Here is a 115343-nt window from a genome sequence, read left to right on the forward strand (position 1 = left end):
CCAGAGCATCGGTATTTTTGACGGTTTCGCCGTGAATAACCTGACGCACGGCTATTTCAGTGATTTTTCCACTTACCGTGCGTGGTATATCCTCTACTTGCAGAATAACGGCCGGGACATGACGAGGTGTGGCGTTAGCACGAATAGTTTGTTTGATGGTTTTAGTTAAATCCGCGTCCAGAGTAACCCCTTCGCGCAAACGCACGAAGAGAACAACCCGTTCGTCATCCTGCCATTGCTGGCCAACAGCTATGCTTTCCAGCACAGCTTCTACTTTTTCTACCTGGCGATAGATTTCAGCAGTACCAATGCGTACACCGCCTGGATTGAGCACAGCATCGGAACGGCCATAAATAATAACGCCGTCCTGAGCGGTGATTTCTGCGTAATCTCCATGCGCCCAGACGTTATCAAAGCGGGAAAAGTAGGCTTTGTGGTAACGACTGCCATCGCTGTCATTCCAGAAACCGATAGGCATGCACGGGAAGGGCGCTTCACAAACCAGTTCGCCTTTTTCTTCTCGTATCGCTTCGCCTTCATCATTGTAAATATTCACTTTAAGACCCAGTCCACGACACTGAAGTTGCCCGCGGTATACCGCAAGTATCGGATTGCCCAAAGCAAAGCAGGAAACAATATCAGTGCCACCGGATATAGATGATAAACAAACATCTTCTTTAATATCGCGGTAAACATAATCAAAGCTTTCCGGCGGCAACACCGAGCCGGTGGTCAGAATGCTTTTTAAACTATGCAGCTGATGAGACTGTCGTGGTTTGACGTCAGCTTTCTCCAACGCGGATAAGTATTTCGCACTAGTACCAAATATAGTAATTTTTTCTTCGTCAATCAGATCGATAAGTGCTTCTGGTTTGGGGGCAAAGGGAGAACCATCAAATAAAGTTAACTGAGCGCCCAACGCCAGGCCAGAGACTAACCAGTTCCACATCATCCAACCACAGGTGGTGAAGTAAAAAAGGTTGTCTTCACGCTTTAAGTCGGTATGCAGACCGTGTTCTTTCAGATGCTGTAATAAAGTACCGCCGATGCCGTGGACAATACACTTAGGCACGCCAGTAGTACCCGAGCTGAACATAATATAAAGCGGGTCGTTAAAGCGTCGCTGGACAAATTCAATTTCAGTAGCCTTGGAGTCGATAAAGTCATTCCAACTACTGCTTTTTTCAATGCTATGCGGTTGGCCGGTAAAGTCGGCAACTACCAGAGCCTGTAAAGAGGGCAATTGTTTCTGAATAGCATTGATTTTGTCGCTTAAGTCCAGAGTTTTGCCGTTGTAAAAGTAACCCTCTACAGTGATCAGTACCTTAGGTTCTATCTGGCCAAAGCGGTCGACAACGCCCTGTACGCCAAAATCGGGAGAGCAGGACGACCACACAGCTCCCAGGCTCGTGGTGGCCAGCATGGCGACTATGGTTTCAATGCAATTCGGTAATAGTCCAGCGACCCGGTCACCGGCAGTGACGCCTTGTTGTTGCAAAGCGCTAGCCATTTGCGCGGTGCGTAAATAAAGCTCTGCATAAGTTATCTGCTGACGCTCACCCAGTTCACCTCTGAATACCAATGCAGTCTTCTGATCCCGGTAACGGAGCAGGTTTTGCGCAAAATTAAGGCGTGCTTCCGGGAACCATTCTGCGCCGGGCATCTTGCCAGGGTCTTTTAAAACCTGGCTGCCGCGTTGACTGGCAATGACATTAAATTCGTCCCAGATCGCGCTCCAGAAGGCCGGGCTTTCTTCTACTGACCAGTTATAAAGTGCTGCGTAGCTATCAAAACGCAGGCCCTGTTGTTCGAGAGCCAGCATGAATTTATGCATACGGCTCTGCTCGATACGTTCCCGGCTGGGTTGCCACATAGGGGCCAGGGGAGTGGTAGTAGCTTGTTGCGACATATCATTCAAACCTGTTTGTTATTTTGCGTGTAATGCGACGTTAACCTGAGAGCGAGGCTGGAAACCCAAGGCGGTACAAATGTCGCGGCCTGCAGCAGCAACTTTGTCCAGATCTATGCCAGTGCTTATGCCCATGCCATGTAACATGTACAACAGATCCTCAGTGGCCAGGTTTCCACTCGCTCCTTTGGCATAAGGGCAACCGCCTAAGCCGGCTACAGCACTGTCTACTGTGGCGACGCCAAGTGGCAGGCAACTGGCAATATTAGCGAGTGCCTGACCGTAGGTATTATGAAAGTGCAGAGCCAGTGCCGGCATAGGCACCTCATCAGCGACTGCACTTAACATACGTTGCGCCTGTAGTGGTGTGCCCACACCTATGGTATCGCCCAGTGACACTTCATAGCAGCCCATGTCGTGCAATGCTTTGGCAACCCGAACCACCTCACTGATTGGGACTTCCCCTTGGTACGGGCAACCGAGGACACAGGAAACATAACCGCGAACACGAACACCTTTTGCCTGGGCGGCTTCCATCACCGGGGCAAAACGTTCCAGCGATTCGCTGATAGAGCAATTGATGTTCTTCTGACTAAAGGCCTCAGAGGCAGCTCCGAAAATAGCCACTTCGTCAGCGGAGGCCGCTATTGCTGCCTCGAAGCCTTTTAAGTTCGGGGTAAGAGCAGCATAAGTGACACCTTGTTTGCGTCTAATGGTGTGCATGACATCGCTGCTGTCTGCCATTTGTGGCACCCATTTAGGACTTACAAAACTGCCCGCTTCAATATAAGGCATACCGCTGTCAGTGAGCTGGTTAATCAGTTTTACCTTATTTTCCAGCGACACCTTTTGTTCGTTCTGCAGACCGTCCCGGGGACCCACTTCTACAATACGTACCTGCTCAGGTAAGCTCATAATGTATCCTTAACTTTCTTCGTTAGGGGCCAGGGCGATAAGCTCCGCGCCGTCACTGACCAGTTCGCCAGCCTGAAAGAATATTTGTTCAACCGTTCCGCTCACAGTCGCTTTGATAGTGTATTCCATTTTCATAGCTTCCATGACAACCAGGGGCTGGTCTTTTTCTACACTATCTCCTGTTTTGACATTAACACTGACGATAGTGCCATTCATAGGCGCGGTCAGGGTACCTTCATCTTCAGCCAGGCCAAAAGCGGCACTGGTATCTACCGCCTGATAGTCAACCCGGCCCTGCTGGCTGAAAAGTACAAACTTATCAGTACCCAGAGCAACAGTTAAGCTGAAGCTGTGATTATCAAAGGTGACATTCAGCTTATCCTGTTGCAGCTCAGCTTTAAGCTCAACCCGGCTGTCGTCATGCAGAACTACAAATTCATTGCCCTGTTGCTGAATATAAAGGTTTAGCAACTGATCGTTAAAAACTAGTTCCAGGTACTGCCCGGCGGGTTGATTCAAGCGCCAGTTACTGGCGCTGTTCCACGGATTATTGGCATCAGCTAGCGGTACACTTTGTTGCAAAGTGATGGCACAGGCCATGCAGGCATGTGCCAGCTCGGCATCCATTGCATTGTTAGGCTTAAGCAGTTGCTCCCCGTGTTGTTCAATAAACTGGGTGCTCAGATCGGCTCGCACAAAGTGGGGATGGGTAGCGAGGCGATGTAAGTAATCAGTATTGGTGGTTGGGCCAACTAATTGGTATTCACGTAAAGCACGCTGCAAGCGGAGCAGGGCGCGGTCACGGTCTTCGTCCCAGACAATCAGTTTAGCGATCATGGGATCGTAATAAGGACTCACATCATCGCCTTCGCGGATCCCTGTATCAATGCGAATATGACGGTCCTGCGTTGGTGTACGTAAAAATTCGATATGACCTGTACTGGGTAAGAAGTCCTGTTGCGGATCTTCAGCGTAAATACGCGCTTCAAAAGCATGCCCATGAAGTTGTACCTGACTCTGGCTGAGCGGTAGCACGCCACCACTGGCAACCACCAGTTGCCATTCCACCAAATCCTGTCCGGTGATCATTTCAGTGACCGGATGTTCAACTTGCAAGCGGGTATTCATTTCCATGAAGTAGAAATCGTTGTTCGCGTCGAGCAGGAATTCAACAGTGCCTGCGCCTTCATAGTCAATAGCCTGGGCCGCGCGCACAGCAGCATCGCCCATGGCATGACGGGTATTTTCACCCAAGGCCGGAGCTGGCGCTTCTTCCAGGACCTTCTGATGACGACGTTGCACGGAACAGTCGCGTTCAGCTAAATACACAGCATTGCCATGCTGGTCACAAAACACCTGAATTTCTACGTGACGAGGCTTAATGATAAATTTCTCAATAAGCATCTTATCATTGCCAAAGGAGGCCTGTGACTCACGTTTAGCCGAGGCCAGGGCCGCATCAAAATCTTCAGGCTTGTGCACTTCACGCATGCCCTTACCACCGCCGCCATAGGCTGCTTTAAGCAGCACCGGATAACCAATGCGTTCGGCTTCAGTACGTAGTTTTTCAATGTCCTGATCGCTGCCATGGTAGCCGGGAACCAGGGGCACACCGGCTTCATCCATAATAGATTTTGCTGCGCTTTTTGAACCCATAGCTGCAATTGAGCTGGCTGGTGGACCTATAAAGACTACACCTTGCTGTTCACAGGCATCGGCAAAACCTTCATTCTCGGAGAGAAAACCATAACCGGGATGTATAGCCTGGGCGCCGCTTTGTTTGGCGACCTTAAGGATGTTTTCAGCAATCAGATAAGACTCACTGCTGGGTGATGGTCCTATATAGAAAGCTTCGTCTGCCATGGCTACATGACGGGCGTTGCGGTCGGCATCTGAATAGACTGCGACACATTGCACACCCATACGCTGCGCGGTGCTGATAATACGGCAAGCTATTTCACCGCGGTTTGCTATTAAAATCTTATTAAACATATCAACTACCGTTGGTTAGTGGTTTAGCCAGGCTGGTTTACGTTTTTCCAGAAAAGCAGATAAACCTTCCTGGCCTTCAGCGGAAACTCGGATATCAGCTATACGCTGCACCGTCTGCTCAATAATATCGTCATCGATAGGGCGATCAGCAACGTCCAGAATTAGTCGCTTGGCAGCAGCACAGGCTGCGGGTCCGTTGCCAGTAATGGCTTTTAAAAAAGTTTGCACGGCTTCGTCCAGAGGTTTTTCGGTGACCTCGGTAACCAGTCCATGAAGGCAAGCCTGTTCAGCAGAGAAACGCTCAGCGGTGAGCAAATACCGGCGGGCAGCTCTGCTTCCCATATTGCGCACTACATAAGGGCTGATTACCGCCGGAATTAAGCCGATTTTCACTTCACTCAGGCAAAAACTGCTGTCCGGGTTTGCCAGCACTATGTCGCAACAGGCCGCCAGGCCTACAGCACCGCCAAAAGCGGCGCCTTGAACCAGGGCGATAGTAGGCACACGGAGGTTATCAAGCCGGGCCATGAGTTGTCCCAGTTCGCCAGCGTCCTCTACATTCTGCTGACGATTGCTGGCGGCCATGGAGCGCATCCAGTTCAGATCAGCACCGGCGGAGAAGTTCTTGCCTTCTGAACGCAGTACCATGACATGTACGTCAGGGTCGTCGTTAATTTGCTGCAGAGCAGTTAGTAACTCAGCGATCATAACGTCATCAAAAGCGTTGTGTACTTCTGGCTTATTTAATGTAAGCCAGGCCACGTGCTGATCGTCGATACTTAGTTTTACTTTTTCCATAATCAACTCCTTACATGCGGAACACGCCAAAGCGTGTTTTCTCAATCGGGGCATTGAGTGAAGCTGCAATGCTAAGACCCAGAACCGTGCGCGTTTGCGCCGGATCTATAATGCCGTCATCCCACAGGCGACCGGATGCATAATAAGGGTGTCCCTGTGCATCATATTGCTCAACGATAGGTTTTTTAAAGTCAGCTTCTTGCTGTTCGCTCCAGCTTTTGCCTTTACGCTCCATGCCATCGCGGGTCACGGTTGCCATAACACCTGCAGCCTGTTCGCCGCCCATGACGGAAATTCGTGCGTTGGGCCACATGAACATAAGCGTTGGGTCGTAGGCGCGTCCGCACATGCCGTAGTTGCCAGCGCCGTAGCTGCCGCCAATTAACACAGTAAACTTAGGCACTTTAGCGCAGCTTACCGCCATTACCATTTTGGCTCCGTGCTTAGCGATACCTTCGGCTTCATATTTTTTACCGACCATAAAGCCGGTGATATTCTGTAAAAAGACCAGTGGAATTTTGCGCTGTGCGCAGAGCTCAATAAAGTGAGCGCCTTTTTGCGCTGACTCAGAAAACAGAATACCGTTGTTGGCAACAATACCCACCGGATAACCATGAATGCGGGCAAAGCCGGTAACTAAAGTGTTGCCGTAATTCTGTTTGAATTCATCAAAGTCGGAATCGTCGACTACACGTGCAATGACTTCGCGAACATCATAAGGCTTGCGCAGGTCAGTACCCACAATGCCGTAAATTTCTTCCTCAGCGTAACGGGGGGCTTTAACCGGTTCCATTTGCGGCTGTTCCGGCAACTTGTGGTTCAGGCGCGAAACTGAACGGCGGGCCAGTTCCAGCGCATGTTCATCACTGACCGCAAAATGGTCAGCAACGCCGGAAATGCGGGTGTGCACGTCGGCACCACCGAGCTCTTCAGCACTGACTTCTTCACCGGTTGCTGCTTTTACCAGCGGAGGACCGGCCAGGAAAATCGTGCCTTGTTCTTTGACAATTACGCTTTCGTCCGCCATGGCAGGCACATAAGCGCCACCAGCAGTACATAAACCCATCACCACAGCAATTTGCGGAATGCCTTTAGCTGACATATTGGCCTGATTAAAGAAAATACGGCCAAAATGGTCGCGGTCCGGGAATACTTCATCCTGGCGGGGCAAGTTGGCTCCGCCGGAATCGACTAAATAAATACAGGGCAGGTGGCAGCGCTCGGCAATTTCCTGAGCCCGTAAATGCTTTTTGACAGTCAGCGGGTAATAAGTACCGCCTTTTACTGTGGCATCGTTGGCCACTATCATGCATTGTACGCCTTCCACCTGGCCAATACCGGCTACTACACCAGCGCAGGGAACATAATCTTCATATACAGCCCAGGCTGCAAACTGGCCGATTTCAAGAAACGGCGAGCCTGGATCCAGCAATCGCTCGATACGGTCCCGCACCAGTAATTTACCGCGTGACTGGTGGCGTTCCTGCAAGGCTTCACCACCACCGAGCTTAATCTGCTCTACTTTGTCATTCAGATCCGCAACCAGGGCTTCCATGGAGGCCTGATTATTCTGGAAAGTCTCGTCGCGTACATTTATTTTACTTGATAGCACTGCCACGGCTGGCTCCTTATTTAGATTCGGTGAAGAGTTCGCGGCCGATTAACATACGGCGGATTTCTGAAGTGCCGGCGCCTATTTCATAGAGTTTGGCATCGCGCAACAGACGTCCAGTAGGGTATTCATTAATGTAGCCATTACCACCCAGCAATTGAATGGCATCCAGTGCCATCTGTGTAGCCAACTCAGCAGCATACAGAATAACGCCCGCCGCATCTTTACGGGTGGTTTCACCACGGTCACAGGCTTTGGCTACTGTATAAACGTAAGCGCGTGCAGCGTTCATGCGGGTATACATATCTGCAACTTTGCCCTGTACCAGCTGAAACTCACCAATAGATTTGCCAAACTGGCTGCGTTCGTGAATATAAGGCACTACCACATCAAGACAGGCCTGCATAATACCTAAAGGGCCAGCTGCCAGAACAACCCGTTCATAATCCAGACCGCTCATCAACACTTCAACACCGCGGTTCAGTTCGCCAAGAATGTTTTCGGCGGGAACCCGTACATCTTCAAATACCAGTTCACAGGTATTGGAACCGCGCATGCCTAATTTATCCAGTTTTTGTGCCTGACTAAACCCTGGGGTGTCGCGTTCTACAATAAAAGCGGAGATACCGCGAGAGTTCGCATCCGGGTCTGTTTTCGCATAAATCACATAAACACTGGCTTCAGGACCATTAGTGATCCACATTTTGTTACCGTTGAGAATGTAATCATCACCGTCTTTTTTCGCTCGTAGCTTCATGCTAACGACGTCAGAACCCGCATTAGGTTCACTCATAGCCAGGGCACCAACATGCTCTCCGGTTACCAGCTTAGGCAGGTATTTTTCTTTTTGCGCCTGAGTACCATTACGTCGAATCTGATTAACACAAAGATTTGAATGCGCACCGTAACTTAACCCTACTGAAGCGGAGGCGCGGCTGATTTCTTCAACCGCCAGAACGTGTTCCAGGTAACCCATACCTGAGCCACCGAACTCTTCTTCAACAGTGATGCCGAGTAGCCCCATATCACCTAATTTTGGCCATAACTCTGACGGAAACAGGTTATCTTCGTCAATTTGAGCGGCACGCGGAGCAATTTCTTCGCGTGCGAATGCATTGACATGATCGCGTAGCATGTCAGCGGTCTCACCCAGATCAAAGTTAAGCGTTGTAAATTGGCTAATCATGATTATTCCTCATACTGCTGAAGTAAGCTCATAACCTATGGTGAATATTAAATCACCGGGTCAGAGTCAGTTTTATTTTGGTGTTCAAGAAGTTCTGCCTGGCAGCGTTGTTCGACGCTTACCAGTTCGTGCAGCAGCACCTTAATATCTTCCATTTGTTGCTGCAGCGTTGTTTTCTTTTCTTCAATCAGGCCGAGCATAGTTTTTAGCTGGTTTTCACTGCTCTGATCGCGGTCATAAAGTTCAAACAGACGACGTGTTTCAGCGAGCGTAAAACCCAGTCGTTTGCCTCTTAAAATAAGCTTAAGGCGGACTTTGTCCTTGCCATTATATATTCGGTTTTGCCCTTGACGCTGAGGAGCGAGCAAACCCTGATCCTCGTAGAAGCGGATGCTGCGGGTAGTGATATCGAACTCTCGGGCTAATTCACCTATAGTGAAGGTGACCGCTTTAGGAGTTGCTAATGGAGTTGTGGTTTGATTATTCATAATGAAGTCTGTTTCGCTTGCATTAGAGCCTCTTTGAAGGCTAAGCTTAGAGGAAGTTAACGTTAACGTAAAGTGCTGTTCTTTAAAACAGAGCTATCCAGCCTTGTTTAGTCTTCAGAATAGCATTGATTCAGGAGGTTTTTGTGAAGTCGGATGATATCGTAATTGTTTCTGCCGCACGTACGCCAATGGGCGGCTTTCAAGGCGGATTAAGTGCCGTTCAGGCAACAGAACTTGGCGCTACAGCTATCAAGGCAGCTGTTGAGCGTGCAGGTATAGAGGGTAAGGACGTTAACGAAGTCTTCATGGGCTGCGTATTGCCAGCGGGCTTAGGCCAGGCTCCAGCGCGGCAGGCATCTATAGGCGCAGGGCTTCCGTTAAGTAGTGGCGCTACTACGATTAATAAAGTATGCGGTTCAGGTTTAAAAACCGCTATGTTTGCTCATGACTTGTTAAAAGCAGGCTCAGCCGATGTAATAGTGGCGGGCGGTATGGAAAGTATGTCCAACGCACCTTATATGTTGCCGCAAGCGCGTCAGGGATACCGTATGGGCAATGCGCAGGTTATCGACCATATGATGTTTGATGGCCTGGAAGATGCTTATGATAAAAAGGCTATGGGTTGTTTTGCGCAAAGCACCGCAGATGATTACGGTTTTAGCCGTGAAGATATGGATAATTTTGCGATTCGTTCACTGGAAAGAGCACAGCGGGCTATTAAAGACGGTTCGTTTGATGAAGAAGTCACAGCAGTTACCTATCAGACCCGTAAGGGTGAAGTCACTTTTTCTATTGATGAGCAACCAGGTAAAGCCCGGCTCGATAAAATATCTCAGTTACGTCCAGCATTTGCTAAGGACGGAACGGTAACTGCGGCAAACTCCAGCTCTATTTCCGACGGTGCCGCAGCATTAGTTTTAATGCGCGCCGCTGATGCTGAAACCAGAGGTCTTAAGCCTTTAGCCAGGATTGCCAGCCACTCTACGTTTGCACGCAAACCGTCCGAGTTCACGATAGCTCCGGTAGGCGCTATGCAAGACGCTCTGGATAAAGCGGGTTGGTCTAAGGATGATATAGACTTATGGGAAATTAACGAAGCTTTTGCCATGGTCACCATGTTAGCCATTAAAGAAATGAAGCTCGATGATGAAAAGGTAAATATAAATGGCGGTGCATGCGCTCTGGGTCACCCCATTGGAGCCAGTGGCGCGCGGATTTTAGTTACGTTATTACATGCATTGAAGCAACATAATAAGAAACGAGGTATGGCTTCTTTGTGTATTGGTGGGGGTGAAGCTGTTGCTATGGCGGTTGAACTGTTATAGATGATTTTTCTGGTTAATTAGAAGCGAGGCTTATGCCTCGCTTTTTTTATTGTGATTAAACTATCACCGATCACGAAGGTGGCGTGGGAGCATTTGCTGCTCTACATCGCGACCTAAGCGGTAATTTAAAGAGAGACCAAGATAGGGCTCCAGAAAATCATTATCGTTTTGCAGGGCAGCTTCAAAAGATAAATGAAAACGGTCACGAAGAGGGGCTTGAAAACCAATAGTTAGCCGACCGAAAGGACCTTTTTCTTTATTATAACGGGTCGAGTTAATACCAATACCTAAGTAGACTGAGTTGTCAAAATGGTAGAGTAAATCGGTGCCGTAACTATGACCAGTGCCGCTTGAATTATACTCGCTAATGCTGGTGCGCAGTCGGTCATAATATGCACGCAGGGCGATGCGTTCATTGAAACGATGGCCTATCTGCAGACCGTAGGTGTAACTACTGAAACCGCTGCGATAGTCATAGGCCTGATCATCCGGATTAAAAAAACGATCGCTGTCTGGATTCATGCTACCGGCCCTTACTCCGAAAAAAGGACCAGTCAGATCATGGGCCATGGTTACCGAAGGAAGGCTTAAGCAAGCGGTAAGCAGTATAGCTTTGAGGGCATTTTCACACTTCATGATGTATTCCTTTTATCATAGTCTCAATATACTAAGTTATTGTTATTTAAGAGTTTATTTAACCTTAGCATAAGATGAGCAAGCTGTTCTAATATCAGACATAAAAAAAGCGAGGCTCGAAAGCCTCGCTTTTTTACTGAGTGCTACCCGGTATTAATAACCGCGACGTTGCATCTCTTCTGTTAAGGGAACTTCTTCTGTCGTTGAAAGCTCAGCTTCAATGCGACGGTTACGATGGTTTACTTCCAGGCTGATCTCGTCGTACAGCGGACGAGTCATGCCGTAACCAACTGTACTTAAACGGTTAGCTGAGATGTTAAAGCGATTTACCAGCTCATCTTTAACGGCCTGTGCCCGGCGCTCTGAAAGCTCCTGGTTATACTCTTGAGGACCGATTAAATCAGTATGGCCAGCGATTTCTACGGTTACGCCTTCATGCTCACGCATCAGTTCGGCAAGTTCTTCAATATCGCCACGGAATTCGCGTTGCACTTCAGCGGAATCGAATTCGAAGTTAACCACAAGGTCGTGACTGATGCTTTGCTCTACATAAATAGTACAGCCGTCTTCGTCTACCACATGGCCACGTGGGGTACCTGGACACTGGTCACGATAGTCAGGTACACCATCTCCGTCCGAATCCGTAGTACGGTCTACTGGATCGCTTGGTTCTTCAGGACGTGGTGCCGGACGAGCGGTGGTAAAACCAAACATGTAATTTAGGTTAGCTCCGGCATACTGGTCGGTAAAGTCGCCATCATTCTGTATGGCATATTCAATGCCCATATTCCAACGGTCTGAAAGCTGGAATCTGTAGCCTAATGTACCGCGCAGGAATGCATCCTTTTCCTGATTGAAACGTGTATTGTTAATACCGATACCGGCATAGATACCATTACGGAAGTTGTAGATACCATCAACCCCGTACATGTGACCAGATCCTGAAGAAGCGCCGTCTACATCTGTATTCAAGCGATCATAATAAGTGCGGATTTCCCAGTTATTGCTGAAACGGTGACCGAACTGCAAGCCATAAGCCAAGCTCGAGAAACCACTATCATAAGGGAACTCAGTACCGTCAATAAAGATCCATCGGTCGCTGTCAGGGTTGACGAGTCCTAAGCGTGGGCCAAAGTAAGTATGCTCATCAGACTGACTCTGACTTAACGCAGCCGAACTTACCAGACCCATTAATACGGCGACTGAAACAGCGGATGATTTAACTAAAAGGTTACGCATGGTCTTTTCCTTATGCTTTTTCTGATAAACATGATTTTTTATTTAACAAGGTAATTTCGCCCTGTACTCGGGTATTAAGCATAGTAGGAAAACTGAATCTAGAAATGAGGTTTGCAAATACTTTACTAATTCACTCAGTCTGCTGATTTTGAATTAAACTGATTTATAATATCTTGATCCATTGATTTGATATGAAGGGCTGGTTGCAGATAGGGGATGTTAATTTTACTTTCTTTAAAGGCTTTCAGGATAGCAAGACGAATAGCAGATAGCATACTTTCAGCCAGACAGGTAATTTCAAACCGCGCCCACTATCAGTAAAGTGCTGTAGAGAGAGAGCGGGGCCTGTTTCTGAATAACTTCAGTTAACTACTTCATTAGTAATAAAGTTTTCATCTGGAATCAGGGCGTTAATGCTGTCTCTGACTTACATAAAACTATTAGCCGGAATTTAATTTCTATACCCATCCGGACTGATCGCTATCATTTATTATATCTCCTGGTTTTATTGAGCGGCCCAACTCCAAATGCGCCTCCAGACAAAGCTCATGATGAAATATCAATGGCAGAAGTGCTAAGAACCAGTAAATTGCAAGCGCTATAAAGCTAAAAGTTATAAGTTTTCCAGTCCAGGGTGGGTGCAGGAATTCATACTTTTAGCCGATTGCAATTCATCTTTGATAAGATCGACAGTGAGTCCAATCCGTATGGTGGCTATTATGATTAGCTGAAGAGTAGCATCGGCTTGTTGTTGATGGCTAATAAGGAGCGAATAATTATTGTACAGGTTTACATAATTTAGCTCTTCTTATAATTACTATTTATATTGGTTTACGTTTTTAATTTAATCCAGATCCTGGGCTATTCTTTGCTGTTGAGTTTTAATTTTGTAGGAGCAGATACTTACTGCGAATAAAATGACGGCACCGCCTATCAGTAAACGGGTCCAGTTGACATCTTGTGCCCAGAACAGATAGTTAACCAGTAATCCAGCCGGTATGAGCATATTGTTCATGCTTGCGAGCTGACCTATGTTTACTTTCTTACTGGCGATGCTCCAGGCGAGATAGCCGACACCTGAAGCGATTAGCCCTAACCAGAGCAGCACAGTCCATTGTATGGAAGTGGCTGGAAGTAATTCCCAGTTAGTGAATAGCAGCACACCCATGCCGCTTACCAGCGTAGCCCCAAAAAAGAAGAGCGCATATACCTGAGTCTGTTGTAACGCACTCCCTAACTGGGTGCGTTTATAAGCCACCTGCCCAATAGCAAAGGAGAGGTTAGCGCCCTGTATTAACAGAAAACCCAACATGAAATTTGCGCTTACCGGCTGATAACGAATAATAGCAGCACCGACAACAGCAATGCATGCGGCCAGCCACCAGCGCGCGGGAATAGGACGTCGATTAATTACTTTTTCGTCGAGCAGGGTAATATAAAGTGGCGTAAAAATAGTAAAAAGCAGTACTTCAGGCACACTCAGATATAAAAAAGCATGGTATAGGAGCAGATACATAAGACCTATCTGAATGGCCCCTATGCCTGCCAGGCGAAGACTGAGCCTGGGGGTTAAATGACGTATGCGTAAAAATGGTAGTAATACCGCAGAAGCGAGCAACATACGTATAAAGACCGCCAGGTAGGGGTCAACCTGACCAGCCAGATACACACCAATGAGTGAAAAGCTAAAGGCCCAAAGCAGGGTTACTAACCACAGCGTTATCATTTATTCATCCGTAAAGCCTGGAAGCTGAAGATTTGGCGAATCATTTTCATGTTGTGATTTTTTTCTCTGTTGCAGAAGTCGGGCGCGACGCTTAGAAAGGCGCTGTAAAATTTCACTTTGCTCAGCGGGGGCTTTTGCATGCCAGTTAAAACGCTCGTCCCGTGAACGGAGACAGCCTTTACAGTATCCGCGTTGGTTCGATTCGCAAACCCCAATGCAGGGATTTGCAATGCTGAACATCTCGAGTTGATCAGCTGCCATAAATAACTCCTGCCTGGCTTTGGGATAGGTTGAATACTATTCTAGCCCAGTAAGCTTGTCACTGTCAGCATACTCTTGCCGATAAGCGCTTGGAGCGATACCTGTTACCTTTTTAAATAATCGGGAAAAATAATAAGGGTCGTCGAAGCCCAGCGTCTGGCCAATTTGACGTACAGAATGTGAGGTTTCCTTTAACATGCTCTGAGCCTGACGAATTTTCATATGATTAAAATAACGAATCGGACTGTCTCCGGTCAGCTGGCGAAATTTTTTACTGAAATGATGCGTGGAAATCCCGGTAAAGCGAGCAAAATCAGTCAATTCCAGAGCGCGATGGCTGTTGTCATGCATAAAGCGCTCAAGCGTAGTAAGATTAAACGCCGCACCATTTTGTTGCTCTTCTTTACGCAGTAGCGGCAGATGGATGAGTATTTTCTGGAGCAGGGTGGAAGCAAACAGAGCCCGTTCCTGGCTGAGTCGCTGGTGTTGCAGGTTCAGGAGTTGGGTAACATCGGGTAATAAGGCTTTCCAGTTATGCAGACTTAATAAAGGACTACCGCTGTCCTTATGTAAACCAATATAGTCCATGTAGTGGCCAACCAGTTCACCGGCGAAGTGGGCCCAGTAAATACTCCAGGGTTGATCTGGGTCTGACTGATAGGAGTGAGCTACGCCGCGGCGCAGGAAAAGCACCTGGCCGGCTTCGATAGTGCCCTGATGCTGTTCCGTTCGGTAGCTACCGCGGCCCTGATGGCAGAATATGAGTAGGTGATCGGTGTGAACACTGCGTCGAACCCGGTGTCCAACGGCGTGCAGGTAGTGTCCGTAAGCGATCGGATAAAGATTGCGGCTAAACGGATGTTGTTGCAGGTGCCCAATTATGTTCTGCGGCAGCAACAGGCGAGAACTGCCCGCAGGCAGTGGCCAGTGTGATGGTTGACTCATAACTCGTACTCAATGACAGTTTTGTCCATTATAAAGGCAATTTTATCGATTCTAAAGTTTTGTCCTCAGTGCTTTAATGCGGGCACGCAAATAAACAGATGAACAACAACAGGCAGGTAGTAGATTATGGCTAAGCAAGTTCAGTTATATATTAACGGCGAATTCATCGATTCAGCCAGTAAAAATATGATCCCGGTAACGAACCCGGCGACCCAGGAAATAATAGCTCAGGTTCCTTGCGCGACTGCAGAAGAAGTAAATACCGCAGTGGCGAGTGCAAAAGCTGTTTTTCATGAGTGGAAAGAAACTCCGGTTTCAGAACGTGCCCGGGTCATGATGCGCTATCAGGCGCTGTTAAAAGAACATCATGACGAGATTGCTGAAATTCTGGCAACAGAAACCGGTAAAACCTTTGATGATGCGAAAGGCGACGTATGGCGTGGTATCGAAGTTGTTGAACATGCCGCTAACGTGCCTTCGCTGTTAATGGGCGAGTCTCTGGAAAACGTGGCCCGTGGTATTGATACCTACAGCTACACGCAGCCACTGGGTGTTTGTGCGGGTATTACCCCCTTTAATTTCCCCGCTATGATTCCTTTATGGATGTTCCCGCTGTCAATTGCCTGCGGCAATACTTTTATTCTCAAACCTTCAGAGCAGGATCCGCTGACACCAACGCGTTTGGTTGAGCTTTTTGAACAGGCTGGCGCGCCTAAAGGTGTCTTGCAAGTGATTCATGGTGGTAAAGACCAGGTCGATATGTTGCTTGATCATCCGGACATCAGAGCCCTTTCATTTGTTGGTTCAGTGCCGGTAGGTCAGTACATTTATCGTCGCGGTACTGAAAACATGAAACGCGTGCAGGCCTTTGCCGGTGCTAAAAACCATTGCGTTATTATGCCGGATGCGGACAAAAACCAGGTGATTAACAATCTGGTCGGTGCCTCAGTAGGTGCAGCGGGTCAGCGTTGCATGGCTATTTCATGTGCCGTATTTGTAGGCAAAGCCAAAGAATGGATTCCAGAGCTGGCAGAAGCGCTGGCTAAAGTACGTCCAGGTGCCTGGGATGATAAAGATGCCGGTTATGGTCCTTTGATCAGCCCACAGGCGAAAGATCGTGTGTTAAGCATGATTCAGCAGGGTAAAGATGAAGGTGCAGACTGTCTGGTGGATGGTACTGAGTGTCAGGTTGAAGGATTCCCGGACGGCAACTGGGTCGGGCCTACTTTCTTCAGCAAAGTAACTGCGGATATGGAAATTTATAAGAACGAGATTTTCGGTCCTGTGCTGTGCGGTATGGAAGCAGAAAGCCTGGAAGAAGCCATTGCGCTGGTTAATGCGAACCCATTTGGTAACGGTACTTCAATCTTTACCGCCAATGGCGCTGCAGCCCGTAAGTATCAACATGAAGTGGAAGTAGGTCAGGTGGGTATTAATGTGCCTATTCCAGTGCCGCTGCCATTTTTCTCCTTTACTGGCTGGAAGAATTCGTTTTATGGCGATCTGCATGCGTATGGCAAACAAGCGGTTCGTTTCTATAGTGAGACGAAAACCATTACCGCACGCTGGCCTGAAGCGGGCATTGCGCAAGGTCCGAATATGACTATCGAACTTAAGTAAGCAGCAGAGGCAGTTGTTATGAATTTTGATTTAAGCGATGACCAACAGGCGTTTGTAGATACCGCAAGAGCCTTTGCTGAGAAAGAAATGGCACCCAACGCCGCGCGTTGGGATGCGGAACATCATTTCCCGGTTGAAGTATTCCGTAAAGCCGGAGAAATGGGTTTTATGGGCATGTATACCCCAGAAAGTGCCGGTGGTTTTGGCATGAGTCGCCTGGACAGTGCGCTCATCTTTGAGCAACTGGCGATGGGATGCACAGCGACAACCGCGATGATGACCATCCATAATATGGTGACCTGGATGATCGGCTCTTTCGCCAAACCAGAAGTCATTGAAGAATGGGTAGATGACCTGGTTGCCGGTCAGAAACTGGGCTCTTATTGTCTGACCGAACCTGGTTCAGGCTCAGACGCAGCGAGCCTGCGCACCAGTGCTAAGCGAGACGGTGACGAATATGTCATTAATGGCTCCAAGATGTTTATCTCAGGTGCCGGTGAAACCGACGTCCTGGTGGTGATGGCGCGTACCGGTGAGGAAGGCCCTAAAGGTATTTCAGCACTGGTGGTTCCGGCCGATGCTGCGGGTGTTCACTATGGTAAAGCGGAAGAGAAAATGGGCTGGAATGCACAGCCAACCCGTTTGGTGACCTTTGAAGATGTACGTATTCCTGTGGCTAACCTGCTTGGCGAAGAAGGCGAAGGTTTTAAGTTTGCCATGATGGGTCTGGACGGCGGCCGCATCAACATCGCCGTGTGCTCAGTAGGCACTGCCCAGGCGGCACTGAATACAGCGCGTGATTATATGCATGAGCGCAGTCAGTTTGGTAAACCACTTGCGGCTTTCCAGGCGCTGCAGTTTAAACTGGCCGATATGGCTACTGATCTGGTCGCTGCTCGTCAGATGGTGCGTCTGGCCGCCTATAAGGTGGATCAGAACGATGCCGATAAACCGACTTATTGCGCCATGGCGAAACGCTTTGCTACGGATGTCGGTTTTCAGGTCTGTGATCAGGCACTGCAGATCCACGGTGGTTATGGTTACATCCGTGAATATCCGTTGGAACGCCATGTACGAGATGTGCGTGTTCATCAAATTCTTGAAGGCACCAATGAAGTGATGCGCATTATTATTGCGCGTCGTTTATTAGCCGACGGTGCCGGCGAACTGCTCTGAGCTAAGGAAAAAGCATGGATGTAGTAAACTTTTCGACGCTGGAAGCGGGCAATGACAAACAAATAGGTATTGCCCAGCTTAACTCTGAAAAATCATTAAATGCGCTCAGCCTGCCTATGGTTGAATTGTTGATTCCTCAACTTAAGGCATGGCGGGATGATCCTGCCATTGCCTGTGTCTGGCTGGAGGGTGCGGGTGAAAAGGCATTTTGTGCTGGTGGTGACATTGTCGCTATGTATAAAGCCATGCAAGATAAGCCAGGCACTGTGGTGGAAGAGGTCGAAAACTTCTTTACCTCGGAGTATGAGCTTGATTACCTGATACAGACTTTCCCTAAACCTTTTGTGATCTGGGGCCATGGTATTGTCATGGGCGGCGGCATGGGGCTGATGAATGGTGGTAGCCATCGAATTGTCACTGAAGCCTCGCGGCTGGCGATGCCGGAAATCAATATTGGTTTGTATCCGGATGTCGGCGGGACTTTTTTCCTCAATCGCATGCCGGAACGGCTGGGCTTATTTCTGGGTCTTACAGGTGCTTCTATTAACGCCAGTGATGCTTTGTATCTTAATTTGGCTGACCATTTTGTCCCTTTTGAACAGAAAACGAATTTGCTGGAACGTCTGCAAGCTATTCAGTGGGGAGATACCGCTACGCTGAATAAACAGAAACTAACCGATGCTATGAAGACTTTTGAAAACGGTCATACAGCCGCGATGCCTGCCCCCGTTATTAAAGCGCAGCGTGAACAACTAAGTGAGTTAGTCAGTGCTGATGATCTGAGTACAGTAGTCAATAATATTCTGAGTTATCAAAGTGACGATAAATGGATGCAACGGGCGCAAAAGTCGCTTCAAAACGGCTGTCCATTAACTGCGCATATTGTCTGGCAGCAGCTGCAGCATGGAGTTGATTTGACGCTGGCAGAGTGCTTTCAACTGGAGCTTACGCTGTCGGTTAACTGTGCCAGTAAAGGCGATTTTGGTGAAGGTATCCGGGCTCTGTTAATTGATAAAGATGGCAAACCAGCCTGGACACATAAATCGGTTTCTGAGGTTCCTGATGAGACAGTGGATAGCATGTTTATTGCGCCCTGGAGTCAGGACGAGCACCCTTTAAAAAATTTAGCTGAGGAGCAACGCTAATGGCACAAGTAGCATTTATAGGTTTAGGTAATATGGGTGGCCCTATGGCCGCAAATTTAATCAAAGCGAACCATCAGGTAAGTGTTTTTGATTTATCTGAAGAGGCTATGCAAGCGTTAGTGAAGGAAGGTGCGACAGCGGCACCTTCTGCCGCGGAAGCCGTTAAGGATGCAGATTTTGTGATTTCCATGCTGCCTGCTTCCCAGCATGTTGAGTCTTTATATCTGGGTGATAAAGGAATCGCCTCGGTAATTCCTAAAAAAGCTTTGGTGATTGATAGCAGCACAGTCTCTGCCGATTGCGCTCGAGATCTCGCTGAACAACTGAATGAACACGGTCTGCGTTTTATTGATGCACCAGTATCTGGTGGTGTGGCTGGCGCTAAAAGCGGTACTTTGACCTTTATTTGTGGTGGTGACGCTGCCGATATAGAAGAGGCCAAAGTTGTTTTGGGTGTTATGGGCAAAAATGTACTGCGTGCGGGTGAACATGGTGCAGGTCAGGTGGCTAAAATCTGCAACAATATGTTGCTTGCAGTGCTCATGGCCGGTACCTCGGAAGCTTTACAATTAGGCCGTGCCAATGGTCTGGACGCTAAAGTGCTGTCCGATATCATGTTACAGAGTTCAGGTCGTAACTGGACTTTAGAGGTGTATAATCCGTGCCCGGATGTGTTGGAGAATGTGCCTTCCAGTAACCAGTATGAGGGTGGTTTTCTGGTTGATCTAATGGCTAAGGACTTAGGTCTGGCTATGGATACAGCGGGTGCTGCGGGCGCCGCTACACCTATGGGCGAGCGCGTGCAGCAACTGTATAAGGAACATAGTGAAGCGGGTTACGGAAAAAAAGACTTTTCCAGTATTTTTAATTACTTTGAACCAAAACGGACCTGATTATGCAAATTAAAAACAGTGTTATTGTGATTACCGGTGGCGCCCAGGGGCTTGGGCGCGCTATGGCAGAGCACTTTGCGGAGCAGGGCGCTAAACTGGCGTTGATTGACATGAACGATGAGGCGCTGCAAGAAGCTATCCAAAGTTGCCAGCAAAAAGGCGCTGCAGATGCGCGCTCTTATGTGGTTAACATTACTGATGAAGAAGCGGTCGAAGCGGCGTTTGCTAAAATTGACAGTGACTTTAACGGCATTAACGTGTTGGTGAACAATGCAGGCGTATTACGCGACGGCATGCTGGTTAAGTATAAAAATGGCGAAGTGACTCACAAAATGCCGCTAAGCCAGTGGCAGTCAGTGATCGATGTTAACCTGACAGGAACCTTCCTGTGTGGACGCGAAGCGTCAGCGGTGATGGCAAAACGTGAGAATGGCGGCGTAATTATTAATATCTCAAGCGTTGCCCGTGCCGGCAATATAGGTCAGACCAACTATGCGGCTACTAAAGCGGGTGTTGTTGCTATGACCGTAACCTGGGCGCGTGAACTGGGTCGTTTTGGTATTCGTTGTGGCGCTATCGCACCAGGCTTTATTGAAACGCCAATGACTCAGGCAATGAAACCAGAGGCTGTCGAGCGCGCTTTAGCTATGGTTCCGCTAAAACGCTGGGGACAGCCTTCAGAGGTTGCAGACTCTGCTCGTTATATTATTGAAAACGACTTTTTCAGTGGTCGTGTTATCGAAATAGACGGTGGCGTGCGACTGTAACCAGCAATGGAACAGGGCCGTTCTAACGGCCCTGTATTTTTACGTACTCGCCTTTATTCTTCATTTTCGGTATGCTTAGGCCGTTTTCCCAACAAAAGCGGCTACTATGCGCAAACTACCGCCTTTAAACGCCTTGAAATCCTTTGAAGCAGCGGCTCGACACCTGAGCTTTACTAAGGCTGCGGAAGAGCTTTTTGTTACACAGGCTGCAGTAAGTCATCAGGTTAAAGCTCTGGAAGATTATCTTGGTATGCCGCTTTTCCTGCGTCGTAACCGCAGCTTGTTATTGACTGAATCCGGGCAAAATTACTACCTTGATATCAGGTCAATTCTGGAACAACTGACTCAGGCTACCAATAAGTTAATGTTGGCCAGTGAACGAGGCTCGTTAACCGTAAGTGTACCGCCCAGTTTCGCTATTTTATGGCTGGTGCCGCGGCTTAGTCTGTTTCATGATACCTATCCGGATATTGATGTACGCATTAAAGCCGTTGATGAAGTGACTGGCTCGTTAACCGATAATGTAGATGTAGCTATTTATTACGGCCGCGGTCACTGGCCGGGCTTACGTTCTTATAAGCTGCATAAAGAATTTTTGCTGCCGGTATGTTCGCCGCGTTTATTAGATGGGGCAAAGGTTTTACGAGAGCCGGAACATTTATTAGAGCATACTTTATTACATGAAGAGACCCGTAACGCCTGGAAAGACTGGTTTGAGATGGTGAATCTGGAAGTGCCTGCACGCATAAAAGGCCCAGTGTTCAGTCATTCTTCATTATCGCTGAAAGCGGCGGTGCATGGGCAGGGCATAGCCCTGGCTAATAGTGTATTAGCTAAGCCGGAGCTGGATAGTGGCCATCTGGTTAAAATTTTTGATACGGTGCTGCCGACTAGTGACGCTTTCCATTTGGTATGTCGGGAGTCACAGGCTGATATTGGTAAAATAGCCACTTTTCGCAATTGGTTACTGACTCTGGTGGAGCAGGAAGAGACAGAAAGCAATGGCGGATAAAGATTTGCTGTGGAACGGAGAGCATCAGCACATAGTTGTACTCTTTGCTCATGGTGCAGGAGCAGGCCCGGACAGCGCCTTTATGCAATTTATAGCGCAGAGTCTTGCAGATAACGGGCTGGCTGTCGTACGTTTTGACTTTCCATATTGGCAAAAAGTCAGGAGTACTGGCATAAAACGACCACCTAATCCGCAGCCGGTGTTACAGGACAAGATGTTAGAAGTAGCCGCCACGCTTGCCGGTCGACCTTTGTGGTTAATGGGTAAGTCTATGGGAGCCCGGGTAGCTTTTCAGTGCGTTGACAAGGCTAAGGCCAGAGGCGCGGTAGGATTGGGTTTTCCTTTTCATCCGCCGGCTAAAGTTGAACGTACGCGCACCCATGAACTGAATAATGCAGCCGCTGCTAATCTGGTCGTACAGGGAACTCTGGATCCTTTTGGTAAAGAGGATTGGGTGAAGCAACAGCAGTTGCCTGAAAACCTGGAATTACAATGGATTGAGAAGGCTAAACACGACCTGGTGCCAAATAAATCAACCGGGGTCAGCGATAAAGAAAGCTGGCGCTTAGTGGCGACAAAAGTCGCAACCTTTATAAAGGAAAGAAGCTGATGTACTGGATTATTATGCTAGCTGCTGTTTTGGGTGGCTTAAGTGTAGCTATGGGGGCTTTTGCTGCTCATGGATTGCAGAATCAACTGAGTTCGCAGTCGCTGGAAGTCTTTAAAACCGGCGTGCAGTATCAATTTATTCATGCACTTGCTTTGTTAGCTATCGGCGTGTGGGCGGTACAACAGCCTCAGGGCTGGCTGCAGGTCGCAGCGATTGCCTGGTTAATTGGTATTATTTTGTTTAGTGGTAGCCTGTATGGTTTAAGTATTCTTGAGTGGCGCTGGTTAGGTCCGGTTACTCCACTTGGGGGAATTAGTTTTATTATCGGCTGGATAGCCGTATTTATGGCAGCCTGGCGGGCTGCTGCTAAGGTATCAGGAAGTTTATGAGTGCAGTAGTATTATATTGTCGTGCTGGTTTTGAAGGTGAGTGTGCGGCTGAAATTCAGGAGAGAGCCGCTGAACTGGGTATCCATGGATACTGTAAAGCACCGGGTAACAGTGGTCTGGTGAGCTTTCACTGTAAACATGAAGAAGCCGATCATATCGCACGTAAAACGCCAGTGTATAAGCTGATTTTTGCGCGGCAGTTGTTTGTTCGTGTGGCTGAGTGCAATGAGCTTCCGATACAGGATCGTGTGGGTGCTATGCTGGAAGCTTTAGCTGAGCTGGACACTGATGTCTTGCCCAAATGCGGTGATATCTGGGTGGAAACTGCGGATACCAATGAAGGGCGTGCGCTCTCAGCTTTATGTCGCAGTATCACAGCTACGCTGCGTAAAAGCATGCGCGAACATGAACACCTGACGGAGAAAGACACGGACAGGCGGCCGGTGATGCACGTGATGTTTCGCAGTACCCATTCAGCGATGCTGGGGTATTCTTACACCTATAACCATTCGCCTTACCCGATGGGCATAGCCCGGGTGCGTTCTCCAAAGAATGCACCGAGCCGTTCGGCGGCGAAGCTGGCGGAAGCTTTTAAAGTGATGATTCCAGCAGCTGATTTTGATAAGCGGGTCTCTTCCGGCATGAATGCGGTGGACTTAGGGGCTTGTCCTGGAGGTTGGACCGCGGTGTTAGTACAACATGGCATGATGGTTCAGGCGGTCGATAATGGCGCTATGGACGAGTCGTTAATGCAAACCGGGCAGGTGAAACATTTCCGTGAGGACGGTTTTGCTTTTCGCCCGAAAAAACGCAATATTGAATGGTTGGTCTGCGATATGGTAGATAAACCGGTAAAAGTCTCCCATCTGATGGCTGACTGGTTTGTGGAAGAATATTGTCAGCAGGCGATATTTAACCTGAAATTACCGATGAAAAAGCGTTATCCCGCAGTGCAGCAATATCTCCAGGCTATTCATGATCGACTGGCAGAAGCGGAAATGCGTCACTATGAGTTGCATGCGAAGCATCTTTACCATGATCGTGAAGAGATCACCTTGTATTTAAGACGCACCTAACCCTATCGAATTTTTTCTAAACCCCCTGATAATTAATTATCAGGGGGTTTTTTTATACCTGAAATCAGTATGTATAAAAGACCCCCATGAAAATCTGCAGACGATTCTTCAATTACCTTTTTTGGTTGCATATAAATTCACATTAAACCTGTTTACGTTTACGTAAGGTGAAGTAAATAAAATGTTTTTATTTTATAATTTGACTATTAATTCATTATTAATGAATAAAAACCTGTTTTGGGGTTGTCTGTATGGTTTTGTTTATTTATTGTTAATAAGAGTCCTTCGAGCGGTCGGGTTCATTGAATTCATAAGTAGGGTCTCTGTTAAAAAATAATCACTACCGGGAGAAGAGTTATGTTCAACGATAATAAAGTGTCCAGGTCTGTAAGGTGGGCATTGGTGATGGGAGTCGCTGGTGTTTCGTGCAGTATGCCTTTATATGCTCAGCAGGCAGCTGAAGCAAATGATGAAGTTGTAGAAGAGAGGTTTGAGCGGGTTCAGGTCACGGGGTCACGTATCCGGCGAACCGATACAGAGACCGCAAGTCCGGTTCATGTAGTCACGGCTGAGGACATAAGAGCAACCGGTTTCACGCGAATTGAAGATTTAATGGCGACCTTGCCGCAACTGGAAATGGCGGGACAAAGTTCGTTTCTGGCCAACGCGACAGGGGTGGCAAATCTGGATTTAAGAGGTATGGGCGTTAATCGTACTTTGGTACTGGTCAATGGTCGTCGTTTGCAACCGGGTGGTGCTCAATCGCAAGCTCCTGACGTGAATCAGATTCCTATTGCCCTGGTGGAACGAGTAGAGGTAATGACCGGGGGTGGTTCCAGTGTATATGGTGCTGATGCGGTTGCTGGTGTAGTGAACTTTGTCATGCGTTCTAATTTCGAAGGACTGGAAGTATCCGCTGGTGTTGCTGGTTATCAGCACAGTAACGGACACTCATACATGCGTGAGCTTCAGGATACTGCTGGTTACGAATATCCTACAGGCAGTGGCTTTGATGGTGAAACATTCACCATTGATCTGGTCGGCGGTAGTACTTTTGCCAATGGTAAAGGTCATGCTTCGGTTTATGCTACCTGGAGAAAAAATGAAGAAGTATTGCAGGCTGACCGAGACTACTCTTCTTGTGCTCTGAACAACTCGGGCACGGCCTGTGGCGGTTCAGCCACTGCGGAGAATCCTAATTTTTATTTTATGCCGCTACAGAACGGCGACCCTGATTACGATCGCGAGGTGTATTGGGCCCTGACCCCAGAGAATCAATTCTCACCTGATGCCACGAGTCTTTATAACTATGCGCCAGCAAATCATTTTATGCGGCCGAATGAACGTTATACATTCGGTTCATTTCTGGAGTACGAGGTTAATCAGCACTTTCGCCCCTATGTTGAAACAAATTACATGCATGACCGCACGGTAGGCCAACGGGGCGAGTCTGGGATTTTCTTTGAGGGTTTTGAGTTCGATATTAATAGCGATGTCTTTACAGATGCGCAACGTGCTCAGCTACAGGAACAGTTTCCTGGTGAGGATCTTGTATATGCCGAAATTGGTAAACGAAATGTAGAAGGAGGGCCCAGACGGAATTCATTGGACCACAACTCTTATCGTATCGTTGTTGGGGCGGATGGATTGATAAACGATATGTGGGAATATGATGTGTCTTTTCAATATGGTACTACCTCGTCTATACGGGTGGCTGAAAATGACCTTTTTGTTCCTTCTCTGGCTCAGGTTCTTCGGGCTGAAGGTGCAGAGGTTTGTGGTGAGGATTGTATTCCTTATGAAATTTTCACTTACAATGGTGTGACGCCTGAGGCCGCCGGAGGACTGGGCGGTGTGGCTATGCTGACAGGTTATACACGACAACGTATCGTAAATGGTTTCATCTCTGGCGAAATGGACTGGGGTTTACCCAGCTCCAGTTACAATATTTCTGCAGTTATTGGTCTCGAAAATCGTGAAGTTGATTTTGAAAGCATAGCGGATGAGGTTTACCAACAGTCTTTATTGACCAGCATGGGGGGCCCGATTGACAGCCTGCGCGGTGGTTACAATGTGCGGGAGGTGTTTTCGGAATTAAGCATTCCCGTATTGGAAGATGCAGTGGCTGTAGACAGACTGGCCATAGATCTGGGACTTCGTTATTCGGACTACAATACAACGGGGTCGGAATCGACTTATAAAGTGGGCGTCGACTGGACTATTAATCCAGATTATAAAATTCGGGGTAGTTATAATCGCGCTGTCCGCGCTCCTAACGTAGAAGAACTTTTTTCCGTGCAAAGTCAGGGGTTATGGGTGGGTAATGATAATTGCGCGGGTGAAACGCCGCAGTTTACTTTAGAGCAATGCATCAATACCGGAATGACCGAAGCCCAGTACGGTAATGCGACAACCAGTCCGGCAAATCAGTATAATGGTATTTTCGGCGGTAATCCTGGATTGAACCCCGAAATTGCAGACACTTATACGCTTGGATTGGTTGCGAATCCTTTTGATCGTTTTAATTTTACCGTCGACTATTGGGATATCAAACTGGAGAGCAGCATTGGTAATACCAATCCTGAGTTGACTATTGATCAGTGTGCACTCACTGGCAATGATCAGTTCTGTGACCGCATCCAACGCGGCCCTGCAGGTGACTTATGGCGTGGTAATGAAAGTTATGTGATTGGTACTCAGGAAAACCTGGCAGAAGAGCACTTCCGCGGCATTGATGTCAGTGCAAATTATATGATGGATGTCTTGGGAGGCCGTCTGCGAGCCAGTGTTAATGGGAGTTACAACCTGAAGAAGGAGACCACTACCTTACCCGGTGTTGATGACGCTCAGTATGACTGTTCGGGCATTATTAGCGCGACCTGTTTTCCTCAGCCGGAATGGCGACACACAGCTAACCTGAATTATCAGTCATCGGGTATCTGGGATGCTGGACTGAGATGGCGTTATGTTGGTGGTGTTGATTATGTTGGAGATACGGATGAGCTTATTGGCAGTGGACTGTCTTCATTCAGCTTTTTTGATTTGAATGCTAGTTTTGCAATCAGCGAAATTATCAGTCTGCAGGCTGGGGTTAATAATATTCTGGATAAAACTCCTGCTGTGGTCGCTGGTGTTAATTCCAGTGAGGGCAACATAATTCCTGGGTTTCATGATCCCCTGGGACGTTATCTGTTTACTAGTGTGACAATGCGCTTTTAAATCGGCCAGATAGCCATAAGCAAAAGAGCCAGCATATTGCTGGCTCTTTTATATCGGTGCTTATTTAAAGGCGTTCAAGAATAGCCTGTGTGAAATCAGTGGTACCATGGCTACCACCCAGGTCACGGGTAGTACGGTCACCAGTTTCAATGACATCACGTAAAGCATTTCGAATATTATTAGCTTGTTCATGCATGTTTAAATGCTCCAGCATCTGAATAGACGCCAGAATAACTGAACTTGGGTTAGCCAGGTTTTGACCCGCAATGTCAGGTGCTGAACCATGAACAGCTTCAAAAATGGCACATTTTTCGCCGATGTTCGCACCTGGAGCCATGCCCAGGCCGCCGACCAGGCCGGCACAGAGGTCAGAAAGAATATCGCCGAACAGGTTAGTGGTAACCAGCACATCAAACTGAGAGGGGTCCATAACCAGCTTCATACAAGTGGCGTCTACGATCATCTCATCGGACTCAATATCTTCGTATTCTTTACCAATTTCGCGGGCAACGCTAAGGAACAAACCGGAAGTAGACTTGAGAATATTGGCTTTATGTACTGCCGTTACTTTTTTGCGACCCTCACGGCGAGCCAGTTCATAAGCAAAACGGACAATACGTTCGCAACCTAAACGAGTCACCTTACTCATAGCTTCGGCTTCGCTGCCATCTGCTTTGGTCGTCTGGCCAAGCCCTGAGTACATGCCTTCGGTATTTTCACGAATAGTAATGATATCAACGTCTTCGTAACGCGCCTGAGTGCCTTTAAAAGAATTGACCGGGCGGACGTTGGCGTAGAGTCCAAAATGTTTGCGCAGGGTGACGTTGATTGAAGTAAAGCCGCCGCCAACCGGAGTTGTTAAAGGGCCTTTTAACGTAATAGCGTTGTTCTCGATAGCAGCCAAAGTGCTTTCAGGGATCAACTCACCATGTTTTTCAAGTGCAATCAAGCCCGCGTCTGCATACTCATACTCAAAGTCACAGCCTGCCTTATCGAGAATTTGGGTTGCTGCATCGATAATATCAGGGCCAATGCCGTCGCCTGGGATTACTGTGATCTTTCTAGTCATGGGATTTCCTTTTGCACGGATGATAATGAACTCACACTATGAAAATAGCGCGTAACAACTACATATGGCGCGATTTATACCATTTTTTCAGGTTTCTTGCCAGCAGCTTACGACTAAGGTCTCAGGTTGCAGGACCAATTAATAAGTGGCCTGTGGCAGTGGGGAAAAGTGACCTGTTTCAATCATACTAAGTTCCACCAGTTTAGCATAATCCTCTGCGGTGAGTTTGCATGCCTTTAGCGGCGCCTTCAATGCTTGGTGTGGGTCATCAGTATAATGAATACAGGCAATAGCAAGTTCCAGTGCTGCTTTTTGCTGACTAACCTGTTTGCTCTCAGGCACCAGCAGGTTATTTATTTGCAGGGGGAGTTGCCAATAACGCACCAGTCGTTTGGCCCAGTGTCCTTTTAATGGTCGTTTAGTTAATAACCAATGATTTATACTGGTAACAGGGTAACGAGAATCAACTGTCCAGGTCGACTGGGTAGTCCACTTTGAGTGACGCCAGCAATCATAAATCAGTAGGTAAGTGAGTAGTTCTATGCGACAGGGAAATTGCCAGTCAAATTGCTGTTGCAGCTTTAGTAGCACTTCGTTCATGAGTCGGCGTCGCTCGAGTAATGATTCGCGCAATGGAAAATAGGGATGGGTAAGGCTGGTTTCAAAGTGACTTAGCAATAGAAGCTCGCGGCTGCGCTCCGGGCCAAGGAGCAGAAGCGCAGGCTTTAACGACAAGGTTTTTGTCTGTTCAGTGAAAAGTGTCGCTTGTGCACATAACTGGGTACTTAAACGTGGCTGACTATGCAGGATTTCCAGAACTCGTTCCAGCAGCCCGGTTTGTTCTGGCCAGCGAAGCAAGGCTCTAAGGAGTTTCGCGGGCAGGGGAGTAATGTTACCAGTAGCAGGCCAACTCTGAGTCTGCTGCTGATTTAGCAGTGCCCGGGCGATAAGCTCAGCAGAGTCCCGTAGTGATGCACGGCGAGCCAGCTTAGCAAGCGTAATAGTCGGGCAAATACCTAGCTGTTGCCGCTTGTGGATAATAAGGCAGCTCTGTGCCAGGAAACCAGGCTTTAGCTGGTCTGATTGCTGCATAGCCTTAATCTGTTTACGTACATAAGAAGGTGCCAGGTAGCGTTGCCGGGCGGCTAGCAGAAAGAGGCAAAAAGGCCATAGGTCTGGCTCAACTTCGGTAAGTTTTGTCTCTTGTAAACTGTGTTCAAGATCGTCAATAGTGAGCATGGTCAATGTCAGCGCAATGGCTCACCCAGGTAGCGTGTGTAGGCCTGTTCACCCCAGGCAAATAACTGGTCATCGCGAAATAGCAGAGGTGTTGTTTCATCACGTGTAGTGATGCCGTCTGATTTCACATGCTGGGTGCGATAAAACAGGATAAGAAGGTCACCTTCATCAGTACTACGTGCTTCACTGATGTCAGGGGGACCCAGAAGACGCATAACGGATTCTTTATGTTCTCCTAGCTCCAGGCGACCAATATATTTACGATTAAATATTTCACGTTCCTGCCAGGTCATTGTTTCTGGATTGGCAGTGTAAAAATGAAGAATAGCACCTGCCACCAGGAAGTATAAGACGAACCCGGTAGCGGTGATTTTTAATGCCTTACCCATATTAACTTGTAATGACCCGATAGCAGGGTTCATAGGCAGTACCGCCGGGCAACTTCATCCGGTGCTGTTCGACAAAAGACTGCAGCAACGTATCCAGTTCCTCCATCATGGCCGGATCTCCGTTGATAATATAAGGGCCATGTTGCTTAATTGCAGCCAAACCTGGCGCTTTAACATTACCAGCCACTATCGCGGAGAAAGCACGACGTAGATCAGCAGCCAGCTGCTCTTTAGGCTGTTCATTATTTAACTTGAGGCCAGCGACATTTTCATGAGTAGGCACAAAAGGATGTTGGAAAGGTTCTTCAATATGCAGTGTCCAGTTAAAGTTATAGGCGTCGCCACTGTCCCTGCGATAGCGCTTTACAGCGGCCATGCCCGTCTGCAAATGTTGAGCAACGGTCTCAGGATCATCAATAATGATGTCATACCAACGAGTCGCTTCTTCGCCTAATGCTTTAACAATAAAACGGTCCAGATCTTCGAAATACTGGCGACTACTTTCCGGTCCGGTAAGCACAATAGGTAGTTGTTGTTTCTGATTTTTCGGGTGCATCAGAATGCCGAGAATGTACAGAAGCTCCTCTGCAGTACCGGCACCACCTGGGAAAATAATAATACTGTGGCCGCAACGGACAAAAGCTTCCAGACGTTTTTCGATATCAGGCATAATGACCAGTTCGTTAACAATCGGATTCGGCGGCTCTGCAGCAATAATACCAGGTTCGGTAAGACCAAAATAACGGCCATTGGAGTTGCGTTGTTTAGCGTGTCCTATGGTAGCGCCTTTCATTGGCCCTTTCATTGCGCCGGGACCACAACCTGTGCAGATATTAAAACCGCGTAAACCAAGTTGGTAGCCAACTTCTTTACTGTATTTGTATTCAATATCATTGATTGAATGTCCTCCCCAACAGACCACCATATCGGGTTCGGCTATTTGTTTTAGCACCTCTGCGTTTCGCAATACGTCAAAAATGACATGAGTCAGGTGTCGGGGAGACATTTGCGCCAGTACGTCGGTTGGATAGCGTTCACCGACATAAAGAATATCGCGTAACACCGCTTCTACATGCTCGCGAATACCAACAATGAGTTCGCCGTCAACAAAAGCTTTCGGTGGCGGATTAATAAGCTCTATTTTAACGCCTCTTTCACGGCGCAGGACGTTAACTTCAAAGTCTTTGAACTGGTCGTAAATTTCGGCACTGCTGTCGGTGTGGCTGCCTACATTCAAAACGGCTAATACGCAGTTGCGAAAAAGAGTATATAAAGGACTGTTTGATGATTGCTGTAAGCGTTCTATTTCCAGCTGCGATAGCAACGACATGCTGCCTTGTGGTGATAATGAAATTCTCATGCGGCCGTATTTCTCCTTCGGCTATTGGTAACAAACTCGATCACGGCCTTGTTTTTTGGCCTGATAAAGGGCGCTGTCAGCCCTTTCGAACACTGTGGTTTTACTATCTTCGGTGCCAAAATCAGCAACGCCGGCAGATATTGTGATCGAGATATTCTTATTCTTAAATCTAAATGGAATGTTCTTTATCCGAGAACGAGATTTATCCAGTAATTCTGTCGCTTGTTGTACACTGGTCTGTGGAAATAATATAACAAATTCCTCGCCCCCATAGCGACAGACAAAGTCAGTATCACGTAGTGATTTTTTCAGCATATTGGCGATAACCTGAAGGGTTTTGTCGCCTGCGATATGGCCATAATTGTCGTTAATGACTTTAAAATTATCGATATCAACAACAGCTATAGTAAGCGCAGCGGCATAACTTTGCCAGCGCTGATATTCAAGTTGCAGACGTTCCTCGAAGGCAGCCCGATTTGGCAGACGGGTAAGGCTATCCTGCAAGCTTTTAAAGGTTTGTTCGCTGAGCCTGCGCTTATACATTTGAGCTTCACTCTCTACGTCTTCCAGGCGCGCCTGCATGCTCAGTAGTTGCCTGCGCAATTGTTGTTGCGCGCTGGCTTCCGCTTCACTCTTCTGGAACAAAGTCGTGCTCAGCAATTCAACATGCATTTTTGTTTGTTGCTTCAATTGTTGGATTTCGTCACTTTCTTTAATCGAAGCCGATAATTTATTCAACTGTTGTTGCAATTGCTGGTTATATTTGTTTTGTTCTTCGCTGGCATTTTCCGAAGTCTTCATGGAGCTGTCCAGAACCTGTGCCAAAGAAGATAATGCGTCATTTAATGAATGCAGAAACTGTTGTGCCGATTGACGCTCTTCGCTGATACCACGAATAATAAGGCGCAATATATCCATGCTATTGTGCAATAACTGCTGACTACCCAGTTCCCCCATTAATTGTTGACGAATAGTATTCAGCGCACTGCTGGTAGCACCCGCGAAGTCAATGCTGGAGAGCAGATTAGCCAGCTCATTCTGCAATGAGCTGAGCTGTTCTTTTGCCTGTACTGAAGAGCTTTCCGTTTGGTGCGGCAAATATTGACGATATAAAAGTATTACTTTATTTAATAGCAGCAACAATTGAGAGAGCGAATAAATAGGTTCATCAATTTGTTGTAAAAGGTCGCGCAACTGGATACGTGCTTCAGCGCTGAAATCTGGGGTGCGTTTGAGATTATGAATGCAGGCCTTAGCGTTCTCCCGGGCTTCCTGGATTTGTCGCTCATTCATTGATGAATGCTTTTGTAACAAGTTGCCGACTTCATCAAACAAAGGACGAAGCTTTGTTAAGTTGGGTTTACCCGAACTAAGGCTGCGTATTTTAGTTAGTTTGTGGTCCAGCTCAACATCAATACCTCTGAGGGCATTACCCAGACGGTTAATAAACAGCGTCAGTGTCTTTAACTCACCTTCGTAAGCCTGGCGCAATTGACTGTCATCATTTGTATTAGTCACAACGTTTTGTTGATTACCTCTTGGCTGGTACCTGACTTAAAACTACAGGCATCATCTGAATTCAACGGCTTTAGTATGCACGTAAGTGGGACAGTTTTCACGAGTTATTGGCGTACAGTCCGGCGAAATTGCGGCCACTGTTTCTGAGTTGAACGTAGCGGATTAATGTCTAGTCCTCCACGACGGGTATAGCGGGCGCAGACTGTTAACTCAAGACAGCCGCAATGTTGCATTAAGTCTTGAAAAATACGCTCTACACACTGTTCATGGAATTCGTTATGGTTGCGGAACGATACCAGATAGGCAAGCAAGGACTCATGCTCTATTTGAGGACCTTTATACGCGATGGAAACAGACCCCCAGTCAGGCTGATTAGTGATCAGACAGTTTGATTTCAACAAATCACTGGTAAGTGTTTCTTCAATTTCGGAGCCGCTTTTCTGACGCAAAAGTCCGGGGTTGTAATCGTAGCTATTAATACTGATATCAAGACTGTCCAGGTGAATTCCGGGTAAGTTACTTATACTTTCCTGAGCAAATTCAGCCAGCGGGTAGAGCTGAACCGTAACAGGTCCTGCAGCACAGGCGCTCAAATCCTGTTGCATAAGTGTTTGCACCTGTTGCCAGTCATTAAAGCGACTCTGATTGAAGCTGTTCAGATAAAGTTTGAAAGACTTGGACTCAATTAAATTTGTTGAGGTGACGGGAACTGTAAAACGTGCAATAGCAACCTGAGGTAACCCTTTGCTGTTCAACCAGGAAAGCTCATATCCTGTCCATTCATCATAACCGTAAAAAGGTAAATTCTGCTCATTAATACCGATGGGAGTGCGATTCAAAGCACGAGGCACCGGCTGCAGCAGTTCGGAATTGTATTGCTGCGAATATTCAGTAGCCTGACCCAGTGACAGGTTAGACATGCTGTTGTGGTTGCCTGTGGTTGGCATATTGCTTCTCCTGTCAGTAGAATGGCCGCATTATATGATTAACCAGGGAACAACGCCAGATGTCAGATGTGGTGAAAGCGTTAACAAAGTTACATGAGCGGTATCAGTCAGCATATGAAGAACAGGACTTATTACCGCAAACTGATTATATGGAAGAGTGGAGTGGTACTTGTTATCAGGGCGAAGTGAAGTATGGACTCATTGGCTGGAAACCTTGTAAGCAGGAGCCCGAGTTTGATTTTTCGGCGATAGAGAAAGGCCTTGAACTCAGCTTACATACTGATGTAGCTGAATTTTATGGCAGTTTTTATGCCGGCGATCTGCATCTGAGTTATGCAGGCGAAGATTTCACGCTGCTACAGGTCATTCACCCGCAGGATGCGGACCGTCTGCAACGTAACCTTATTGGTCATGTATTGATGCAGCAACGCTTGAAGCAGGAAGTAACATTATTTGTTGGTGTTGGAACAAGTAGTGAGGATCTCATTATTTCAGTAGATAACAAAACTGGCGTGGTCGGGCTCGAGTATGTTGGCAAGGAGCAACATGCCAAATTGGCAAATTCGCTCGCCGAGTTGCTGGCTAATGCTACTCCCCGTGTGGTAACTGACCAATAAGTGGTGAATTTCGCGAAATCAACGACTAAAAGTGACCTTTTATTTAAGTGGATAACCTTAAGTAATTGAAATTAAAGGGGTTTAAAATCTGGCTTAGAAGTTGCTATGTGCCATAGGTAATTTATTTTTATAATCATAAAATGGAGTAACCTATGCGTATTTCACGAGCCATTATGGTAGTCCTGCTGCCTCTTAGTTTAACTTTAAGTGGTTGTGTGTTGGTGGTTGATGGGAGCAAAGGGGAAAGAAGTTCTTCTGTATTTTCTCAATCTGACTGGCAAAAACTTGAACAGAGTAACCGCAAACAGATAGCGGCTCTGGACACCGGAGAGTCATTAGCCCAGGTTCTGGACAAAATGGGCACCCCTGATTTTGATGAACGCCTGACTAAGGGAGATACCGACTATCGTGCACTGTTTTATCGTACTCACCGGGTAAAAAGCGATGGTCAGACTACACGGGATGAGTGCACGCCCCTGGTGTTTGAAAATGGAACTTTGATTGGTTGGGGAGAACACAAACTGAAAGTTGCTTTTGGCGCTGAATTGGTTAGTTTATAAGAAACTGGCGCACTAGCAGTGCGCCATCATCTTATAAAAAGGATCGCCCATGGCAACAACCACCACTACACAACCTCAATTAACGGGCAAATTAGTTTTTCTGGCTTCAGAAGACATCAGACTGGCCGCCTCTTTATTGTTTCAGGCTTATCAGGATGATCCGGTGTTTGTATCGATTTTTAAAGCGGATAAAGAGGGCTATGCACAACGGTTGCGCGCTGCTATCCGTGAAGAGCTGAGCTTTTTCTGGCAAAGTGGTCAGCAGATGTTTGGCATTTATGACGGCGACACCTTAGAAGGTGTGGTTTGCATGACCCGGCCGGGTGCGAATTTTGGGCCGGGCAGGTTCTGGCACTGGCGCCTGAAAATGCTACTTACAGCAGGTTACCTCAGTACTCGCCAAATGATTGAGAAAGAACGACTGATCGCAGAAGCTATGCCGGTAGATAATTATCACATGCTGACATTCATTGCTGTTCATCCAAGGTATCAGCAACGCGGCTTAGGTGAATTGTTGATCAAGGCGGTCGATACTGTAATGCAGGAAGATCCGCAGTCAGCTGGCGTAGCTGCCCTGGCAACAAGGCCTGAGTATCAGCATTTCCTGGAACAGCGGGGTTATCAATTAGTCAGCGAAGTTCAGGTGGACGAGATTAAAGGTTTATTAATGTTTCATCAGCGCAATGGGCAAAAAGATGCAATTTAATTCATTTAAAGAGTTTTATCCTTATTACCTGGCAGAACACAGTAACCAAGTCTGTCGGGCCTTGCATTATATCGGCAGTACTCTGGTGCTACTTATTATTTTACTCGCTATTGTTCTGGCCCAACCCTGGTGGTTATTGTTAGTACCTGTAGCGGGTTATGGTTTTGCCTGGCTTGGACACTTTGCTTTTGAGCACAATAGACCGGCTACTTTTAAACACCCCTGGTATAGTTTTATTGCAGACTGGGTGATGTATAAAGACTTCTGGGTTGGTTTATGCAGACGTAATAGTGGTAATTCGACGAAAGATTCGTAAACAGGCAAAGACTTTGTTTTCGTTTGAAGTTATTTGGGTTCTGAATATATACCTATGAAAACGCGGCTAACGTAGTTTTTGCTAAGCTTATGAAGTGTTAAATGCGTACCAGCGGCAGTCACTGACAGGGAGGTCAGGTAAAAGTTAGCGCGGAGAACGGGCTGTTTGGAGTGGCGTGTAATAGCACAGGCCCCGGGGTGTTTTCACCACGGGGCTTTCTTTTTGAACGGGTATTTCTTACTGGTAATAGGAGCCTTGTTCATAAGAGGTTGAAGAAGCAGGGGCTGCGGGTTCGGGCTCGCGAAAAACCGGAGTATCAATTTTTCGTAATTGCAGGTTTGCCATGCGTAAAGTTCCTTCATAACGCTGTTCATGATCACTGCTAAAGCCAAAGTTATAGTCCGCTAACCAGGTAGGGCCTCGTTTTTGCCATGAAAACTTGCCCTTACGTCTACTGATATCCAGCAGTTGCAGTTGATTTTGCTTGCAAAATTGAACCGCAAAATAGTGAGCTCGTTCAGATTGCTGACGCAATTGCCAGAACAGCAATGCGATAACAGCAATCAGCATAAGCAAAAGTACGTTCGTTAAGTCAAACACCTTGCTGCACCTGCTGAGTCATTTGGGCCAGAGCCTGTTGCACTGATTCTGGCTGCTCTTTGTGTGAGCGCAGTATCTGCAATAGGTGAGGTCGCTGTTGTGGTATGCCGACCAGATCGGCGAATAAATGGGGAAAAAGCTCCGGTGCACAGTCACTCAGTCTTTCTATATAGAGCTGCCGTGCTTTACTGTCTTGTAAAGCGGGCCAACAACGCGCTGCCACTATAATCAGTAAATCCTGAGCCAGAGATGAGGGCAAAGGTTTACTGAGCAACTGACGGACACTGAGTTGTACCGCTTTACTATCCGCTGCACTGGCCAGACTGCGCAACAGATGTACCGACAATTTGCCCGGGCCGTTATTGATATCTTTTTGTAACAGTGAATTCAGGTTACTGACCAGGCCCGAAGGCATCAGGTGATGTTCCAGAACATTGCTCAGCGCGTGCTGAAATTGCTCCGGCCATTGTTCAAAATGAGTCGCAATACGTTCTGCTACTTTCGGATTCAGAGAAAGCCGGCTGGCTACATCATGCAAGCCCTGTACGCCAAGATCCTGCCACTTTTGAGAGCTATTATGACCTGAAATATAGGCTTCTGCCTCTTCATAATAAATAGAAGCGCTTTGCTCTAGCAGAATACCTACTTTGGCATGGAAGGCCGCCCGCTTTTGCTCTGGAGGGGTAAATATATAGGGGTTCTGTTTTAACAGTTCTTCCTGCTCAGGCGCTGCCTGAGCGGTAATGTCGCGCCCCAGAGCTTCGACTATGATTTGCAGGTAATGCTGACGGGCGCCATGGCTTAATAAGCCTCGTTCATCGAGCGGAAACTTGGCGAACCAGACATAAGGCTGGTCTTTTCTTGCTTTGTGCCAGAAGACGATGCCGAGCCAGGCATGTTGTTGCATAGGCGTGGGAAATGGCATCATTCCAGCTTCCATTGCTGCAAATTCTTCATTCTCAATGCGCCGCACAAGACGGCTGAGGTCAAAAATGTAATAATGGGTGTCACCCATTTTTAAAAATTCAGTCAAAGTGTCGACGGATAAAGTGTCCTGATTCATAACTATGTTTCTGGAACCTTTGGTTGAAAAATTTACATTGTAAGAGATAAACAACGTGCATTATCAGCAAACAACTATCATTCTGCAGCAATTGCAGGACGCATTAAAAGAACTTTCTTTATGGCAGCCTGAGCAGCCTTCGCCCGAGGCTTTGCAAAGCACCCAGCCATTTGCAGTGGACACTCTGGATTTTCACCAGTGGCTACAGTTTATCATGATACCACGAATGCAAAATATGGTGGATAAGCAGCAGCCTTTGCCAACCTCCATTGCGATAAGTCCAATGGCGGTGCAGGTTTATAAAGACAGTTTAGATACGCACCATGAATTAATTCGGATTTTACGGAAACTTGATATTTTATTAAGCGATCAGGATCCCTTAGCGGGTGATCAGGATTTGGGTGACGATAGCAGATGAGTTTCACTGCAGAACAGGACTCTTTACCGCTTTTGTATCAGGACGAATGGCTGGTAGCAGTGAATAAGCCAGCCGGTTTGCTGGTGCATCGCTCAAGAATTGCCGCCGAGGCACGTCAGTTCGCCTTGCAGATGGTGCGCGATCAATTAGGCCGTCATGTTTATCCGGTGCATCGCCTGGACCGTCCGACTTCAGGCATTCTTTTGTTTACGCTGGATAAACAGACCGCTCAAGCAATGGGAGAGCTCTTTGCCGAACGTTTGGTGAGTAAAATGTATCACGCTGTGGTACGTGGTTTTGTCGAGCAGCACGGCCATATTAACTACCCGTTAAAAGAAGAATTAGATGCTGTCACTGATAAACAGGCTCGTACTGATAAGGCTGCACAATCAGCGGAGACTGACTTTTTAACTCTGCAACAGGTCGAATTGCCTTATGCGGTGAGCAAAAAACATCAGACCAGTCGATATTCATTATTGCAACTGTCACCGAAAACGGGGCGCAAGCATCAGTTAAGACGTCACCTGGCTCATATTCGTCATCCGATAGTGGGGGATACGACCCATGGTGATGGCCGGCAGAACCGTTTTTTTCGGGAGCATTTTAACTGCCACCGACTGATGCTGGCAGCTACAGGACTGGACTTTAATCATCCAGTAAGCGGCGAGCGAGTGAATATAAATATTCCGTTACCAGAAGAGTTCCAGCGGCCCTTTTCCTGATGCTGGAAACAGGGCGCTGGAAACACAGAGCTGAAAGCCGATTTATTGTTTAATCGACAGAACGAAGTAGCTCGTTGATACCTACTTTAGCGCGGGTTTTAGCATCTACTTTTTTCACAATAATAGCCGCATATAAACTATGGCTACCGTCTTTGGCTGGTAAAGAACCAGGTACTACGACAGCGCCAGCTGGTACTCGACCATAATGAACCTGACCCGTTTCACGATCAAAAATGCGCGTGCTCTGGCCAATATAAACGCCCATTGAAATCACCGCGCCTTCTTCAACTATGACACCTTCAACGATTTCTGAGCGGGCACCGATAAAGCAGTTGTCTTCGATAATTGTCGGAGTCGCCTGAAGTGGTTCAAGTACACCACCGATACCTACGCCACCGGAAAGGTGCACGTTTTTACCAATCTGCGCACAGGAGCCAACAGTAGCCCAGGTATCAATCATGCTACCTTCACCGACATAAGCACCGAGGTTTACGTAGCTGGGCATGGCCACTACATTTTTACCCAGGAAAGAGCCTTTGCGAACCATGGCTGGCGGAACGATGCGAACGCCGTCCGCTTTAAAGTCGGCTTCTGAGTAAGCGGCATATTTGCTCTCTACTTTATCGAAAAAGCGGGTTTCGCCGCCTACCATCAGGTGGTTATCGTTAAGACGGAAAGACAGCAGGACTGCCTTTTTTACCCATTCATTAACAATCCAGTCACCTTCTTTTTTCTCAGCGACTCGTAAGGTGCCGGCATCCAGTGCAGCAATGACCTGGTTGACTGCATCGCGCAGTTCAGCAGGGGCCTGAGCAGGGGAAAGCTGTTGACGGTTTTCAAAAGCGGTTTCAATTTGTTCTTGTAAAGCGTGCATAAAGTACCTGTTTAGCTATCTAGAGTTTCAATAATAGTGTTTTTTAAAGTTTCACGTTCATCGTTGGTCAAAGCTTCATGGCTGGCTGAAGTAACCATGAATAAATCGTCTGCCTGCTCACCAATAGTGGTGATTTTTGCGGCCTGAAGGGTGATATCTAATTCCTGCAGAACCTTAGCCAGGGTCGCTATCAAGCCGGGCCGGTCTAAGGTTATCAGCTCAAAAGTGCTGCGTTTGTTGTTTTTCTGTGCCAGGAAATTAACTTTTGTTGGCACTTTGAAATTGCGCATACGGCGCGACAGCTTACGCTTGTTGTAGGGAGCATCGCGTCGTTTGCGCAGCACATCATACAGATGTTGCTTAACTTCCTCGATGCGATTTATATCCAGCAAAGGTTTGCCGTCCGTTTGTAACAGCACAAAGGTATCCATAACATAACCATCGCGGGTGTTCAGGATTTGTGCATCGTGGATACTTAATCGTTCGCCATCCAGTACAGCCGCAACGTTAGCGAAAAGGTGAGTTTCTTCATGGTGGTAGATAAACAACTCGGTAGTGCCATGGTTATTCTCATCACCAATTAAAATAAGAGGCAGCTGGTGTTCCTGCAGGCTGACAATATGTTGCGAATGCCAGGCAATTTGTTCTGGAGTATGGCGGTGAAAATAATCGGCAGTAAAGCGGCCCCAGAGTTGATTAATATCCAGTGGCTGATAACCCGCACTTAACAGTAAAGCCATGGCGCCTGCTTTGTTAGCATTAATTCTTTCGCGCACATCCAGGCCTTGTTCGCCATCCTGCTGCAGAATATGCGCGGTGGCCTGATACAGTTCTTCCAGTAAAGTAGCTTTCCAGTTATTCCACAGGTTGGTATTAGTCGCTCGGATATCAGCGACAGTCAGGCAGTACAGGTACTGCAGTCGCTCCAGGCTGGAAACCTGAGTGGCAAATTTATGAATGACTTCCGGGTCATAAATATCACGTTTTTGGGCGGTCACTGACATCAAGAGGTGAGCCCGCACTAACCAGGCGACCAGCTCGGTATCTTCGCTTGCATAACCATGCTGCTGGCAAAAATGGCGTGCATCCAGTTCACCGAGCTCGGAGTGATCACCTCCACGCCCCTTGGCGATGTCATGAAAGATACCAGCCAGGAAAAGCAGCTCTGGTTTTTCCATATCCTGCACTAGTTCACTACATAGGGGGAATTCGTCATCTTTGTCAGGCAAAGTAAATTCGTACAGGTTGGACAGCAGGCGATAGGTATGTTCATCCACGGTATAGGCGTGAAACAGGTCGAATTGCATCTGGCCTACAATATGCTGCCACTGAGGCAGGTAATGGGCCATGATTCCATGCCGGTGCATCAGCGAGAATGCCAGCCCGAACCCATTTGGGTGGCGCACAATAGCATTGAAGAAGTCACGGCATTCAGGGTGGTGGCTTAACGGTTCCTGCAGATTACTGCGCGCGTTACGCAATAAACGTATGGTGTGTGAATGAATGCCCTTAATCTCTGCCTGCTCGGCGATGATTAGAAAAAAACACATGATGTTGCCAGGTTTATCAAAAACCTGATCATGACGAGCGCTGATAAGACCATTACTGAGTGCAAAGTCATCGTCCAGGCTGAGTGGTTTTTTAAGGCTCGACTGACCCAGAATGGCCTGCTCAAAAAATTGCAGTAACATGCGATTCAGTTCGCTTACCCGAAGCACCACTTTAAAGTAATCTTTCATCATCAGTTCTACTGACGATTTGCCTTCCCGGCCATAACCTAAACGCATGGCAACATCAGGCTGAAAATCAAATAACAGACGGTCTTCGCATTTTCCGGCCTCAAGATGCAGTGCATAACGGATGCGCCATAAAAAACTGGTGCATTCGCGCAGTTCAATGAACTCGTCCGCGGTAATGTAATGATATTCGACCAGGCTTTCGTCGGATTTGGTGCGAAAGTGTTGTTTAGCTATCCAGCCAATGGTCTGCACATCACGCAGGCCTCCGGGTGAAGACTTAATATTGGGCTCAAGGTTGTAAGAGGTGCCATGATAGCGTTGGTGACGGTGTTTTTGTTCGTCTACCTTTGCCTGATAGAAATCGCGACTTTGCCAGGGAAAGTTCTGATGTATTTCACGCTGCAGTTGGTCTGCCAGCTGCTCATCCCCGGTCAGAAAGCGATTCTCAATAAGGGTAGTAGCGATGCTTATATCATCACCGCCACGGCTCATACAGTCATCCAGAGTGCGTACTGAGTGGCCTACATCCAGACGCAGATCCCACAGAAGCGTTACAAATTGACTGACACGGTGTTGGTTGGCTTCGCTCAACGGCGCTTTGAATAAAAATAAAAGATCAATGTCTGAACCCGGGTGCAAAGTGGCACGACCATAACCACCTACGGCAAGCAAACAAAGCTCAGTGTCAGGCAATTTCAGTCGCCGCCAGATATGTTGCAGCAGATCGTCAAAAAAGCTCGCCCGGTGACGTACTAACGTATCAATATCTGCGCTGAGAAATTGCTCGGCAGCCCAATCGTTATAAGCCGTGATCTGTTCACGAAAGGCATTTAAATCGGTAAGATCCGTGGGCCACTGGGGAGTGAACAGGTTATCCGGTACTTTATCATTGGGCTCCAGCATCTGACTCTCACTTCAACTGTGGTTGATAATACGGTCGATGGTTTCATCTTCCCGCAGGGTCATAATTTCGACGCCCGTTTCAGTGACCAGTAAGGTGTGCTCCCATTGAGCACTTAAACTGCGGTCTTTGGTGAGGACAGTCCATTTGTCACCGAGTATTTTGGTATGTCGTTTACCGGCGTTGACCATAGGTTCGATAGTCAGGCACATGCCAGCTTCAAGCGTTTCGCCAGTGCCTGGTTTGCCGTAGTGCAAGACCTGCGGATCTTCATGAAATTCATCGCCAATACCATGGCCACAAAATTCGCGGACTATCGAATAACCCAGCGGCTCAACATGTTTTTGAATAACAGATCCTAAGTCGCCTAGCTGAACACCTGGCTTGACCATTTTGATAGCTTTATATAATGAGTCCTGAGTGGCCTGTACCAGGCGCTTGGCCAGGATAGAGCCTTCACCGACAATAAACATTTTGCTGGTGTCGCCATGGTAGCCATCTTTACGTACCGTCACGTCGATGTTGATGATATCGCCGTTTTTTAATGCTTTGTCATTTGGAATACCGTGGCAGACGCAGTGGTTCACTGAGGTGCAAATAGACTTTGGGAAGCCATGGTAATTCAGTGGTGCCGGGTAAGCGTCATGCTCCACTATATAGTCGTGGCATATGGTGTTGAGTTCATCCGTGGTAATGCCCGCTTTCACATGGGGAGTGATCATCTCCAGCACACTGGCTGCCAGACGACCAGCAATGCGCATTTTCTCAATTTCGTCTGCAGTTTTAATCTTAATTGCCATAACACATGCTCTTCGTGGTTACTTGGTGACTAATAAGCTGCAAATGGTAGCAGAAAGCAGGGCGCTGCGCACCCGGCTAACAGGGCAAATTAAGCGATAAAATCTTGAGTCTGGGGGCTGATTATGGTATAAAACGCGCCGCAATCTCTGTTGATTGCAACTTAGACCAGCCTGGCTGGAAAATTTAACTAAATTACACACATATATCGACACATGTGCCGGGGTGCCTTCTCTTTATTAAAAAGCAGAGGTCGGGGCATGGGATATATGGAGGCGTAACCCCTATACTTGAGGAATTTAAAATGGCTACAGTGTCAATGCGTGACATGTTAAAAGCAGGTGTCCACTTCGGTCACCAGACTCGTTACTGGAACCCTAAGATGAAGCCTTTCATCTTCGGTGCACGTAACAAGATTCATATCATTAACCTGGAACAGACTGTTCCTATGTTTAATGATGCTCTGAGCTTTTTACAGCACACTGCGAGCAACAACGGTAAGATTTTGTTTGTGGGCACGAAGCGTGCCGCAGCAGAAGCCGTGAAAGAAACTGCTTTGTCTTGCAACCAGTACTTCGTTAACCATCGCTGGTTAGGTGGTATGTTGACGAACTGGAAAACAGTACGCCAGTCAATCAAGCGTCTGAAAGACTTAGAAGGACAAAGCCAGGACGGTACCTTTGAAAAGCTAACCAAGAAAGAAGCTCTAATGAGCTCTCGTGAAATGGACAAGCTTGAGAAGAGCCTGGGTGGTATCAAAAACATGGGCGGTCTGCCTGACGTTCTGTTCGTTATCGATGCTGATCACGAGCACATCGCTATTAAAGAAGCTAATAACCTGGGTATTCCGGTTGTAGCTGTTGTTGATACTAACTCGAACCCTGATGGCGTAGATTACGTTATCCCTGGTAACGACGATGCAATTCGTGCTATCCAGCTGTATTTAAGCGCTGCTGCCCAAGCCTCTACTGAAGGCCGTCAACAAGGTGGTGCTGAAGCATCAGCTTCTGACGAATTCGTAGAAGCAGAAGCGGAAGTTGAAGCTGAATCAAAAGCTGAGTAATAACGCACATATTGAATAGTCAGTCCGGTACTGTATTAGCAGTGCCGGGCTTTATGTTGAATCGGATTGGTTGAGGAAAAGACAATGGCTGTAACTGCTGCAATGGTTAAAGAGTTACGCGAGCGCACAGGCGCTGGCATGATGGATTGTAAAAAAGCGCTGGAAGAAACCCAGGGTGATATCGAAACCGCGATCGATAACATGCGTAAAAGTGGTCAGGCTAAGGCAGCTAAGAAAGCTGGCCGTGTCGCTGCTGAAGGCATCATTCTGACTAAAGCTGAAGGCAATACGGGTACTTTGGTTGAGCTGAACTGTGAAACTGACTTCGTATCACGTGATAAAAGCTTTCTGGCTTTTGGTGAAGAAGTTATCAATGCAGCCTTCGCTAATCAGGAAAACGACGTTGAGAAGCTGAAAAGTACTCCGTTGAGCGAAAATACGGTTGAAGAAACGCGCGCTAACTTAGTCGCAAAAATTGGCGAAAACATGAATGTTCGACGCGTGACTACCGTATCTGGTGGTGATCGCGTGATGACTTATGTACATGGTGGCCGTATTGGTGTTGCTGTGGTTATGACTGGCGGTAGCGATGAGCTGGCGAAAGATATCGCTATGCATGTAGCAGCTAGCAACCCTCAGTTTGTGAAGCCAGAAGATGTGGCTGCAGACGTTGTTGCTAAAGAGCGTGAAATCCAGATCGATATCGCTATGCAGTCTGGTAAACCAAAAGAAATCGCTGAAAAAATGGTTGAAGGCCGAATGAAGAAATTCACTGGTGAAATCAGCCTGACAGGTCAGCCTTTTGTGAAAGACCCAGCTAAGTCTGTGGGCGAGTTATTGAAAGAAGCGGGTGCTGATGTAGTTGACTTCGTGCGTTACGAAGTGGGCGAAGGTATCGAGAAAAAGTCTGAAGACTTTGCTTCTGAAGTTCAGGCTCAGGTCGCTGCTGCTAAAGGTTAAGGCACAGTGGCATTGACGCCGGGACTGATATAACCATAAACTAACCGCGCCTCCTCAGTTACGGCAGGGCGCGGTTTTTTTTGACCTGAATTTATTCGAGTATAGAGGGAAGCCAGAACCATGAGCACAAAACCGAAAGCAAGCTACCACCGCGTTCTATTGAAGTTAAGTGGCGAGGCCCTGATGGGTGACGAGCCTTTTGGTATTGATGCAAAAATGCTGGACCGCATGGCGCAGGAAATTCGCGAAATTGTAGAGTTGGGCGTGCAGGTAGGTTTGGTCATTGGCGGCGGTAACTTATTTCGGGGCGAAGGTCTGGCAAAGGCGGGAATGCACCGGGTGGTTGGCGACCACATGGGTATGTTAGCGACCGTTATGAATGGTCTTGCAATGCGTGACGCATTGCACCGGGCCTACGTTAATGCACGCTTAATGTCAGCTATAGAACTAACCGGCGTCTGTGACAGTTACAATTGGGCTGAGGCTATCAGCCTTCTTAAGTCCGGTAGAGTGGTTATTTTCTCCGCTGGTACCGGTAACCCGTTCTTTACTACCGACTCTGCTGCCTGTTTACGTGGTATTGAAATAGAAGCCGATCTGGTATTGAAGGGGACTAAGGTAGACGGCGTGTATTCCGCGGACCCGATGAAAGATGCCGATGCGACTTTATATAAACATATTACATATAACGATGTGCTGGAAAAAGAACTTAAGGTGATGGACCTGGCAGCCTTTACTCTGGCCCGTGATCATAAATTGCCTATTCAGGTATTCAATATGAATAAACCAGGAGCATTAAAGGCAGTTATCATGGGTGAAGACGAAGGTACTCGGATTAGCAGTTAATTTTTAAGGTGAATGATTGTGATTAAAGAAATTATTGCAGACGCAAAAGACCGCATGACAAAAAGTGTCGAGTCATTAAAAAACCAGATGGGTAAAGTTCGTACCGGACGTGCTCACCCCAGTATTTTAGACACGGTAAAGGTTCCTTATTATGGTTCCGATGTGCCTCTGAATCAGGTGGCTAATGTCACGGTTCAGGATTCACGTACGCTGGCTATCACGGTATTTGATAAATCAGCATCAGGTGCTGTAGAAAAGGCGATTATGACTGCTGATTTAGGTCTTAACCCTGCTGCGGCGGGTGCTGTAATCAGAGTTCCTTTGCCACCTCTTACTGAAGAACGTCGTAAAGAGCTGGTGAAGGTCGTTCGCGCCGAGGCTGAGCAAGGACGGGTTGCGGTGCGTAATATCCGCCGTGATGCTAATGCGGATGTAAAAGATTTATTAAAAGAAAAAGAAATCAGTGAAGACGATGAACACAAAGCGCAGGATGACATCCAAAAGATTACGGATGAAGCGATTAAAGAAGTGGATCGTTTATTAAGTGCTAAAGAAGCCGAGCTGATGGAAGTTTAACCGCTCGTCAGCCAATAGATTGGAGCTTAACGCCGTGTCAGGTATACTTGCGCGGCGTTTATTTTTTGTGACAACAAGATGACATCAGAACAGCGGACAGAGCTTAATCAGGAGATGCTGCCGCGCCATGTTGCTATTATTATGGATGGTAACGGGCGCTGGGCTAAAATGCGTGGCAAAGCTCGCACTAGTGGTCATAAAGCTGGTGCGGTCAGTGTACGTAAAGCGGTCGCCTTTGCTCGTCGTAACGGTATCAAAGCACTGACCCTGTTTGCTTTTAGTAGTGAGAACTGGCAACGGCCCGCACTTGAAGTTAAAGTGCTGATGGAGCTGTTTGTGACTGTTCTGAACCGTGAAGTAGATGAACTGCATAAACATGGCGTACAACTACGCATAATTGGTGATGTAAGTAAGTTTAGTGAGCGTTTACAACAAAAAATTCGTGAAGCGGAGCAGAAAACTGCTGGCAATCAGGATATGATACTGAATATTGCAGCCAACTATGGTGGGCGTTGGGATATAGTGCAGGCTACCCAGAAGGCTTGTCAGGCAATTCAGAACGGTGAGCTGGAAGTGGCTGATCTAAATGAAGAAAAGTTAGCATCATATATAACACTCGCGGATTGCCCTGCACCAGATTTGTTGATAAGAACAGGCGGTGATTTACGGATTAGCAATTTTTTACTGTGGCAACTGGCGTATGCTGAGCTTTATTTCAGTGACGTACTGTGGCCAGATTTCGATGACCATGCGTTCGCACAGGCTATCAATAGTTACGTAAAGCGTGAACGTCGTTTTGGACTCACCAGCGAACAACTACATAATATGCTATCGACTGGTGATACAAATGAGGATTAATTTTGCTTAAGCAACGTATTTTAACGGCGTTGGTATTATTGCCGCTTGCTCTTTATTGTATTTTCTTTTTGCCCCTGAACGGCTTTGCTATTTTTGCGTTCATTGCCTTATCAATAGGGGCCTGGGAGTGGTCACCTTTAATGGGGGTCTGCCGTAAGGCGGGTCGTGTGGCTTATACGTTGGCTGTGGGACTGGTTATAGTGGCTTTATACCTGATTACTCCAATTGATTCATTGTGGAATGAGCAGGGCCTGGTTGCCCCAATGTATAGCACTATTTTAATCGGTTGTGTCTGGTGGGCGTTCGCTGTGTTGATGGTCCTGAACTTTCCGCAAAGCAAAAGATTATGGCAGCGCAGCCGGATTTGGGTCGGTATTTTTGGTTTTCTTATCCTGGTGCCGGCCTGGGCTGCTTTAGTCAGTATTCGCGCCTTGAATTATGATACCAACCCTTTGTTTGGAGCCTGGACAGTGCTCTTTATATTCGCTTTGGTATGGGCTGCTGATGTGGGAGCTTATGCTGCAGGTCGCGCATTCGGACGCAACAAAATGATGCCTGCAGTGAGTCCGGGAAAAACCATGGAAGGCCTGTTAGGTGGTGTCGTACTAGCTTTTATCGTGATGGTTCTGGTAGCCCAGTTATTGCCAGTTCCCCCTGAACTTTATGCTGGTTTTTATACGGTAGGCCTGGCCACCGTATTGGTTTCCGTTTTTGGTGATTTGAGCGAAAGCATGTTTAAACGCTGTGCCGGTGTTAAAGATAGTGGCTCTATCCTACCAGGACACGGCGGAGTGCTGGATCGCATCGACAGTCTTACGTCTGCTCTACCAATATTTGTTATTGGTTACCTCTGGTTGATTCATTAATTTATGAAGCAGCAACTGACCTTATTGGGCGCGACCGGCTCTATCGGCGCCAGTACTCTTGATATAATGGCATTGCACGCAGATGCTTATGAGCTTTTTGCGGTGACGGCAAATAGCAATCATGATGCACTATTTGCCATTTGCCAGAAGCATCAGCCGCGCTATGCAGTCATGGTGAATGATGCTGCTGCCCAGGCTTTATCTAGACGCTGCCAACAAGAAGCGGTAAAGACCGAAGTATTGTCTGGCGAAGCTGCACTTGCACAGGTCAGTAGCGCTTCGGAAGTGGATGTGGTGATGGCTGCCATCGTGGGAGCTGCGGGTTTGCAGCCGACATTAGCTGCTGTGAATGCAGGTAAACGAGTGTTGCTGGCGAATAAAGAAGCACTGGTTATGAGTGGCCAGTTATTTATGGACGCCGTCGAAAAGTCGGGTGCTCAGTTGTTACCAGTGGATAGTGAGCATAATGCGATATTTCAATGTTTGACCCCGCATGCGCAAGCACAGCTTGGCCATGTCAACCTGGCGGAAGAAGGGATTAGTAAAATCCTGCTGACTGGGTCCGGTGGTCCTTTCCTTGATTTACCACTGCCACAACTGGCCGCACAAACTCCGGCGGCTGCCTGTAAACATCCAAATTGGTCTATGGGGCAGAAAATATCCGTTGATTCAGCAACTATGCTCAACAAGGGGCTTGAGTATATTGAGGCGCGGTGGTTGTTTAACTGTGCAGAGCATGAAATAGACGTTATTATACATCCGCAAAGCGTTATTCATTCTATGGTGCAATATACTGACGGTTCAGTGTTAGCCCAATTAGGGCAACCGGATATGAAAACGCCCATTGCGCACTGTTTACATTACCCGAAACGACAAAACAGCGGAGTACCAGCCCTCGACTTTACTACCCTGAATGCGTTAACCTTCACGCGGCCTGAGATGGAGCGTTTTCCCTGTTTACGACTGGCGCAGCAGGCCTGCTGGCACGGACAGGCGGCTACGACCGCACTGAATGCCGCGAATGAAATTGCGGTAGCCGCATTCTTAGAGCAAAAAATTCAATTTTCAGGTATTGCAGAAGTGTGTAAACGAGTACTGGATCGTATTGAATTACCAGCGCTGGCAACTATTGCAGATATAATTGCCTTTGACGCCGCAACAAGGCGCGAGGCCACAACGATAGCAGAGGCATTGCAGTAAATGGAGCAGTTTGTCTGGACTATCGGCGCTTTTATTGTCGCCATTGGATTAGTGGTGACCTTCCACGAATTTGGTCATTTTTGGGTTGCCCGCCGCTGTGGAGTGCGCGTGGTAACTTTTTCCGTGGGTTTTGGTAAACCTCTCTGGTCACGGGTTGCAAAAGACGGTACACGTTATCAGATAGCCATGATTCCTTTGGGCGGTTATGTTCGCATGCTCGACGAGCGGGTGGATGATGTGCCCGCAGATCAAAAGCATCAAAGCTTCAACAGTAAAAGCGTGCAACAACGCATTGCCATAGTGCTCGCTGGACCTGTTTTTAATTTTATATTCGCTATTGTTGCGATCTGGTTAATGTTGCTGATTGGTCTTGCTGCCGTCAAACCCGTAGTGGGGGAGGTTGAAGAGGGTAGCATCGCCCACCGTGCTGGTCTGCAAAGCGGCGCTGAAATTATTCGCATTGATGGCCGTAATACTCGGGAATGGCAAGCGGTTAATCTGGCCCTGGTGGAACGTTTGGGCGATAGCGCCAGTGATTGGGTGGTTGCTTATAATGGCCGTGAACAAGAGTTAACACTGGATCTCAGTGGCTGGCAATTCGACCCGGACCGGGAGTCAACGATCGGTAGTTTGGGTTTACGTCCATTTCAACCCGCAATCTATACCAGACTGGTGCATGTAATTGAAGACTCCCCAGCTGCGGCGGCGGGTATACGGGAAGGCGATAAAATTCTTGGGCCAGATGGAACTATGCCCATGAATTGGGAACAAATAAGGAGCTTCATAGCCGAGCATCCGGGTGAGCTGGTTACTTTATACATCGAGCGTGAAGGTGAACAGCTGGCACAGGATGTACGCATTGGAGAGCAACAGGGACAGGGTTTCATTGGAGTGGTACCTGAATCGGACGCCTATCCAGAGGAATACCAGTTTTATTTGCAGTACGGCCCACTGACGGCAGTACCAGAAAGTATAAGTCGCACCTGGCAACTGATGACGCTAAGTGTGAACATGATAAAGAAACTCATCACTGGCGATGTGTCGGTGAAGAATCTAAGTGGCCCTATAGGTATAGCAGTAGGTGCAGGTGACCATGCCAGTTACGGGTTGGTTTACTTTCTAAGCTTTTTAGCACTGATTAGTGTCAGCTTAGGAATCCTTAATCTGCTGCCAATACCAGTACTGGATGGTGGCCATCTGGTTTATTACATAATCGAGTGGGTGCGTGGGCGACCTGTTCCTGAGTACATTCAGGAAATAGGTTTTCGAGTGGGGATGATTCTGCTGTTTGCGCTAATGGCTCTGGCGATATTTAACGATATTTCCAGGCTCACACCCTGAATTTGACTTTGCAATTAATAAGTATGACTACATGACGTTGAAAAAGCTGTTAATCGGAGCGGTACTTTTGGGTGTTGGCACTACGGCGCAAGCAACTGAATCGTTCGTAGTAGAAGATATTCAGGTACAAGGTTTGCAACGTGTCGCTTTAGGCGCTGCACTGACTTATATTCCCGTACGCGTGGGCGAAGAAGTAGACTCAGGACTAATTGCCGAGACTATCAGAGAGCTTTATGCTTCCGCACACTTTGACGATGTTCAGATATATCGTCGTGACGGCGTGTTAATGGTTCGCGTAAAAGAACGTCCAACCATTAGTGATATTACCTTTGAGGGTAATAGTGATATCGAAGATGAGCAGTTGACAGACAGCCTGAGTAACAGCGGTATCACGATAGGTGAACAGCTGGACAAGACAATGATATCGGATATTGAGAAAGGTCTTGAAGACTTTTATCAGAGCGTTGGTAAGTACAATGCATCGGTATCTGTAGCTCTGGTTAACCTGCCTCGTAACCGGGTTGAATTACGGTTTAATTTCGTGGAAGGTGCTGCCGCAGAAATTGCGCAAATTAATTTCATTGGTAATAACAGCTTTTCACGGGAAGAGTTGCTTGGTCAAGTCGAGCTGCGTGATGAGCTGCCATGGTGGAATATCATTGGTAAAAGACAGTATCAGCAACAGCAGTTAGGTGGTGATCTGGAAAATCTGGAGTCGTTTTATCGCAATCAGGGTTATGCCCGGTTTTCGATTGACTCAGTTCAGGTGGCTATGACGCCAGAGCGGGATGGTATTTATATCACTATAAATATTACCGAGGGCGAACAGTATGAAGTAAAAGAGGTTACTGTCTTAGGTGATCTTCGCGGCCATGATTCAGTGATTCAACGGGTAGCCGAAACCGCCAAAAACCGACGTTATAACGCCGGTTACATGACAGGTATAGAAGAGTCCATTAAAGGTTTTCTGGGACGTTACGGTTATGCCTATCCGGAAGTACGCTCAATACCCGATATGGATGACGAAAATCTGACAGTCGATTTGACCTTTGTGGTTGAACCGGGTGCCCGCGCTTATGTAAGACGTATTGACTTCACTGGCAACAATGCCACTAAAGACGAAGTACTACGTCGTGAAATGCGGCAGATGGAAGGCGCCTGGTTAAATGATCAGCTCGTGCAGACAGGCAAGGTTAGGTTAGAGCGCTTAGGTCATTTTGAAACGGTTGAAGTGGATACGGTTCGGGTGCCTGGTGAAGAAGATAAGGTTGACCTGGTATATCGGGTTAAAGAACAGCCCTCAGGCAATATAACAGCAGGTATAGGTTATGGCAGTTGGGGTGGTTTAAGTCTGAATGCTGGTATTTCCCAGGAAAATTTCTTCGGCACAGGGAATCAGGTAAGCTTTCAGGTGAATACCAACCGTTTCTCGAAAGATGCACGTATCTCGGCGCGAGACAATTACTTTACTGACGATGGGGTAAGCCTGGGCGGCAATGTTTTCTATCAGACTTATGATGGCGGCAGGGCGCAGACGCAGCGGTTTAACCGCACCAGTTATGGTGTCGCCACGGATCTTGGTTTTCCTATCAATGAATATAACCGCATTAATTTTGGTATCGGTTTCACCAATACGGGTATTTCGCAGTTTAATCAATTTGAACAGATGCAGAATTTTTATCAGCGTTACGTGGATCCGCAGAACCCTGAAGGGGCACTGAATTTCAGGACTGTTGATTTAACGGCAGCCTGGTCCAGGGTCACTTTGAACCGTGGAGTTTATCCAACAGCGGGCTCGTCGAATCGACTGAATGCGAAAGTGACTACGCCAAACAGTGATTTACAGTTCTTCAAACTGAACTACCGTTTTCGTCACTATCTGCCGCTCGATAGTGATCACAACTTTGTTTTCCTGACTCGTTTCAGTGCTGGTTATGGTAACGGTTACGGTAGTGATGGGCAGTTTGATTATACCCTGCCATTCTGGGAAAATTTTTATGGTGGTGGAGCGGAATCCTTGCGCGGCTTTGAAACTAACCGTTTAGGCCCACGTGGTCTCACACGTCAACCGACTTTCATTCAGGGACCTCCTGATGCGGAAGGTAATCCGACGCAAATAGCGCTGGGACCAGAGTTTGATAATATTACAGTAGAGCGATTCCAGACTCTCGGCGGTAATGCCATGGTTCATGGTGGTTTTGAATTGATTTTCCCTACACCTTTTGTTAGCGATGAAGCTTCAAATACAGTACGCACCAGCTTTTTTGTCGATGTGGGTACCATATGGGATACTGAGTTTGACTATTCCCAGTATGAAGACCTTCAAACCTCGGGTACGTTATGGGATTATGGCAGTCCGCGCAATTATAACGCTTCTTATGGTGCGTCGATTCAATGGTTGTCGCCTATGGGTGCATTGACCTTTAGTTTTGGTTTCCCGATTCGCTCCATGGATCCACGTATAGAAGAGACCTTTACTTTTAATTTGGGCACAACATTCTAAACAGAATGTGAACTAATAAATTTACTTTAAGGAAAGAGGATAGAAAATTGAAAAACTTAATTAAATCTATATTGTTAGTTACTGCTTTAGCAGCTACGTCTCTGGGAATGAGCGCTACAGCAAGCGCGGAAACTAATCGTATTGCTGTCGTTGATGTAGGTGCAGTCTTCCAGCAGCTTCCACAGCGTGACGAAATTGCGCAGAGTCTGCAACGCGAATTCCGTGAACGTATTGAGCGTATGCAGGAAATGGAGCAGGAGATTGGTGAGTTGCGTGAACGTATTCAGCGTGATGAATCTATTATGAGCGAAGATGAGCGCAACCAGGCTATGCAGGAATTTGAACAGCGTGTAGGTCAGGCTCAGCAACGAGGCGAAGAGTTAAATGAAGAAATGCGTCGCCGTCAGAACGAAGAACGCGATCGCCTGTTAAGCCAAATGCAAACTGTGATAGCCGGTATTGCAGAAGAAGAGGGTTATGACATAGTGCTGGAAGCTAACAGTGTCGCTTTCGCTCGTGATAGTTATGACATCTCATCTAAAATTATAGAAGAGATGACTAACGACTAACATTATGAAAAGTGTAACTTTGGCAGACCTGGCATCGCATATTGGCGCATCTGTACGTGGCGATGCCAGCTATCAGGTAAATCGTCTGGCGACACTGGCTTCAGCAACTGCTGAGCAAGTGTCATTTCTGGCTAATGAAAAATACCGTTCTCAGTTAGCAGATACTGGAGCAGGTGCAGTTATTATGCATCCTGATGCCGACGATGGCAGGGCACGAAATGCCTTATTAACTACAAATCCTTATTTGGGTTACGCTAAAGTAGCACAACTACTCGATACCTCTCCTAAGAGAGCTCAGGATATTCATCCAACAGCGGTTATTAGCGCACAGGCTAACCTGGGCAAGAATGTTGCAGTAGGTGCTCATGCTGTTATCGAGAGTGGCGCTCATATTGCCGATAACGTGGTGATTGGAGCTCAGTGTTTCGTTGGTGAAAATGTAGAGATAGGTGAAGGCTCACGACTCTTTCCGCAGGTTACTCTTTACCATAATGTGGTTTTGGGTAAGGGCTGCACTGTACATTCCAGTAGCACAATTGGAGCTGATGGCTTTGGTTGGGCCACTGAAAATGGAAAATGGGTTAAAATCCCCCAGTTGGGTCGGGTTATTGTGGGTGACAATGTAGATATTGGCGCCAATAGTAGTATCGACCGTGGGGCGCTTGATGACACTATTATAGGATCTGGTTGTATTATTGATAATTTGGTGCAGATTGGGCATAACGTTGTGCTTGGCGAAGGGACTGCAATAGCTGGACAGGCTGGTATTGCTGGAAGTACCCGAATCGGCAAGAACTGCCTTATCGGTGGCCAGGCCGGTTTGGGCGGCCACATTGAAATCGCCGATAATGTGCAACTACATGGTCAGGCAATGGTTACCAAGTCTATTGATAAAGCAGGCGTGTACGCTTCTGGTAACCCGGTTGCACCGCAAGGTGAGTGGGCTAAAACCGGAGTGCGTTACCGCCAGTTGCCAGACCTATTTAAGCGAGTCAAAGCGCTGGAAACTAAACTAAATATAAAAGACCAGTAGCTTTTGGGGAGAGACCTTTGACAGAACAGGCTAATAATGGATTTGATATCCGTGAAATTCAGCGTATTTTACCGCACCGTTATCCGTTTGCTTTAATTGATCGTGTTATCAGTTATGTGCCAGGCGAATCCTTGCATGCGATTAAAAACATTACCATGAATGAACCCGTATTTACCGGGCACTTTCCCGGAGAACCTATTTTTCCCGGTGTTCTTTTACTTGAAGCTATGGCTCAGGCAACCGGTCTGCTTGGTTTTAAGATGATGGAAAATGAAATCGGTAGCGATGAAATGTACCTTTTTGCAGGTATTGATAAAGCGCGATTTAAACGCCAGGTTACACCGGGCGACCGAGTCGACTTTCACGTTACTTTCATTAAAGAGCGCCGAGGGCTCTGGAAATTCAGTGGTGAGGCCAAAGTCGATGGTCAGGTGGCTGCCAGTGCCGAACTTATGTGCGCCAGAAGGAATATGAAACCTTGATTCATGAAACTGCCATTATAGAAACAGGGGCTAAATTAGGGGCTAACGTAGAAGTTGGCCCCTGGACGTTTATTGGCTCTAACGTCGAAATTGGTGATAACTGTAAAATTGGCTCGCACGTGGTTTTGCGGGGGCCTACCTGGCTGGGTCGTAATAATCAGATTTTCCAGTTTTCCTCAATCGGGGAAGATTGCCAGGACAAAAAGTATGCTGGCGAGGATACGAAGCTGATTATTGGTGACAATAACGTATTTCGTGAATGCACCACAGTGCACCGAGGGACTGTACAGGATAATCGGCTGACTCAGATAGGCGATGGTAATCTGTTTATGGCGTATGTGCATGTTGCTCATGATTGCGTGATAGGGAACGACAACATCCTGGCCAATGCAACTACCCTGGCTGGCCATGTTCATGTCGGTGACCAGGTTATTATGGGTGGCTTTACCGGTGTGCATCAGTTTTGCAAAATAGGCTCCCATGCCTTTACTGCGGTTAACTCCGTCGTGATTCAGGATATTCCACCTTACATTATGGCGCAGGGGCATAATGCAGTGCCTCGGGCGATAAATGCTGAAGGCCTGAAGCGACGCAATTTCAGTAAAGAACAGATTCAGAATATTCGCCGAGCCTTTAAAATTCTTTATCGTAGCGGTTTAACTCTGGACAATGCATTGTCAGAGATACGGGGCATGCAAGCCGAAGAGTTGGATATTATGGTAGATTTTATTGACTCCAGCTCGCGTGGAATTATTCGCTAGTGAATGAAGAGCAAAAGCCCCTCCGGGTAGCCATTGTGGCCGGAGAATCTTCTGGCGATATTTTAGCTTCCAGTTTAATGAAAGCCCTCAAAGCCGAGGTTGCGGATATTGATTTTATCGGTGTCGGTGGTCCATTGATGCAGCAGGAAGGCATGCAGTCGCTGTTCGATATAGAGCGCTTGTCAGTGATGGGCATAGTGGATGTCGTTAAACAGTTACCTGACTTACTGCAGGCACGTCGTCAGGTTATCGATTATATGCTGGAGCAACGTCCGGATGTATTTATTGGTGTCGATGCACCTGACTTCAATATTCCCATAGAACTTAAATTGAAGCAGGCTGGTTTGACGACGGTACATTATGTCAGCCCTTCAGTCTGGGCATGGCGTCAAAAACGTGTGTTTAAAATTAAGGCTGCAACAAATCAGGTGCTTTGCCTGCTTCCTTTTGAAAAAGCGTTTTACGATAAATTTGATGTGCCCAGTACTTTTATCGGTCACACTCTGGCAGACGATATCCCTTTGCAGAACTCTGCTCAGCAGGCACGCGAGGCACTTGGGCTCGCACACGATAAAACCTATGTGGGTTTACTGCCGGGTAGTCGCCGTACTGAAGTAGGTTTATTGAGCGAGCCGTTTATAAAAGCCGCCTGTCTGATTCAGCAAAGGTATCCAGAAGCTGAGTTTTTGGTGCCTATGGTTAATCAGGCACGTCGGGAGCAGTTTGAAGCGGCGTTGGCGGAACATGGAGCCGACCTGCAAGTTACTTTCTTTGAAGGTCGTTCCCGAGAGGTTATGACTGCTTGTGATAGCCTGTTGCTTGCTTCTGGCACAGTGTCTCTGGAAGCTATGTTGCTTAAACGTCCAATGGTTGTTGCCTACAAATTCAGCTGGCTGAATTATCAATTATTGCGTAATCTGGTCAAAGTAGAGCATTTTTCTCTTCCTAATCTGCTGGCCGGGGAGGCGATGGTACCTGAATTACTGCAACAGCAGGTAACCGCAGAGAGCTTAGCGATGCAGGTTTTTGACCATTTAGAGAATGATCAAAGTGCTTTGCTTGATAAGTTTTATCAACTGCACCAGCAACTTCAATTAGGTGCCAGCCGCAAAGCCGCAGAAGCGGTATTAAATGTAATTAGTAAGCACTAGCCTCTCTTCTTTCTAAAAATCCTTTATTTCTATAAAATAGAATAAAAACCTGCATATTTAACGCTTACCATTCCAGATAGTTGACTCTATACTTAGGCTAATTCTGATTAAGGAGTAAATTATGGGCTTATTAGTAGACGGCCAGTGGCACGATCAATGGTACGACACCTCAAAAACAGGTGGTCGTTTTGTGCGTACTGAGGCCCAGTTTCGCAACTGGATTACCGAAGATGGAGAAGCAGGACCCGATGGGCAGGAAGGCTTCAAAGCTGAATCAGGGCGCTATCACCTGTATGTCTCCTATGCCTGCCCCTGGGCGCATCGAACTCTCATATTTCGCCAGCTGAAAGGCCTGACCGAGCATATTTCGTATTCTGCTGTGCAGCCATTAATGTTAGAGAATGGCTGGGAGTTTGGCAGTGGAGACTTAACAGATCCTTTATTCGGCAGTGATTTTATGCACCAGATATACACTCGGGCGAAAAGCGACTACAGCGGACGAGTAACAGTGCCGGTGCTTTGGGATAAAAAGCAGGCAACTATTGTCAGTAATGAATCAGCAGAGATCATTCGTATGCTCAATTCTGGCTTCAATAAGCTGACGGGTAATACGGATGATTATTATCCAGAATCACTTCACGCAGAGATTAACGAAATTAATGAGTTTGTTTACGATAACGTCAATAACGGTGTCTATAAATGTGGTTTTGCGACTACTCAGTCAGCTTACGAAGAAGCATTTGAGTCGTTATTTGCAGCTCTGGATAAACTAGAGCAAAGGTTAGCTGGGCAGCGCTTTTTAGTCGGTTCAACAATCACTGAGGCGGATTGGCGTTTATTTACCACTCTGGTCAGGTTTGATGCGGTTTATGTAGGACACTTTAAAGCCAATTTAAAACGTATTCTGGATTACCCCAATTTATGGAACTTTGTGCGTGACCTTTATCAGCGGCCAGGTGTAGCGCAGACCGTTAACATGCAACATATTAAGAAGCATTATTATGGCAGCCATAAAACTATAAACCCGCATGGTGTAGTGCCTGTGGGCCCTGAAGTAGACTTTACGGCACCTCACGATCGGAGGAAATTCAGCTAATGAGTGAAGCAATTATTCAGCGTCGAGTACGAGGCATGCCAGCTCAGGATGGAGCCGGTGTAAAATTAAGTCGGGTAATAAACCAGCCGTCTTATAAACATCAGGATCCTTTCTTGATGCTGGACGAGTTTAAATCCGATAATCCGGATGACTATATTGCTGGCTTTCCGCCACATCCACATCGCGGCTTTTGCACTTTAACCTACATGCTGGAAGGCTGTATGGCGCATAAAGATTCGCAGGGAAACACCGGTGAAGTAGGGCCGGGTGGACTGCAGTGGATGAAAGCAGCCCGAGGCATGATTCATTCAGAAATGCCGAAACAAAAAGACGGTATGATGTGGGGTTTTCAGCTTTGGATTAATCTGCCCGCGGCAGAAAAAATGAGCGACCCAGCCTACGCTGACATCATGGGTGATGAAGTGCCTGTGGTTAATCATGATGCTGGCCAGGTGCGCGTGCTTGCTGGTAACTATGAAGATAAAACCGGGCCTGTGAATGCTCCTGGCCGGGACTTTTTGTTTCTCGACTTTCGTTTTACTGAAAGCGGCCAGTTAAAGCTCGCAACACAAGGCCAGAAAACCCGTCTGGCGTACCTTTATCAGGGCGAGTTACGAATCGGTGAGCAAACTCTGCATGCCGGGGAACTCGTGGAATTGTCAGCAGAAGGTGACTTGAACCTAAGAGCACAGAAAGGTGCCGGTTTAATTTTGCTAGCTGCGGAGCCTATTGCTGAGCCGATAGCCCAGTATGGACCTTTTGTGATGAATACTGAGCAGGAATTGCAGCAAGCCTTTGCTGATTATCAAAGTGGTCGTTTAACCGCTTGAATGAGTCCAGAGCGTCTGCAGCTGCAGGCGCTCTGGTTAGAGTGTACCCTGTATGGCAGTAAAGTCAGATTTCAATTGTTCATAACGAGCGTGATGCGACTTTGGCAGCGTCAGGCCTTCAATAACTTTGAAGCTGCGCTTGCAGCCATCGACCAGGTATTGGTGCGGGGCTTCCGTGTTACCTAGTATCTTAATCGCTGCCTGAATATAATTAAGTGCTACGCCGCTATTCATAGGTGCCATTTTTAAAGCTTCGTCGAAATGCTGAATCGCTTCTCCGAAATCACCTTTGGTGTAACTTTTAATGCCTTGTTTATTGGACTTCATAAAAGCTTCATGTTGATCTTCTGAGGCGGTTAAACGGCTTTGCAGTAATTTTTGATTGTAATTATCTAACTGCTGACTTTTCTGTTGCTGGCGTATCAATGCATGAGCCCTTTCAAATTCACCAATATCAAGGAAAGCAACCGCAATATCGGGCGCTATTTCCCGGGCTATATCAGCATTATTCTGAATAAAGTCACCAGCCACTGTATTCAGGTAAGCCTGGGCCTGAGTATAACGACCGTTGAAGGCTTCAATTCTCGCCAGAAAGGCGTTTTCCAGCTGAGGATAACTGAGTTTGGAGTTATTAAAGCTGTCATCCTGGCGTGCGCGTTGCAATGCGAGTGACGCTTCCTGCTGGTATTTATTGATTTCCAGCCTTGATTCACTGTGTTCGGCGGCGTCCAGAATGCTGCGAATATAGTTGCACAGATGTTTAGGGTGGCGATATACGGATTTACGGCTGATATCCAATACATTAAACATCGCTTGTTTTGCCAGTTCAAACTGTTCGCCATCCCGGGCCAGCTCACTCATATATAGCTGGCGAGCCATTGAAAAAGGAGCCAAAGTAACGGCTTTGCGTCCAGCTTCAAGTGCTTTTATTGGTTGTTCATCGCCTTCCAGTGCACGGGCTAAGACGTCATATGCCTCAACAGCATTGGGCGTTGAACGAATAACTTCATGACACAATTCAATGGATTCCGGGTAATCGCCCTGGGCAAATTTTACTTTAGCCAGCGCTAGCACACCCCAACTGAAACGCTGTTCGTCTAACAGTTCCCGTACCGCTTTTTCTGCCGGCTCAAGCTTACCAAGCTTCAGGTATAGTTCAGATAAGAGCTGGCGACAGTAATTACGATAGCGGCCTTCTTCTTCGATATGAGCCCGGCAGGCTTTGATACAGGCCTGATACTCCTTGTCGTACATGGTTTGGTAGACTTTGGCGATGCTGGCTCTTTTCTGAAAGCTTCTTTTTAATCGAGTGCGCAGCACACCAATGGAAAAGGGTTTCATTAAGTAATCGTCGGGCTGCAGTTCAATTGCACTGAGCACCATAGGGCGGGTGCTTTCACCTGTAATTATAAAAAATAAGCCATTGGGGTGTAGCAGATCACGTACGCGCATTTCTTCCAGTACCTGACGGCCGTTTTTACCTCGTCCCAGGTTGTAATCAACCAGTAGAATATCAAAACCATGGCGGTTGTGAGAGGCAACACCTGCTTCCCCGGTTGCGACTGCAGTGATATCTCTCGCCCCCAGCTGTGACAGCAGTCCCTTTAGCATAATCTGAAAAGGTTTCTGGTCATCAATGATAAGAATTTTCTTATCCGCCAGGTTAAGTTGGTCAGTCATTGTTTATTTATATCTCAGAGTCACCGATGTTATCTGGTCAGCATAAAGCAGGCCAGACCGAATGCCAACAGAGAATAAAGTTAATGTTTTCGTCGCAAAGCCGATATGAATTGCATGGACGCAGCTAACAACACACAACAAACCAGCCCGGCAGAGTGGATTCAGCACGAGATTCCGCTGGGTAAACATCTGTCAGAAGCTTTTCAAAGTGGTCGCCGGGCTGATTTTAGTTATTTGTTGTCGTTGCTTAGTACCAATGCTACTGAAAGTGGCTTTGCCCGCTTGCAGCGTGCCCCACAGCCAGACCAGAAGTGGCAGCCGCCTTTTGCCAGCGCACCTCCGCAGCCTTTGGGAGCCAGCAACTCGGACTGGCAGCGCAATCCTTCCAAAGCCATACATGACAGTTTTACCAGCTGGCGACTACTAAATGCTTTACAGCCAGAAGCCTTACATTTGCATAATGACAGTAAAGCCCTGGCGGGAGCAGTGCGAGACAATTGCTCTGGTTTCGTGCGTGCACGCTGGGCTGATAGAGAGTCGGCTGAAAATCTGCAGACTGAGGAAGCCGGACTGGTTGATATTATTGATAACCTGCGGGGCGTTGATCGCAGCGCAGCGTGATTGAACTAACCTTCCTCGCTGAGCTATAGTTAACCTCTTAACTATCCAGCAGGCTTCCACACCTATGAACTTGACCATAATTCCTTTCGCAGATTTACAGCTCAGTATCTGGTTTTCAGATACTGAGCTGTACGCGTCTTCGTTAGCCTTATCCTCCGGTCAATTTAAACCTGTTGTGCATCCGTTGATTGACAGAGTGCAGGAGCAGCTGGGTACTTACTTGCGGCAGTCTGACTATTCTTTTGATCTGCCTTTAGCTCCTGAAGGAACCGATTTCCAATGCTGGGTGTGGCAGCAAATGTCGGCTATTCCTGCCGGCCAGGTACGCACTTATGGTGAGATCGCAAAACTCAGGAATAGCGCTGCGCGGGCAGTAGGTGGAGCCTGTCGGGCAAATCCCTTGCCTCTGTTTATTCCCTGCCATCGCATTGTCAGTCGTTCAGGTATTGGTGGTTACTCAGGGCAATGGCAGGAGGGCGAGCGCATAGATGTGAAGCGTTGGTTATTAACCCACGAGGGAGCGGTCTCTTGAGCATCGAGTCTATGCGTGCACGTGTTGATGAATTCCTGGATGATTTCTGGCTGCATCAGAGCGTCAGTGAGCACACTTTGTCAGCTTATCGCAGTGACCTGAATAAATTTATAAAGTGGCTGCAACCTCAGGGGGAAGATATTTGTCAGGTTTCCGGTCAGCTACTGGAAAACTACTTATTTGACTGCCATAAGAAAGGCATCAGTCAGCGCAGTAATGCTCGTTTTTTAAGTTCAGCACGAAAATTCTATCGTTATCTTATACATATTCAGGTGCGCGAAGAAGATCCCTGCGCCCACTTACGCACGCCTAAGCAGCTGCAGAATTTACCCAAAAGTCTGAATGAGCAAGATGTTGAAGCTTTGCTGGCCGCTCCTGATGTCACTAGCGCTCTGGGTCTGCGTGACCGTTGTATGCTGGAAGTTCTCTATGCAACCGGCTTGCGAGTCAGTGAACTTATTGCCTTGACATATAGTCAGTTGAATACCCGTCAGGGACTGGTGCGAGTTACGGGTAAAGGGAATAAAGAGCGTCTCGTGCCCTTAGGCGAAGAAGCGCTGGACTGGCTGGAGCGCTACCTGAAAGAGGCCCGGGCTGAATTTATCCGGCAGTCGACGGACCTTATTTTTTTATCCAACCGGGGAACTATGATGACCCGACAGACCTTCTGGCATCGTATTAAGCAACACGCGTTACAGGCAGGCCTGAATTCAGAGTTGTCTCCGCATACATTGCGCCATGCTTTTGCTACTCATTTACTGAATCACGGTGCCGACTTACGGGCTTTACAAATGCTGCTTGGGCATAGTGATATAGCTACCACTCAGATATATACCCATGTGGCTCGTGCTCGTTTGCAGGTATTGCATGAGCAGCATCATCCACGTGGTTAGTATATAATGCCGTTGAATTTATATTTAAGGAGTTTGTTGTGCGAATAAGCGCGTTGTTAATGATGTTAGCCTTTTCTGTTCAGGTAGCTTTCGCCAGTGATGAAACCGCTAAGGTGGAAGCTAATATTAACGCTTTAGGTTTGCAGGTCGAATCTATATCTGAATCTCCCCTGAACGACTTCCACGAAGTGGTTACCAACCAGGGCTTATTTTATGCCTCAAAGGATGGACAACATCTTTTTGCCGGTCAGCTGTTTAATATCGAAGGTGAGGTCAGTAACCTGACCGAAGTTGCTCAGGCGCGACTGCGGCTTGACAAGCTGGCGACCATTGAAGATGAAATGATAGTTTTTGCAGCGCCTGATGAGCAGCACCGTATTACGGTTTTTACTGACCACACCTGTGGTTATTGTCGTAGTCTGCACAACGCAATGAACGATTATCACGCGGCGGGTATTAGCGTTCAGTATGCGGCATTTCCCCGCGCGGGAGTCGGCTCCGATGGCGCCCGTGATTTAACCTCAATCTGGTGTGCCGATGATCAGCACCATGCAATTGATAGTGCTAAAGCAGGTAATCAGGCGATACCCGCTGAATGCGGCTTTGATGTAGAAAAACACCTTAATATGGGCCGTCAACTGGGGGTTACCGGTACCCCGGCAATCATTCTGGAAGATGGCCGTCTGTTGTCTGGATTTCGGCCAGCGGCGGCAGTGTTGTCTGAAATTAACAACCAGTAGCAGGACATTTTTCATTGCAGTCAAAGCTGAGTATAAAACGCCGTCCGCAGGTGGACGATGCCCATTTGCCGGACTCTTTACCCGTTACTTTGCGTCAGGTTCTGGCACGTCGTGGCGTTGGCCATCAGGATGAACTGGAACTGGGTGTCAAAGGCCTGCTGCATTTCTCCGCGCTGACTGACCTGGATAAAGCCTGCCTGCGAATTGCCAAAGCGATAGAAGAGCAACAGCATATCTGTATCGTCGGTGATTTTGATGCCGATGGCGCGACCAGTACGGCCTTATTGATGTTGGCACTCCCTGAGTTTGGCGCTCGCCGGGTAAGTTATCTGGTGCCTAACCGTTTTAACGATGGTTATGGTCTGACACCTAAGTTAGTGCAGGCTGCAGCTGCCGATGATAGCCAATTGATTATCACGGTAGACAACGGCATTGCTGCGCATCAGGGAGTCGATACGGCCACTGAGCTGGGCATTGATGTCATAGTTACCGACCATCATTTGCAAGGTGCTGAATTACCTAAGGCATTTGCCATCGTAAATCCCAACCGGGACGATTGCTCGTTCGCCAGTAAGAATCTGGCCGGAGTCGGTGTGGCTTTTTATTTGCTGCTGGGGTTACGTGCTTACTATCGCCAGCAAGGGCATAGCGCCGCAGCGGTTAACGTTGCCCAATGGCTCGATTTAGTGGCGTTGGGCACTGTCGCTGACGTTGTGTCCTTAGATTATAACAACCGAATATTAGTGCAGCAGGGGCTGGCACGTATTAAAGCCGGTCGCTGTCGTCCTGGTATTCTGGCTTTATTGCAACAGGCCGGGCGAGATCCGAAAAAGCTTCAGGCTACGGATTTAGGTTTTACGGTGGGGCCGCGCATTAATGCGGCGGGGCGTCTGGATGATATTCAGATTGGTATCGAATGTTTGCTGAGCAACGACCCCGTGCAGGTTGAACAGCTGGCACAGCGACTGGATGGATTAAACCGGGAGCGGCGCAGCACGGAGCAGAGCATGCAACAGGACGCTCAGCAGTTTCTGGCGGAGCTAAGTTTTGCAGAACAGCAGTTACCTCCCGTACTTACCCTGCATCGTGATAACTGGCATCAGGGCGTGATTGGCATCCTTGCGGGACGAGTAAAAGAACAGGTGTACCGGCCTGTGATCGCTTTTGCTAATGCCGATCAGGGTGTCGTAAAAGGCTCGGCGCGTTCTGTACCTGGTGTCCATATGCGGGATTTACTGGAACGGGTTTATACACTGGCTCCGGACACTATTACCGCTTTTGGCGGGCATGCGATGGCGGCAGGCTTAACCGTGCCGCGGGCTCAGTTGGCTGAGTTTGAACGGGTCCTGCAAGAAGTTGCTCAGGACTGGATAGATGACAGTGTATTACAGCAAGTATTGTGGAGTGATGGTGAGCTTAGCAATGATGAGCTATGTCTTAACTTTGCTGAAACTCTGGCCCATGCAGGGCCCTGGGGGCAGGGGTTTGCCGAACCTTTGTTCGATGGTCTTTTCCGGGTCATCCAGCAGCGTATCGTGGGTGAAAAACATTTAAAGCTGGTGTTGCAACCCGAGCATGGTGGCGACACTCTGGACGCCATTGCATTTAACGTAGACACTTCGGTTTGGCCAGACCATCAGTGCCAACAGGTGCATATAGCTTACAAATTACAGCCTAATGAATTTCGGGGGCGGGTGAGCCTGCAAATGCTGGTGGAGTATATAAAAACCGCCTGACCCTGTTGTTTAATGGCTGAATTCGCTATAATACGCGCCATTTTCCTGACTCTGATTTTGAAAGGTTCTGCATGTTAGAAACTAATGCAATTTATAACAGTATTAAAGACATGAAGCAGCGCACTGGGCAGCTTAGGGGGTATCTTTGACTTTGATGTCAAAGTTGAGCGCTTAGAAGAAGTCGAACGCGAGCTGGAAGACCCTAATGTATGGAATGATCAGAGTAAAGCACAGGCATTGGGCAAAGAAAGAGTAGCCCTGGAGCAGATAGTTACTACTATTCGTGATCTCGAGCAGGGTCTTGAGGACGCTGAGGCTTTTGTTGCTATGGCAGAAGAAGCTGATGACGAGGCAACCTTGTCCGAAGCTCAGGGTGAGATTGATAACTGGTTACAGGCGTTAGAAAAACTCGAATTCCGACGCATGTTTTCCGGCGCTAACGACGCCAACGATTGTTATATCGATTTACAATCGGGATCCGGTGGTACTGAGGCTCAGGACTGGGCCAATATTATGTTGCGTATGTATCTTCGCTGGGGCGAAGCGCATGACATGAAGAGCGAAATTGTAGAGCTTTCAGAAGGCGATGTGGCAGGTATTAAATCCGCTACTATCAGATTCAGTGGAGAGTACGCCTTTGGTCAGCTGCGTACTGAGACAGGAGTGCATCGTTTAGTGCGCAAGTCACCATTTGATTCAGGTAATCGTCGGCATACTTCGTTTGCTTCGGTATTTGTCTATCCGGAAGTGGATGATGATATCGATATTGAGATTAATCCATCGGATTTGCGAATTGACACCTACCGCGCATCTGGCGCTGGTGGTCAGCACGTAAACCGCACGGATTCGGCGGTACGTATTACACATGAACCCACCAATACTGTGGTGCAATGTCAGAGTGGCCGTTCCCAGCACAAGAATAAAGATCAGGCGATGAAACAGCTGAAAGCCAAGTTGTATGAACTGGAACTGAAAAAACAAAACGAAGAACGCCAGGCGTTGGAAGAAAGCAAGTCTGACATCGGCTGGGGTAGTCAAATACGCTCCTATGTACTGGATGATTCGCGCATTAAAGATTTGCGCACGGGTGTGGAAACTCATAACACCCAGGCCGTACTGGATGGCGATTTAGATAAATTTATTGAAGCAAGTTTGAAATCAGGCCTGTAAGGGCATTTCAGCAGCACAATCTGAACAGGATAAGGAAACGAAATGAGTGAGCAACCGCAGCCAGACGTGCAACAGGAAATAAATGAACAGATTAGCCAGCGTAAGGCTAAGCTGAGTGCGCTGCGTGAACGCGGCATTGCTTTTCCAAATGATTTTCGCCGTGATGCACTGGCCGCTGACCTGCAGGCTACTTACGCCGACGTTGATGGTGATAAGTTAAAAGAAGAAGGCGTACGGGTGAAGATTGCGGGTCGCATGATGACGCGCCGGATTATGGGTAAAGCCAGTTTTGCTACGTTGCAGGATATGAGCGGCCAGATTCAGATATATGCGGCGCGGGATAACCTGGCGGAAGGCATTTATAACGAAGAGTTTAAAAAATGGGATCTGGGCGACATTCTGGGTGCCAGCGGTACTTTATTTGTTACCCGCACGGGAGAGCTAACGATACAGGTGGATGAAGTTCGTTTGCTGACCAAAGCGCTGCGTCCATTGCCGGATAAATTTCATGGCCTGGCTGATCAGGAAACCCGTTATCGTCAGCGTTACCTGGATCTGATTGTAAATCAGCAAAGCCGGGATACTTTTGTAACGCGTAGTAAAGCAGTTGAATTTATTCGTCGTTATCTGGCCGATCGTCAGTTTCTTGAAGTAGAAACACCGATGATGCAGGTGATTCCAGGTGGTGCTACGGCACGTCCTTTTGTTACTCACCATAATGCTCTGGATATGGATTTGTATTTGCGGGTTGCTCCGGAACTTTATTTGAAGCGTCTGGTAGTTGGGGGCTTTGAAAAAGTTTTTGAGATCAATCGTAATTTCCGTAATGAAGGTCTTTCCACTCGCCATAATCCAGAATTTACCATGCTTGAGTTTTACTGGGGTTATGCGGATTACAATGACCTGATGGATTTGACAGAGGATATGCTGCGTGGCCTGACGCAGAGCCTGTTGGGTAGTATGGAAGTTCCTTATCAGGGCGATGTTTATGATTTTGGTAAGCCGTTCCAGCGCCTGAGTGTTATTGACGCAATTCTGAAGTATAACCCTTCGGTGACCGAAACTCAGTTGAATAACCTGGAGACTGCTAAGCAGGTGGCTGAGAGTCTGGGCGTTAAGGTTAAACCGTCCTGGGGGTTAGGCAAAATACAGATTGAAATTTTTGAAGAAACTGCCGAGCACTTGCTTATGCAACCGACGTTCATTACGGCATATCCAGCAGAAGTTTCACCACTGGCGCGTCGCAATGATGAAAATCCATTTGTTACCGATCGCTTTGAGTTCTTTGTCGGCGGACGCGAGCTGGCGAACGGATTCTCAGAGCTGAATGACGCTGAAGATCAGGCGGCACGTTTTCAGGAACAGGTGCAACAGAAAGAAGCCGGGGATGATGAAGCTATGTTCTATGATGCTGACTATGTGACAGCACTGGAACACGGTTTGCCACCAACGGCTGGTGAAGGCATAGGCATTGACCGCCTGGTAATGTTATTAACCGATTCTCCATCTATCCGTGACGTGCTGTTATTTCCACACATGCGGATCCAACGATAAATTAATAGAAGGCGTAATTTTGCAGCAAAGAAAAGCTAGGGATATATAATGACATCAGTATTATTTGTCTGTTTAGGTAATATTTGTCGTTCTCCAGCGGCGGAAGGCATGTTCAGAAAACTGGCTAAAGACAAGGGCTGGTTGTCCGGTGTTGATGATATTGTCATTGACTCGGTTGGAACCGGTGGCTGGCACGTAGGTAAAGCGCCTGACCTGCGTATGCAGGAAGCCATGAGCACGCGGGGGTTTGACATTAGTCACCTGCGAGGTCGTGAGTTTGCCCATTCAGATTTTGATCGCTTTGAGCATATTATTGCGATGGACGTAAGTAACCAGGCGAATATAGAGCGCATGGCACCGCCGAGTCATAAGGGGCGTGCTCGTTTGTTATTGAGTTATGTTGAAGGCTTATCGCAGACTGACGTACCCGACCCTTATTACGGTGGTGCTGAAGGTTTTGAGCAGTGCCTGGATTTAATTGAAGCTGGTGTGGCCGGCCTGGCTAAAGCTATCGAAAAAGGCTGATTCCGCAAGGAGGCGATCTGTTGCATCCTGTTGTAACTATCCTGCTCGGACCTGCACTGCTTTGGCAAGGGCGGCGAGTGCGTAAGCAGACGCCTCGTCTGCCTGAAGCTCCCGGTAAACGAGAGGGCGTAAGTGGGCAGGGACCATCGCTACGCTTATTAATATTGGGTGACTCCGCCGCTGCCGGTGTTGGCGTGGCGCGGCAATCAATAGCGCTCAGTGGCCAGTTGACGCAGTTGCTGGCCGATACTTACACCGTTGCCTGGAAACTACATGCAAAATCAGGTTTGACGGTGCATCAGGTATATCAGTCTTTAACTGAATTACCCAAAGAAGCTTACGACGTGGTGGTAGTCTCTGCCGGTGTTAATGATGTTACCGCCAATACCAAAAACGCTCAGTGGCTGCGGGCGATAAGTCAGCTAATTGAATCTCTGCAACAACAATACCAGGTCAGACTTATTCTTTTTACTGCGATTCCTCCAATGCAGGCTTTTCCAGCGTTGCCCCAGCCCTTGCGATGGTATCTTGGAGGACGCGCCCGGCTTCTGAACCGCTTGCTACTTAGTGCAACCGATCAATATAAAGGGGTTGAGTTACTGCAGGTAGATTTCCCTCTTACCCGTGACTATATGGCCGAGGATGGTTTTCATCCCAGCGCCAGGAGTTGTCAGTTGTGGGCAGAAACGGCCGCTTCGCGGATCGAGGCTTTTTTTAACGCTTCCGACAACTATAAATACTGATCGCTTTTTATAAGCTATTCTTTATGGTCGATAATAAAGTACTGACTGGGATTTTAGTATGCCAAATCAACGCTTATTGAGCCTGGACCTGCTGCGGGGAGTGGCGGTGCTGGGCATATTTCTGCTTAATATTACCTCTATGGGACTACCCATAACCGCTTATATTAATCCGACTGCTTATGGCGATTTTAGCGGCATTCATCTGGCGACCTGGGTGCTTACTCATGTGTTGGCGGAACAAAAATTTATCGCCATGTTTGCTTTGCTTTTCGGAGCTGGCATCGCGTTATTCACGGAGCGGGCTCAAGCAAAAGAATTGCCAGTAGCTAAGTTGCATTATCGCCGGATGGGTTGGTTATTAATTTTCGGTGCCTTGCATGCATGGTTGCTCTGGTACGGTGACATTCTGTTTATTTATGCGGTTGCCGGGATGTTGGTATATACCATGCGCCGCCTTAGAACTTACGCGTTACTGATCTGGTCTGCAATATTCTTCCTCATACCTTATGTCATGAGTTTGCTGGTCGCGGCATCTATGCCGATGTGGTCAGAAGCTGAAACGCAGAATATCCTGGCGATGTGGCAGCCGTCACCTGCGCAGCTGGAAGCTGAAGTAAGTGCTATGACAGGATCCTACAGCGAGCAGTTTGCACAACGTGCGGAGTTCACCTGGATGATGCAGACTCAGTCATTATTCTTGGATTTTGTATGGAGAACCGGCGCCTTTATGCTGCTGGGTATGTTTTTATACCGCTGGGGTGTGCTCAGCGCTAAACGCAGCCAGCGCTTTTATCGCTACCTGGTTTTACTGCTGATCCCAGGTTACCTGTTGTCCGTGTATGGCGTAGCACAGTACTTTGCTCATGGCTTTAGTTTTGAGCAAAGCATGTTTGTTGATTCTCAATGGAATTACTTTGCCAGTATATTCGTAGTAACAGGTTATATCGGCTTAATTATTTTATGGTTGCGAAGTAACTATATGCCTGCAATTAAAAGACGACTGCAAGCTATCGGGCGGATGGCGTTTACCTGTTATATTATGCATACCCTGATAGGCGTCGTTATTTTCAATCTGTTTGGTTTATTTGGCCAGTTGGAGCGTTTTCATCTGCTTCTTATTGTTTTTGCAGTCTGGGCGTTCCAGTTATGGTTTGCTCCCTGGTATTTATCTCGTTATGCACAGGGGCCATTGGAAGCATTATGGCGCCGTCTGACCTATGGCAAGCGCTATCGCGCTGTAAAATCAGCCAATCAGTAGTCAGCGGCACCTTTAATGTAGCTTCAGTCGCTACTGTGTACGTGAAAAGTAGCCGCCTGTCGCTCGGACTCAGACTGCGGGGAGGTCAATACCAGAGTCTCCCCATCCAGCATCAGATAATGTTCGGGGCTGTGGAGTAATCGATAGGATTCTGCGCTTTCATCGCTGAGTCCTTCAACCCGTTCAAAGGTAGTCTTCTGGATAAACTCATCAGTGCCGTCATGACGGCTTATTTGCAGCGTACCCCCCTGTTCAGCAAGATAATAACCGGCCCGGGTTTCGGGCTGGAAAGACAACGTATTGTCGATGTCCTGAAGTGACTTCAGATGCCATTCGAAGCTAAAGTGGTGAGCTTCATCAAAGGGGCCAACGGTTATCTCAGGTTGCTCATCGTAAGCAATATAGGCTTGTCCATTGGCTACGCTTTGCAGATGTTTACTCTGGTAATGAATGCCTGAAGCGGTCGGCGTGATTTTCTGAATACTGCCGTCCTCATTATAATTCAGGTGCTCCATAGAAACCGCGCGGCGGTAATTACCGCCAGTCGGCAGTGCGGCGGTGTGATAAATCAGATACCACTGATCTTCATACTCAAGCACGGCCTGATGGCTAGTGCCGCTGTCTTCTAATGTGTCCATAATCAGCCCTGCATATTCCCAGGGACCTTCTGGGTTATCGCTTGTTGCATAGGCCAGCTCTTCCGGGTAATTCATCGCAAAGGTCAGATAATACAGCCCTTCATATTCATGCAACCAGGGGGCTTCGGTAAAAGTGCCGGGCATATTGGCAATTTCTATCTGCTGAATATCGCCCTCCAGCTCGATCATGTTGTCTTTCAGAGGGGCGTAATAGAGATGCGTATTGCCCCAGTAGAGGTGCGCCTGACCCTCTTCATCAATGAAAACCGTAGGGTCTATATTGTCCCAGGTTTCCTCTGCATCCATAAACTCGGGCGCTTCTGTCATGTCACTTGTGACCAGAGGACCGCCGATGGCATCCTGCCAGCCATGTACCGGATGATCCGAAACCGCGACACCTAAGGCAAAACCACTGCGTTCAGGATCAGGATCGTCATTTAGCACGGTTACGTACCAGTAAAATTTATTATCCCGCTCAATGGCCTGAGAAGCCCAGGCGGTGTCGCCACGGGCCCATTCGAACTCAGTACGGGGCAAGGAACCTTCCAGGGTCCAGTCTTTTAAATCTTCTGAAGAATAAATAGACCATTCTTTGAGCACAAAAAAGTCGCCGTCTTCAGCGGCCTGATCATGACCTGCATATAAATAGACTACGCCATCATGCACCAGGGCGGCTGGATCGGCACTAAAGCGTTCAGTTATAACCGGGTTGCCCGCTTGAGCGAGTGCCACATACCCCAGGGTTGCGAGGGTAAGTCCAAGACGAGTGACTGAGTTACGCATAAAATCTCCTGCTACTGTTGTTTTTATTCTAATCCAGAATTAATTAAAATTATCATAATACAAATAAGTAAATGTATACAGCCCACTCGCTATTGCAACACAGGCTTAGACTACCTTTTTGTGGTATAACAAAGAGATATAAAAGACAGGAGTGGGTGTCATGTTACATAAATTTTTATTGGCTACAGCTTTGCTGGTGCCCGGTTTTGCTGTTGCCGCAGAGTGTCTGGGGCCGCTGCAAGGTGAACAACGGGGGTTGCGCACTGATGACAGCCTGAATCTGTGCCAATTAAGCCAGGATAAAGTAGTACTGGTGGTGAATACCGCCAGTCGTTGTGGTTTTACCGGACAATTCGAAGGGCTGGAAGCTTTGTACCAGAAGTATCGTGAGCAGGACTTCACTATTATAGGTTTTCCATCAGACAGCTTCCGTCAGGAGCATGCCGATGAAGCCGAAACTGCTGAAGTTTGTTATGTCAATTACGGCGTGACTTTTCCCATGCTTGCCACTTCAAAAGTAAGAGGTTCTGATGCCAATCCGGTGTTTGCTGAACTTATCGAGCAGACAGGTAAGGCACCACGCTGGAACTTTTATAAATATCTGGTCGATCGAGAGGGTAAAGTAGTTGATGTATACTCCAGTACCACGCGTCCGGATGATCAGCGTTTACAGCGCGATATTGAAAACGCTTTACAATAACTGGCTTTAGATAAGGAGTTCGAACATGAAAAAGATAATGTTAACCACTTTGTTGTCTGCCCTGGCGTTATCTGGTGCAGCATCCGCGAATATAAATACTAATTATATAGGTGGTGGTATATGGGACGGAGGAGATAGCACTGAAATGCATCTTACCACACGTCTCCAGGCGACTCCGGTAGTGTCAATTCTCGGAGATTATTATGATGTACAGGATGGCGCTTTTGAAATTATAGCTCAGCGTAGTTTTGGCCGCGGATTCCGGGTTAATCTGGGTGCGACCCATGTTAGTTATGCGGGTAGTGGCAGTGATACGGATTTTGTTGCAGGGCTGGGCTTGCGTACCCCCATCGGGCAAAGCTCAGTGATAGAATTTGCTGCCAACTATTATGATGCCGCTGGCGGTTATTATGGCCTGGGTGCTCAGGTGCAGACGTATATAAGCCGTAACCTGGCGCTTAATTATGGCTATAAATACAATGACCATACAGAGTCAGGTGTCAGTATGAGCAATGAAGTACGTTTTGGTCTGGTGTTTGCGTTTTAAAACTCGCCACGCTTACGCTTTATGCTCAGCACAATGAATATAGCCAACCAGGCTAGTCCGCCTGCGAGCAGACTATATATAGGTATATAGGTATACATTAGGGACGCTTCTTGCAGGGAAGCGCCCGTTTCCCGCATATCAAACCACATGACCAGATTGCTATATAACAGCATCAGCATGCCAATGGTGCTACCAATGGCCGAGCTGTAACGCACAACTTTGCTACGTTTTTTGCATATGACCCAGGACGCGCCGAAGATTAGTACGGGCACCATATTCCAGTAGGCAATGATACTCAGATTAAAATGATGCGTGATGATAACCAGCAATGCGCAAAGCACGAAAAGCGCCTCACCCAGCAAAGGATAACGAGTTGCCATAAACTACCTTTTAATAAGTCTTTGCTAAACTATAGCAGCCTTATTAAGCGTGATAAGCTTAATTTGTTCACTTTAAAGGAGAAAAAAATGTATAAAAAACTAGCTTTTGCCGGCCTGAGCCTGGTGTTCGCGAGCTCTGCTCTGGCACAAGTGGTGAAACCAGCCCCTTTAGTTTCCATAGCCAGTCAGGATAAATTTTTTGAACATATCGCGGAGCATTGTGGCAAAGCCTATGAAGGTGAAGTAACAGTCAACAATCCAGCGGCTGATGGTTTTGAAGGGCCTTTGATCATGCATGTGCGCAAATGCACTGAAGATCGACTGGAAATCCCTTTCCATGTTGGCGACAATCATTCACGCACCTGGATTTTGACCAAAACCGGTTCAGGTATCAGCCTCAAACACGATCATAGATATGCAGACGGTAGTTATGACGAACAGACCATGTACGGCGGTCATACCCTAGATGCCGGTTACGAACGGGCTCAGTCTTTCCCGGTTGATCAGTATTCAAAAGAAATGTTTTTTGAGCAGGGCATACCGGCTTCAAATACCAATATCTGGCAAATGTATATCTATCCGGAAACTTTCACTTATCGCCTGATCCGCGAAGGCCGCGAGTTCCGTGTCGACTTTGATCTCACGAACGAAGTTGAACTACCACCTACGCCCTGGGGTTACCAGGACTAACGAATCAATAAAGCGGGGGTAAACACTTTCACCCCCGTTTTTATCTGTATTTTTGTTCACTTCTTATACATAAGCTGTCATCTTAACTCCCACAACACATAGTTTGAATGGATGCTGAGGGTTCTCCTGCAGTCGGTATCTGATTGCTAAGGAGCTAGGCATGGCAATACCAGTAGCATTGGAAGTAGAAAAGCACCGAGCCTGTTTAATACCAGACAATTCGATATCAGATAGAGAAAAACGACTGACATCGGTTACTTTGTCCGTTATGCAGTTAGTCCCTGAATTTGCGGAAAAACTGCTGGGTAGCATAGGAGTGCGTTTAGGTAAGCGCAGCCGGTTAATTAATTACGTTGAAGTTGAACTTGAACGCGACAAAAAAACTAAAAAATCAGTAAATCGCCCGGATGGCCTTATTACCATAGATACTGGCCGTACGAGCTGGTCTGCGTTAGTGGAAGCGAAAACGGATAATAACGAGCTGAATGAAGATCAGGTCAAACGTTACATGGATTTAGCTACCCGTCACGATATCGATGCAGTTATTACCATTTCCAATCAATTTGTAGCTATCCCCGCACACCATCCTTTTTCTAATCTACAGGACAAGCGACGTAAAGTGTCTCTGTTTCATTGGTCGTGGACCAGCATTGAAACTCAGGCAACTTTGCTGGCTGATGAAGATGATTTTGTGCAACCGGAAAAACGTTTTGTACTCGCTGAGTATCTGCGTTTTTTGCGCAGCGATAAATCTGGCATGCGTTCTTTTGACTCGATGAATCCAGAGTGGCCCGCTGTGGTGAAGCACGCCGCAACTGGCGAGGCTTTTAAACTGGATGCGGCGATAGAAAATACAGTCGGTTGCTGGCATCAGGAAATCCGCGATCTGGTGTTGATGTTGTCCAGAGAGCTAAAACAGTCGGTACGCTTGAAATTACCGAAGGCACAAAGTGCCGATCCTGTACTGAGAGTGCAGGATGATGTTAAGCAGCTGATACAAACAAGTTGTTTGCGCTGCGAACTTGAAGTTCCCAATGCAGCGTCAAATTTGGAACTGAAAGCTTACTTAACAGGTAAAACGGTGAGTCTTAGTATGCAGATGGATGCGCCGGATGATAAGAAATCAGCTTCCGCACGCATTAACTGGCTCACACGGCAGTTGAAAGAGGCTGTCGATAAACCCGTTAAAATCATTTGTTATGGTAAACGCAAAACACAATGTGCCGAAGCTTCTTTGGCTGAGGCTAAAGAAGAGTCTCACGAGGCATTTGGAGAGCGGTTAAACTTTACTCCGGAAAAATTTGTGGTGTGTTGGACCGAGCATATGTCCCGGGATTTCTCTAAGAATAAAGTATTTATTCAGCGCCTGGAGGAAACTGTCAGGCAGTTTTATATGCATGTGGCAGAAAACCTGAAAGCGTACCAGCCCGCTGCACCGAAAATAAAGGAACAGGCTGTAGCTTCAGGTGAGTCATCTTCTGATTAATCTAAGCTGGTAACGAAGTTTTGGTCGCTTAGTTCCTGTTCACCGGACCAGCGATAGGCGACGAGCGGGCCGTCTTTACCGGCGGAGAAGTCGGTGCAGGCGGCTTTACTGTGTAAAATCCGCGGCGGCGCTTTAAGCCAGTAATGGCCAAAAAATACCGGACAGTTTCCCTGGTAGCAACTGGCTTTGAGCAATGCTTCATCAGCTGGTATAAGCGCTAACTCCTTTAGTATTTCTGCATTTACAGCCGGGGTAGGTATATGCACCATGTCGCGCATGCTGTCGGCATTTTGTAGCCACCAGGAAATTCGGGTTGAATAACGGCGCTTACCTTTATGGTCGAGAAAACTCATGCCCTTTGGTAAATCAACTTCAATGCCTTTGAGTAGGTTTTCGATAGCATTAAAAGGCGCACTGTCTTCTTCGAAGACCGCTTCCCATGCGTCCTCTTTTAAGCTGTTGTCGCTATTGATATAAGGCTGGATCGCAGCAAAAGAAGGTTGATGCCAGCAGGCGTGGATAAAACGAACACTGCCAAAATCAAGAAAGATGGGCAGGGTTTTAAACCATTCCAGCCAGGGGGCCCGTTGTTCAGGGGTGGGTAAGTTATCCAAAAATGCCTGATGATGGGCAGTATTAGCGTCATTGTGTTCACGCAGGTACTTACCTGTTACTGAATGGCGCGTGGCGTAGCCGACAGCATTCAGTTCATGGTTACCCATCAACGCCTGAGCGGAACCCGCGTCGACCATATTTTTAACTGTCGTTAACACCGCTTCGGTTTGTAGCCCGTTATCTATTAAGTCGCCAATGAATATGGCCTGTCGCTGCGGGTGTTGCCAAATGTTGTTTTTATATGAATATCCCAGATTGGTTAATAAAGCATGCAGTTTGTCAGCCATGCCGTGAACATCACCGATAACATCATATCCCTTTGCTAGATTTTGCATGCTGCCTCTTTCCTTTTATCTGGTCGCGATTTCTTCTGATGGTATGACGTAGGGCGGCATGACGCAAGCGGTAGCTAAGCTTTGTAATTAGTGAGTTAGCATGATTTGGCAGGCAGTTGGCTATGGTGTATTACGCTCACTTTGGTTAAGCTGAAGCAGGTGATTCGCATCTGCATATAAGGGACCTAAAGGCTATTTCATGAGCGAACTGACTCCGGGATTTATTGTAGCCCACAGCCACCGGTTAGAGGATTTAACTGATGTGGCGGTGCAACTGAGTAAAAATCACCCCTTGGCTCCTCTGCAAGAGGAAACGATACTGGTGCAGTCGAATGGCATTGCCCAGTGGCTGAAGACTGAACTTGCCCGGGCTACCGGTATTGCCACCATGCTCGACATTTCTTTGCCAGCACGTTTTGTCTGGAAAGCTTACCGGGCTGTGCTGGGTAAGCAGATTCCAAAACACTCTCCCTTTGATAAAGACCGCCTGGTATGGCGGTTGATGCGTTTGTTACCAGCGTTAATGGAAAGCAATCCGGCGTTTGCAACCTTACGCCGTTACACTGAAAATGATGAAGATCAGCGTAAACTCTATCAATTAAGCGAAAAAATTGCCGATTTACTGGATCAATATCAGGTCTACCGGGCGGACTGGCTGGACGAATGGACTCAGGGTGTGGAGTTGGAAGGGGCGAATCAGTGGCAGCCAGAATTATGGCGGGCACTGGTTGCTGATATTGGCGCTCAGGATATATGGAGCAATCGGGCGGCTTTACACCAACACTTTATTGAGCAGGCGAAGAAGCTGGCTAAGCGGCCTTCGGGGTTACCTCCGCGAGTGATTGTCTTTGGCATATCTTCGTTACCTCAGCAAACGCTGGAAGTACTGAATGCCATTAAAGGCTATACCCAGGTATTGCTATGCGTGCATAACCCCTGTCAGCATTTTTGGGCTGACATCGTCGATGGTCGTGAGATGTTTCGCCGCGACATGCAGGCCCGGCAGGCGCGTAAAACTGACAACGAATTTAGTATGGACGAGCTGCACCAGCATGCGCAGCCATTATTGGCGTCCTGGGGTAAACAAGGCCGGGATTATATCCGTTTGCTGGATCTCTTTGATGAAACCAGGCAGAAAGAAGAATTCTTTAATGATCTGCGTTTTGATATTTTTGATGAAACCCCGGCACAGACATTATTACAACAACTGCAAAGCGATATTCTTAACTTGCGCCCATTGGCGGAAACTCATGATCAGTGGCAGCGACAGTTAGCCGCTTCAGACACTTCTATTGTGTTACATAATGCTCATAGTCCGCAGCGGGAAGTTGAAATTTTACATGATCAGCTACTGGCTGCTTTTGCCGCAGACACTGAATTAAAACCCCGGGACATTATGGTGATGGTTCCCGATATCAATGCTTATGCTCCGTATATCGATGCCGTGTTTGGTCGCCTGGAGACAAAAGACAAACGCTTTATTCCTTATACTATTGCGGATCAGGGCGAACGTCATCGTAAGCCTTTGCTGATTGCACTGGAAATGATTATGGGGGCGCCAGAGTCACGTTTTGCCAGTAGTGATATTTTTGATTTGTTGCATGTGCCGGCGCTACAGAAGCGTTTTAAAATCGATCCGGCGGATGTTGAACAAATACAACAGTGGGCTGAACAGTCAGGCGCCCGCTGGGGATTGCATGGGTTGCATCGCCAGTCATTGGGGCTGGATGTCGCTTTCGATGAAAATAGCTGGCACTTTGCCTTACAGCGCATGCTTTATGGTTATGCAGCAGGCGAGTTGCAGGGAGAACCGTGGCAACAGATTGAACCTTTTACCCCGGTCTCTGGAATTCAGGCCCGCATAGCAGGGGCACTGGCGGAGTTACTGGAGTACCTGGAAAGGTACTGGCAATTGCTGGCTGAGCGCAGAACTGTGGCTGAATGGCATCCGTTACTGAATCAGTTACTGGATGACTTTTTTGTTGCTGATACGGATAACGAACAGCTGTTGCTGAGCAAACTGCGATCTTTTCTGGACAGCTGGCTGGAGGCTTCCGATGAAGCTGCTTTCGGGCTACCGGTAGGTTATAACATTATTCAGGAGTTATGGCTTAGCAGTATGGACGAGACAGGTCTGAATCAGCGGTTTATGGCTGGAGCTGTTAACTTTGCAACCTTAATGCCCATGCGTGCTATTCCGTTTAAGAAGGTCTGCCTGCTCGGTATGAATGATGCAGACTACCCGCGCACTACGACTCGTCCGGATTTTGACTTGATGGCCCAGGATTATCGCCCGGGCGACCGTTCCCGCCGTGAAGACGATCGTTATTTGTTTTTAGAGGCCTTGTTATCAGCCAGGGAGCAATTTTATATCAGTTGGATAGGACAGAACAGTCGTGACAACAGTGATATTCCAGCTTCGGTTTTGGTCGGGCAATTGTGTGACCATCTGGTGGCTGGCTGGGCAACTGATGATAGCGATGAGGCTCGGGATAATTTGTTAGAACAGTTGACGACCAAACACTTTTTACAACCATTCAGTGCTCATTACTTTGCTACATCCGACAGTAGCAAAGACTATTTCACCTACGCTGCAGAATGGCAGGCAATTTATAGTCCAGGCCAGCAAGACGCTGCAACTGCGCTATTACCAGAGTTTCGTCAGCAAGCTCCTTTTAGCATCCGACCCTGGGTGGATCTTTTGAAAGAGCCCGCCAGAGTATTTATGCAACAAAGGCTGGGTGTTTATTTGCCGGATTACGCCAACGTAGATCTGGACGATGAATTATTTGTGGCGGATAACCTGAACGTCTGGCAGTTTAAAAATGAAATTTTAACGGAGCTGGTATCTGCTTATAAAAAAGGTCAGCTGAGTGCTCATGGAGAAGATGTTGAGCAGCATATTGCGCGCAGTTTTAAACGTATTCAGCGCCGCGGAGAGCTCCCGTTAAGCCAGGCTGCGGAGCAGGTAAAAATTGACATCAGTGCTTCCAGTCAGGATATATTTGATACTCTGCGTGGCTATCTTGATAGCTTCGCAGAGGCTGTGCCTGACGTTGCCATCAACGTGGAGTTAAATGGCATGCAGTTGGCAGAAAACTGCAGTAATTTATATCGCCTTAGTGGCAACGAACAGGTCTCTCAGTTGTACATGACTGCCAGTAAGGTAGTTAAACGCAACTCCCGGCGCAGTATTTATACATATCGTAATCTGCTGGAACCCTGGTTACGGCATTTACTGCTTTGTCAGCACTTCCAGCAGCCCGTGCAGACGGTAATAGTGGGCGAGGGCGGTGCGGTCACTTTACCCCCTATTGATAACGAACAGGCCAGCTTATGGTTGCAGGATCTGGCTGTTGTAATGCAGCGAGCACTGCGTGAACCACTCCCCGTAGCGCTGGCTTTGGGCCTTCCGTGGTTAGAAATGGAAGACGAGAAGCGCTCTGAGTCAGCATTGCATAATATATATGAGGGTAGTGCGTTTAGCCCGGGACAAAAAGAGCACCTGCCTTATCTGGCACGTTTTTATGGTGATGTCAGTAGCTTACTGCATAGTGACGATTTTGCGGCCTTAAGCGCGAAGCTATATCAGCCTTTACTGGATACGCTCAGTAAGGAGACCAGTAAATGACTGCTTCAGTGACGTTGAAAAATCCGATGTCGCTGCCACTCACGGGCAGCTCCCTTATAGAAGCCAGCGCAGGTACCGGTAAAACCTATACTATCGCTGCAGCATATGTGCGGTTCATTATCGCTCATGTGCCTAACCGTCAGGGCACAGAGTTGCAACGGGAAGCCTTATTACCGCCGGACATTTTAGTGGTTACTTTTACTAAAGCGGCTACGGCTGAGCTGAAAGAACGCATCAGGGCGCGTTTGGTGGAAGCGGCAAAATGGTTTCGTGAAACGACATCAGCTAAGCATAAAGACGCTTTTTTGCAGGCGCTGCGCGAGGACTATGATGAAGCTTACTGGCCTGCCTGTGCCCGTTCTTTACAGGTAGCCGCGGAGTGGATGGATGAAGCCAGTGTTTCGACTATTCACAGCTGGTGTCAGTCAATGTTGCGAGAACACGCTTTTAGTAGCGGTAGCCTTTTTAAGCAGGAACTTTCGACAGACTTAGAACCATTTAAACTGGAAGCTACCCGCGACTACTGGCGGAACTTTTATTATGCGCTTAACGCGGAAGATTATCAGCAGGTAGCCAGTTGCTGGAAAACACCTTATCAACTCTATCAGGCAGTCCGTAATCTATGGTCTGGTGGCCAGTATGATGAGGTACCGACCGTATTAGATATGCAGGCTGTGTATCGTGCTCGTGATCAGCGTATTGCAGAACATTTAAAGCCATATAAAGCAAAGTGGAAGTTATGGGCTGATCAGCTGATTGAGTTTATTGAGCAGGCCGAAGCGCAGAATAAGTTGACCAATAAGCGTAAGTTGTCCGCTAAAAAAGCACGGACCGAGCTGGAGCCGGTAAAAAACTGGGCGATGGATGAGCAGGCTCAGGAATTGAAAATATCACCTACTTTCGCCAATCATTTAACCAGCCAGGGTCTGGCTGAGCTTTACGAGGGTACTGTACCTGAGCTGCCCGGGCTGAATCAGTTAAGCCGATTACAGGAGGCGGTTAAGAAGCTGCCTGGCATTAAAACAGATTTGACCTGGCATGCGGTAGCCTGGATTAAAGATCGCTTTCAGCGACAGTTGCAACGGCAAGCACTCATGGGGTTTGACGATATTATAAAAAATACTCGTCAGGCGCTGGAAGGAGAGCAGGGACAGCATTTAGGCGAGATCATGCGAGCGCAGTTCCCTGTCGCTTTGATCGATGAGTTTCAGGATACTGACCCGGATCAATATGCCATCTTCAATGCCGTGTATCAGGTCGCTGAAAATGATCAGCAAACGGCGGTATTTTTAATTGGTGATCCTAAACAGGCCATTTATGCTTTTCGCGGAGCTGATATTTATACCTACCTGCAAGCCCGGGCCGATACTGCTGGACGCCATTTCACTCTGGCTCGTAACTTTCGTTCTACCAGCGCTATGGTAAATGCTGGTAATCAGTTGTTTTTGCCGGCAGAGCGACGGCCCGGTAAAAAAGCTTTCTTATTTGGCGACGGGGATTTTAATCCGGTTCCTTATACCGAAGTGGAGGCAAGTGGCCTTAAAAAAAGGTTACTTATTGATAATCAGGATGCTTCACCTTTGCAGCTCTGGACGTCGCAGCCAGAAGAGGATACTGAGCTAAAAGGGGAGACTTATCAGCAAACACAGGCCGAGAGCTTTGCCACTTACATCACGGAATTGTTAAACCTGAGTACTGCAGGTAAGGCTGGTATCCTTGATGAAGATCAGTGGCAGCCCTTACAAACCAAAGATATAGCGATCCTGGTGAATAACAGGTTTGAAGCCCGGCAAATGCAGAGCGCATTGCGCCAGCGTAATATTCCCAGCGTGTATCTGTCAGACAGTAATTCTGTGTATGACGCACCAGTAGCTATTGATTTACTGGCCATACTACATGCTTGCGCCAACCCCGGCGACGCCAGAGCATTAATGGTGGTGTTAAGTTCCAGTTTGCTGAACCTGGATATAAGCGAACTGGACCAATTGCGGGACGATGACTTTTTATGGGATAAGCGTGTTGAGCAATTTATCGAGCTTGGTGACAAGTGGGACCGTCAGGGTGTTCTTACTATGTTGCATGCCGTGTTACATCAATTCCAGGTACCACAGCGGCTGAAAGCAGAACAGGGCGGCGAGCGTTTGTTGACCGACCTGCTGCATCTGGCTGAATTGTTACAGCAGGCAGCTTCCAGCCTGGAGGGCGAACAGGCGCTCATTCGCTACTTTACTGAGCAGATATACGCAGAGCGGGAAAGCCACAGTGATGAGCAGGTTGTGCGTTTAGAAAGCGACGCCGATTTGATTCAGATAGTAACTATTCATAAATCTAAAGGTCTCGAATATCCACTGGTATTTTTACCTTTTATTTCAGCTTGCAGACCGCAGACGGCTGGCAAAGGTGTGCTGCATTATCATGACTCTTCAGGCATAAGGCAAAGCACGCTGGAACCTGATGACGATGCCTTGCAGCAAGCTGAAGAAGAGCGTCTGGGGGAGGATATTCGCAAGCTTTATGTGGCGGTAACCCGGGCTAAGTTTGCCTGTTGGGCTAGTCTGGCGCCAGTTAAAAACTGGCAAAGCAGCGCACTGGCGTATCTGGCTGGAGCGCAGCAGGACTTTGTCGAGGCAGCGCTCAGTACCTGGGCCGAATCAGCGGTGAAGGTGAGTCCTTTGCCAGAGGCAACCGCTGATAGCTACCAGCCTGTGGTGCGGGAAGATCTTCAGCTGGCGCATTGTAAAATGCCGCCTGGGAGAGTGCTTGAGAATTGGTGGATTGCCAGTTACAGCGCCTTAAAATACGGTGCAATGCGCGAACCGGAATCAGCGCTTGAGGCAAACTTGCAAGAACTGGAGCTGCAAGAAGTAGAGCTGCAAGAAGTAGAGCTGCAAGAATTAGAACTGCAAGAATTAGAACTGAATGAAAAGCTAATTGATAGACCTGCAGCGGGTGGCATTCACCAGTTACCCCGGGGCGCAGGGCCCGGTACCTTCCTACATAACTTACTGGAAGATGCTGCACAAACAGGTTTTGCTGAAATAGCAGCGCAAGCCGACAGCCGTATGGCTCTGATTGAGAGGCGTTGCCGAAGCAGCCATTGGGCGGAGCGCACTGAATTGTTGAATAACTGGCTGCAGGCTTATTTAAATACTGAATTTGTTGCTGGCGATAGCTCCTTGCGGTTATGCGATCTCCAGGTGTATAAAGCAGAACCCGAGTTTTGGTTTCGGGTTCAGGGGGTTAATGCAGTCGCTCTGGACAACCTGGTTATTGAACAGGTGTTGCCCGGCCATGCTCGTCCAGGTCTTCTTAATAACTACCTGAATGGTATGTTAAAAGGCTTTATTGACCTGATTTTTGAATACCAGGGCAAATATTACGTAGCTGATTATAAGTCTAATTACCTGGGGCCTGATGATGCGTCTTACACGCAGGAAACGATGCGCGACAAGATTCTGAACAGCCGTTATGACATGCAGTATGTGATTTATATCCTGGCTTTGCATAAATTATTACAGTCCCGGCTGGGAGATGCTTACGATTATGATGAGCATGTTGGTGGCGCGCTTTATTTATTTCTGCGTGGACATAATGCCCCTTCACGCGGAGCTTTTTTTGATAAACCCAGTCGCCAGCTCATTGAGCAACTGGATGCACTGCTAACCGCACAGGGAGAAGATAATGTCTGAACTGATGCGGCTATTGCAAAACTGGCAGCAGGCTGGCTGGATAGGCCAGCTTGATATGGCTTTTGCTAAATTTGTGCAGCAGGAGAGTGACGCCAGTGACCTGGTAACTCTGGCTGCTGCTCTGCTTTCTCACCAGGTTGGTCGCGGTCATGTATGCATGGACCTGGAAGGCTTGCTGAAAGCTCCGGAACAGGTGTTAGGGTTGCCTCCAGAACACTACCGGGGCGCCGGAGCTGAGCCGGATGAGCCTGTTACACCCTCGCTTTTACTGGCTTCCGTCGACCTTGATACCTGGTTGCAACAGTTGTCTGAGAGCAACGTGGTCTGCCAGCACAATGCCCCTTTGGTAATTGCCGGCAGGTATCTTTATTTAAGACGTTACTGGCAGCATGAGCATTTCATTGCGGAGGATCTATCGCGACGCATGGAAAATTCAGACAGCTCTGTGAGCCCACAACTATTACCTTTGTTGAATCAGTTATTTCAGCCTGTAAAACAAAAAAGCACGGCCACCCAGGATATGATGAGCCAGGTGAACTGGCAAAAGTTAGCCTGCGCAAATACATTGCGTAGTCAATTTAGCGTGATAACCGGGGGGCCAGGTACGGGCAAAACCTATACGGTCGTGCGCCTATTGGCGTTATTGCATAAGCTGCATGGTGCTAACGGCACTAACCCTCCGCGTATTCTGCTAGCAGCCCCGACGGGTAAAGCTGCCGCACGTTTGAAGAGCTCTATTTTGCAGGCACTGGGTGAGCTAAAAGATCCGCAAAAGAATCCGCAATTGCAAAACTGGCACCCGATCTTTGCGCAAATTAATGCAGAAAGTAGTACCTTGCATCGTATGCTGGGTAGTCAGAGCCGTCAGCGCGCTGGCTCCTTTCGCTATAACAAAGACAACCCTTTACCCGCTGATGTGCTGGTTATCGATGAAGCTTCTATGGTCGACATTGAGATGATGTCAGCTGTATTACAGGCATTGCCTGTACATGCCCGCCTGATTCTGCTTGGGGATAAAGACCAGTTAGCTTCTGTGGAAGCGGGAGCTGTGCTTGGGCAGCTATGCGCAGGAGCTGAGGCAGGAGGATACGACGAGAACACTTTTAATTACCTGCAAAGCATTAGTGATGAAACTGAGCTGCCTGCATCCTTAGCGGCTAGTGGGCCCGTTACTAGTAGGTTACAGCACGTCATTATGCTGCGTGTTAGCCGCCGCTTTGCTGATCAAAGTGGTATTGGCAAGCTGGCATTTGCAGTAAATGCAGGAGATTCGTCTGCAGTTGCTTCGATTATCAACGTTGCTGGTCAGGCGCCATACCAGGATATTCAGGTACTGGCTGCTGAAAACGCAGAGTCTGCGTCAGTAAAAACGCTGTGCCAGGAGGGTTTTGCCAGCTACCTGAAGTTATTAAAAGCCGGGCCTGGTGAAAATGCCAGTGAACAGGAGAACGACGAATGGGCGCGGAAGGTATTAAATGAATATGCTCAGTTCCAGCTACTTACTCCAGTGCGTGAAGGTGAATGGGGAGTTAGGCGCTTGAATGAGTTGGTGAAGGGCTGGCTACCGCGGCAGGGCGCAAGTAATGAGCAATGGTATGCCGGGCGTCCTGTAATGATAACAGCCAACGATTATAGTCTGAATCTGCGCAATGGGGATATTGGTATATTATTGCATCGGCACAGTGATGACACTAAGCGGGTGGTTTTTATTGATGGTGATAACAAAGTGCGTTGGGTATTACCCAGTCGGCTTACTCATGTGGAAACCGCGTATGCTATGACAGTGCATAAGTCCCAGGGCTCAGAGTTTACCCATACCGTTATGGTTATGCCGGATCGGGATAACCCCACGCTGAGCAAAGAATTACTCTATACCGGAATTACCCGGGCGAAAGAACGCCTGAGTCTGGTATTGCCTAAACCAGCGTTGCTGATTAATACAGTCACTAAACCAACTCAACGTCTCGGTGGATTGCGCTTCGGTGGAGAATGAGTTGTGATGGGACAGTGCTAAAAAGCGCTGTCCCATCACCATTTCATTACCTTTAACCTAGCCCATAAAGAATGCCTGAATGCCGCCTGCCGCTTGAGCATCGTGCATAAAGAGAACGAGTGCAGCCAGAGTCAGGATGGCATACAAAATATTGCTCAACGAGTACCAGCGAGAGCGATTTTGACGTCCATTCATTTTAATCATATTACCCTCCTGATTGATTAATCACTAAACTACCAGCACTCAAAGTATAGAAGAGTGCTGTGTAAGCAGAGTGTAAAGACTAAAGAGGGAGGACTATGTGACTGACTTTATGGAGAAAATAAATTGGAACTTATTTACTCTAGTGAACTACATAAAGTGACCCGGTTGCGACCCGCGTTTTTCCCTTTATAGACAGCCTGGTCAGCCTGGTTTAATACCATGTCTGCTCGTGGGACACCTTTTTGCATGGCTGCTATGCCAAAAGTCGCCGTCACTTTGAAGTTTTCACCGTTATGAGTGAAATTTAGCTGACCGATGACGATGCGTAATTTCTCTGCGAGAACAGCAGCTTCCTCGGGGCTGGTGTGAGGCATAATCAGAGCAAACTCTTCGCCGCCAATGCGGGCAAAAATATCCGTGCGACGTATGTTCTTCTGAACCTCTTCTGCGATGCGTTTTAGCACCTCATCGCCCATTGCATGGCCGTAGGTGTCATTCACTTTCTTAAAAAAATCTAAATCAAACATGGCGACACAAACTACTTGTTGCTCGCGTTGCACTGAGGCGAAGAACTCTTCCATACGCAGGATAAAAAAGCGGCGATTATAAATACCTGTCAATTCATCCGTAGAGGCAAGTTTTTTTAATTTATCCTGATACGCTCGCTGTTCGGTGATATCGACCACCATGCCAGCCCAAATGATGCTGCCGCTGCTGGTTCTTCGTGGGACTGAATAACCTGATACCCAAATGGTTTTATCAGGCAGACAAATCCGGTATTCAACTCTCCATTCTCGCATGCTTTCTGCGGATTGTTGAATACTCTCTTTTACTGCAGATAAATCGTCAGGGTGAATATGCTGGTAAACCATATCAGCATTGTCGCGTATATCTTCCGGATCTACCCCATAGATACGTTTTATGCCCTGGCTGGTATAAGGAAAGCAGCTACTGCCATCTGCACGCAGTTCGTATTCGAAAATAACGCCAGGTACAATTTCTGCTAGCTTCTTCAGACGCATTTGCAACAGATTAAGTTCGCTTAACGGGTAAAAAGAGCCGATGAAGTCGGTGGCGCGATCGCTACTGGTAACGGCTCGGGTGCGATCTACTATCCAGCGATACTCGCCAAAAGCATCCAGGAGCCGATACTTACGATAGAGCGTGTCGCTGCTGCCATGATTAATCCAGTCTTCAAACAGGGCGCTTTGTTTTGCGACATCGTCAGGGTGTACCTTAGAGTGCCACCATTCACTGGCATCCCCTTCGGCTCCGGCCAGGCCCATCAAGTTTTCATCGTCATCAAAGATATACATACGGCCGCTGCTAAAAGAGATGCTATAAACCAGAGAGGGCAAGGTTTTTACCAGGTTATTGAGCTGTGTCTGAGCTTCCAGGCAATGCTGTTCCAGGTTCTTTTGCTCACTAATAGCGGTTAGTGTGCTTATGACTGTGCGCGGTTCCTCATCTTCATGCTGGAGTAGGTTGGCTTCTTCTTTAAACCAGAGCCAGTGCCCACTTTTATGTTTAATACGCGCTTCATAGCTGTAATGGTCGCGAAATCCACTGGTAATTTCTTTACGTGCACTTATACATAATTGAGTATCTTCCGGGTGCAGCAGGTCCAGCCAGTCCTGAGTACTTATCGCTGCTGGGGTGGTGAGCTCATAACCTAATAACCTGTCCCAGCGACCATAGAGTTCTATAGTGCTGGAATTCGTCTGCCAAAGCAGCACACCTGCTTCTATGGATTTTAGAATGTCAGACTGAAGCAGCGTTGAAGATGATTTGGCAAGCATGGGCAGGTTCTCTGGAAATTGATTTTATACAATTTTGAGATTACCGGAAAACGAACTGACTTTATAGTTCAGACGGTTTAATAATTCATCGTTTTCGGACCCAGCGGTCATCTACCTGAACGTATTGTCCTGTTGGAGTGCGTTCAATAGCCCGTTTTCCAGCCATAGCCTCAACATCGGATACTGCAATATTATTATTTTCAGCAATCCGGGTATACTCAGCGCGGCGGGCATCATTAATCAGACGCACGATAGTTTCCGCTTCAGCCGACTCCTCAACTACCACGCCGAGGTAGCCATTCTGGCGCTCTCCAACCAGCCCCTGTTCTTTTGCAGAGGTTAATTCAGACATAGCCTCCTGCAAAGTCATAGCATTGGCAGAAGTTGCCAGCAAAAGCAGTAAACTGGCGAAAAAGGTACGTATAAAAAGTGCAGATGACATAATTTATCCTTAAAATAATCCGCTGGAGTCACTGAAGATTTGATCCAATTCACGATCAACGCGAACATAGATTTCATGATCAATCTTAACGTTTAAATTAATCGTAATAGGCTCGTTTGGCATCGCCACCTGCACCGTTGGCGTGCAGCCCGCGGTGAGCAGTGGGGTGATGCAGACGAGCAAAGCTAGGTATCGCATAGTTTCTCTCTTAGCGCCCATGGTTAGCGGTTTCTGGATTGCAGCACCCGTTGCTGCACCCGTTCCTGAATAATAGTACTGACCTGATTACTTAACTGCAGACTAGTAATTAAATCAGGCAAATTTTCTTGCAGCGTAATATTTAGATTTATTGGGTGGCCCTGTTGCCAGTCAGGATTGTGTCCATGCAGGCGCACCGCCAATAACAAGGTCCCGTCTGTTTGATAGCTGACTCCGCTGTCCAGAATAGAGTAATGAAAGTCCTCCAGTGCATCAACGGCTATTTTTACTCCTGGATTAGAGGCTGCCATGTCTGTCGCCTGTTGTGAACGGAATTGTAACTGCCCGCCTGGGGGCAAGGCGCCCAGACGGCCCTGAACTACACTTATTCCTTCTGAGTCCCATTGCACCGGAATGGTTCCGGAAAGCAGACCACTGCCACTAATGTCTGACGCAGGGTATTGCAATAATAACTGATTAAGGTCGACCTGGTTAATCACAAGTTGTGCTTCCAGCACTTCATCAGCAAGATGATAAATACGGTTTTCCAGGCTCAGACTGCCGTTAAATAAAGCTAACTGATTGTGTTGTAAGTTCAGTTGCCCGCTGAATGGACTGTCTAGCGCCGCTGCATAATAGGTTGCGGCTAACTCAAAAGGACCAAAGTCGAGCCCCTGGCGAATGTTTTCAACCTGTAATTGAGGTAGCGATAAAGCGAGCTTTTCATTGTCCAGAGTTGCTGCAAACTGCGCGTTTAAGCCGCTGAATTCGGTAGTGTTATAAACACCCGCAAGATCGCTCACTCCCAGCGTTGCAGTGACCTGCCATTGGTTGATATCTCCTGCATTGAGCGTTAAAGGCATTCTCAGTTGGCCGCTGGCATTGCCACGACCGCGTTGCAACGTAAGTAGTTCAGGCCAGTCGGCGAGCGTTTCCGCTAGTGGATTACCAGCAAGCAGGAAAATATCGCTCAACTGCCAGTCTACCAGCAGTTGTTCTGTGTTGAGGAGCGCCTCATGGCGCAGTCGTAAACCGCTTTCATTACTCAGCTCTGCGGTTAAGTTCAGTTCCTGCAGGGTGCCTCGCAACTGGCCTTGCCAGCTCCAGTTTTGCGTCTGTAGCAGCTCCTGCTGAAGGGACTTAAAGTTAATATTCATATTCGCAGTCAGGCTGAGTTCGTCTATATACTGCGGGTCGCCTTGAACCTGCCAGTGGGGAATGTTCAGCTGCAGGGCTTCGACGCTGAATTGAGCATCCTGCAAAGAGAAATTAAGGTGTAGCGGTTGCGATGAACTAAGAGTTAACTGATCAGGCTGCCAGCTAAAGTTGACGCCGAATGTAGCTTGTACGTTCTGTAAGCTTAAGTCTTGCCAGTGGTACTCTTGTTGCGTGAGTTGTACTTGTGCATTACTTGCCCTGATAGCGGGTTCTTCCAGGTTGAGCAGAATTTCACTGTTAAGTTGTAACTCGGTGTCACCCTGGCTTTGTAGTTTAATCTGCAGGGGCAGAGCATTTAAAGCCGGTGCTAATTCGTTGTTAGCGTTCACCTGCCATTGCAGATTCCCCGGTTGCAGGCCATAGGGTTGTACTAACTCATTGTAATCCGGGTCTGATAAAATACCGCTGGCGTCGAGCTGGTAGTGGCTAATGTGACTATTGTGCAGATGTATTTCAGCGTTAGCCTGGCCTTGTATACTGCCTATTGAAGGAATGTTAACAGGAGTCGGGCTATTAGCTTCCAGTTGCAGGGCGCCGTTTAGTTGTTGATACCAGTCTGAAATATCAAGCTGGCGATCCAATGCAAAATACCATTGGCTGGATAAACTGGGGCTTTCCGTGGAGGAGAGTAGAGATTGTTCAATGTTATCAGTAACGGACGGGGGCAATGAATAGAACTCGCGAAACAATGCTGTTGCCTGTGGCAATACCTGTACATACAGGGATCCTGACCAGTCGTCGGATTGCAGGCTGGTATCGACAGCGAGTCTTAGTTGTTCTGGAATAATAGCCTGTAAACTTAGCGTAGCGTTCAGATATTGCGACCAAAGTTGCAGGTCAAAATCATCTGTTAAATTGCTTTGCCAGCTTCCTTCAAGACTGGCCTCGTTATTAATCTCATGAAGCCGGTTATAAACTGCAGGAGAAAATTGCAGACCCCATTTTAACAACTCTTGCTGCAGCCACTCAGCGGGTGGCTGGGCTGTTACCTGAAAACGGCCGCTCTTAATATCGCTATACAGTTGCAAATCTAATTGCTGTTCAGCGGCAAGATAGAGCCTTATGTCAGGCTGTTGGTGGTGGCCAGAGTATTGCACGTCGAGTGACAGTTGCTGCTCTTCATTTGGCTGTTGCCCGGGATTAAGGCGTAAATTGATGTCTAACTGTTGCTGGTTGTTTACCAGCAATTCAGCGTAATAGTTGCAGGTATTGTCGGTACAGGGCAATTGCAGCTGAGCATCCAGAATATTCAGGGTTTCTGGTAGCCAGCCTGGCAGCGTCCAGTCGTCGGGCAACTGAAAAGAACTCTCTTCAGCTGGCGAACCGAAATCTGGGAACTGATTCAGGCTCAAATTTATCTTCTCAATTACCACAATTTCCAACTGGGGGCGCCAGTTCAGCCATTGCCAGCTCAAATGCATCTGTTCAACCTGCACGGGCATTCGCAGATTCTGATCGTGATAAATAAAGCTGAGCTCAGATAAGCCGACGTGCCTGGTGCCCAAACTACTAAACTCATAGTTTAGTTGGGAAATCGGCAGTTGTTTTAACTGGTGTTGCAGATACAGCCAGGCTGCTACTCCGGAAGCTAGCAGTACTCCTGCCAGCAGACTGACAATGATTAGAAAACGGCGCATAAACTTCTCGTTGCTTGCCTCACTTTTTAAGCATAAACAGAGGGATGCAATGGGGCAATGTATTTACACAAGCTTAGTACATTTATGTTAGTAAAGTTAGCATTCACAGCAGTTTGCACTAAGCTTACAGAGTGTTGGTGAATGCAATTAGAGGGTAAAAGTTATGGGTTTTTGGGCTAAATTATTCGGCGGTGACTCTGCTAAAGAAGATGATTCTGAAAAGCCGCGCAAGGTATCAGATGAAGATCAACCACGAGTGGTAAAAGATGGTGATGAGACTAAGCGCGGTAGCCAGTTAGATAAAGAAGAACTGGAAGCAAAGCATCGAGAGGATCTGGAAACACCCAAATATACTGAACGGCCGAAAGAAGAGAAAATGGCCGGAGGTGCTAAAAAGAAAAGCGATAAAGAAGATTAGGAGGAATTAAGGTATGGGATTTTTTAGTAAAGTTTTCGGCGGGCTTTTTGAGCCTAAGAGGGAGCCTCAGCCGCAGCCTAAGCCAGGTTCTACGGGTAATAAGAGTAAAAGTCAGGATATAAGTCACGAAGATGGGCCTAAATATAGCGGGCGGGAAGAAGAAACTAAGGCCCAGAAGAATGCAGATCCTGAAACCCGTGAAATTGTGAAAGAGGCTCAGGAGTATCCTAGAGAAGATAAGCCAAACCCTACGGCGGATGCTGCTAAAACCGCAGGTAAGACGACATCATCAAAAAGCCCGCAGGAGCAGCAAAAAACTCAACCCAAGCCTGGAGCGAAGCAACGTAAAAAGCCGACTAACACAGCAACAGGTAAAAATGATAATTAGGCAAAAACTGGATACTGATCAAATCAGTATCCAGCTAGTTGCTGTACACTTCCAATAAAATCACCATTCAACTAAATCCAACTACCTAAGAGGTGTTATGTCGCTCAATATTCTTGTATTTCTTGGTTCTGTCAGGGACAGTACCCCGCCTAAGCCTGCGCGGGTAGGCAAACGCGTAGCCCTGGCCTGTGAGCGTATTTTAAATGACGCCGGTCATCAGGTTGAGGTCATAGATCCTCTGGACTCTAAATGTCCGGATGTCTTCAAGCCGGCTTTCGCTTATAGCGATAAAGAACGTCCGGAAATGCTGCAAAAGTTACAGGACAAAATTGAAGCCGCAGATGCTTATGTCATGGTCAGCCCAGAATATAACCATTCTATGAGCCCGGCGCTGGCTGAGCTGCTGAATCATTTTGGTAGTTCAAGCTTTGCTTATCGTCCCAGTAGTATTGTTACTTATTCTGCGGGTCAATGGGGTGGTGTCCGAGCCGCTGTGGCGCTGCGAAGCTTTCTGGGAGAGCTTGGCTGTTTACCGGTATCGGCGATGATACATGTTCCTAAAGCCTCCGAATCTATTGATGAAGAGGGTGCTTTTAAAGAAGACAGTGAGCGCTGGCAGGGTTATTTCGAACGTAGTTTTGCGCAGTTGCGCTGGTGGGCTGAAGCCACTATAGCGCAACGTGAGAAAGAAGATCCGCATCAAGCGGCGCCAGCTTTTAAGAGTTCACCTTCCCAGCGGAATGCACCCTGAAATCTTAATATAAACACGTTGCTAACAAATTATTTTAGACGGCTAGACTTCTATATGGAATCGTATTAGACTCGGCTTACTTTGTTTCAGCAGCGTGTTTGTTATGCCACTTAATCTCATCATTATCGGTACCGGAAATATCGCCAGTTATTGGCTGCAATATTTTGCGGAAAAGCTGCCGACAACTATACGTGTACATGCGTTGGTTAATTCAAAAGGCTTGCATTTAGTATCTACAGAGCGTCCTGTTTATAAGCAAATTCCACATTCGCTACATCAAGAAGCTGATACTCAATCGTTGGTAAGCAAAGCCCTGGCTTCCTTACCGGGGCCGAAGGCGGTTGTTGATCTGACTGCAAGTAAGATAATTAGCCGAGCCTATACCGACTGGGTTAAACAGGGAGCTCACCTAATTAGCGCGAATAAGTACGCAGGTTCCGCAGCACCTGATTTTTACCAGAAATTAAGGGATACTCTGGGCGAATGTAAGGGTCATTGGTTATATAACACTACTGTAGGCGCAGGGCTCCCCATCCAGAAAGCTATAGCGGAACGTCGCAGTTGCCATGATGAAATTGTTCAGTTGGAGGGCAATTTTTCCGGCTCTTTATCCTGGATTTTTCAGCAGTATAGAGCCGGTGATCGTTTTTCGGAGTGGTTGTTAAAGGCCGCTGAGATGGGGATGACAGAACCGGATCCAAGGGTTGATTTAAGTGGCCTGGATGTGGCTCGGAAACTATTAATTCTGGCTCGCGATGCTGGATGGCCATTGCAGTTAGCGGATATTGAACTGGAAAACCTGGTGCCTGAGGAGCTCAGAGCTGTCAGTCTGGAGCAATTCTGGCAACATTTGCCTTTGTTAGATGATTTTATCGAGCAACGCCAGGGCGGCGGCTGGCAATATCATTATCTGGGGCGTGTCAGCAGAGCCTGCGACGGACGAATAAGGGCGGTGGCTGGTTTGTATCCAATAGCCACCAATAGTCCTTATGCTCACTTAGTACCGGGCAATGCTAATTTTGTTATACACAGCCTGCAATATGGCAGTAGTCCGCTGATTATTCAGGGACCTGGCGCAGGGCGTGAAGTAACAGCCGCGGGTGTGCACAGCGACATACTTGAACTGAGTTCCCGGTTAAGTTAATTACTGACTTTCCAGGCGTTGAATCTCTTTCCATAGTTCATCGGCTTCCGCGGAAAGGGAGGAATGTGTGCGGATATCGCCATTACGTTGGGCTTGCATCGATTTTTCCTGCAATTGAGCCAGCTTTTTGCGTAGTTTCTTAGTAGGCGATTTATTAAAGAGTCCAAACATAAGGCTTCCAGATAGGGTGGTTGAATGCCTTTATACGAAGTACGCACGGAAAAGATCGCTTGAGCTTTTTTGACGTTGCTTTATAAATGGGGTTAGATGTAGCTCTTTTGCAGTCTGACGAGCCAGGAGTTAACGCCGTTGTGAACATTTCAAACATTCCTTTAGGGTATGCAATTCTGCCACTTGCATTTGCGTTACCTCTTATCTTGTCTGGCCTGTTATCCGCATTAGGTAAAAGTGATAAGTATTCCTTCAATCCTTTCTTGTTATTGGGTTTTTCCGTGCTTCTACCGCCAATAGGCTGGATTATATTCTTACGTCATCTGTACCGTATTCTGCGTTTGCCCAAAGAGGAAAAAGAGGAATAAGCTCATGGTTACTTAGCCTTGTGTTTTTTCTGTAAAGTTACAGCAGGATTATTGTTGTGGGGCAGTAGTAGCTTTTGAAAAAACGCATGTAACTGTCCATTAGACGCTTTGTCCCAGACCATTCGTGTAGAGCCTGATGTAGAGTCGAGAACCTGCATACAGGTCACGGAGCTCTTCGTGTTGTTGTATTGAGATGCCATAATAGAACCATAAGTGATAATCATTATCATTTAGATGATAGAGAAGCATCTCATAATATGCAAACCTCTTTTTTGTAAAGGCGATCATTTCTACTGATTAATTTAAAACCCTTAAAATACAGTTTATTACAGATTTTAATGCTTTTTGATGATGACAGGAGCGCCCCGTTTGTTAGTTAATTGTAAGTAAAACGTAAACTGTCTATTCGTGTAGTTTTTAATCATATAGGATGATTTTTATCGGGTTAAAAGGCTGTAACCAAAACACGGAAAGGAGGTTAACTTGAACATTTCAAACAGCGCTGATGCCTTAACGAATGTGCTTAATGGACTGGCTGCCATCGTTTATGTTTTCGATCCTGACAGTTATGAACTGCTTTATGTAAATGATTATGCAGTTAAGAACTTAAACACAGGTGAAGACCCTGAGCAGTTAGTGGGGAAAAAATGCGATCATTTCCCCTTTTGTACCCACCAGAAATATCATTTGAAGCAATACTCAACTCAGAATACTCAAATACGAGAATTCCATAATCCTCTGGATAAACGCTGGTATCAGTGTCGTGACAGTTATATCAGATGGAATGACGGACGTTTGGTGTGTCTGGAAATAGCTACGGATATAACCGAGCAGAAAAAAAATGAATTAGAGCTACAGCAGAGCATAGCGCGGGCTGAAGCCCTGGCGCACACTGACGAGCTGACTGGGTTGAATAACCGTCGCGCATTTTTTAAGTTTGCGCGTCAGGCGATTAAACAACAGTCCCGGACTTCCGCAGAAGTGGCACTGGTATTTTTTGATCTTGATTACTTTAAAGTAGTTAATGACACCTATGGTCATGAGGCTGGTGATCTAGTACTACAGGCAATGGCCAGGGCCCTGGGACCTGAGGTGCGTGAAAGCGATGTCCTCGGTCGGGTTGGGGGTGAAGAGTTTGCCATGCTTATGACTGCTTCCAGTGCCAGTGACGCGCTGGATGCTACAAGTCGTATTCAGCAGGTTATGAATAAGGTGACCGTAAATTACAAAGGCCATCAGCTGGCCTGCACGACTAGCTTCGGCATCGCTGTGGCAGCAGCTAAAGCGACTACTCTGAATAGCCTTATGGCTGAAGCCGATAAAGCGCTCTACCAGGCAAAATCTGAGGGGCGTAATACTATTATTAGCTGTCTTAGCGCGGCATAGTTTTACAATACCCTGTTAATACTTGAGCGAAATACTCGGGTACTATATAATCGTGGATAAACCTCAGCTAGTAGTGAGTTATCCATGAGTGAACAAATCGATCAGGCGTTATCGCGCAAGTATGATGCTGGATTCGTTTCTGAAATCGAATCTGAAACTTTTCCCATAGGTTTGGATGAAGACGTTATTCGACGCATTTCGGCTATGAAAGAAGAGCCGGAGTGGATGCTTGAGTGGCGCCTTAAGGCTTATCATGCCTGGCTGAAGATGGACGAGCCAGAATGGGCCCATGTCGATTATCCAAGAATGGATTATCAGAGCATTTCTTATTACTCAGCGCCGAAAAGCATGAAAGACAAACCTCAGTCACTGGACGAGGTCGACCCTGAATTGCTGCGTACCTATGAAAAGCTGGGCATTCCTCTGCATGAGCAGGAGATGCTGGCCGGAGTAGCGGTTGACGCCGTATTCGATTCGGTTTCTGTGGTAACTACGTTCCGCGCTAAGCTGGAAGAAGCCGGCGTTATTTTCTGCCCGATTTCAGAAGCCATTAAAAAGTACCCTGAATTAGTGAAAAAATATCTGGGCACCATAGTGCCGCGTTCAGATAACTTTTTTGCCGCACTGAATAGTGCTGTATTTACTGATGGTTCTTTTGTTTATATTCCTAAAGGTGTGCGTTGCCCGATGGAACTGTCTACCTATTTCCGTATTAACGAAATGAATACCGGGCAGTTTGAACGTACGCTGATTATTGCCGAAGAGGGTAGCCACGTAAGTTACCTGGAAGGCTGTACCGCGCCGCAACGGGATGAAAACCAGCTGCATGCTGCGGTGGTTGAGCTGGTTGCGCTGGATAATGCCGAGATCAAATATTCGACAGTACAGAATTGGTACCCGGGCGATGAAAACGGCAAAGGCGGTATTTATAACTTCGTAACCAAACGTGGTTTATGTGAAACCAACGCCAAGATCTCCTGGACTCAGGTAGAAACCGGTTCCGCGGTTACCTGGAAATACCCAAGCTGTATTTTAAAAGGTGATAACAGCATCGGCGAATTTTATTCGGTGGCGTTGACCCGCGGCAAACAGCAGGCTGATACCGGCACTAAAATGATTCACCTGGGTAAGAACACCCGGTCTACCATAGTTTCCAAAGGTATTTCCGCAGGACGCAGTAACAATGCGTATCGTGGCTTAGTGCGTATGGGTCCGAATGCGGAAAATGCGCGTAACCATACCGAGTGTGATTCTTTGTTAATCGGCGATCTTTGTGGTGCGCATACCTTCCCTTATATCGAAAGTCGCAATCCGTCGGCCATTGTGGAGCATGAAGCTACTACATCTAAGGTCAGCGATGAGCAGTTATTCTTATGTAAGCAACGTGGCCTGGACGCTGAAAAAGCGGTCTCTATGATAGTCAACGGATTCTGTAAAGAAGTATTCCGGGAATTGCCTATGGAGTTCGCTGTTGAAGCGGGCAAATTGCTAGAAATTAGTCTTGAAGGTTCAGTGGGGTAATAGATGTTAAAAGTTAAAAATCTGCAAGCGAGTGTTGAAGGCACTAACATTCTGAAAGGTCTGAACCTTGATATTAAACCTGGTGAAGTACATGCGATCATGGGGCCGAATGGCTCAGGTAAAAGCACGCTGGGTTATGTGTTAACCGGGCGTGATGGTTACCAGGTGCAGGGCGGTAGTGTTGAGTTTAACGGTAAAGATCTGCTGGATATGGAAGTCGAAGAGCGTGCCCATGAAGGCCTCTTCCTGGCGTTTCAGTATCCGGTAGAAATTCCCGGCGTCAGCAACATGGAATTTATGAAAGAGTCAGTCAACGTGGCGCGTCAGCACCGTGGACAGGAAGCTTTAACTGCTGCTGAGTTTTTGAAAAAAGCCAAGGAAGCCTGCAAGCAGGTTGAGTTACCCGTAGAATTTTTAAAGCGCGGTGTTAACGAAGGTTTCTCCGGTGGTGAGAAAAAGCGCAATGAAATCATGCAAATGATTATGCTTGAACCGCAATTGTGCATTCTTGATGAGTCGGATTCAGGGCTTGATGTCGACGCATTGCAAGTGGTTGCTAAAGGCGTAAACAGTCAGCGTGACGGCAAACGTAGCTTTATTGTGGTAACCCATTATCAGCGTCTGCTGGATTATATTGAACCTGATTTCGTGCACATTCTGTCGCAAGGCAAAATTGTTAAAAGTGGCGATGCTTCACTGGCCAAAGAAGTGGAAGCTTCTGGTTATGCCTGGCTTGGACAGGAAGCCGAGTCTGAGGAGACCAGTGCATGAGTCAGTGGTTAGCACAAGTCATTGACCGTGCCGCAGCCGTTGACGACTGGCTGAGTCCGGTACGGGCCGAAGCATTAGCTCAGTTACGTGGTGAAAAGTGGCCGGGACGTCGTACTGAAGCCTGGCGTTATACCTCGTTGCATCCGGTAGAAAATTTGCAACTGGCTACAAGCGCCAGTTCAGAGCAGACACAGATAGCTGCCATTGAAGGGCTGAATAGCCTGGATATTGTTTTTGTCGACGGTCAGTTACAAACCGATATTAACAACCTTGAATTACCAGCTGGGGTGACGATCACTTCGTTGTCAGATCCCTCAACAGCGAGCCGAACGGTTGCTGGTCAGGTCTTTACGCAGGTTAAACCACAACGTCACCTGTTTGGTCTGGTCAATGATGTACTGGCACAGCAAGGCGTAATTATTGATCTTGCCGATGACGCCAGCCTGTCGCAGCCGGTGCGTATTGTAAATATCTCCGGTACTGGCGTGGAATCTCACAACCGTGTGATTGTGCGCTTAGGTGCGCGGGCGAAAGCGACCATTATTGAACATGGTGAGGGCGCTGCAAGTGGCTTTAATACCGCTTTTGCAGAGTACCTGTTGGGTGAACAGGCTGAACTTGAGCATTATCGTTTCTCTATGTACAGCGCGGAGAATATCCATATTGGCGGCAGTCATTTCCAATTGGGTACGCGCTCAAAGCTGAACTCTACGTTAGTGGGTTATGGCAGTCAGCTATCGCGTCTGGATGTGGATATTCATCATGCGGGCGAGCATGCTTTTGCCAAATTCAATAACATTTACCTGCTGGCAGCGGGCGAACATTTTGATCTGCATAGCACTATTGAGCATGCGGTGCCTAATGGCACCACCGAAGAAAATGCGAGGGGCATTATAGGGGACCGGGCGAAAGCTGTGTTTAACGGACGCATCCATATTCACCGCGATGCGCAGAAAACATTGGCTGAGCTGAATAACCGTAACCTGCTTTTATCACGTCGGGCACAGATAAACACCAAGCCAGAGCTAGAGATCTATGCGGACGATGTGCAGTGTGCCCATGGTGCAACAGTAGCCGAAATAGAAGAAGAAGCGCTGTATTACCTGCGTAGCCGTGGCATTCCACGTAGTCAGGCGCTGGTAATGCTGAACTTTGGTTTTATTCAGGAATTAGTTGCTCAAATGCCGAATCAGGCGTTGGTGAACTGGTTACAACCGCTGTTAAAAGCGCGTTTCGAGAGCATGGAGGTCAAATGAGCCTGGATGTAGCTCAGTTACGGGCTCAATTTCCGATTTTACAGCGGCAGGTGAATGGTCAGCCATTGGTATATCTGGATAATGCGGCAACGACGCAAAAGCCTCAGGCGGTAATAGATGCTATTACTGCGTTCTATACCGAGTGCAATGCCAACGTGCATCGTGGTGCTCACCAGCTTTCCGATGAAGCAACCCGCCGTTATGAAAAAGCGCGGGAGGTGGTGGCTGCTTTTATTCATGCAGCAGCCCGGGAAGAGGTGATCTGGACCAGCGGTACTACAGAAGGCATTAATATCGTAGCCCGGGGCATGTCACAACAGCTGCAGGCTGGTGACGAAGTGATGGTCACAGAGATGGAACATCATGCCAACCTGGTCACCTGGCAACAGGCCTGTAAGGCTGCTGGGGCCACTTTAAAAGTGGTGCCTATTCATGAAGACGGTGCACTGAACCGTGAAGCATTCAGTGACTTGCTGACTGATAAAACACGCATGGTAGCTATGCCACATATTTCTAATGCGCTGGGTACTATTAACCCGGTCAAAGCACTTACGGCTGAAGCCAAGAGTAAAGGCGCGCTGGTACTGATTGACGGTGCTCAGGGTGTTGCTCATGGTATCGTCGATGTGCAGGATATTGGCTGTGATTTTTATGTGTTTTCAGGCCATAAACTCTTTGGACCTACGGGTATCGGAGTGTTATGGGGACGTAAGTCCGTTCTTGAAAACTGGCCAGTATGGTTAACCGGTGGCGAGATGATCGCGACTGTAAGCTATCAGGATGCTACCTGGGGTGAATTACCTAATCGTTTAGAAGCAGGCACCCCTAACATTGCCGGTGCTATTGGTTTGGCTGCTGCTATTGAGTGGTTCCAGAGTCTGGATGTGAGCGCTTTGCAGGTGCATGAAAAAGCCTTGTTAACCCGTGCCACTGAACTGGCAGCCAAGGTACCAGGTCTGCGCATAGTGGGAAGCTCAGCGAATAAAATTGGCATTTTGAGTTTTATTATCGAAGGCGCCCATCCGGCGGATATTGGCTTTTTACTGGATCGCCAGGGTATTGCTATCCGTACCGGCGATCATTGCGCACAACCTTTGATGGAACGCCTGGGCGTACCGGGAACGGCGCGGGCGTCTTTTTCAATATATAATACGTTGGATGAGGTAGAGCAGCTGTTTATCGGCATCGATAAAGCTCGCACTATGTTAGGCTAACAACTGGAGGTGGCTTATGTCTGTAGAAACATTTGTTCCGCAGTCTGCTGTTATTAGCATGACAGACACGGCTGTACGTTATTTTGAGAAAAAATTAAGCGAGCAGCCGGGTAAAATTATCCGCTTGGGTACTAAGCTCAGCGGCTGCACAGGTTATGCCTATGTACTGGATTTCGCTGATACCGCAGGCGATAATGACGCGTTGGTACCCGTGAGTGATAATCTGAGCATAGCCGTGGATAAAGAAGCACTGGACGTACTGCGCAATACTGAAATTGATTACGTCAAAGAAGGCGTTAACGGTATTGTTAAGTTTAATAATCCGAACGTAGTCGACGAATGTGGCTGCGGCGAAAGCTTCAGCGTTAAATAATATGCAGAATATGGTCTCGACAACGCGCGAATGCAAAGCGCGGCGGGTTCCTACGGGTGAAACCAAAATTATTCCTAAGGGTGAGTTTGTCACTATCACTCAGGATTTAGGCGGTAACTATACGGTAACCTGGCAGGGCAATATGTTGCGTATCGACGGTACCGATGCGGATGCACTTGGACGCAAAGCGCAAACCCTGGATTTTGCCGAAGCTGACAATGACGAGATTAATCAGGATCAGGTATGGCAGGCACTGGAAAGTGTATTTGACCCTGAAATACCTATTAATCTGGTTTCTCTCGGGCTTATTTATGATGTCGATATCGACCAGGCTAAGAAACAGGTTAATATAAAGATGACCCTGACGGCTCCAGCCTGTGGCATGGGTCCTGTGCTGGTCGGTGATGTCGAGTATCGTGTTGCTATGGTACCTAATGTAGAAAAGGTCGACGTAGAACTGGTATTTGATCCGCCCTGGTCGCGGGACATGATGAGCGAAGAAGCTCAGCTTGAAGCGGGTTTGTTCTTTTAACTAATAGATTACAGGTATAGCCACTGAATGAAGTTACCAAGCAGTGAAGAAATAGTAGAGGACCTGGCGTTTTTTGACGACTGGGAACAACGCTACCAGTACATTATTGATCTGGGCAAGGGCATTCCAAGATTACCTGAATCTGAGCATAAAGATCAGTATAAGGTGCGCGGTTGTCAGAGCAACGTCTGGCTGATTAGTCATCAGCGGGAAGGTCGCTTGCAATTTGAAGTGGATAGCGATGCTATTATTGTGCAGGGACTGTTAGCGCTGGTGATGGCCGCTTATAATGATAAAGCGCCTGCGGATATTCTGGCGTTTGATATTGATGATTATTTTGAGCAACTCGATTTAGAACGTCATATCAGCCCGACCCGGGGCAATGGTTTGCGTGCTATTGTGGCTAATATTCGTAATCAGGCACAACGAGCCGTATAACCCATACAGCGTAACCGCTAAGAAGCTATGCTGGTATCTATGCGTAGCTTTTCACTTTTTTGCCGTTCAGCTACCTTTTGCACATCATTTTTAGCCATCAGCTCGCCCAGCGTAATGCTGTCTAAGAAATCAGAGATGCGATCGCTCAAGTCTGACCATAAATTATGGGTCAGACAGGTGAGGCCGTTCTGGCAATTCGATTTACCCTGACAGCGTGTTGCATCAACAGATTCATTAACCGCACGTATGACTTCTCCAACGGAGATCTCATTAGCCACACGACTTAATTTATAGCCGCCACCGGGACCACGAACGCTATCGACCAGTTTATGGCGGCGTAAACGGGAAAAAAGCTGCTCAAGATAGGATAATGATATCTCCTGGCGTTCGGAAATATCGGCAAGGGAAACAGGCCCTTTTTGTGCATGCAAAGCAACATCCAGCATAGCTGTCACCGCGTAGCGGCCCTTAGATGTAAGTCTCATAATCACGTCTGCCCAGGCTGAAATTCTGTTTTGACTATGCCATAAACCTAGTGTTTTGGTCAAGTATTTAACCTAGTGCTGCAGTCAGGTACTCGATGGGGTTTTGCCGGTTTGGGACAGGTGCCACCAGCCATACGGTGTTGCCGGTTTTGGGTAGGGCAGGTTCCACCTGCCGCCGGCCCTGCAGCAAAACGGAATGCTTATACGGCAGGCCGAGCCTGCCCTACGCGGGGATCGGCGGGACAGGTGCCTCCAGCCATACGGTGTTGCCGGTTTTGGGTAGGGCAGGTTCCACCTGCCGCCGGCCCTGCAGCAAAACGGAATGCTTATACGGCAGGCCGAGCCTGCCCTACGCGGAATTGAACAGGTGCCACCAGCCGTACGGTGTTGCCGGTTTTGGGTAGGGCAGGTTCCACCTGCCGCCGGCCCAGCAGCAAAACGGAATGCTTATACGGCAGGCCGAGCCTGCCCTACGCGGAATTGAACAGGTGCCACCAGCCATACGGTGTTGCCGGTTTTGGGTAGGGCAGGTTCCACCTGCCGCCGGCCCTGCAGCAAGACGGAATGCTTATACGGCAGGCCGAGCCTGCCCTACGCGGAATTGAACAGGTGCCACCAGCCATACGGTGTTGCCGGTTTTGGGTAGGGCAGGTTCCACCTGCCGCTAGCCCTGCCTTACAAGCTGCGTGCCCGGAAGCTGCGGCCTTTGAGTTTGTCGTTGTTTAATATCTGCAGCGCTTTGCCGCCTAAACTGCGTTCTACTGCAACATAACTCCACATGCTTTGCAGTTGTATTTTGCCGACTTTGTCAAAAGGGATCTGGTCGTTGCGGGTGAGGGCACCGACAATATCACCTGGGCGTAATTTATGTTTTTTGCCGCCCTGGATCTGCAGGGTGACCATTAAGGCTTTAGCCGGAGGCTGTTGCAGTACGGCATGGTCCGGTAAGGGCAGCAAGTGAATGTCTTCACTGATCTCATCCTGCAATAAGCTCAGCTTGTAGTCATCCTGATGACTGACCAGGGTCAACGCCAGTCCGCTTTCGCCAGCTCGTCCGGTGCGTCCGATACGATGGGTATGGGTGTCACTGTCGTGTGCCATCTGCACGTTGATCACCATATCCAGTGCGGTAATATCCAGTCCCCGGGCGGCGACGTCAGTGGCGACCATAATGCGCGCACTTTTATTATTGAACTGAACCAGGGTCTGGTCGCGATCTTTTTGTTCTAAATCGCCGTGCAATGCCAGTACGCTAAAACCATTAGCTTTTAAGGTCTGGTACAGCTCATGGGTTTCCCGTTTGGTATTGCAAAAAAGCACACAGCTTTCCGGCTGGAATTGCTGCAGTAGCAACATAGCCGCCTGCTCACGAGGCGTGCCTTCCAGTTTATAAAACTGCTGCTTTATATTGCTGTGCTGAACTTCGCTTTCGACAGTGACCCTGAGTGGTTCCTGCATCAGGCTGCCGGCCAGCTTTTCAATTTGTGGCGGGTAGGTAGCGCTGAATAACAGCGTCTGGCGACTCTCCGGAGTGGCACTGATAATAGCTTTCAGATCGTCCTGAAACCCCATATCCAGCATGCGGTCGGCTTCGTCCAGTACCAGCATGGATAATTCAGAAAAGTCGATACGTTCCTGCTGTAAATGGTCCAGCACCCGGCCAGGAGTACCCACCAGAATATGAGCGCCGTGTTCTAACGACAGGGTCTGAAAACGCGAAGGCACGCCACCACAAAGAGTCAGTACTTTAATATTGTGCTGAGAACGCCCTAAGCGGCGTATTTCTTCGGCAACCTGTTCGGCCAACTCACGGGTAGGGCAGAGCACCAGGCTTTGCACACGAAAGCGTTTGACGTCCAATTTAGCCAGTATGCCAAGGGCAAAGGCGGCGGTTTTGCCCGAACCTGTTTTGGCCTGGGCAATCACATCCTGGCCATTTAACACCGCAGGCAGGCTTTGCGCCTGAATGGGTGTCATTGCTGAATATTGTAAGTCATTTAAGGTCTGTAACAGCTCACTGGTTAACGGCAAGCTGGAGAAATCTGTTGCGGACATGGTTGTCATCCTGCTGCGCGGGCTGGATGCCCATAGCGCTAAAAACGGCAGTATAACAAACTGGCCGCTTTACATCATGCCCTTTAAATGGGCCACTACGCTGCGGCCCAGGGCGCTGAGGTTATAACCACCCTCGAGAGTGGATACGATGCGTCCCTTACAATGGCGGTCGGCGAGCTGTTTGAGTTGCTCACTGATCCAGTGGTAGTCGTCTTCACGCAGAAAAAACTGGGCCATATCGTCTTCAGCATGGCCATCAAAACCGGCTGAAATCAAAATCAGCTGTGGTTTCATTTCCTCGATGGCGTTAAACCAGAGCTCGCTGACGGCAGCACGCCATTCAGGGCCTTTGCAGCCAGCCGCTAAAGGTACGTTGACGATGTTTTTATGGTTGCTGTCTTCGCCGGTAAAAGGATAAAAAGCGCTCTGAAACGAAGAGCAGAACAACACCCGGTCGTCATTTTTGAAAATATCTTCGGTGCCGTTGCCGTGGTGAACATCAAAATCAATGATAGCAATGCGTTCAAGATCGTATTTATGCATGGCATAACAGGCGGCAATAGCGATGTTGTTAAACAGGCAAAAGCCCATTGCCTGATCGTAAGTGGCGTGATGCCCTGGGGGGCGCACGGCGCAAAATGCTTGTTGGTTATCCGCATTCATGACTTCATCGACCGCATCTATGGCGGCTCCTGCAGCGCGCCGGGCTGCTTGCAGGCTCTGTGGCGTCATTGGTGTATCCGGATCCAGCCAGATATGTCCCTCTTGCGGACTTTTGGCAATCAGTTCGTCTACATAAATTTTGCTGTGAGCGCGGTAAATATCATCCAGGTGGGCCATTCCAGCATCTTTTTGCTGCACCACAAACTCCATGCCGGAGCGAATAAGCTGGTCGTTGATGGCCTGTATACGTTCCGGACACTCGGGGTGATTTTCATCCGGGTTATGCAATTCGCAATCGGGATGACTAAAAATCGTGATCGACATAATCAGGTTACGTCCTTCTGTAATTCCAATAACAAGGAAACCTCACCGGGTTCATCGGCTGGCAGGCGTTTAAATCCAACCCGTTCAAAAACATTCAGCATAGGCGTGTTATCAGCCCTGACATAGGCCTGCATGCTGGTTAATTGCCGTAATCGGGCAATGCGTATCATTTCTTCCAGTAACAGGCTGGCCATGCCCTGGCCCTGATGCTGTTCACGAGTTACAAAAGCTACTTCACAACTGTTTTGCGCTTCGATTAAGTAATAGCGGCCTACCGCCTGGATCTGAGCGGCAGAACCTTTCTGACGCACTATGCACAAGGCTAAATCTTTGCTCTGGTCAATGCTGACCAGAGTACAGGATTTTTCCCGGCTCATCTGGGTCGGTACTGCGTTATATCTTAATTGCAGGGTTTCTTTAGTATGCGAGTAGAAAAACTCCTGCAGGCGACGCTCATCAGAGGGATACAGTGGTCGTAGGTCAAAGCTCTCACCATGAATACTGAGCTTTTTAAAACCGACATTGCCCAGTTCAGGTACATCGCTGGGAGTTTGCTGCTGGTAGTGGGGCACCCAGTAATGTTCGCGCACTTGCTGTAATAACTCATTGCGGAATTTGGGATGGGCGACGCGAATAAGCTCCAGTGCGCGCTCGCGAATGCTTTTGCCGCGCAGCGAGGCGACGCCAAACTCGGTGACGACATAATGCACATGGCCTCGGGACGTCACCACTCCGGCACCTTCGCGAATAAATGGCACAATGCGCGATGTCTCTCCCTGATTCGCAGTCGAGGGCAGGGCTATGACAGGTTTGCCGCCCTGGCTCATGCTGGCACCGCGACTGAAATCGACCTGGCCACCAATGCCGCTGTAAAACTGATGACCAATGGAGTCGGACACTACCTGACCGGTGAGGTCGACTTCAATGGCGCTGTTGATAGCAATGAAATTATCGTTACGAGCGATGTTGGTCGGTGAATTGACGTATTCACTGGGGTAAAAACCGATATGGGGATTGTGATCAACAAAGTCATACAAGGCCCGGCTACCCACACAGAAGCTGGTGACTATTTTATTGGGATGGAAGGTCTTTTTGCGGTTGTTAATCACCCCTTGCAGCATCAGATTCATGACGTCATCGGTGATTAGTTCGCTGTGAATACCTAAGTCTTTACGGTTACTCAAATAACGTAAGGCGGCTGCGCAAATCTTGCCAACCCCTATTTGTAGGGTGGCGCCGTCATCCACCAGCAGCGCAATGTACTGGCCGATACGTTCAATGATTTTATTGTCATCAACGGGTGGGGCGGGTAGTTCAGGTAATTCCTGACTGTGCTCCCACAAATGATGAATCTGATTGCGGTGCAAAAATGACTGGCCGTAGGTGACTGGCATTCTGGGGTTCACCTGGGCTATTACCGTGTTCGCTGCCTTGGCGGCGGCTGAAACTACATCCACAGAGACGCCCATCGAGTGATAACCATATTTATCTGCCGGGCTGACCATAATAAGCGCGGCATCCAGCGGCAGAATGTCGTTACTGAACAGGTTGGGAATATCCGACATAAAACAAGGCGTGTAGTCGGCTCTGCCTTCATTGACAGCCGTGCGCACGGTATCACCGCCGATAAAAAAGGTGTTCACCTTAAACAGCTGCTGAAATTCAGGGCCTGCCCATTTGTTATCTGACAAGGTTAGCAACTGCACAATTTCTATGTCGTGCAGATGTTTTGAATGAGCAATAAGGTCGTCAATCAGGGCGGTAGGTACCGCTGCATGAGAGCCAATGAAAATACGTTGTCCGGATTTAAGTAGCTTTGACCAGTCTAACTTCTGTGTTTGCATACTATCCTCTGTGCTTTGAGGCTATCACTTTGCCCTAGACTATAGCTTAGTTGCAATACGACTTTAGCCGGGCTGACTAGAATCAAATAATAGCCAGTAAATTGCGGACTTAGTAATTGTCTATTAGCTTTAAAGAAAGGTAACAAAAAAAGGACCGAGAATGGTTAAAGATCGAATTAAGCAGGAAGAAGATGACAGTCAGACTATTATTCATGATCAACTACCAGAGCATAATGACGACAGTCTGATTAATGCATTGCATCTTTTTATTCGCCTGGCGGTGCGGGTGCTTTCAATAATGATGGTGGTAGTCATTGGCTGGGGCGTTGTGGATGCGGGTTTCGTTATTTATGAAAAACTCATGGACGAACCGCGTTTTCTGATCGAAATGAATGACTTCTTTGTCATCTTTGGTTCCTTCATGGTCGTGCTGATTGCGATTGAGATATTTATTAATATCCGCCTTTATCTGGGGACTAACGTGCTTCCTGTACAGCTGGTGGTTGCCACAGCATTGATGGCGGTAGCACGTAAGGTGATCGTTCTTGACCTGGAAGAAACGGTATCTTTTGAATACCTGCTGTCGTTGGGTGTTGTGATTATCGCTCTGGGGGTAACCTATTGGTTGATATCAAAGAAAGTTGTCAATAGCAAAAAGAATGGATAAGGGGGGCAGAAGCCCCCCCCTTTTATACTGTCAGTTCAGGTCGATTGCTCGGCTCTGAGCAGATGTTTAAGGACTTTGCCGTTGGCATTGTGTGGCAACTCCGTCATCACCTGAATGAGCCGGGGCACCTTATAGTCAGCCAGCAAGGGTTTCAGGTGTGCTTTTAAAGCTTCTTCTGCATTATCCAGATCCGATTTAAGAACCACACAGGCCTTCACCGTTTCGCCCCATTCCTGATGAGGAACTCCGATTACGGCGGATTCGGCAACCTCTGGATGAGAGGCCAGGGCGTCTTCAACTTCGCGAGGATAGACATTCACACCTCCTGAAATGATCAGATCTTTTTTGCGGTCTTTCACCCAGTAAAAACCGTCCTCATCACGAATGGCAATGTCACCGGTTCGTAACCAGCCGTCTTCGGTTAAGACTTCGGCCGTTGCTTCCGGTTTATTCCAGTAGCCCAGCATCATGCCTTCGCCGGTCAGCTGAATTTCACCTGGCTGGTTTGTTTCCACAGGTTTATCCGCTTCGTCCACTAAACGAATTTCAGTGTTCAAAGCCGCCCGATAACCAATAGAACCTGCTTTAGTCGCATGATCCTCTGGCAGCAACAAAGTTCCGGTAGGACCGGCTTCGGTCAGGCCATAGACACAATAAAACTGATCGGAAGCAAAAGCTTTACGTGCCAGTTGTGCGTGATCTGCGGCTAAGGGTCCACCGCCATATATCCAGTGTGTCATGGATGAGAGGTCTCGGTTCGCAATATCCGGATGCTGGGCAGTTAACCGATACGCCACCGGAGCGCCGAAAAAGTGGGTGGTTTTTTCTTTTTCGACTAAGTCGAGCAGTAAGTCCGGCGTGAAAGTAGGGGCCACGACATGGGTGCAACCCACCATGGTGCCTGCGACCAGACTCAGATTAAGCGGCGCTGAATGAGTAAAGGGCATCAGGCTGAGAAGGCGACTTTCTGGTTTATACTCCATTTCGACGGCAAACATGGTGGCCACGCCGAGCAAGGCTTTATGATTAAATAACACGCCTTTAGGGCGGCCTGTGGTGCCCGAAGTATAGAGCAGCGCACAGAGATCATCATCGTCACTGTCGCAGTCTACGGGGGCGTTAGAAACATCCTGTAAGAGGTGATCCACATCATCCAGCCATACCGCGTTGGTGCCTTTTTCCTGCAGCAGTTTGACAGCTTCATCGGTCATGCTGCAGGTAAGTACTGTGGCCGCTCCGCTATCCTGCAGAATATATTCCAGCTCAGGAGCAGCCAGGCGTACATTGACGGGCACTACAATGGCTCCTGCGCGCTGTACGGCAAAATAAGCCACAATGAAGGCATAACTGTTAGGTAATACCAGCGCCACGCGGTCACCATCCTGAACTTTATGCTGCTGGCTTAAATAACGCGCCAGCTGGTTTACCTGTTGATCAAGCTGGGCCCAGCTGTGTGTAGATTCAGGGCTAACTACTGCCTGGTGCTGCGGATATTTACGTGCATTTCGGGCTACAAATCCTGCAATATTCATGTCTGTTCTCCTTACGCTTCTGCTCGTGCGCGATTAATGATGGCGGCACAGTCCAGACCGCTGGGTAAATTTCCATAGTTAAGCCCGCTGTGACCATCCAGTCGACCTGCACAAAAGGCATCGGCTACGGCGTCAGGTGCATGTTGCACCAACAGTGCGCCTTGCAGCGCTAATGCCATGCGGTCGGTAAGGTTACGGGCGCGGTACTGAATGTCCTTTTGATTGCTGAATTCTTTTTGCAAAGCGCTGCTAAAACGGTCCAGGCGTTTATCGGCACCGGATGCGCGCTTGAGTTCGGCAAAATAGGCGTCCAGTACTTCAGGTTGTCGTTCAATAGCGCGCAGTACATCCAGGCACTGAACGTTACCGCTGCCTTCCCAGATTGAGTTAACAGGCGACTCACGGAACAGGCGGGGCATGATATGAGTTTCCATCAGGCCAGTGCCGCCAATCACTTCCATGGCCTCATAAGCATGGTTAGGCACGCGTTTGCAAATCCAGTATTTACCTACCGGGGTGGCAATACGAGCGAGTAGTTTTTCGTGTTCGTCCTGTTGATTGTCCATAGCCCTGGACATACGCAGGGTATAGGTCATTGCGGCTTCGCTTTCCAGGGCTAAATCCGCAAGCAGGTTCTGCATCAGTGGCTGTTCGCTCAAAGTCGCACCAAAAGCGGCCCGGTTCGAAGCATGATGAATGGCTTGTACGGTGGCCTGACGGATACCTGAAGAGGAACCTATCATGCAGTCGTAACGGGTAGTGGCGACCATTTCAATAATAGTACGTACGCCACGGCCTTCTTCGCCCACCATCCAGGCAAAAGCGCCGCGTAGTTCAGTTTCGCTGGACGCATTGGCGACATTGCCCATTTTATTTTTGAGCTGTTGTATCTGCAGCGGGTTCTTACTGCCATCGGGTCGCCAGCGTGGTAATAGAAAGCAGGAAAGTCCGTTTTCGGTTTGTGCCAGCACCAGAAAGCCGTCGCACATGGGCGCGGATACAAACCATTTATGACCGACCAGTTCATAAGGCTGGCCAGCGCCTGTGCGGGCCAGGGGAAAGGCACGAGTGCTGTTACGGCGCACATCAGAGCCGCCTTGTTTCTCCGTCATCGCCATACCTATGGTCAGACCCTGTTTTTCGGTATCAGGAATGTTTCTCGGATCATAGACAGGGGCGGTGATTTTAGGTGCCCACTTTTCAAATAGATCAGGTTGATGGCGTAGTGCAGGAATGGCTGCAAAAGTCATAGTAATAGGGCAGCCGTGAGCGGCTTCGACCTGGGTTTGCAGATAATACTTAGCGGCGCGAGCTACATGAGCGCCAGGTTTGGGGTCGCTCCAGGGACTGGCATGCAAACCATGCTCAATAGAGGTTTTCATCAACTGGTGATAGCTGGGATGAAACTCAATCTGGTCTACCCGATGGCCGTAGCGGTCATGAGTAATCAGCTCGGGTTTATACGCATTAGCGGAAAAACCCAGGGCAATGCTCTCTGCGCTGCCGGTCAATTTGCCGAAATCGACCAGCTCTTGTTCAGCCCAGCCCGCACCTTCGCGGTGTAAGGCCTGTTGCAAGGCTTTATCGGCTGTATAGCTGTTGTAGTCCTGCAGTGGTTCGGGCTGATTTTCAACCTGATGAGTGACCGCCATAAAACGATCGGCTTTAGGATAACTGGTATTCATAATGGGGCTCCCTGACGGCGTTCTGCAGAGCACAGAATACCGTGTATGCAAAAACGTAAAATATCGTCAATAATCTGTTGCTGATTGGCCGGTACCATCATCTCTCTGGACACTTTAGCCAAAGGCCCGATAAGGGCTTCGGCGATGGCTCCAACCATAGCGGTGCTACTTAGCATGCTACGCTGGAGCGGCAGGCTACCTTCATCAATACCCTGCTGAATAGCATCGGCAAAGAGCCTGGCGTAACGCATGCGATACTCCAGGCGCTGCTGATCAACCTCGGCCTGCACAGGTTCAGCGATCAACGCCCAGGCCAGGTTGGGTGCTTTTAAAGCCCGCCTGGCAAAAACCCTCAAGGCTTCTTCAATTCGATCAGGCGCTTCTCCAGAAGTTTGTTGCAAGGCTCTTTCGACCCGGGCGACCTCTATTTCGGTAGCCCGTTTAAAAACCTCTGCAAAGAGTGATTCTTTTGAGGGGAAGTAACGGTATAGGGTTCCAGTAGCGAGTTTTGCCTGTTTGGCCAGCTGCGTCATTTGAATACCACTAAAACCGGATTGCGCAACAAGCACCAGAGCACACTGCAATACCTGCTCCCGGGTCGCTGCTTTACGGTTACGTACTTTTTCAGTTTCACGATAGGCCATGCTTCCCCCTTGTGTGTAGCTAAAGAGTGAATCATGATTCATTTTTTGTCAACAGGTAAAAAAAGACCTGCAGGAAAGCAGGTCAGATATGTTTAAGTACTTCATCCAGCCACTGATGCAATTGCTGGGGATGCATACCTCCGGACTCTCTGGCAATCTCTTCGCCCTGGTAAAACACAATGGTGGTAGGGATACTACGGATATGGTATTTACCTGCTAACTGAGACTCCTGTTCGGTATTCAGGGTACAAAAGCGTGCTTGTTCAGCAAAGGGGGCTGCGACCATTTCAAAGGTTTTCGAGTACTGCTTGCAGGGGCCGCACCAGCTCGCCCAAAAGTCGACCACGACGGGTAAATCAGCATTCAGGTGATTGTCTATATTGCGTGGGTTCAAGGCAAAAGGAATGCCGGTAACCAGGCGTTCTTTGCAACTGCCGCACTTCGGATGTTGGGTTATACGCTCGGCTGGGATGCGATTGAGAGCATCGCAGTTGGGGCAGCCAATAACTAGGGTATCGCTCATATCAGGTTACCAGTGGTTACGTTTATAGTTTAATGCGGCTTGTGGGAGGCCTTTTCAAGCCGTATCAATGACCTTTGTTTATTGCTATGGTTTAAGTTAATCACGAATTATTCAGGATGACTTTATGTCTGTGTCCGCATGTACCCGTATAGCCACTCTTGTTGGCGTTGCTTTGACAACTATAGCCTGCTCTCAGAGCAATGACCCTATACGTATTGGGGCGACTATGTCGCAAAGTGGAGCCTACTCAACTCAGGGCAGTGCCGCTGCCAATGGTTATCTGTTGTGTCAGGAACATATCAACCGGGACGGCGGACTGCTGGGCCGTGATATCGAGTTTATTATTCATGATGATGAGTCTGACAGCGAACGTGCGGTAGCTTTATACCAGCAATTAATTGTTGATGAGCAGGTAGATGCCATCATGGGGCCTTATGGTTCTACATTAACGGAAGCCATAGCGCCCGTTACAGAACAACACCGCATGGTGCAGATCTCTCCTCTGGCAGCCACCAGCTCGATATGGGAGCAGGATCGTGAGTATCTTTTTATGGTGTTACCACCTGCAGAGCTGTTTCTTGCCGGTTTAATAGAAATGGCGGCGGAGCAGGGGTATGAGCGGGTTGCGGTAGTCGCAGAAGACGCCTTGTTTCCAAAAGCTGCAGCCGAGGGTGCAGCGCAACTGGCCCGTGAGAAGGGCATGCAGGTACTGACCCACTATACTTATGGCAGTGACTATGGCAATGGCGGGCCTGATTTCTCATCGTTGATCCAGGAGTTTGAGCGTACCGGTGTTGAAGTGCTGGCGATGGCAGCATCGTCACTGAATCATTTTATTGATATGGCTGAACAACTGCAGGAGCAGAAGGTAAACCTGCGCATGTTTGGTACCTCCGGCGCTGTCGATGAATTTCAGCAGGAACTGGGCGCTACCGCTGAATACGTATTTGGTCTTTCCGCCTGGGAAGCCAGTTTACCAAATCCAGGTAATGAAGAATTTGTAGCTGCTTATCAGGAACGCTTTGATCGTGAGCCCAGCTTCCATGCCGCCGGTGGTTATGGCAGTTGTCAGTTGTTTGCTGAAGCGGTAGAAAAAGCGGGCAGCCTGGATCAGGATGCCATACGGGACGAATTATTAGCATTGGAAAGCAGTACCGTATTTAGCCAGTATGCGGTTGATGAACGCGGTTACCAGACGGCTAATCAGGGCGTTTTTATTCAGTGGCAGGATGGCGAGAAAGTGGTGGTCTGGCCGGCTGATGTGGCTATTGCAGAGCCGCGCATTCCGATGCCAGCCTGGGACCAGCGCTAAGTTGAACTAAAGATTAAGTGAGGGCGTACTAACAGACAGATAAGTTTTATGGTTATGCGTACTGTCATCTTTGTACTGTCATCAAAATAGAGGTAAGTAGTATGAGCACTCAGGCTCAGGTAATAAAGTTTTTTGACCCTTATCAGACAGCACAGGGCGAACCCCGTGCTTCGGTGGCTCTGAAAGAATTATCAACGCTTTGGTTTAATACGGGTACCCGTTGCAATCTGGCCTGTGCAAATTGCTATATTGAGTCGTCGCCGGATAATGACCGCTTAAGTTACCTGACTTTGGAAGACGTGGTTGCTTTTTTAGATGAGATACAAGAGGAACAACTGGCCACCACAGAAATAGGCCTGACTGGCGGCGAACCTTTCATTAACCCGCACATTATTCCTATTATGCAAGCCTGCCTGGAGCGGGGATTTAAGCTTCTGATACTGACTAACGCAATGACCTTGATGACCCGACGCAGTAAAGCACTACTGGAACTGCAGGAAAATTATGGTGAATTGTTAACCATGCGGGTGTCTGTCGATCACTTCAAAATTGAATTACATGAAGAAGAACGCGGACCGGGTTCCTGGAAACCTATGTTGCACGGACTGCAATGGTTGTCAGAGCATGGCTTTAACATTGATGTCGCAGGCCGTACCCGTTGGGGCGAAAAAGAAGACGAATTACGTGCTGGTTTCGCTGAGTTTTTTGCACAGTACGACATTGATGTGGATGCTTATAACCAGCAACAGCTGGTGCTTTTCCCGGAAATGGATGAAAACGCGGATGTGCCTGAAATCACCACTGCATGCTGGGGCATTTTAGGAGTGAACCCGGATGACATGATGTGTGCTTCCTCACGCATGGTGGTGAAGCATAAAGGCGATGATAAAGCTTCGGTGATGGCCTGTACTTTGCTGGCATATGATCCACAGTTTAATCTGGGCCACTCGCTCAAAGAGGCCAGTCAATCGGTACAGTTGAATCATCGGCATTGCGCTAAATTCTGTGTGTTAGGAGGCGGTTCCTGCAGCGTTAGCGATTAACCCGAATCCAGTTAAAAACCTGGCGTTGCATGGGGCCTGGTGTGAGCGGTAGTTCTTCTAAAACCAGAGTTAAATCTCCAAGGGTATCGACATCGCTCAGGGTGGGCAGTAAAGCTGCCTGAAAGGGCAGTTTACGTTGCAGACTTTCACGGGTTTGCTCTGTGCTCCAGGGAATATCAGTCCAGACAGCAGCATCCAGATCGACAGTGCCAGCAAAAAGATAGTAGCCTCCATCGGTAGCTGGGCCCAGCACCAGCTCGCTGTGGTCAAGCGCTTGTATAGCCTGTTGCAGAAGCTCCTGCGATAACTGAGGGGCATCAGCGCCAATTAAAATAACCTTTGCATACTGCTGGCGCAGACTCTGGTAAATATGATGCTGACGTTGTCCCAGATCCCCCTCACCGGTGTGGAGCCTTTGGTGCTGCTGCCACAAGGGATCTTGCAGACCTTCTTTCTCGGCGACCGCCCAATATAGATCCGCGTCACTG

At 47.9% G+C, this 115343-nt stretch carries 108 protein-coding genes (2 of these 108 cut by a window edge); 66 read left to right on the forward strand and 42 right to left on the reverse strand.

Translation table 11 applies throughout. The annotated features are described in order from the left end of the window. The 7 genes in view from CWE09_RS01145 to CWE09_RS01175 are tightly spaced (at most 47 nt apart) and all read right to left on the reverse strand, a layout consistent with a single transcriptional unit that may run on beyond the window. Nucleotides 1–1909 carry the 5' portion of an acetoacetate--CoA ligase gene (locus tag CWE09_RS01145; RefSeq protein ID WP_198679570.1) on the reverse strand. It extends 53 nt beyond the left edge of the window, so the window shows 1909 of its 1962 coding nt (coding positions 1–1909); it begins with the start codon at nucleotides 1907–1909; the stop codon falls past the left edge of the window. 18 nt (nucleotides 1910–1927) lie between these two features. Further along, nucleotides 1928–2824 carry a hydroxymethylglutaryl-CoA lyase gene (locus CWE09_RS01150; RefSeq protein ID WP_126802071.1) on the reverse strand — a complete coding sequence of 299 codons (897 nt, stop codon included), beginning with the start codon at nucleotides 2822–2824 and terminating at the stop codon, nucleotides 1928–1930. 9 nt (nucleotides 2825–2833) lie between these two features. Next, nucleotides 2834–4816 (reverse strand): acetyl/propionyl/methylcrotonyl-CoA carboxylase subunit alpha, encoded by a 1983-nt coding sequence (locus CWE09_RS01155; RefSeq protein ID WP_126802072.1) that lies wholly within the window; start codon nucleotides 4814–4816, stop codon nucleotides 2834–2836. A 15-nt stretch (nucleotides 4817–4831) separates the two neighbouring features. Continuing rightward, nucleotides 4832–5614, reverse strand: a complete 783-nt coding sequence (locus tag CWE09_RS01160) for an enoyl-CoA hydratase/isomerase family protein (RefSeq protein ID WP_198679572.1) — start codon at nucleotides 5612–5614, stop codon at nucleotides 4832–4834. Nucleotides 5615–5624: 10 nt separating this feature from the next. Continuing rightward, nucleotides 5625–7232 carry a carboxyl transferase domain-containing protein gene (locus CWE09_RS01165; protein ID WP_126802073.1) on the reverse strand — a complete coding sequence of 536 codons (1608 nt, stop codon included), beginning with the start codon at nucleotides 7230–7232 and terminating at the stop codon, nucleotides 5625–5627. A 10-nt stretch (nucleotides 7233–7242) separates the two neighbouring features. Then, nucleotides 7243–8412, reverse strand: a complete 1170-nt coding sequence (locus tag CWE09_RS01170; protein WP_126802074.1) for an isovaleryl-CoA dehydrogenase — start codon at nucleotides 8410–8412, stop codon at nucleotides 7243–7245. A gap of 47 nt (nucleotides 8413–8459) precedes the next feature. Beyond that, entirely contained in the window at nucleotides 8460–8900 is a 441-nt protein-coding gene (locus CWE09_RS01175) for a MerR family transcriptional regulator (protein ID WP_126802075.1), read from the reverse strand. A 143-nt stretch (nucleotides 8901–9043) separates the two neighbouring features. Here CWE09_RS01175 and CWE09_RS01180 point away from each other — a divergent pair, with 143 nt between their 5' ends. Then, nucleotides 9044–10225, forward strand: coding sequence for a thiolase family protein (locus CWE09_RS01180; protein WP_126802076.1), 1182 nt, complete (start codon nucleotides 9044–9046; stop codon nucleotides 10223–10225). A gap of 63 nt (nucleotides 10226–10288) precedes the next feature. Here CWE09_RS01180 and CWE09_RS01185 read toward each other — a convergent pair whose 3' ends face one another. The 5 genes from CWE09_RS01185 to CWE09_RS01205 form a co-directional block, all read right to left on the reverse strand. Further along, entirely contained in the window at nucleotides 10289–10861 is a 573-nt protein-coding gene (locus CWE09_RS01185) for a hypothetical protein (RefSeq protein ID WP_126802077.1), read from the reverse strand. Nucleotides 10862–11014: 153 nt separating this feature from the next. Next, nucleotides 11015–12100: an OmpA family protein gene (locus CWE09_RS01190; RefSeq protein WP_126802078.1), complete on the reverse strand. Its 1086-nt coding sequence runs from the start codon at nucleotides 12098–12100 to the stop codon at nucleotides 11015–11017. A gap of 844 nt (nucleotides 12101–12944) precedes the next feature. Next, entirely contained in the window at nucleotides 12945–13826 is an 882-nt protein-coding gene (locus CWE09_RS01195; RefSeq protein WP_126802079.1) for an EamA family transporter, read from the reverse strand. Next, on the reverse strand, nucleotides 13827–14087 hold the full coding sequence (locus tag CWE09_RS01200; RefSeq protein WP_126802080.1) for a DUF1289 domain-containing protein: 261 nt from the start codon (nucleotides 14085–14087) through the stop codon (nucleotides 13827–13829). It abuts the gene before it with no gap. Between the two features lie 36 nt (nucleotides 14088–14123). Next, a complete protein-coding gene (locus CWE09_RS01205; RefSeq protein ID WP_126802081.1) occupies nucleotides 14124–15032 on the reverse strand; it encodes a helix-turn-helix domain-containing protein in 909 nt (302 codons plus the stop codon). 126 nt (nucleotides 15033–15158) lie between these two features. Between CWE09_RS01205 and CWE09_RS01210 the strand changes: the two genes are divergently transcribed. From CWE09_RS01210 to CWE09_RS01255, 10 genes are all read left to right on the forward strand, one after another. Further along, nucleotides 15159–16652 (forward strand): CoA-acylating methylmalonate-semialdehyde dehydrogenase, encoded by a 1494-nt coding sequence (locus tag CWE09_RS01210; RefSeq protein WP_126802082.1) that lies wholly within the window; start codon nucleotides 15159–15161, stop codon nucleotides 16650–16652. 18 nt (nucleotides 16653–16670) lie between these two features. After that, the gene (locus tag CWE09_RS01215) at nucleotides 16671–17828 is read left to right on the forward strand and encodes an acyl-CoA dehydrogenase family protein (RefSeq protein WP_126802083.1); all 1158 of its coding nucleotides are present in this window, start codon (nucleotides 16671–16673) and stop codon (nucleotides 17826–17828) included. A gap of 14 nt (nucleotides 17829–17842) precedes the next feature. Further along, complete coding sequence (locus CWE09_RS01220; protein ID WP_126802084.1) at nucleotides 17843–18973, forward strand: enoyl-CoA hydratase/isomerase family protein; 1131 nt, start codon at nucleotides 17843–17845, stop codon at nucleotides 18971–18973. Then, on the forward strand, nucleotides 18973–19866 hold the full coding sequence (gene mmsB / locus CWE09_RS01225) for a 3-hydroxyisobutyrate dehydrogenase (protein ID WP_126802085.1): 894 nt from the start codon (nucleotides 18973–18975) through the stop codon (nucleotides 19864–19866). Before CWE09_RS01220 ends, mmsB begins: the two co-directional genes overlap by 1 nt. A 2-nt stretch (nucleotides 19867–19868) precedes the next feature. Continuing rightward, nucleotides 19869–20633: an SDR family oxidoreductase gene (locus tag CWE09_RS01230; protein ID WP_126802086.1), complete on the forward strand. Its 765-nt coding sequence runs from the start codon at nucleotides 19869–19871 to the stop codon at nucleotides 20631–20633. Between the two features lie 106 nt (nucleotides 20634–20739). Then, a complete protein-coding gene (locus CWE09_RS01235) occupies nucleotides 20740–21645 on the forward strand; it encodes a transcriptional regulator GcvA (RefSeq protein WP_126802087.1) in 906 nt (301 codons plus the stop codon). Then, nucleotides 21635–22255: an alpha/beta fold hydrolase gene (locus CWE09_RS01240; protein WP_126802088.1), complete on the forward strand. Its 621-nt coding sequence runs from the start codon at nucleotides 21635–21637 to the stop codon at nucleotides 22253–22255. The genes CWE09_RS01235 and CWE09_RS01240 overlap by 11 nt, the downstream gene beginning before the upstream one ends. Further along, nucleotides 22255–22644 carry a DUF423 domain-containing protein gene (locus CWE09_RS01245; RefSeq protein WP_126802089.1) on the forward strand — a complete coding sequence of 130 codons (390 nt, stop codon included), beginning with the start codon at nucleotides 22255–22257 and terminating at the stop codon, nucleotides 22642–22644. Before CWE09_RS01240 ends, CWE09_RS01245 begins: the two co-directional genes overlap by 1 nt. After that, complete coding sequence (gene rlmM / locus CWE09_RS01250) at nucleotides 22641–23720, forward strand: 23S rRNA (cytidine(2498)-2'-O)-methyltransferase RlmM (RefSeq protein WP_126802090.1); 1080 nt, start codon at nucleotides 22641–22643, stop codon at nucleotides 23718–23720. The genes CWE09_RS01245 and rlmM overlap by 4 nt, the downstream gene beginning before the upstream one ends. Nucleotides 23721–24077: 357 nt before the next feature. Continuing rightward, nucleotides 24078–26939: a TonB-dependent receptor gene (locus CWE09_RS01255; RefSeq protein WP_126802091.1), complete on the forward strand. Its 2862-nt coding sequence runs from the start codon at nucleotides 24078–24080 to the stop codon at nucleotides 26937–26939. Between the two features lie 64 nt (nucleotides 26940–27003). Here the strand turns inward: CWE09_RS01255 and CWE09_RS01260 are convergent, their stop codons facing one another. The 6 genes from CWE09_RS01260 to queF all read right to left on the reverse strand — a co-directional run bounded on the left by CWE09_RS01260 (nucleotide 27004) and on the right by queF (nucleotide 33461). Next, nucleotides 27004–28008: an isocitrate dehydrogenase gene (locus CWE09_RS01260; protein WP_126802092.1), complete on the reverse strand. Its 1005-nt coding sequence runs from the start codon at nucleotides 28006–28008 to the stop codon at nucleotides 27004–27006. Between the two features lie 138 nt (nucleotides 28009–28146). After that, a complete protein-coding gene (locus CWE09_RS01265; RefSeq protein WP_126802093.1) occupies nucleotides 28147–29247 on the reverse strand; it encodes a hypothetical protein in 1101 nt (366 codons plus the stop codon). A gap of 8 nt (nucleotides 29248–29255) precedes the next feature. Beyond that, nucleotides 29256–29669, reverse strand: a complete 414-nt coding sequence (locus CWE09_RS01270) for a DUF3192 domain-containing protein (protein ID WP_241974278.1) — start codon at nucleotides 29667–29669, stop codon at nucleotides 29256–29258. After that, nucleotides 29638–30996 carry a nucleotide 5'-monophosphate nucleosidase PpnN gene (gene ppnN / locus CWE09_RS01275; RefSeq protein WP_126802094.1) on the reverse strand — a complete coding sequence of 453 codons (1359 nt, stop codon included), beginning with the start codon at nucleotides 30994–30996 and terminating at the stop codon, nucleotides 29638–29640. Before ppnN ends, CWE09_RS01270 begins: the two co-directional genes overlap by 32 nt. 21 nt (nucleotides 30997–31017) lie before the next feature. Beyond that, complete coding sequence (locus CWE09_RS01280) at nucleotides 31018–32514, reverse strand: GGDEF domain-containing protein (RefSeq protein WP_126802095.1); 1497 nt, start codon at nucleotides 32512–32514, stop codon at nucleotides 31018–31020. Nucleotides 32515–32618: 104 nt separating this feature from the next. After that, the gene (gene queF, locus CWE09_RS01285) at nucleotides 32619–33461 is read right to left on the reverse strand and encodes an NADPH-dependent 7-cyano-7-deazaguanine reductase QueF (protein WP_126802096.1); all 843 of its coding nucleotides are present in this window, start codon (nucleotides 33459–33461) and stop codon (nucleotides 32619–32621) included. 59 nt (nucleotides 33462–33520) lie between these two features. Between queF and syd the strand changes: the two genes are divergently transcribed. The 4 genes from syd (at nucleotide 33521) to CWE09_RS01305 (ending at nucleotide 35660) form a co-directional block, all read left to right on the forward strand. Beyond that, nucleotides 33521–34078: a SecY-interacting protein gene (syd, locus tag CWE09_RS01290; RefSeq protein ID WP_126802097.1), complete on the forward strand. Its 558-nt coding sequence runs from the start codon at nucleotides 33521–33523 to the stop codon at nucleotides 34076–34078. Between the two features lie 152 nt (nucleotides 34079–34230). Next, on the forward strand, nucleotides 34231–34638 hold the full coding sequence (locus CWE09_RS01295) for a DUF3192 domain-containing protein (RefSeq protein ID WP_126802098.1): 408 nt from the start codon (nucleotides 34231–34233) through the stop codon (nucleotides 34636–34638). A gap of 49 nt (nucleotides 34639–34687) precedes the next feature. Beyond that, entirely contained in the window at nucleotides 34688–35344 is a 657-nt protein-coding gene (locus CWE09_RS01300) for a GNAT family N-acetyltransferase (protein ID WP_126802099.1), read from the forward strand. Beyond that, nucleotides 35334–35660, forward strand: coding sequence for an Mpo1-like protein (locus tag CWE09_RS01305; protein WP_241974279.1), 327 nt, complete (start codon nucleotides 35334–35336; stop codon nucleotides 35658–35660). The genes CWE09_RS01300 and CWE09_RS01305 overlap by 11 nt, the downstream gene beginning before the upstream one ends. A gap of 237 nt (nucleotides 35661–35897) precedes the next feature. On the opposite strand, the gene CWE09_RS01310 is transcribed toward CWE09_RS01305, so the two are convergent. Together CWE09_RS01310 and CWE09_RS01315 are read right to left on the reverse strand one after the other, a co-directional pair. Further along, a complete protein-coding gene (locus CWE09_RS01310; protein ID WP_126802101.1) occupies nucleotides 35898–36260 on the reverse strand; it encodes a DUF3301 domain-containing protein in 363 nt (120 codons plus the stop codon). Continuing rightward, on the reverse strand, nucleotides 36253–37323 hold the full coding sequence (locus CWE09_RS01315; RefSeq protein WP_126802102.1) for a DUF3549 family protein: 1071 nt from the start codon (nucleotides 37321–37323) through the stop codon (nucleotides 36253–36255). The genes CWE09_RS01310 and CWE09_RS01315 overlap by 8 nt, the downstream gene beginning before the upstream one ends. Nucleotides 37324–37378: 55 nt before the next feature. On the opposite strand from CWE09_RS01315, the gene CWE09_RS01320 reads away from it, so the two are divergent. Together CWE09_RS01320 and truC are read left to right on the forward strand one after the other, a co-directional pair. After that, nucleotides 37379–37741 (forward strand): YqcC family protein, encoded by a 363-nt coding sequence (locus tag CWE09_RS01320; RefSeq protein ID WP_126802103.1) that lies wholly within the window; start codon nucleotides 37379–37381, stop codon nucleotides 37739–37741. Beyond that, complete coding sequence (gene truC / locus CWE09_RS01325) at nucleotides 37738–38463, forward strand: tRNA pseudouridine(65) synthase TruC (protein ID WP_126802104.1); 726 nt, start codon at nucleotides 37738–37740, stop codon at nucleotides 38461–38463. Before CWE09_RS01320 ends, truC begins: the two co-directional genes overlap by 4 nt. A 49-nt stretch (nucleotides 38464–38512) precedes the next feature. On the opposite strand, the gene dapD is transcribed toward truC, so the two are convergent. Genes dapD through map form a run of 3 tightly spaced genes read right to left on the reverse strand, consistent with a single transcriptional unit; the run spans nucleotide 38513 to nucleotide 42777 of the window. Continuing rightward, nucleotides 38513–39337, reverse strand: a complete 825-nt coding sequence (dapD, locus tag CWE09_RS01330) for a 2,3,4,5-tetrahydropyridine-2,6-dicarboxylate N-succinyltransferase (protein WP_126802105.1) — start codon at nucleotides 39335–39337, stop codon at nucleotides 38513–38515. An 11-nt stretch (nucleotides 39338–39348) separates the two neighbouring features. Continuing rightward, entirely contained in the window at nucleotides 39349–41979 is a 2631-nt protein-coding gene (gene glnD, locus CWE09_RS01335) for a [protein-PII] uridylyltransferase (RefSeq protein WP_126802106.1), read from the reverse strand. Nucleotides 41980–41991: 12 nt separating this feature from the next. After that, a complete protein-coding gene (gene map, locus CWE09_RS01340) occupies nucleotides 41992–42777 on the reverse strand; it encodes a type I methionyl aminopeptidase (protein WP_126802107.1) in 786 nt (261 codons plus the stop codon). Between the two features lie 302 nt (nucleotides 42778–43079). On the opposite strand from map, the gene rpsB reads away from it, so the two are divergent. The 16 genes from rpsB (at nucleotide 43080) to CWE09_RS01420 (ending at nucleotide 58910) form a co-directional block, all read left to right on the forward strand. Continuing rightward, nucleotides 43080–43838, forward strand: coding sequence for a 30S ribosomal protein S2 (gene rpsB / locus CWE09_RS01345; RefSeq protein WP_126802108.1), 759 nt, complete (start codon nucleotides 43080–43082; stop codon nucleotides 43836–43838). Nucleotides 43839–43922: 84 nt separating this feature from the next. Then, nucleotides 43923–44798, forward strand: coding sequence for a translation elongation factor Ts (gene tsf / locus CWE09_RS01350; protein WP_126802109.1), 876 nt, complete (start codon nucleotides 43923–43925; stop codon nucleotides 44796–44798). Nucleotides 44799–44918: 120 nt separating this feature from the next. Next, complete coding sequence (gene pyrH / locus CWE09_RS01355) at nucleotides 44919–45644, forward strand: UMP kinase (RefSeq protein ID WP_126802110.1); 726 nt, start codon at nucleotides 44919–44921, stop codon at nucleotides 45642–45644. A gap of 18 nt (nucleotides 45645–45662) precedes the next feature. Then, nucleotides 45663–46220 carry a ribosome recycling factor gene (frr, locus tag CWE09_RS01360; RefSeq protein ID WP_126802111.1) on the forward strand — a complete coding sequence of 186 codons (558 nt, stop codon included), beginning with the start codon at nucleotides 45663–45665 and terminating at the stop codon, nucleotides 46218–46220. A gap of 78 nt (nucleotides 46221–46298) precedes the next feature. After that, nucleotides 46299–47078, forward strand: coding sequence for a polyprenyl diphosphate synthase (uppS, locus tag CWE09_RS01365; protein ID WP_126802112.1), 780 nt, complete (start codon nucleotides 46299–46301; stop codon nucleotides 47076–47078). 2 nt (nucleotides 47079–47080) lie between these two features. Continuing rightward, a complete protein-coding gene (locus CWE09_RS01370) occupies nucleotides 47081–47944 on the forward strand; it encodes a phosphatidate cytidylyltransferase (protein WP_126802113.1) in 864 nt (287 codons plus the stop codon). A 3-nt stretch (nucleotides 47945–47947) separates the two neighbouring features. Beyond that, nucleotides 47948–49144 (forward strand): 1-deoxy-D-xylulose-5-phosphate reductoisomerase, encoded by a 1197-nt coding sequence (ispC, locus tag CWE09_RS01375; protein ID WP_126802114.1) that lies wholly within the window; start codon nucleotides 47948–47950, stop codon nucleotides 49142–49144. Further along, nucleotides 49145–50485: a sigma E protease regulator RseP gene (rseP, locus tag CWE09_RS01380; RefSeq protein WP_126802115.1), complete on the forward strand. Its 1341-nt coding sequence runs from the start codon at nucleotides 49145–49147 to the stop codon at nucleotides 50483–50485. It begins immediately after the preceding gene. A gap of 31 nt (nucleotides 50486–50516) precedes the next feature. After that, nucleotides 50517–52988, forward strand: a complete 2472-nt coding sequence (gene bamA, locus CWE09_RS01385; RefSeq protein WP_126802116.1) for an outer membrane protein assembly factor BamA — start codon at nucleotides 50517–50519, stop codon at nucleotides 52986–52988. Nucleotides 52989–53035: 47 nt separating this feature from the next. Continuing rightward, nucleotides 53036–53557, forward strand: coding sequence for an OmpH/Skp family outer membrane protein (locus tag CWE09_RS01390; RefSeq protein WP_126802117.1), 522 nt, complete (start codon nucleotides 53036–53038; stop codon nucleotides 53555–53557). Nucleotide 53558: 1 nt separating this feature from the next. After that, entirely contained in the window at nucleotides 53559–54590 is a 1032-nt protein-coding gene (gene lpxD, locus CWE09_RS01395) for a UDP-3-O-(3-hydroxymyristoyl)glucosamine N-acyltransferase (protein WP_126802118.1), read from the forward strand. Between the two features lie 17 nt (nucleotides 54591–54607). Further along, entirely contained in the window at nucleotides 54608–55072 is a 465-nt protein-coding gene (gene fabZ, locus CWE09_RS01400) for a 3-hydroxyacyl-ACP dehydratase FabZ (RefSeq protein ID WP_126802119.1), read from the forward strand. After that, nucleotides 55069–55833 (forward strand): acyl-ACP--UDP-N-acetylglucosamine O-acyltransferase, encoded by a 765-nt coding sequence (gene lpxA / locus CWE09_RS01405; protein ID WP_126802120.1) that lies wholly within the window; start codon nucleotides 55069–55071, stop codon nucleotides 55831–55833. Before fabZ ends, lpxA begins: the two co-directional genes overlap by 4 nt. Next, nucleotides 55833–56984, forward strand: coding sequence for a lipid-A-disaccharide synthase (gene lpxB, locus CWE09_RS01410; protein ID WP_126802121.1), 1152 nt, complete (start codon nucleotides 55833–55835; stop codon nucleotides 56982–56984). Before lpxA ends, lpxB begins: the two co-directional genes overlap by 1 nt. Before the next feature lie 121 nt (nucleotides 56985–57105). Beyond that, the gene (locus CWE09_RS01415) at nucleotides 57106–58080 is read left to right on the forward strand and encodes a glutathione S-transferase family protein (RefSeq protein WP_126802122.1); all 975 of its coding nucleotides are present in this window, start codon (nucleotides 57106–57108) and stop codon (nucleotides 58078–58080) included. Beyond that, nucleotides 58080–58910 (forward strand): pirin family protein, encoded by an 831-nt coding sequence (locus tag CWE09_RS01420; RefSeq protein WP_126802123.1) that lies wholly within the window; start codon nucleotides 58080–58082, stop codon nucleotides 58908–58910. Before CWE09_RS01415 ends, CWE09_RS01420 begins: the two co-directional genes overlap by 1 nt. A gap of 36 nt (nucleotides 58911–58946) precedes the next feature. On the opposite strand, the gene CWE09_RS01425 is transcribed toward CWE09_RS01420, so the two are convergent. Further along, entirely contained in the window at nucleotides 58947–60590 is a 1644-nt protein-coding gene (locus CWE09_RS01425; RefSeq protein ID WP_126802124.1) for a tetratricopeptide repeat-containing response regulator, read from the reverse strand. A 114-nt stretch (nucleotides 60591–60704) separates the two neighbouring features. Between CWE09_RS01425 and CWE09_RS01430 the strand changes: the two genes are divergently transcribed. The 10 genes from CWE09_RS01430 to CWE09_RS01475 all read left to right on the forward strand — a co-directional run bounded on the left by CWE09_RS01430 (nucleotide 60705) and on the right by CWE09_RS01475 (nucleotide 70362). Continuing rightward, nucleotides 60705–61211, forward strand: a complete 507-nt coding sequence (locus CWE09_RS01430) for a VC2046/SO_2500 family protein (RefSeq protein WP_157982784.1) — start codon at nucleotides 60705–60707, stop codon at nucleotides 61209–61211. 64 nt (nucleotides 61212–61275) lie between these two features. Continuing rightward, complete coding sequence (locus CWE09_RS01435; protein WP_126802126.1) at nucleotides 61276–61743, forward strand: methylated-DNA--[protein]-cysteine S-methyltransferase; 468 nt, start codon at nucleotides 61276–61278, stop codon at nucleotides 61741–61743. An 11-nt stretch (nucleotides 61744–61754) separates the two neighbouring features. Continuing rightward, on the forward strand, nucleotides 61755–62636 hold the full coding sequence (gene xerD, locus CWE09_RS01440; RefSeq protein WP_126803882.1) for a site-specific tyrosine recombinase XerD: 882 nt from the start codon (nucleotides 61755–61757) through the stop codon (nucleotides 62634–62636). 38 nt (nucleotides 62637–62674) lie between these two features. Then, nucleotides 62675–63376, forward strand: a complete 702-nt coding sequence (dsbC, locus tag CWE09_RS01445; RefSeq protein ID WP_126802127.1) for a bifunctional protein-disulfide isomerase/oxidoreductase DsbC — start codon at nucleotides 62675–62677, stop codon at nucleotides 63374–63376. 26 nt (nucleotides 63377–63402) lie between these two features. Beyond that, nucleotides 63403–65112 (forward strand): single-stranded-DNA-specific exonuclease RecJ, encoded by a 1710-nt coding sequence (gene recJ, locus CWE09_RS01450; protein WP_198679717.1) that lies wholly within the window; start codon nucleotides 63403–63405, stop codon nucleotides 65110–65112. A 71-nt stretch (nucleotides 65113–65183) separates the two neighbouring features. Continuing rightward, nucleotides 65184–66282, forward strand: a protein-coding gene (gene prfB / locus CWE09_RS01455; protein ID WP_126802129.1) for a peptide chain release factor 2 whose coding sequence is annotated in 2 segments (ribosomal slippage) — nucleotides 65184–65258 and nucleotides 65260–66282 — 1098 coding nt in all. Because the reading frame shifts where the segments join, the coding sequence is not laid out codon by codon here. A 42-nt stretch (nucleotides 66283–66324) separates the two neighbouring features. Next, entirely contained in the window at nucleotides 66325–67836 is a 1512-nt protein-coding gene (lysS, locus tag CWE09_RS01460) for a lysine--tRNA ligase (RefSeq protein WP_126802130.1), read from the forward strand. Nucleotides 67837–67884: 48 nt separating this feature from the next. After that, a complete protein-coding gene (locus CWE09_RS01465; RefSeq protein ID WP_126802131.1) occupies nucleotides 67885–68361 on the forward strand; it encodes a low molecular weight protein-tyrosine-phosphatase in 477 nt (158 codons plus the stop codon). Nucleotides 68362–68381: 20 nt separating this feature from the next. After that, nucleotides 68382–69104: an SGNH/GDSL hydrolase family protein gene (locus CWE09_RS01470; RefSeq protein WP_198679574.1), complete on the forward strand. Its 723-nt coding sequence runs from the start codon at nucleotides 68382–68384 to the stop codon at nucleotides 69102–69104. A 58-nt stretch (nucleotides 69105–69162) separates the two neighbouring features. After that, nucleotides 69163–70362, forward strand: a complete 1200-nt coding sequence (locus CWE09_RS01475; protein ID WP_126802133.1) for a DUF418 domain-containing protein — start codon at nucleotides 69163–69165, stop codon at nucleotides 70360–70362. 23 nt (nucleotides 70363–70385) lie between these two features. On the opposite strand, the gene CWE09_RS01480 is transcribed toward CWE09_RS01475, so the two are convergent. Next, nucleotides 70386–71783, reverse strand: a complete 1398-nt coding sequence (locus CWE09_RS01480) for a family 43 glycosylhydrolase (RefSeq protein WP_126802134.1) — start codon at nucleotides 71781–71783, stop codon at nucleotides 70386–70388. A gap of 160 nt (nucleotides 71784–71943) precedes the next feature. Between CWE09_RS01480 and CWE09_RS01485 the strand changes: the two genes are divergently transcribed. Together CWE09_RS01485 and CWE09_RS01490 are read left to right on the forward strand one after the other, a co-directional pair. Continuing rightward, nucleotides 71944–72483 carry a glutathione peroxidase gene (locus CWE09_RS01485; RefSeq protein ID WP_126802135.1) on the forward strand — a complete coding sequence of 180 codons (540 nt, stop codon included), beginning with the start codon at nucleotides 71944–71946 and terminating at the stop codon, nucleotides 72481–72483. A gap of 25 nt (nucleotides 72484–72508) precedes the next feature. Continuing rightward, a complete protein-coding gene (locus CWE09_RS01490) occupies nucleotides 72509–73030 on the forward strand; it encodes a hypothetical protein (protein WP_126802136.1) in 522 nt (173 codons plus the stop codon). On the opposite strand, the gene CWE09_RS01495 is transcribed toward CWE09_RS01490, so the two are convergent. Then, nucleotides 73027–73410, reverse strand: coding sequence for a hypothetical protein (locus CWE09_RS01495; RefSeq protein WP_126802137.1), 384 nt, complete (start codon nucleotides 73408–73410; stop codon nucleotides 73027–73029). The genes CWE09_RS01490 and CWE09_RS01495 overlap by 4 nt on opposite strands. An 87-nt stretch (nucleotides 73411–73497) precedes the next feature. Between CWE09_RS01495 and CWE09_RS01500 the strand changes: the two genes are divergently transcribed. Together CWE09_RS01500 and CWE09_RS01505 are read left to right on the forward strand one after the other, a co-directional pair. After that, nucleotides 73498–74100: a hypothetical protein gene (locus CWE09_RS01500; RefSeq protein WP_126802138.1), complete on the forward strand. Its 603-nt coding sequence runs from the start codon at nucleotides 73498–73500 to the stop codon at nucleotides 74098–74100. Between the two features lie 160 nt (nucleotides 74101–74260). Beyond that, nucleotides 74261–75586, forward strand: a complete 1326-nt coding sequence (locus tag CWE09_RS01505; protein ID WP_126802139.1) for a hypothetical protein — start codon at nucleotides 74261–74263, stop codon at nucleotides 75584–75586. On the opposite strand, the gene CWE09_RS01510 is transcribed toward CWE09_RS01505, so the two are convergent. Beyond that, on the reverse strand, nucleotides 75583–76536 hold the full coding sequence (locus tag CWE09_RS01510) for a metallophosphoesterase (RefSeq protein ID WP_126802140.1): 954 nt from the start codon (nucleotides 76534–76536) through the stop codon (nucleotides 75583–75585). The genes CWE09_RS01505 and CWE09_RS01510 overlap by 4 nt on opposite strands. Nucleotides 76537–76735: 199 nt before the next feature. On the opposite strand from CWE09_RS01510, the gene recC reads away from it, so the two are divergent. Genes recC through recD form a run of 3 tightly spaced genes read left to right on the forward strand, consistent with a single transcriptional unit; the run spans nucleotide 76736 to nucleotide 85849 of the window. Then, nucleotides 76736–80167 (forward strand): exodeoxyribonuclease V subunit gamma, encoded by a 3432-nt coding sequence (gene recC, locus CWE09_RS01515; RefSeq protein WP_126802141.1) that lies wholly within the window; start codon nucleotides 76736–76738, stop codon nucleotides 80165–80167. Continuing rightward, the gene (gene recB, locus CWE09_RS01520; protein WP_126802142.1) at nucleotides 80164–83856 is read left to right on the forward strand and encodes an exodeoxyribonuclease V subunit beta; all 3693 of its coding nucleotides are present in this window, start codon (nucleotides 80164–80166) and stop codon (nucleotides 83854–83856) included. The genes recC and recB overlap by 4 nt, the downstream gene beginning before the upstream one ends. Next, on the forward strand, nucleotides 83849–85849 hold the full coding sequence (gene recD, locus CWE09_RS01525) for an exodeoxyribonuclease V subunit alpha (RefSeq protein ID WP_126802143.1): 2001 nt from the start codon (nucleotides 83849–83851) through the stop codon (nucleotides 85847–85849). The genes recB and recD overlap by 8 nt, the downstream gene beginning before the upstream one ends. A gap of 57 nt (nucleotides 85850–85906) precedes the next feature. Here recD and CWE09_RS14135 read toward each other — a convergent pair whose 3' ends face one another. The 5 genes from CWE09_RS14135 to CWE09_RS01545 all read right to left on the reverse strand — a co-directional run bounded on the left by CWE09_RS14135 (nucleotide 85907) and on the right by CWE09_RS01545 (nucleotide 91347). Further along, complete coding sequence (locus CWE09_RS14135; protein ID WP_157982785.1) at nucleotides 85907–86053, reverse strand: hypothetical protein; 147 nt, start codon at nucleotides 86051–86053, stop codon at nucleotides 85907–85909. 134 nt (nucleotides 86054–86187) lie between these two features. Beyond that, entirely contained in the window at nucleotides 86188–87852 is a 1665-nt protein-coding gene (locus tag CWE09_RS01530) for a GGDEF domain-containing protein (protein ID WP_126802144.1), read from the reverse strand. An 85-nt stretch (nucleotides 87853–87937) separates the two neighbouring features. Next, nucleotides 87938–88294, reverse strand: coding sequence for a YdbL family probable chaperone protein (locus tag CWE09_RS01535; RefSeq protein WP_126802145.1), 357 nt, complete (start codon nucleotides 88292–88294; stop codon nucleotides 87938–87940). A gap of 9 nt (nucleotides 88295–88303) precedes the next feature. Then, nucleotides 88304–88492, reverse strand: a complete 189-nt coding sequence (locus CWE09_RS01540) for a YnbE family lipoprotein (RefSeq protein ID WP_126802146.1) — start codon at nucleotides 88490–88492, stop codon at nucleotides 88304–88306. A gap of 23 nt (nucleotides 88493–88515) precedes the next feature. Then, entirely contained in the window at nucleotides 88516–91347 is a 2832-nt protein-coding gene (locus tag CWE09_RS01545) for an intermembrane phospholipid transport YdbH family protein (RefSeq protein WP_126802147.1), read from the reverse strand. Nucleotides 91348–91510: 163 nt separating this feature from the next. Between CWE09_RS01545 and CWE09_RS01550 the strand changes: the two genes are divergently transcribed. From CWE09_RS01550 to CWE09_RS01565, 4 genes are all read left to right on the forward strand, one after another. Beyond that, a complete protein-coding gene (locus tag CWE09_RS01550; protein WP_126802148.1) occupies nucleotides 91511–91765 on the forward strand; it encodes a hypothetical protein in 255 nt (84 codons plus the stop codon). A gap of 13 nt (nucleotides 91766–91778) precedes the next feature. Continuing rightward, the gene (locus tag CWE09_RS01555; RefSeq protein ID WP_126802149.1) at nucleotides 91779–92153 is read left to right on the forward strand and encodes a hypothetical protein; all 375 of its coding nucleotides are present in this window, start codon (nucleotides 91779–91781) and stop codon (nucleotides 92151–92153) included. Nucleotides 92154–92250: 97 nt separating this feature from the next. Further along, nucleotides 92251–92904, forward strand: a complete 654-nt coding sequence (locus tag CWE09_RS01560) for an NADPH-dependent FMN reductase (RefSeq protein WP_126802150.1) — start codon at nucleotides 92251–92253, stop codon at nucleotides 92902–92904. Between the two features lie 103 nt (nucleotides 92905–93007). Continuing rightward, nucleotides 93008–94048, forward strand: coding sequence for a hypothetical protein (locus tag CWE09_RS01565; protein ID WP_126802151.1), 1041 nt, complete (start codon nucleotides 93008–93010; stop codon nucleotides 94046–94048). Here the strand turns inward: CWE09_RS01565 and CWE09_RS01570 are convergent, their stop codons facing one another. Then, a complete protein-coding gene (locus tag CWE09_RS01570) occupies nucleotides 94049–94219 on the reverse strand; it encodes a DUF6435 family protein (RefSeq protein WP_126802152.1) in 171 nt (56 codons plus the stop codon). Between the two features lie 140 nt (nucleotides 94220–94359). Between CWE09_RS01570 and CWE09_RS01575 the strand changes: the two genes are divergently transcribed. From CWE09_RS01575 to CWE09_RS01615, 9 genes are all read left to right on the forward strand, one after another. Beyond that, nucleotides 94360–94587 (forward strand): hypothetical protein, encoded by a 228-nt coding sequence (locus tag CWE09_RS01575; RefSeq protein ID WP_126802153.1) that lies wholly within the window; start codon nucleotides 94360–94362, stop codon nucleotides 94585–94587. A 483-nt stretch (nucleotides 94588–95070) separates the two neighbouring features. Next, entirely contained in the window at nucleotides 95071–95973 is a 903-nt protein-coding gene (locus CWE09_RS01580) for a sensor domain-containing diguanylate cyclase (protein WP_126802154.1), read from the forward strand. Between the two features lie 84 nt (nucleotides 95974–96057). Beyond that, nucleotides 96058–97494 carry a Fe-S cluster assembly protein SufB gene (gene sufB / locus CWE09_RS01585; RefSeq protein WP_126802155.1) on the forward strand — a complete coding sequence of 479 codons (1437 nt, stop codon included), beginning with the start codon at nucleotides 96058–96060 and terminating at the stop codon, nucleotides 97492–97494. A 3-nt stretch (nucleotides 97495–97497) separates the two neighbouring features. Further along, nucleotides 97498–98265: a Fe-S cluster assembly ATPase SufC gene (gene sufC / locus CWE09_RS01590; RefSeq protein WP_126802156.1), complete on the forward strand. Its 768-nt coding sequence runs from the start codon at nucleotides 97498–97500 to the stop codon at nucleotides 98263–98265. Beyond that, on the forward strand, nucleotides 98262–99521 hold the full coding sequence (gene sufD, locus CWE09_RS01595) for a Fe-S cluster assembly protein SufD (RefSeq protein WP_126802157.1): 1260 nt from the start codon (nucleotides 98262–98264) through the stop codon (nucleotides 99519–99521). The genes sufC and sufD overlap by 4 nt, the downstream gene beginning before the upstream one ends. Continuing rightward, nucleotides 99518–100735 (forward strand): aminotransferase class V-fold PLP-dependent enzyme, encoded by a 1218-nt coding sequence (locus CWE09_RS01600; RefSeq protein WP_126802158.1) that lies wholly within the window; start codon nucleotides 99518–99520, stop codon nucleotides 100733–100735. The genes sufD and CWE09_RS01600 overlap by 4 nt, the downstream gene beginning before the upstream one ends. 16 nt (nucleotides 100736–100751) lie before the next feature. Continuing rightward, a complete protein-coding gene (locus tag CWE09_RS01605) occupies nucleotides 100752–101108 on the forward strand; it encodes a HesB/IscA family protein (RefSeq protein ID WP_126802159.1) in 357 nt (118 codons plus the stop codon). 1 nt (nucleotide 101109) lies between these two features. Beyond that, nucleotides 101110–101640 carry a putative Fe-S cluster assembly protein SufT gene (gene sufT, locus CWE09_RS01610; protein ID WP_126802160.1) on the forward strand — a complete coding sequence of 177 codons (531 nt, stop codon included), beginning with the start codon at nucleotides 101110–101112 and terminating at the stop codon, nucleotides 101638–101640. A gap of 27 nt (nucleotides 101641–101667) precedes the next feature. Next, nucleotides 101668–102078, forward strand: a complete 411-nt coding sequence (locus CWE09_RS01615; protein ID WP_126802161.1) for a SufE family protein — start codon at nucleotides 101668–101670, stop codon at nucleotides 102076–102078. Nucleotides 102079–102095: 17 nt separating this feature from the next. On the opposite strand, the gene iscR is transcribed toward CWE09_RS01615, so the two are convergent. The 4 genes from iscR to CWE09_RS01635 all read right to left on the reverse strand — a co-directional run bounded on the left by iscR (nucleotide 102096) and on the right by CWE09_RS01635 (nucleotide 107449). Then, nucleotides 102096–102563, reverse strand: a complete 468-nt coding sequence (gene iscR / locus CWE09_RS01620; RefSeq protein WP_126802162.1) for a Fe-S cluster assembly transcriptional regulator IscR — start codon at nucleotides 102561–102563, stop codon at nucleotides 102096–102098. Nucleotides 102564–103238: 675 nt separating this feature from the next. After that, nucleotides 103239–104618 (reverse strand): ATP-dependent RNA helicase DbpA, encoded by a 1380-nt coding sequence (gene dbpA / locus CWE09_RS01625; RefSeq protein WP_126802163.1) that lies wholly within the window; start codon nucleotides 104616–104618, stop codon nucleotides 103239–103241. A gap of 69 nt (nucleotides 104619–104687) precedes the next feature. Then, nucleotides 104688–105605, reverse strand: coding sequence for a histone deacetylase family protein (locus CWE09_RS01630; RefSeq protein WP_126802164.1), 918 nt, complete (start codon nucleotides 105603–105605; stop codon nucleotides 104688–104690). 2 nt (nucleotides 105606–105607) lie between these two features. After that, nucleotides 105608–107449, reverse strand: a complete 1842-nt coding sequence (locus tag CWE09_RS01635) for a GNAT family N-acetyltransferase (protein ID WP_126802165.1) — start codon at nucleotides 107447–107449, stop codon at nucleotides 105608–105610. A 160-nt stretch (nucleotides 107450–107609) separates the two neighbouring features. Between CWE09_RS01635 and CWE09_RS01640 the strand changes: the two genes are divergently transcribed. Further along, on the forward strand, nucleotides 107610–108116 hold the full coding sequence (locus CWE09_RS01640; protein ID WP_198679576.1) for a phosphate-starvation-inducible PsiE family protein: 507 nt from the start codon (nucleotides 107610–107612) through the stop codon (nucleotides 108114–108116). 35 nt (nucleotides 108117–108151) lie between these two features. Here CWE09_RS01640 and CWE09_RS01645 read toward each other — a convergent pair whose 3' ends face one another. The 4 genes from CWE09_RS01645 to trxC all read right to left on the reverse strand — a co-directional run bounded on the left by CWE09_RS01645 (nucleotide 108152) and on the right by trxC (nucleotide 112500). Continuing rightward, nucleotides 108152–109648 (reverse strand): class I adenylate-forming enzyme family protein, encoded by a 1497-nt coding sequence (locus CWE09_RS01645; protein ID WP_126802166.1) that lies wholly within the window; start codon nucleotides 109646–109648, stop codon nucleotides 108152–108154. Nucleotides 109649–109659: 11 nt separating this feature from the next. Beyond that, nucleotides 109660–111333: an isovaleryl-CoA dehydrogenase gene (locus CWE09_RS01650; RefSeq protein WP_126802167.1), complete on the reverse strand. Its 1674-nt coding sequence runs from the start codon at nucleotides 111331–111333 to the stop codon at nucleotides 109660–109662. Continuing rightward, nucleotides 111330–111977 (reverse strand): TetR/AcrR family transcriptional regulator, encoded by a 648-nt coding sequence (locus CWE09_RS01655; protein WP_126802168.1) that lies wholly within the window; start codon nucleotides 111975–111977, stop codon nucleotides 111330–111332. Before CWE09_RS01655 ends, CWE09_RS01650 begins: the two co-directional genes overlap by 4 nt. A gap of 82 nt (nucleotides 111978–112059) precedes the next feature. After that, nucleotides 112060–112500: a thioredoxin TrxC gene (trxC, locus tag CWE09_RS01660; protein WP_126802169.1), complete on the reverse strand. Its 441-nt coding sequence runs from the start codon at nucleotides 112498–112500 to the stop codon at nucleotides 112060–112062. A gap of 124 nt (nucleotides 112501–112624) precedes the next feature. Between trxC and CWE09_RS01665 the strand changes: the two genes are divergently transcribed. Together CWE09_RS01665 and CWE09_RS01670 are read left to right on the forward strand one after the other, a co-directional pair. After that, entirely contained in the window at nucleotides 112625–113812 is a 1188-nt protein-coding gene (locus CWE09_RS01665) for an amino acid ABC transporter substrate-binding protein (RefSeq protein ID WP_126802170.1), read from the forward strand. A 101-nt stretch (nucleotides 113813–113913) separates the two neighbouring features. Beyond that, the gene (locus tag CWE09_RS01670; RefSeq protein ID WP_126802171.1) at nucleotides 113914–114855 is read left to right on the forward strand and encodes a radical SAM protein; all 942 of its coding nucleotides are present in this window, start codon (nucleotides 113914–113916) and stop codon (nucleotides 114853–114855) included. Here the strand turns inward: CWE09_RS01670 and CWE09_RS01675 are convergent. Continuing rightward, nucleotides 114845–115343, reverse strand: the 3' portion of a protein-coding gene (locus tag CWE09_RS01675) for a TIGR04282 family arsenosugar biosynthesis glycosyltransferase (protein ID WP_126802172.1). It continues 140 nt past the right edge of the window; the window shows 499 of its 639 coding nt (coding positions 141–639); its start codon lies off the right edge, out of view; the stop codon is at nucleotides 114845–114847. The genes CWE09_RS01670 and CWE09_RS01675 overlap by 11 nt on opposite strands.

The organism is Aliidiomarina minuta (assembly GCF_003987145.1).
Classification (GTDB): Bacteria; Pseudomonadota; Gammaproteobacteria; order Enterobacterales; family Alteromonadaceae; genus Aliidiomarina; species Aliidiomarina minuta.

What these genes read in the sequence shown, in the direction of transcription:
- CWE09_RS01150 (WP_126802071.1), bottom strand. Translation starts at nt 2,824, where the DNA reads ATGAGCTTACCTGAGCAGGTACGTATTGTAGAAGTGGGTCCCCGGGAC.
- bamA (WP_126802116.1), top strand. Translation starts at nt 50,517, where the DNA reads ATGACGTTGAAAAAGCTGTTAATCGGAGCGGTACTTTTGGGTGTTGGC.
- CWE09_RS01235 (WP_126802087.1), top strand. Translation starts at nt 20,740, where the DNA reads ATGCGCAAACTACCGCCTTTAAACGCCTTGAAATCCTTTGAAGCAGCG.
- CWE09_RS01475 (WP_126802133.1), top strand. Translation starts at nt 69,163, where the DNA reads ATGCCAAATCAACGCTTATTGAGCCTGGACCTGCTGCGGGGAGTGGCG.
- CWE09_RS01315 (WP_126802102.1), bottom strand. Translation starts at nt 37,323, where the DNA reads ATGAATCAGGACACTTTATCCGTCGACACTTTGACTGAATTTTTAAAA.
- CWE09_RS01300 (WP_126802099.1), top strand. Translation starts at nt 34,688, where the DNA reads ATGGCAACAACCACCACTACACAACCTCAATTAACGGGCAAATTAGTT.
- lysS (WP_126802130.1), top strand. Translation starts at nt 66,325, where the DNA reads ATGAGTGAGCAACCGCAGCCAGACGTGCAACAGGAAATAAATGAACAG.
- CWE09_RS01485 (WP_126802135.1), top strand. Translation starts at nt 71,944, where the DNA reads ATGTTACATAAATTTTTATTGGCTACAGCTTTGCTGGTGCCCGGTTTT.
- dapD (WP_126802105.1), bottom strand. Translation starts at nt 39,337, where the DNA reads ATGCACGCTTTACAAGAACAAATTGAAACCGCTTTTGAAAACCGTCAA.
- CWE09_RS14135 (WP_157982785.1), bottom strand. Translation starts at nt 86,053, where the DNA reads ATGATTAAAATGAATGGACGTCAAAATCGCTCTCGCTGGTACTCGTTG.
- CWE09_RS01630 (WP_126802164.1), bottom strand. Translation starts at nt 105,605, where the DNA reads ATGTCGATCACGATTTTTAGTCATCCCGATTGCGAATTGCATAACCCG.
- CWE09_RS01480 (WP_126802134.1), bottom strand. Translation starts at nt 71,783, where the DNA reads ATGCGTAACTCAGTCACTCGTCTTGGACTTACCCTCGCAACCCTGGGG.
- tsf (WP_126802109.1), top strand. Translation starts at nt 43,923, where the DNA reads ATGGCTGTAACTGCTGCAATGGTTAAAGAGTTACGCGAGCGCACAGGC.
- CWE09_RS01230 (WP_126802086.1), top strand. Translation starts at nt 19,869, where the DNA reads ATGCAAATTAAAAACAGTGTTATTGTGATTACCGGTGGCGCCCAGGGG.
- CWE09_RS01490 (WP_126802136.1), top strand. Translation starts at nt 72,509, where the DNA reads ATGAAAAAGATAATGTTAACCACTTTGTTGTCTGCCCTGGCGTTATCT.
- CWE09_RS01210 (WP_126802082.1), top strand. Translation starts at nt 15,159, where the DNA reads ATGGCTAAGCAAGTTCAGTTATATATTAACGGCGAATTCATCGATTCA.
- CWE09_RS01255 (WP_126802091.1), top strand. Translation starts at nt 24,078, where the DNA reads ATGTTCAACGATAATAAAGTGTCCAGGTCTGTAAGGTGGGCATTGGTG.
- CWE09_RS01670 (WP_126802171.1), top strand. Translation starts at nt 113,914, where the DNA reads ATGAGCACTCAGGCTCAGGTAATAAAGTTTTTTGACCCTTATCAGACA.
- iscR (WP_126802162.1), bottom strand. Translation starts at nt 102,563, where the DNA reads ATGAGACTTACATCTAAGGGCCGCTACGCGGTGACAGCTATGCTGGAT.
- sufT (WP_126802160.1), top strand. Translation starts at nt 101,110, where the DNA reads ATGCAGAATATGGTCTCGACAACGCGCGAATGCAAAGCGCGGCGGGTT.
- CWE09_RS01195 (WP_126802079.1), bottom strand. Translation starts at nt 13,826, where the DNA reads ATGATAACGCTGTGGTTAGTAACCCTGCTTTGGGCCTTTAGCTTTTCA.
- CWE09_RS01215 (WP_126802083.1), top strand. Translation starts at nt 16,671, where the DNA reads ATGAATTTTGATTTAAGCGATGACCAACAGGCGTTTGTAGATACCGCA.
- CWE09_RS01270 (WP_241974278.1), bottom strand. Translation starts at nt 29,669, where the DNA reads ATGAACCCTGCTATCGGGTCATTACAAGTTAATATGGGTAAGGCATTA.
- CWE09_RS01265 (WP_126802093.1), bottom strand. Translation starts at nt 29,247, where the DNA reads ATGCTCACTATTGACGATCTTGAACACAGTTTACAAGAGACAAAACTT.
- queF (WP_126802096.1), bottom strand. Translation starts at nt 33,461, where the DNA reads ATGCCAACCACAGGCAACCACAACAGCATGTCTAACCTGTCACTGGGT.
- trxC (WP_126802169.1), bottom strand. Translation starts at nt 112,500, where the DNA reads ATGAGCGATACCCTAGTTATTGGCTGCCCCAACTGCGATGCTCTCAAT.
- CWE09_RS01415 (WP_126802122.1), top strand. Translation starts at nt 57,106, where the DNA reads ATGGGCTTATTAGTAGACGGCCAGTGGCACGATCAATGGTACGACACC.
- CWE09_RS01305 (WP_241974279.1), top strand. Translation starts at nt 35,334, where the DNA reads ATGCAATTTAATTCATTTAAAGAGTTTTATCCTTATTACCTGGCAGAA.
- sufD (WP_126802157.1), top strand. Translation starts at nt 98,262, where the DNA reads ATGAGTCAGTGGTTAGCACAAGTCATTGACCGTGCCGCAGCCGTTGAC.
- map (WP_126802107.1), bottom strand. Translation starts at nt 42,777, where the DNA reads ATGGCAATTAAGATTAAAACTGCAGACGAAATTGAGAAAATGCGCATT.
- CWE09_RS01495 (WP_126802137.1), bottom strand. Translation starts at nt 73,410, where the DNA reads ATGGCAACTCGTTATCCTTTGCTGGGTGAGGCGCTTTTCGTGCTTTGC.
- CWE09_RS01465 (WP_126802131.1), top strand. Translation starts at nt 67,885, where the DNA reads ATGACATCAGTATTATTTGTCTGTTTAGGTAATATTTGTCGTTCTCCA.
- CWE09_RS01425 (WP_126802124.1), bottom strand. Translation starts at nt 60,590, where the DNA reads ATGACTGACCAACTTAACCTGGCGGATAAGAAAATTCTTATCATTGAT.
- CWE09_RS01500 (WP_126802138.1), top strand. Translation starts at nt 73,498, where the DNA reads ATGTATAAAAAACTAGCTTTTGCCGGCCTGAGCCTGGTGTTCGCGAGC.
- CWE09_RS01505 (WP_126802139.1), top strand. Translation starts at nt 74,261, where the DNA reads ATGGCAATACCAGTAGCATTGGAAGTAGAAAAGCACCGAGCCTGTTTA.
- mmsB (WP_126802085.1), top strand. Translation starts at nt 18,973, where the DNA reads ATGGCACAAGTAGCATTTATAGGTTTAGGTAATATGGGTGGCCCTATG.
- CWE09_RS01640 (WP_198679576.1), top strand. Translation starts at nt 107,610, where the DNA reads ATGGTTAAAGATCGAATTAAGCAGGAAGAAGATGACAGTCAGACTATT.
- CWE09_RS01190 (WP_126802078.1), bottom strand. Translation starts at nt 12,100, where the DNA reads ATGCGTAACCTTTTAGTTAAATCATCCGCTGTTTCAGTCGCCGTATTA.
- CWE09_RS01420 (WP_126802123.1), top strand. Translation starts at nt 58,080, where the DNA reads ATGAGTGAAGCAATTATTCAGCGTCGAGTACGAGGCATGCCAGCTCAG.
- xerD (WP_126803882.1), top strand. Translation starts at nt 61,755, where the DNA reads ATGCGTGCACGTGTTGATGAATTCCTGGATGATTTCTGGCTGCATCAG.
- ispC (WP_126802114.1), top strand. Translation starts at nt 47,948, where the DNA reads ATGAAGCAGCAACTGACCTTATTGGGCGCGACCGGCTCTATCGGCGCC.
- uppS (WP_126802112.1), top strand. Translation starts at nt 46,299, where the DNA reads ATGACATCAGAACAGCGGACAGAGCTTAATCAGGAGATGCTGCCGCGC.
- CWE09_RS01605 (WP_126802159.1), top strand. Translation starts at nt 100,752, where the DNA reads ATGTCTGTAGAAACATTTGTTCCGCAGTCTGCTGTTATTAGCATGACA.
- recC (WP_126802141.1), top strand. Translation starts at nt 76,736, where the DNA reads ATGAGCGAACTGACTCCGGGATTTATTGTAGCCCACAGCCACCGGTTA.
- sufC (WP_126802156.1), top strand. Translation starts at nt 97,498, where the DNA reads ATGTTAAAAGTTAAAAATCTGCAAGCGAGTGTTGAAGGCACTAACATT.
- CWE09_RS01170 (WP_126802074.1), bottom strand. Translation starts at nt 8,412, where the DNA reads ATGATTAGCCAATTTACAACGCTTAACTTTGATCTGGGTGAGACCGCT.
- CWE09_RS01600 (WP_126802158.1), top strand. Translation starts at nt 99,518, where the DNA reads ATGAGCCTGGATGTAGCTCAGTTACGGGCTCAATTTCCGATTTTACAG.
- CWE09_RS01245 (WP_126802089.1), top strand. Translation starts at nt 22,255, where the DNA reads ATGTACTGGATTATTATGCTAGCTGCTGTTTTGGGTGGCTTAAGTGTA.
- dbpA (WP_126802163.1), bottom strand. Translation starts at nt 104,618, where the DNA reads ATGTCCGCAACAGATTTCTCCAGCTTGCCGTTAACCAGTGAGCTGTTA.
- CWE09_RS01540 (WP_126802146.1), bottom strand. Translation starts at nt 88,492, where the DNA reads ATGCGATACCTAGCTTTGCTCGTCTGCATCACCCCACTGCTCACCGCG.
- CWE09_RS01655 (WP_126802168.1), bottom strand. Translation starts at nt 111,977, where the DNA reads ATGGCCTATCGTGAAACTGAAAAAGTACGTAACCGTAAAGCAGCGACC.
- rpsB (WP_126802108.1), top strand. Translation starts at nt 43,080, where the DNA reads ATGGCTACAGTGTCAATGCGTGACATGTTAAAAGCAGGTGTCCACTTC.
- rseP (WP_126802115.1), top strand. Translation starts at nt 49,145, where the DNA reads ATGGAGCAGTTTGTCTGGACTATCGGCGCTTTTATTGTCGCCATTGGA.
- CWE09_RS01650 (WP_126802167.1), bottom strand. Translation starts at nt 111,333, where the DNA reads ATGAATACCAGTTATCCTAAAGCCGATCGTTTTATGGCGGTCACTCAT.
- CWE09_RS01220 (WP_126802084.1), top strand. Translation starts at nt 17,843, where the DNA reads ATGGATGTAGTAAACTTTTCGACGCTGGAAGCGGGCAATGACAAACAA.
- CWE09_RS01200 (WP_126802080.1), bottom strand. Translation starts at nt 14,087, where the DNA reads ATGGCAGCTGATCAACTCGAGATGTTCAGCATTGCAAATCCCTGCATT.
- CWE09_RS01645 (WP_126802166.1), bottom strand. Translation starts at nt 109,648, where the DNA reads ATGAATATTGCAGGATTTGTAGCCCGAAATGCACGTAAATATCCGCAG.
- CWE09_RS01260 (WP_126802092.1), bottom strand. Translation starts at nt 28,008, where the DNA reads ATGACTAGAAAGATCACAGTAATCCCAGGCGACGGCATTGGCCCTGAT.
- CWE09_RS01435 (WP_126802126.1), top strand. Translation starts at nt 61,276, where the DNA reads ATGAACTTGACCATAATTCCTTTCGCAGATTTACAGCTCAGTATCTGG.
- CWE09_RS01185 (WP_126802077.1), bottom strand. Translation starts at nt 10,861, where the DNA reads ATGAAGTGTGAAAATGCCCTCAAAGCTATACTGCTTACCGCTTGCTTA.
- recD (WP_126802143.1), top strand. Translation starts at nt 83,849, where the DNA reads ATGTCTGAACTGATGCGGCTATTGCAAAACTGGCAGCAGGCTGGCTGG.
- CWE09_RS01205 (WP_126802081.1), bottom strand. Translation starts at nt 15,032, where the DNA reads ATGAGTCAACCATCACACTGGCCACTGCCTGCGGGCAGTTCTCGCCTG.
- CWE09_RS01635 (WP_126802165.1), bottom strand. Translation starts at nt 107,449, where the DNA reads ATGCAAACACAGAAGTTAGACTGGTCAAAGCTACTTAAATCCGGACAA.
- CWE09_RS01665 (WP_126802170.1), top strand. Translation starts at nt 112,625, where the DNA reads ATGTCTGTGTCCGCATGTACCCGTATAGCCACTCTTGTTGGCGTTGCT.
- CWE09_RS01430 (WP_157982784.1), top strand. Translation starts at nt 60,705, where the DNA reads ATGGACGCAGCTAACAACACACAACAAACCAGCCCGGCAGAGTGGATT.
- truC (WP_126802104.1), top strand. Translation starts at nt 37,738, where the DNA reads ATGAGTTTCACTGCAGAACAGGACTCTTTACCGCTTTTGTATCAGGAC.
- CWE09_RS01615 (WP_126802161.1), top strand. Translation starts at nt 101,668, where the DNA reads ATGAAGTTACCAAGCAGTGAAGAAATAGTAGAGGACCTGGCGTTTTTT.
- sufB (WP_126802155.1), top strand. Translation starts at nt 96,058, where the DNA reads ATGAGTGAACAAATCGATCAGGCGTTATCGCGCAAGTATGATGCTGGA.
- glnD (WP_126802106.1), bottom strand. Translation starts at nt 41,979, where the DNA reads ATGCTGGAGCCCAATGATAAAGTACCGGATAACCTGTTCACTCCCCAG.
- CWE09_RS01160 (WP_198679572.1), bottom strand. Translation starts at nt 5,614, where the DNA reads ATGGAAAAAGTAAAACTAAGTATCGACGATCAGCACGTGGCCTGGCTT.
- ppnN (WP_126802094.1), bottom strand. Translation starts at nt 30,996, where the DNA reads ATGAGAATTTCATTATCACCACAAGGCAGCATGTCGTTGCTATCGCAG.
- CWE09_RS01155 (WP_126802072.1), bottom strand. Translation starts at nt 4,816, where the DNA reads ATGTTTAATAAGATTTTAATAGCAAACCGCGGTGAAATAGCTTGCCGT.
- CWE09_RS01510 (WP_126802140.1), bottom strand. Translation starts at nt 76,536, where the DNA reads ATGCAAAATCTAGCAAAGGGATATGATGTTATCGGTGATGTTCACGGC.
- CWE09_RS01555 (WP_126802149.1), top strand. Translation starts at nt 91,779, where the DNA reads ATGGGATTTTTTAGTAAAGTTTTCGGCGGGCTTTTTGAGCCTAAGAGG.
- CWE09_RS01295 (WP_126802098.1), top strand. Translation starts at nt 34,231, where the DNA reads ATGCGTATTTCACGAGCCATTATGGTAGTCCTGCTGCCTCTTAGTTTA.
- CWE09_RS01530 (WP_126802144.1), bottom strand. Translation starts at nt 87,852, where the DNA reads ATGCTTGCCAAATCATCTTCAACGCTGCTTCAGTCTGACATTCTAAAA.
- CWE09_RS01175 (WP_126802075.1), bottom strand. Translation starts at nt 8,900, where the DNA reads ATGAATAATCAAACCACAACTCCATTAGCAACTCCTAAAGCGGTCACC.
- CWE09_RS01560 (WP_126802150.1), top strand. Translation starts at nt 92,251, where the DNA reads ATGTCGCTCAATATTCTTGTATTTCTTGGTTCTGTCAGGGACAGTACC.
- CWE09_RS01545 (WP_126802147.1), bottom strand. Translation starts at nt 91,347, where the DNA reads ATGCGCCGTTTTCTAATCATTGTCAGTCTGCTGGCAGGAGTACTGCTA.
- CWE09_RS01565 (WP_126802151.1), top strand. Translation starts at nt 93,008, where the DNA reads ATGCCACTTAATCTCATCATTATCGGTACCGGAAATATCGCCAGTTAT.
- CWE09_RS01550 (WP_126802148.1), top strand. Translation starts at nt 91,511, where the DNA reads ATGGGTTTTTGGGCTAAATTATTCGGCGGTGACTCTGCTAAAGAAGAT.
- CWE09_RS01535 (WP_126802145.1), bottom strand. Translation starts at nt 88,294, where the DNA reads ATGTCATCTGCACTTTTTATACGTACCTTTTTCGCCAGTTTACTGCTT.
- pyrH (WP_126802110.1), top strand. Translation starts at nt 44,919, where the DNA reads ATGAGCACAAAACCGAAAGCAAGCTACCACCGCGTTCTATTGAAGTTA.
- recB (WP_126802142.1), top strand. Translation starts at nt 80,164, where the DNA reads ATGACTGCTTCAGTGACGTTGAAAAATCCGATGTCGCTGCCACTCACG.
- CWE09_RS01240 (WP_126802088.1), top strand. Translation starts at nt 21,635, where the DNA reads ATGGCGGATAAAGATTTGCTGTGGAACGGAGAGCATCAGCACATAGTT.
- syd (WP_126802097.1), top strand. Translation starts at nt 33,521, where the DNA reads ATGTCAGATGTGGTGAAAGCGTTAACAAAGTTACATGAGCGGTATCAG.
- rlmM (WP_126802090.1), top strand. Translation starts at nt 22,641, where the DNA reads ATGAGTGCAGTAGTATTATATTGTCGTGCTGGTTTTGAAGGTGAGTGT.
- CWE09_RS01570 (WP_126802152.1), bottom strand. Translation starts at nt 94,219, where the DNA reads ATGTTTGGACTCTTTAATAAATCGCCTACTAAGAAACTACGCAAAAAG.